Here is a 115,343-nt window from a genome sequence, read left to right as displayed (position 1 = left end):
TATGAATCCATCGCTGTTTCACAAATTGGACAGCGCTTCATTTGCATTAATGTTTCTGTTTCAACGTCTTCAACATCAGCTGCAACCGCTTCATCACCCGACACTAAGTTCATAGTGGTAGTACAGCGCTCTTTAGGTGGCAAGTTATAACCAGTACATCCTAAGAATACGCCCGTAGAAGCAGTACGAATACCCATTTTTCTGCCACACGTTGGACAGTCAATGTCGGTTTCTACCATTTGATTAAGACGCATACCGCCTTCATCGGGTTCACCTTTGGCAATATTCAATTGCGTTGAAAAATCAGCGTAAAACTTATCGAGAACTTGCGTCCAAACACGCTCACCTTCGGCGATATCATCTAAACGGCCTTCCATTTTAGCGGTAAAATCGAAGTTCATTAAATCGGTAAAGTTTTCAACAAGGCGATCGGTGACAATCTCCCCCATTTTTTCAGCGAAAAAGCGACGATTTTCTACTCGTACATAACCACGGTCTTGTATCGTTGATATAATAGAGGCATACGTAGATGGACGACCAATCCCACGTTTCTCGAGCTCTTTAACTAAGCTTGCTTCACTAAAACGAGCCGGTGGCTTAGTAAAGTGCTGCTTAGGATCAAGCTCAACTAACGTGAGCACCTCGCCTTGCTTAACAGCAGGCAGCGATTGATCTTCTTCATTCTTTTTACGTACTGCCGGTTGCACTTTAGTCCAACCATCAAAACGTAAAACACGTCCTTTTGCTTTCAATGTAAAATCGTTGGCAGCGACCGTTAAGGTGGTTAAATAGTACTCAGCTGGCACCATTTGACAGGCCACAAACTGACGCCAAATAAGCTCATAAAGCTTTTTCGCATCGGCATCCACACCTTCAACATGCCCAGAAAGCACTGATACGCTAGAAGGACGAATCGCTTCGTGCGCCTCTTGTGCATTACCTTTAGAGCTATAGTTAATCGGATCAGCAGGTAAATACTTGGCACCAAACTCATTGGTTACGTATTCGCGACACATTTCAACCGCATCTTTCGATAAATTAGTTGAATCGGTACGCATATAAGTAATATAACCCCCCTCGTATAAACGCTGGGCAAGCATCATGGTCTTTTTAACGCCATAACCTAATCGGGTACTTGCTGCTTGTTGCATTGTTGAAGTAATAAATGGCGCACTTGGACGGCTCTTACTTGGTTTCTCTTCAACGCTGACAACTTTATATTCGGCATTCTCAAGGCTTTTAACTGCTGCACTAGCCTGAGCTTCATTTACTGGCTTAAATGGCTTGTCTGCTTGTTTAGTGACTTCTAAACGTAGGTCAGACTCGCTATTTTTAACATCGGCATGAATATCCCAAAACTCTTCAGGAATAAATGCTTTAATTTCACGTTCGCGTTCAACTAATAAACGCACTGCAACAGATTGCACTCGACCCGCTGATAAACCACGCGCTACTTTAGCCCATAATAGGGGCGATACCATAAAGCCAACAACACGGTCTAAGAAGCGACGGGTCTGCTGTGCATAAACCATGTCGGTGTTTAACTCACCTGGGGTTTCGAATGCTTGTTGTATTGCATTTTTAGTGATTTCGTTAAAAACAACACGCTTATATTTTTCTGGCTCGCCACCAATTATTTCTTGAAGGTGCCAAGCAATAGCTTCCCCTTCTCTATCCAAATCCGTTGCGAGATAGATTTGATCAGCATTTTGGGCAAGCTTTTGTAATTCTTGAACAACCTTTTCTTTACCCGGCAATATTTCGTAATGTGGCTCCCATCCTTTTTCAGGATCGATGCCCATTCGCGCGACTAAGTTAGTATAGTCACGTTGCTGTTTATACGCTGCTTTCTCATCAGGTGGCATTTTACGCACCTCAGCAGGCGTTTTGCTTGCTGGTGCTTTGTTTTTGCCAGAACCCGAAGTAGGTAAATCTCGTACGTGTCCAATACTGGACTTAACGATAAAATCATTACCTAAGTATTTATTAATTGTTTTAGCCTTAGCAGGTGACTCTACAATTACTAGCGATTTGCCCATAGTTGCCTATTTCTAACCTAGTTTTTTAAATGTGTTTAGCCGACTCATGCGGCGCGAATATTTATAGGTATATCTACAAACACTAGTTCTTACAAGCTTTTAATACAAACTTTTCAGTATTTACTGAATAAACAAACAATTTCTGTTGTAAATTTAATCAAACCAGTGCTTTTTGAATAATTGATGTGGAATATATAGAATAGAAACAAAAATGCCAACCTTATTGGTTGGCATTTTCTATGCTTTATTAATTTTAAACCTTAGGCTCGTCTAAAATCGACATCACGGTATATTGAGTTTTCACCCCACCAGGGGTCACAAATTCGATGTATAAAAAGCCAGAATCAACATCATTTGGCTCAGCCTCTTTTGTAATATTTACTGAAACAGAGATAGGCACTTGTTGCGCAGTATTCACAACGGTGTAATCTGTTAACCCTCTTAACACACCATTATCGGCACTGACAGTAACTGTAGTACCTGCAGGCAATGGATTGTTATAAATATCACTGAAGAAAATAGTCACTGAAATCGCGCTGTAAGGTGTGGAATTGCTAATATCAATAAGGTTTATGTCACACATACCCGCCATATCGGAAGCTTCTAAGCGAATACCATCACTTAAACTACAGTCATCTAAAGCCGTTACAGCTCTAATGAAAGGTGTACTTCCAGACATCACTAACTCTGAGCGATCGCGTACATTTACTGTTTCACGCGTACATGCATTTGCAGTAAGCGCCTCGTCACTACATAACAAACCATTGTAAATGCCATCGCCGGAATCAAACTGACCATTATTTAGTGCACCAGAGCGCTCCACATACCACTCATCCTCACCGCCATTAGAATTTACTGGGTTTGCAGGTGCGGGTAGATTTCCGTCAAAAATACCATTTTCATTAAAATCTATAAATGCTTCAGGTAAATCTTGTAATGTAGAATCAAACTCGTTTTGATTAAATTCACCGTTAGCAGATACATCATTAAATGATTCTTCACCCACTGAGTATGCTAACAAGCTTACACGCCCACCTAATGGATAATCTATTGGCGCATTACTTGGCGCATCCGCAAGTGATATCGGGTTACCACTACTATCAAAATAGGTAATTAGATTGCCGTTTGCGTCTAGTTGTGACTCTCTGATACCTAATGTACAAGGTGCTGCTTGACCAAAGTAACGGTCGCACTTATCAGCAACAGTATTCTTGTATTTGATATCACTATATGGAATTGGGTTTTGGCTACGCCACTGCGCTTTACACACACCATCTATGGTGCGACAAAGTAATAAAGGTGTAAATTGTTGATCATCTATTGTGCCTACTGCACCACCTTCGCTGGCTATATAAATTGCCGTGTTATCAGGAACAAAATTATTAAAGTGATCGGCTGCAAATACAGTTAAGTCTGTTGTCACCCCGGCTTCATTTAATGACTCGGTATTAAATGTTTGCACTGCAAGCGTAAAACTGTCTTGATCTGGCACACCAGTGGTAATGGTTATGTCATTTGACACAATAGAGATCACATTATTTTGTGATGTGTCGCCAGCCTCAACTTGATGTGATGCAATAACAGATAAAACTCCTGCGGCTCTTCCTGAGCGGACATTTACAGTTACTAAACCTTCGTTATTGGTAAACTGAAATGCACTGTCTAGCAACGCGCCGCCGGGGTTTTGCGAAAGAGCAAAATCAATCTGCTTTTGACCAACAGGGTTACCATTAATATCTAAAAGTTTAAAGGTAAGCTCTGAGTTTTCAGTGAGAGTCTGACCGCCAGCTCCTTTAATAGCTAACACTTGATTGGTCACACCCATAAACGCGATTGAACCCGTTTGAGCGGCAGCTACATTAATATTAATTGTTTTAGTGGCAACGTTGCCACCGGTAACCACGGTTGCTGTAATCGTATCTATACCATTACAACCATCCGCTTTATAAGTTGCGCTTGCCGTGCCGCCAATGCTAGTTACCACACTATCGATAGTGGCTCTAGGAGTAGATTCTTCTGCACATGCCGAGTTAAATTGTACTTCAAGTGGAGTGGTGAATAAGTTATTGCTGCTATCTACAATCTGAGCGGTAATAATAGTAGTAGAACCTGCAGACAACACATCACCAGTTGCAATACCCGCGCTTAAATTGACATTTACTTGAACAGCGTTAATTTCAAATAAAGCACTCGCAACGCCGCCCTGAGCGGTTAACTCAACTTGGCCAACACCTGAGCTGCTGCCAGGCAATAAATTCAAAATAGCAACACCAAACGCATCCGTTTTAGCCGTTAAGCTTTCAGGTAATAAAATACCTAGCGTTGTTGTCGCTTGAACAAGTACATTACTTGCTGGCGTATTACTGCCAGGTTTGGTGATTTTTGCGTATACAATAGCTTGTTGCCCGAGTAAATTACTATTTTGAGAACATTCAGATGGATCAAGCTCTATAGAATCTCTGTCTATATTTAACCAGCTATCAGGGCAGTTTTGTAAAATTTTAATGTCAATATTTGCGGTTGAGTCATTCGATTGAGGCTCATCACCTGCCGTGTAAAAGCCAAGTTTACTTGTGACATCTTCGTAACTTGCAACAATGGTTCCTGCTCCTTCAACACTACCCGCGCTAAGCTCGATAGTTGCAACACCGCTGGAATTTGTTAAAGCGCTACCTGTAGCCGGTATAAAAGAACCCAGTGTTGTGGTAAAGCTTACCTCTTGACGCACAACAGGTTGACCATCACTTCCGGTTACCGTTGCAACCACCTCTAGCGGGTTATCAGCAGTAACAATTCTATCTTCAAAATCAAGTTCAACTTGAATTGCTTGTTCGACAACGTCTCCACCGGTGCCTCCAGTATCACCGCCAACGGTTCCACTTTCTTTTTCCAGTGAGCCACCACCGCCACAGGCTATGAGTAATGTGCTGAGCCATATAATGCTGAGCAAACGAGTTAAAGGCATAGGTTTCTCCGTTGCGCTATTACTAAGTTAAACTTATTTACTTAATGTTAACCTATAACTTAGTCTAAAATCTCAGTTTTTTACTCCTTTTTTTGATAAAAATTTTTAAAAAGTTGACGTTTTTTCTGTAAAAAAAATTACATGCTGTTAGTCTATGCCAAATTTATAAAAAATAGATTGGAAATATGTCTAAAATCCGTTCAATGAGTTTAACTACTCGCATCATGATTGGTATGGTGCTTGGTGTTGCAGTAGGCTTTATATTTCAGGCTATATTAGCTGGTGAAGACGATTACCTAATTCCTCTTGGGTTATTCTCTTTGCCAATTAAAGCCTTTTTTGTTGATGGCCTTTTCCATGTAGGTGGGCAAATATTTATAGCCAGTTTGAAAATGCTGGTTGTGCCTTTAGTATTTGTATCGCTGGTATGTGGTACCTGCAGTTTAAGCGATCCGAAGAAACTAGGCCGTTTAGGCGGTAAATCAATTGGTTTATACTTAGTTACAACGGCAATAGCGATTACAGTCGCGATTACCTTAGCGTTACTATTTAACCCAGGTGAAGGCATTGGGTTACCCTCTCAAGCAAGTTATGATGCCAAAGAAGCGCCTACTTTAGCTCGCGTAATTATTGATATGTTCCCTACCAACCCTTTTGAAGCAATGGCAAAGGGCAACATGTTACAAGTAATTGTGTTTGCTCTATTATTCGGTATTGCAATGGCACTTAGCGGAAAAGCAGGTAAACGTGTCGCTACTGTATTTGAAGACTTAAACACCGTTATCTTAAAACTGGTTACTTTGCTAATGAACATTGCCCCTTACGGCGTATTTTTCTTAATGGCTAAATTGTTCACTACCATTGAACTAAACTTAATTGTGAGTTTAGCTAAGTACTTTGGCGTGGTTGTATTAGCCTTATTACTACACGCATTTGTAAACTACACCCTACTGCTAAAAATACTCACGGGTCTAAACCCGCTCACTTTCTTGGCTAAAATGAAGCACACTTGTTTATTTGCTTTTAGTACCTCAAGTTCAAGCGCGACTATGCCTATTACACTTGAAACGGCAACTAAAAAGCTTGGCGCTAATAATTCGGTCGCTTCGTTTACTATTCCGCTTGGTGCAACCATTAACATGGATGGCACCGCAATTATGCAAGGTGTGGCTACGGTATTTATCGCTCAGGTATTTAGTGTTGACTTAACTATTTCTGATTACTTAATGGTGATACTAACTGCAACGCTTGCCTCTGTTGGTACGGCGGGTGTACCTGGTGTTGGTTTAATTATGCTAGCCATGGTACTTAACCAAGTTGGCTTACCTGTTGAGGGCATCGCCATTATTATTGGTGTAGACAGATTGCTTGATATGACCCGTACAGCAGTAAACGTAACGGGTGACTGTATGGTTACGTGTGTCGTCGCTAAAAGCGAAGGTGAACTAGATGAAAGTATCTTTAACGACCCAAATGCAGCAAAAGATTTAGAGGACTACCACAAATCTATTGATTAGTATTTCTGACAATAGTCATAAAAAAAGCCTTGCTACTTCGTTAAGTAACAAGGCTTTTTTGTTGGGTTTAAGTGATTAAATTATTAAGGGTTTAACGCCTTAAACTTTGACATTAAACTTACACCCGCTTTATTCACACCATGGATCAAACCCATTGCCAGCTTGTCACTTAATCCTTTTTTAATCTTGTATTGCACTTTATAAATTTGATATTGCTGTTGTTGCTCTAACAACGCATCATCGCTGGTTTTAATAGTATCGACTAACCCTTTTTCAATTGCTTGGGTTGCAAACCAATGTTCACCCGTTGCCACTAAATCCATATTTAAACTTGGGCGCTGAGTGCTCACAAAAGTTTTAAACAATACATGAGTTTGCTCTATCTCTTCGCGGAACTTTTCACGAGCTTTATCGGTATTTTCACCAAATAAAGTTAACGTGCGTTTAAATTCACCCGCCGTAATTTGCTCAAACTCGACATCATTTTTCTTTAAAATTTTATTAAAATTTGGAATTTGTGCAATAACACCAATAGAGCCAACAATTGCAAACGGTGCTGCAATAATATGATCAGCCACACAAGCCATCATGTAACCACCACTGGCGGCGACTTTATCTATTGATACAGTCAACTCAATACCGGCTGACTTTAAACGTTGTAATTGTGATGCGGCTAAACCATAGCCATGTACCACACCACCACCACTTTCAAGGCGAACTAACACTTTATCTTTTTTTGCATCCGCTATCGAAATTATCGCGGTCACTTCTTCGCGCAAGCTTTCTACTTCATGTGCGTCCATACTGCCATTAAAGTCAATAACATAGAGTCGTGATTTAGGCGCTTCTTTGTCCGCTTTTTTTTGCTCTGCTTTTTGTTGTTTTTGATAGGCTTTTAACTCTTTTTTACCTAGCGTATTATTTAAAAAGCTTTCTTTTATATTGGTCAGCTGCTCTGATAGGTCATCAATTTCAATCTCACCTTTTTTCGCTTTTGGCTTAACAGCCGAGCTTACAATTAAGGTTAAAATCACAGCAATAGCAATAACAAAGGTAATGGTTTTTGCAAAAAATAAGCCGTACTCGTATAAAAATTCCAACTGTGTTCTCCGTTTATAAATTTCAGCCAATTTAGCATGCTTTAAAATAAAAAAAAGCCACTATACAGTGGCTTTTTAGACTTAATTGAGTGGTTGATTATTAATTAGTCACAATATCAGTATCTGATACAGATAATAAACGTCCACGCGATGCTAGATAAGTTGCAATTTGCAATTGCATTTCTGCATTAGCTGCTGCGCTGCCCGCTGCTGTAGACGACTGTCTTTCATCTTGCGCCGGTGTCAATACCGAGCCATGATGACCTGTGTTAAATTTAACTAAATAGCTAGCGCCCATCTCTGTTGGTGCTTGAGTTGTACTCACTGTTTCTAACCCCATAAAGTTAGCTAGAGGCAGTGTACCTGCAATTGGATTGTTAGCAGTCATCGGCGGAATAACTTGGTCTGGCTTGTTACTATCAGTGCCATCACCAACAACAACATTCATATACACAGGTGTTTCTAGTGCTTTAACCGTTGCTGCGTAGTTAGTCGGATCGCCGCTATCTAATGCAGTTTGTGCTGCAAATACAAACTGCGTCATCACACCCTTGATGTTAGCCAGTTTATCAGCTTCTCCCGCCATAGTTAGCGATGCTGCAAATTCATTAAAGCCACAGCTTAAGAAGTCCTGCATGTCTGGTAACAAGGCACCACAGTTTGATAACGCACCAGCATTTAAGAATGCATTAAACTCGTCAGCTTCAGCAGTTCCAGCTTGAGAAAGTACAGAGCCTTGAATAAATGGACCAAACGCGGCTGACTCTAATAAGAAGCTAGCAATACCGCCACCGCCACTTGCCAATGCAACAGCATTAACTTTAAAGAATGGGTCTACTTGATCAGCCAATGGGCTATTCGCTTGTGCAATAAATGCAGGCGCTACAATTGAGCCCAGTGAATGGCCAATATAAGATACATCTCTAGAATTGAGTGAACTATCACCACTGAAGTTTAAGCCTAAACGTAAACCAAGTAAGTCGGCACTTGACTGGCGTAAGCTGTCTCTGGCGACCAATAACGAGCTTAGGTTCATGTAACTAAGTACAGAGCCTGATGTTGCGTTAAAGTCATCTGTGCCATCAACATCAACATCTATTCCACGCTCGCCATGACGAGGATGGTCAATTGCAACCGTTGCAAAGCCTTGAAGTGAAAGCTGTGCTGTTAGTGTCAACATGCTTTCTTTTTGTGTGGTAATACCGTGTTGCATAATAACTACTGGCCAGCCATTTTCTGGCATAGCAGCAAAAGGCTCTAAACCTAAGCCTGCACGGTATGCATTCACAACCGGTAAAATAGGCTTAGTAATTTGTACTGGCACAGTCGCCATACTTTGCATTTTAGGAATAACATTATACTTGGTTAAATGACGCGTGCTATCTAAACCTAAATCACGAAGCTGTCCATCACTTAACGCTGCACATGTTGCATCGTTAACGCTAATAGGATCAGTTGGGAACGCTTCACCCGCTTGCGCTTTATAACCCATGATAGCCACTGCGTTATCACACATACCTTGCCAGTAAGTATCATTTAAATCACTGATTTCTTTACCCTTCGGCGTACCTAAATACATAGGTAACTGAATACTGCCCTTTTGGTACTGTGCTACTTGGAATACGTCAGGCACCGTTACACCTTGTATTGCAAACGCTTGTTGTACATTAGCCATAGGCTGTGTTGGAATTTGCAACGCAGGCGTTGGAATTGTTGGCTCTGTTAAGCTTGCTGCTAAAATCTTTTTGATTGTGCCAAGCACAGGACCTGCTGATTGCATTGTCATGGCAGCTGAGTAAATAATATCGTCTTTGGTGATATTTCCTGAGCTTACCACTACGTTTTCGTAGCTGTTAACAGCCCCTTGCAGCGCAAGTTGTGATGGCGTTACTAACGGCGCTTCTTGTTTAACAGTCGCATATGTTGATGATGGCTCAATTGAACGACCTTCTGAATCTTTAAGCCCCGTCGTTAATACGTTAATGTATGAGCTACCGGCCTTAAATGGCTTAAGTGGAATAATAGCAACCGCGTCTCCAGAGCCTTGTGTAACAAAGTCGACACCAAAGGTTAATTCGCCCACTAATTTACATGCAGCACCGGCTGGTGCTTGTGAGCATTCGGCATCTGTTAGGCTTGCACCCATGATCACTTCAAAAATACGTACTGAGCCTGGTGAAGCTGCAGACGTTTCATCTAGACTAATGCCCGGTGGAAACGTTAAATCTATTTTAAAAGGAACTTGCGTAGACCAGCCATCAAGTGCCCCTAGTGCAAGTTGCGGATCTGCATACGCAGCGCGAGGGATAGAAACATTTTCGTCATTTAGCTCACCAGGAATGTTTAATGTGCCATCGCGCGTACCGCTCATCAATAAATCATTAGGAACCGAAATTACACCATTTGCAGGGTCAAATTTTACCGTAGCTTTTGGAATAACTGTAACTGAATCGTTTTTAACATCTTCTAACGTTTCTCCGCCGCCACAGCCTGCTAATGCAGCTGCAACTGAGAGCGAGAGTAGCATTTTTTTCATAGTGTTCTCCGCACAAATCTTATTTTTATAGTGTGTTTATAGTCAGTGTAATTAAGTTAAAATAATGTAGCTAGTATATTAATGAGACATTAGACCAGTTAAACTTAACGTAAACTTTCTAGTTTCGCCACCTAAATTTGTAATAAATTCGATTACTTGTCGATTTGCTATGTTAAAATCAAAAAAAATTTAAACATTGGTACTTTTATGCATACCTATCAAGCAACTGAAAACGCACTTAAAGACAAAGTAATTTTGATAACAGGCGCAGGTGATGGTATCGGCCGTATTGCAGCAATTACTTATGCTAAACATGGTGCAACCGTTATTTTATTAGGAAAAACAACTAATAAACTAGAATGTGTGTATGACGAAATCGTCAATGCAGGCTACCCACAGCCAGCGATTGTGCCTATGGACTTAAAAGGTGCAACTAAACAGAACTATCGTGATTTAGCCGCAACAATCGAAAGTCAATTTGGCCGCCTTGATGGACTATTAAATAACGCTGGTATTTTAGGTACTTTAGGGCCGTTGGAGCACTTTTGTTCATCAACATTCGAAAATGTAATGAAAGTAAACGTAACAGCACAAGCGATGATCACCAAAGCGTTGTTCCCTGTAATGCGTAAGTCAAAAAGTGCTTCAGTGGTATTTACCTCATCGGGTGTAGGTCGTAAAGGAAGAGAATTTTGGGGACCTTACGCTATTTCTAAGTTTGCGGTAGAGGGTATGATGCAAACATGGGCGTGTGAAGTTGAAAAAACGCCAATCCGTGTTAACTGCATCAATCCAGGCGCAACACGTACATCAATGCGTGCAAGTGCATTCCCAGGTGAAGATCGTGATTTACTAGCAACACCTGAAGATTTAATGCCAACTTACCTGTATTTAATGAGTGATGACTCAAAAGATATCAATGGCCAATCGTTAGACGCACAAGCTAAAAAGTAATATTTAGTTTTAAACGTAAAAAAGCCGCTATAAAAAGCGGCTTTGTTGTTTTATGCTTTAATTACTTACGTTTAGTCGGTTTTACACGTTGATTGTGCTTTTTAACCGCCTTGCGAATTTGGTTTATTTTAGCGCGCTTGTCTTTACGCTTTTCAGGAATAACCGACAGCTTAGTTTGTGTTTCTTTGCCAAGCTTTACTGTTTTACGTAAATAGTTAACCGTATCTAAATCATACTCAATCCAGCCACCTTGCGGTACACGCTTATCAAGCTCTAATTTACCGTAACGAATACGAATAAGACGTGATACTTCCACATCTTGTGATTGCCATAAACGACGCACTTCACGGTTACGACCTTCATTAAGCGTTACATTATACCAACGATTAATACCTTCACCGCCCATAGGCTTGATACCAGTGAACTTTGCGGGGCCATCTTCAAGTTCTACGCCACGCAGTAAGTTTTTCATTGTTTCGTCAGTGACTTCACCAAATACACGTGCTGAATATTCGCGTTCAACTTCATAGCTTGGGTGCATTAAGCGGTTTGCCAATTCACCGTCATTGGTAAACAGCATTAGGCCTGAGGTATTCACGTCTAATCGGCCTACTGCTATCCAGCGATCGCCATCAATACGAGGTAAGCGGTCAAAAACGGTTCTACGGCCTTCAGGGTCTTTACGCGTACTTAACTCACCCTCTGGTTTGTTATACATAATTACACGACAAATTCTGTCTGCTTTTTCTTCTATTTTAACGGTATGGCCGTCAACACGAATTAAATCGGTTTCTTCAACCCTGTCGCCTAACTTAGCTACTTTACCATTTACACTCACACGATTTGCATCAATGTATTTTTCCATTTCACGGCGTGAGCCTACACCTGCACGGGCTAGGACTTTTTGTAACTTTTCACCTTGTATACTCATTCGGATGGTTCTCTCACAGAAGGATCACTTAATAACTGGGTAATTTTACTTTGCTGTTGCTCTGGCAATGCGGGTAAATCATGAAGTCCCGTTATCGAAAAATAATCTAAAAATTGTTTAGTCGTTGCATAAAGTGCCGGTTTACCGGGTACTTCTTTATGCCCAACTACTTTAATCCACTCTCTTTCAAGCAGAGTTTTAATAATATTTGAGCCAGTTGCTACACCCCGCACTTGCTCAATTTCACCACGGGTAATGGGTTGCTTGTATGCAATTAACGACAGGGTTTCGAGTAAAGCTCTAGAGTATTTAGGGGCACGTTCTTGCCATAAATTACTCAACCATGGGCTTAAACTACTGCACGCTTGAAAACGATAGCCACTGCCTACCTCAACTAAACGTATTCCACGCGTCTGATAGTGAACTTGAATGGCCTCTACAGCATCATTAATGCGCGCCATAGAAATTGCTAAGTCGTTTAAAACCGTGTCCTTAAGATGACGTTTTGATACGGGCTTGCCTGCCACAAAAATCGCCGCTTCAATGATTTCAATTAATTGTTCATCACTAATTCGCCGACCAACCATAATCACTCTAAAGTTAATAAAAACACACAGCCATCTATTATGACAGAACAACGGCAAACTAGGAAAACATATTAATAAAATAACATTTTATAGGTATAAAAAAGCCAGTGAAAAACACTGGCTTGGTATCAAGTGTATTTAATAATGTAATTTAGCTATTTTTAAATTGCTCAAGTGCATCGTCCTCTGCAACAGAATCACCATGTTTTTGGATATAGCTATTAAACTCTTTTTTACTTACTCGTTTATCTTTATTGCTGTCCATGTAACCAAAATGATTTGAAATATCATCATCGTCAGCTTCAGAAACTGAAATAAAGCCGTTGCTATCATTATCTAAGCTTTTAAAGTCATTTTCTATTTTATCAAACTTCGCAATATCAGCCTTAAATGCAGACTCACTCACTTCACTATCTGTAGCAACTTTCCCAGCATTTAGCTGCATATAAGCATCATATTCATTACGGCTTATTTGATTATCCATATTTGTATCTATATTTGAAAAGTGCTGCCAAATACTATCATCGTCGGCTTCTGTTTTAGAAATAAAGCCATCGCTGTCGTTATCTAAGCTTGCAAAATCACTGTCGATTTTTTCTAAACCTTGATTTGAAGAACAAGCGGCTAAACTCAATGCGGCTAAAACAGTAGAAGCTATCGTTAATTTTTTCATCAGACGTATCCTTGTATTAATAAATTTCAAATCTAGTAATACAAATACGATGCCAAAAAAATAAACCATTAAAATCAAACAATTAACCAAGAGCAACTTCTATTACGATATTTAATAATGCAATTTTTGCAAGCTACTCTGGTAATTTTTGCAAAAAAAAAAGCTCGGTAAGAACCGAGCTATTTATATCTAATACGGTAATTTAGATTGCAGCGTTTTGGTAACGCTTAACAAAATCAGTAACGCTTTGGCCATTACACTTTAATGAATTTAAGTTACCAATTTGCTTACGTACTGGTTGTAGGCCTTGCTTTAATGCAGTCATACATAACTGTGTTTCTTGGTGTGAATCTTTTGCAAATACTTCTACTTTAGACACAACTGATTGCGTTGCTGCTTCTTTTTTTGCAATGTCACGGATGTCTTGACCGTTACATAGGATACTTTTTGAATAACGCGATAAATATACACCGTGCTTTGCTGCCATTTTACGAGCAGCCGAAAACCCCTCATTGGCGCTTACAACACATAAATTAGACTCTAATTTGTTGTCTTGGCTGTAATACGTATTGCTTTGCGCAGTAGCAGTTACAGAAACAAAAAGAGAGGCGGCTAAAAGTAATTGAGTTTTCATCAGGTGGTCCTATTTGAACGAGTTAAACAAACGATTTTTGCGCATTATATAGACAACTTTTAACATATCAATTGAATATTTTATTTATTTTATTATTTAATATTGCATTTACAATGTTTAAACATTAAGCAAAAATTGATCAACATTTGTGCAGCTATTTTCTCGTTTCAATCATGTTATGTCGCTCCAAATACTGATACAATTTGGCTAACAATGAAAATAAATTTGAAGGTAAACTTTATGAAAGTGATTTCTTTTAATATCAATGGTCTGCGTGCTCGCCTACATCAGTTACAAGCTATTATTGATAAACACCAGCCAGATATTATTGGTCTTCAAGAGATAAAAGTGCACGATGAAGCATTTCCGCTAGACGATGTACAAAAAATGGGTTACCACGTTTATTTTCATGGACAAAAAGCGCATTACGGTGTGGCAATGTTATGCAAAAAAGAGCCTAAGTCGGTATTAAAAGGCTTTTCCACCGACACAGATGAGTCGCAAAAGCGAATGATCAGCGTTACCGTAGAGCAAGAAAATGGCCGTGACCTACATGTCATGAATGGCTACTTCCCGCAAGGCGATAATATCAACCACGAAACTAAATTCCCTTATAAACGTCAATTTTATCAAGACTTAATGACTCACCTAAATAGTCATTACACGCCTGATCAAGATGTAATTGTAATGGGCGATATTAATATCTCTCCAACCGATTTAGATATTGGTATTGGTGAGGTAAACGCAAAACGCTGGTTAAAAACCGGAAAATGTTCATTTCAACCCGTTGAGCGTGAATGGCTAGCAACGTTATTAAACTGGGGCTTTAAAGACACCTTTAGGGAGCAAAACCCAGAAACTAACGATCAATACTCATGGTTTGACTACCGCTCTAAGGGTTTTGTTGATAATCGTGGACTAAGGATTGATGTGGTTCTGGCAACGCATGACTTAGCAGCTCGCTGTATCGACACCGGTATAGATTACGAATTACGTGCTATCGACAAGCCTTCAGATCATGCCCCTATTTGGTCTGAGTTTAATTAACGATTATGCTAAGCGTGCAATTACAGGCATTACTGTGGATTGGTGTTATTGTTATTGGCTTTTTAAGTGTTAATAAATCAACATACGCCAATTTATTTAATACGCCAGCAAGGCAAACCGGTGTGTTTGCCTGCGCGCTGGTGCTCGCTTTACTATGGCGTATAAAAGCCGGTATTTTACCTGGTCTTGATCTTCATATACTGGGCATTACTGCTGTTACGCTGATTTTAGGCTGGCGTCTGGCTATTTTAAGTTGTGTATTAGCAACAGCCCTGCTAACTGCTTTTGGACAAATAGCATTCGAGCTGATTGCGGTAAAATTACTAATAAGTGCGTTTATTCCAGTATTATTAAGCTACTTTGTATTTATGCTTTGTTACCACTACTTAGCGCGGCACTTTTTTATCTATATATTTGTTTGTAGCTTTTTAACGGCTGGTGTCGTTGCTTGCGTTAACATTATACTCGGGGGTGTTTTTTATTACGCAATTGGCGAATATAATTGGCATCAGCTAACAGAAAACTACATTTATCTCAGTCCTATTTTAGCGTTTCCTGAAGCAATGCTAAACGGTATGGCAATAACTGTTATGATCACCTATCGCCCGCACTGGGTAAAAACTTTTTTTGATAAGGACTATTTAGGCTCATGAGTCTTCATTACCATTGCCCTATTTGCAAACTTCCATTGGCACTTAATGAAAAAACATTACACTGTGATAATAACCACAGCTTTGATTTTGCCAAAGAAGGCTATGTAAACTTACTCCCCGTGCAAAATAAAAACTCTAAACAGCCCGGTGACTCTTTAGAAATGGTACAAGCAAGGCGTTCTTTTTTAGAGCAAGGCCATTATGCATTTTTACAGACGGCCTTAGCTAATTTAGTCAAACCGCTCAATGCAAATATAGTAATTGATTTAGGGTGTGGCGAGGGGTTTTACACCCATGCTATAGCAAATAACACGCAAGCTACTGTGTATGGTGTTGATATATCTAAGTCGGCGGTAAAATACGCAGCAAAACGATACAAACAATGTCAATTTAGCGTGGCATCAATAAGCCACGCGCCCTTTAATGATCACCTTGCTGATGTGTTAATTAGCGTGTTTGCCCCTTTGTTTGACGATGAACTTTCTCGCCTTGTTAAAGAGGATGGCTGTTTAGTGGTGGCAAGCCCTGGGCCTATGCACCTCAAAGAGTTGAAAAAATATATCTATAATACGGTAAATGAACATACTGAAGTTGCTACGCCGACAGGCTTTAAACAATCATCGCAACAGCTCATTACAGAGCAAGTGTCACTCACATTTAGCGACGTAAGAAATTTAATAATGATGACACCCTTTGCATGGAAGTTCAGACCCGAGCATTGGCAGGCACTTGAACAAAAACAGCATCATAAGGTTACCTTGTCATTTTATATTAGCCAGTTTGTTAAAACTGCTCTTTAGTAAAGGTTTTATCCATTTTATCAAACATGTCTTTTAACAATTCAGCAAGCTCCAAATAGCGGGGCTTGTTTTTCCCCATTTGTGCGTCGTAACCGTTGGCGATCATTTTTGCAAACAACTCGTTGTACCATTGCAGCATAGCGGGTTCTAATTCTGTTTGCGCACGTTTACCTAGCCATAAAAGCCCTTGTAACGGCAAGGAGATAAAAAATAGACTACTGGCAATAGCTTGAGGTAAAAAATCAGGGCCTAAATAATTAAGCTGAAAAAACAAAGTTAGCATGGCTAAAATAGGCATTACCGTAATCGCAAGCTCGGTTGCTCTGATCACTTTAAACTCGGCAAATAATGGCGCGACCTCTTTACGCATAGGCCATGTTTTAGCATAAGCGCGCCCTAATTGAACTTGTGATATCACACTTTTTTGCATTATAAATCCTCACAATCACGGCATTTAACACTTGTAAAAGCATCTTGCTTATAAAAGTGTAACACAACTCTCACTTTATCGGTAAAAATGCTTAATTTCATTAGTAAAACTCACAAAAAGCATAAATTATTAAAAGAATTCCACAAAGCCCTTTTAATAAAGTCAACTACACTTTAGTCTACACCCATTTAAGCCTACAATACTTATATATCAACCAAGTGTACTGATTAATATTTAAATGGAAAATGAATCTATGCCAACTCTGCCAAAAAAACCAAACCATGTTTTGGTACTTAATTGTGGAAGCTCAAGTTTAAAGTTTGCAATTATTGATGCAAACACAGGAAAAGACATTATTTCAGGTTTAGCTGAGCGCCTAGGTGCAGATGCTCCCTCAATAAAATATAAATTTAAGGGAGAAAAGACCACCATTAAACTTGCTGCTAATCAGGCACACGCGCATGCCATTGATACGCTGGTTGATTTAATAAAAGATCACAATCTTGATGAGCAACTAGTTGCTGTTGGTCATCGTGTTGTGCATGGTGGTGAGCATTTTACCCAATCAGTATTAATTGACGAACGCGTTATTGCAGGTATCACGCAAGCAGCTACGCTAGCACCTTTGCATGGCCACGCTAACTTACTGGGTATTTCATCAGCGCAAGCATCATTTAAAAACTTACCGCAAGTAGCCGTGTTCGATACGGCATTTCATCAAACGATGAATGAAGTCGCTTATCTTTATGCCCTTCCTTATCAGCTTTATAAAGACTTTGGTGTTAGGCGCTATGGTTTTCATGGCACCAGCCATTTTTATGTGGCAGGGCAAACTGCGAAGTTATTAGCGCTTCCTATTGAAAACAGTAACTTTATTAGCGCCCACTTAGGAAACGGCTGTTCAGTGTGTGCGATTAAAAATGGCAAAAGTGTTGATACCAGTATGGGGTTAACCCCGCTTGAAGGGCTTGTTATGGGTACGCGCTGTGGCGACATTGATCCGGGCCTATTTAACTTTTTAACCACGCAACTCGATTACACTGCTCAGCAAATTGATGACTTACTCAATCAAAAAAGTGGTTTATTAGGCATAAGCGAGTTGTCTAACGATTGTCGCACCATAGAAGAAGCCGCTATTGCAGGCAACCAGCAAGCTATGCTGGCTCTTAATATGTTTTGTTACCGCCTCGCAAAACAAATAGCCGCTTACATGGTCCCGCTGCAACAGCTAGACGCAGTTATTTTTACCGGCGGTATTGGCGAAAATTCCGATATTATCCGTGATAAAGTACTTAAACAATTGGCCTTTTTAGGTATTAATTTAGACCCACAAGCAAACCTTGATGCACGTTTTGGCCAAGCTGGGTTAATTAGTACAGCTGATTCACGTAGCAAAGCGGTTGTTATGCCCACTAACGAAGAATGGGTGATCGCACTTGATGCCGCAAACATCACCAAGGAGTTATAATATGGCTCGTCGTATTATGTTGATCCCCGTTTCTACTGGGGTTGGTTTAACCTCAGTATCGGTGGGTTTGGTAAGGGCGCTGGAACAAAAAACTGTTAAAGTTAATTTTTTTAAACCTATAGCCCAACCACGCGCGGGTGAAACAGGCCCAGAAAAGTCAACACAAATTGTTACCCAAGGCTCGCCTATTGATCCACCCACGTCATTTGCGCTGGATTACGCCGAGCAAATGATTGGCGATGGCAAAGGCGATGACCTGCTAGAAGAAATTGTAGAGCGTTTTCAAAGTAAAATTAACGATGATGAAGTGGCTATTATTGAAGGCATGGTGCCTACTCGTCGCCAACCGTATGCGGGCAGAGTAAATCGCGAAATCGCACAAACTTTAGGGGCTGATATCGTTTTTGTACTTACCCCTGGCAATTACAACATTACTCAAATTGAAGACCGACTTGAAATAGCCGCTGGCAACTATGGTGGCATTGACCACCCTCGCGTGCTTGGCTGTATTTTTAATAAAGTAAACGCCCCCCTTGATGAGGAAGGTCGTGCTCGCGCCGATTTAGTCGATACCTATAAGCCAGAAGCGCTTGATAACGAATTAAACCGCTTAGCTTCTTTACCTATTTTTAGAAAAAACCCGTTTATGTTACTCGGCGCTATTCCGTGGGATTTTGAACTGGTTGCCCCACGTGTTAAAGATTTAAGTGCCTATTTAAAAGCCACTATTATCAACGAAGGCGATATGGTACACCGCCGACTCAGACGAATTACATTTTGTGCCCGCACAGTATCCAATATTTTAAACTATTTTACGCCAGGTGCGTTATTGGTTACCCCTGGCGATCGCTCAGATATACTCGTTGCTGCTTGCTTATCGGCCATGAATGGCACAAAACTAGGTGCAATTTTACTTACCGGTGGTTTTGAACCTGAGCCGCGTATTATGGCGTTATGCGAACAAGCTATGCAAACTGGTCTGCCAATTTTGGCAACCGAAGGCGATACCTGGCGCACCTCTTTATTGCTGCATAACTTTAACCTAGAAGTGCCTAGCGACGATGAACAACGCATAGAAAAAGTAAAAGATCATAACGCTGCACATATCGACTCTGATTGGTTAGACACATTAGCAAAAAGTGTGGGGAAAACGCGCAAGTTATCCCCCCCTGCCTTTAGGTATTTATTAACCGATAAAGCCCGTAAAGCGGATAAAACGATTGTACTGCCTGAGGGGAACGAACCTCGTACCATTAAAGCCGCTGCTATTTGTGGCCAGCGCGGCATTGCTAAAACAATTCTACTTGGCGATCGCGATGAAATATTACGCATCGCGGAGCAACAAGGGATTGAACTGAACGAGCATGTGACTGTAATAGAGCCAAGTAGTATTATTAACGACTACGTGGCACCTATGGTCGAAATTCGTAAAAACAAAGGCTTAACTGACGTTATTGCAAAGGAACAACTGCAAGATAACGTGGTACTGGGCACCATGATGCTAGAGCAAGGAAAAGTAGATGGGCTGGTTTCAGGGGCAGTCAATACCACGGCCAATACCATTCGCCCGCCTTTACAGCTGATTAAAACCGCACCGGGTTCATCATTAGTCTCGTCGGTATTTTTTATGTTATTGCCTGATCAAGTGCTTGTTTATGGTGACTGTGCTATTAATCCTGATCCTAATGCTGAACAACTAGCCGATATTGCAATTCAATCTGCCGATTCTGCTGCCGCATTTGGCATAGAACCTCGTGTAGCAATGATAAGTTACAGCACGGGTAATTCGGGCAGTGGCGCTGATGTAGAAAAAGTCCGCGAAGCAACAAAAATTGCCCAACAAAAGCGCCCAGATCTCATTATCGATGGGCCATTGCAATACGATGCGGCCATTATGGAAAGTGTAGCTATTAAAAAAGCGCCAGATAGCCCGGTTGCCGGTAAAGCAACCGTGTTTATTTTCCCTGATTTAAATACGGGTAATACCACCTACAAAGCAGTGCAACGAAGTGCCGATTTGATCAGTATTGGTCCTATGTTACAAGGGATGCGCAAACCTGTTAACGACTTAAGCCGTGGCGCATTAGTTGACGATATTGTGTATACCATTGCTTTAACAGCCATTCAGGCGGCGCAAGTAGAAGCGCTTAATTAAGGCCTGTAATTAACTTGCCCTTTTTATAGTCTAGCCATTTTTTATTTAATAATTAACTGGTTAGGCTATTTATACCTCACAACCCCCAAGCTTATCCACAGAAATTGTGGACAATTATTTTTTAGCTAATAAAAATATAGCACTGCCTAAACTTGAGCCTTTAATTTAGCTTCAATACTCTATACTATAAAGCTATTATTTTGCTGCTGGCGATACGTTTAATGTCAAAACAAACATTACAATTACACAGCACCGTGTTATCTATTCATAGTTTAGCCCTTGATGCTGACATACCGCCTGCGCTGTTAAAACAACCGTTATTTTTTATCTCAAAAACGCATGATGAACTGTCAGTTGTTTGCCCTGTCGACTTTATTATTGATAGCCAAGATACTGAATCTAATTGGCAAGCACTGGAAGTAATAGGCCCTTTAGGATTTTCGTTAACTGGCATTATGGCAAATCTGTCAGGCGTATTAGCCAGAGCTGGCGTGTCCATTTTTTCGATATCCACATATGATACCGACTATATTTTAGTAAAAAAACAAACGGTCACCAAAGCAATTACAGCCCTTAAAGCCGATGGCTACAACGTGGTAACTCAATAAATAATGAAATCTGAAGACGTTAGCTATTTAACTAAAAATAAAATTGGCCGAAACGCGATACAAATCACGAGCCCATTCAGTGGTAAAGTGATGCCAATGGAAGAGCATCCACAACCCTTTTTTCGTTTTGGCACACTCGGCCCAGGTATTGTTGTTAGTTTATCGAGTCATAAAGTATTAGCGCCCTTCAATGGCACCTTACTGCAGGTAAAAAGTGCCGGTTGTGAATTTATTTTAAAAGCCAATAACGGCTTAAAAGTATTAATAAACCTAGCGGTTCCCGATTCACAAACACTTACGCATACTCATATTGCTCAGCTTAACGGCAGCAAAATAACCAAAGGCCAACGCCTTGCTTATTTTGATTTACGTGAGCTCGACTCGCCTATTTTAGCCAGCCTTATAATTCTCAATGGCCATAATTTAGGCACTTTTCATTATTCTCACCCGCAAGTTAATGCCGGTGTAGATACCTTATTAACTATTATTAAAAAGAAGTAGATTTATGATCACTCTCTATGGCATTAGCAACTGCGATACAATTAAAAAAGCAAAAAAATACCTAAGCGATAACGACATCGCATTCACTTTCCATGACTACCGCAAAGACGGCGTTAATAACGACATGGTAAGCGACTTTGCAGAACATATTGATTGGGAACAATTGGTTAATAAACGTGGCACAACTTATAGAGCGCTCACTGATGAGCAAAAACAAAGCTTGACTAAACAAACCGCTATAGATTTACTCGTTGAACAACCGGCGATGATCAAACGCCCTCTTCTTATTAATAACGGGCAATATCACTTAGGCTTTAAAGCAGCACAATACGATGAGATTTTTAAATAATGACCCATCCAGTAATTACCCTAGCCCAAGCCTTAATTCAGCGAGAGTCGGTTACACCTGAAGATGCCGGGTGCCAACATATGATGAATGAACGCCTAAGCGCCATTGGCTTTGATATTGAATCGCTCTTTTTTACTGACACGCTCAATACTTGGGCACGAAAAGGCACGCAATCACCGCATTTTTGTTTTGCCGGTCATACTGATGTGGTGCCCACTGGACCTGAAAAAAACTGGCAGCACCCGCCTTTTGCAGGCCTAATTGAAGACGGCTTATTACATGGCCGTGGCGCTGCCGACATGAAAGGCTCATTAGCAGCGATGATTGTGGCAACCGAACGCTTTGTGACTAAGCATCCAGATCACAAAGGTTCCATTTCGTTTTTAATTACCTCAGATGAAGAAGGCCCGTTTATTAACGGCACCACGCGCGTGATAGATACTTTAGAGGAGCGCGGTGAAAAAATAGACATGTGCCTTGTAGGTGAACCCTCTTCTCGCGATGTACTCGGTGATGTGGTTAAAAATGGCCGCCGTGGTTCACTCACGGGGTTTTTAACTATAAAAGGCGTGCAAGGTCATGTGGCCTATCCACATTTAGCACAAAACCCAATTCATTTAGCCACGCCAGCTTTAACCGAGTTAAGCCAAACTGTGTGGGATATGGGTAATGACTTTTTTCCAGCCACCAGCTTTCAAATCTCTAATATTAATGGCGGTACGGGCGCAGGCAATGTGATCCCTGGGGAGCTAGAGGTACAATTTAATTTTAGATTTAGTACCGAAGTTACTCATCAACAACTACAACAAAAAGTAAATGCCATTTTACAAAAACACAATTTAAATTATGAACTCAATTGGATTGTGAATGGCTTGCCGTTTTTAACCGATCACGGCCCATTGGTTGATGCCACCGTAGCCGCCATTAAATCGGTAACGGGGTTAACCACTAACTTAGAAACAACAGGTGGCACCTCAGATGGTCGTTTTATCGCACAAACGGGTGCTAAAGTTATTGAATTAGGGCCACGTAATGCCACTATTCATAAAGTGGACGAGTGTGTTAGCACCGACGACCTAATCGCGCTGGCCGATATTTACGAACAAATATTAGAGCACCTGTTAACTTAATGACTGCAAATAAAGAACTCATACAATGCATCACTGGCCAAAGTGATGCACATTTAGTTGCCATACAAAATCACTCTTTGCATGCCGATATTGTAAATGACTTTATTGCACTGCAAACAGCGGCTTCATCAGCAGGCTTTGATTTATGTATTGCATCAAGTTTTCGGGATTTTAACCGTCAATCAGCTATTTGGAACGCTAAATTTTCCGCTAAGCGGCCGGTATTAAACAAAGCGCAGCAACACGTTGATATTAATTCGCTCAGTGATATTGATAAATGCATTGCCATCATGCTTTATTCTGCGCTACCGGGGGCGAGTCGCCATCATTTAGGGACTGATTTAGATATTTACGATAAAGGCGCAGTGAGTGACGATTATGTTTTGCAATTGAGCCCTAATGAATATCAGCAAGGTGGGCCTTTTGCTAAACTAAGCCAATGGCTAGAAACTCATCTAGCAGAATTTGGGTTTTATCGACCTTACCAGTATGACTTGGGCGGGGTAGCTCCTGAGCTTTGGCATATTAGCCACATAGCGCAATCAGCGCAGCTTATTCGTCACCTTACGCCAGAAGTGTTGCACGACTGCATTAAACACAGTGATTTATTAGGTAAAGACGCTATTTTAACCCACTTACCTGCATTGTATGAACGCTTTGTGATCAATGTAAGTCCACCAGCTAAGCAGTTTTAGTCTTTTTATTTAAAGTAAAAACTAATACCGCTAGTAAAATGATACTGCTGGGGAGCATAAATTGTACAGTTAATGTCTCTGATAAAAACACAGCCCCTGCAATAGCCGCCAAAACGGGTACGCATAACTGCACTATGGCTGCATGCGTGCTCTTTAATAGTGGCATAGCCACATACCAAATACTGTACCCTACTCCAGATGCGATGGCACCTGAGGCTATTGCAAGTAACGCCCCTTCGATACGTATATTTTTAAGCTGGCTCATTCCCACCACAATTAAAATAGGTAGCACTAATAAACTACGAATAAAATTAAAGGCAGTGGCTCTTAGCGGCGACACACACGCCTTGCCACGAATACTGTAAATTCCCCACGCAATGCCACTTATACTCATTAATAATGCAGCCATCAGCGGTGGTGCTGTCTGTGAGGGCAGCATTAAGTAAACAAATGCCGCAAACGCCACTATAAATGCAAGCCATTGCACAGCACTTAAACGCTCTTGTTTATATATGCCCCAGCCAATCATTGTAAATTGCACCGCCGAGAATAAAATAAGCGCCCCCATACCGGTATCAAGCTCGATATAAGCAACAGAAAAACACAGCGCATATATCAATAAGCTAGCACTGCTTCGCCAACTGCCAGTATCGTTAATAATAGGATTACTTAACTGCGCTTTTTTATTTAACTGCCTAGTATAGAGCAGCATAATAATGGTCAAACACACTGCCCCGCTCAGTAACCTAATAACGGTAAAATTCCACGCATCAATGTAGCCTTGCGCTAACGCTAACCGACATAATAACGAATTTGCAGCAAAGGCAACTAACGCGATAATAGTAAACAGTGTTGCTTTCAAATTAATTCCTAACGTATTGATAAATATGTACCGTATTTATATATCGATTAAATTAACGTCCAATGTTGTAAACGTTACCATGGTTATTTTTTAAATGATAAAGTTTTTATTAAGGGTTTTTTTTCTATGTTTATACACTACGCTTTTTTACAATCTTTCACACTTGTATTTATTGGCAGTATGTTAACCTTACAGAATAAATAAGAAGGAGTGCGCGTGCGTCACATTTTAATTTTTAGTCTTTGCTTTATTGTAAGTGGTTGCAGCACCATTGGCTTTGACGATCTCTTTAATGATTACGCCACTAATACCACCCCTATTAGACAAGCCATTACGAATAATAATATTGAGAGTGCACGCTCCTTAATAAGCAAAAACAGCAAAACACACAGTAATTATTTACTGAACCAATTAGAGCAAGGCCGTATCGCGGATTTAGCCAACAACCCCGATAACGCACAAGTTCATTTTGAAACTGTCTATCAACAAATGCAATCTAAGCGCCAAGCTGCAAAAATACAAGTAAGTGCTGGGCTTGAGCAAAGTAATGCGCTGTTAACCAACGACTCAGCTATTGGTTATACACCGCCCGCCTACGAAATGAGTATGTTGCATAGCTACAAAGCGCTCAATTATGTTTATAAACATGATATTGAAAGCGCCTTAGTTGAAATACGCCGTGCTAATAAAGTACAAGTTGATGAACTATTAAATAATCAAAGCGAATTTGATAATGCGGTTGCCCAAGCACAGCAACACTATCCAGATATGGATAACTTAATTCGCTCGGTCAAAAATGGCTTTCAAAATGCGTACACGTTTTACTTATCAGGGTTGCTATATGAAACGGCAAAGCAAGGTGATGATGCCTACATAGACTATAAAAAAGCACTCGAAATACAACCTAACAATCCGTATTTACAACACGATGTACTGCGTCTTGCTAAGCAGCAAGGTTTTGCTGATGACTATAACCAATTTAAACGCCAGTTTGGTGAAGTTAACAGCTTAGAAAAAAACCAAGGCGAAGTGGTTATATTATTCGAACAAGGCCTGATACCAAAACAACACGAATTTAAATTACGATTACCCATTTATACTTCACAAGGAGACGCCCGCTTTTATAGTCTCGCCATGCCCATTTATATAAATAATGCTTATGTAAGCACCGTTAACAACGTCAAAATTAATGACCATGTATTATCACTAAGCCCGCTAGTGCACTTAGAAGCACTGGCCGCTAAAACGTTAGAGCAGCAAGTTGCTGGGCGCGTATCGAGGCAAATATTGCGCTTAGTGGCGAAAGAAAAGCTGCGCGCTGAGCTTGCCCGCAGTGGCGGTGATGTGGGGAATATTTTAGCAAACTTATATAATCTTGCTTCTGAGCAAGCCGATACCCGCAGCTGGCTTACCTTACCCAATCAAATTAGTCTTGCCCGCAGTGCAGTGACTGCAGGCGAACATACCTTAAATTTTGGCTCACAACCGCCAATAAATTTTACCGTTAGTAAGCAAAGGTTAACGTTAATCTACCTAACCTCTGTTAATAACTATTTTAACTCCCATGTAGTGCAACTTTAGGAGCCATCATGAAATACATACTCCCCATTATTGCGTTGTTTATGCTTAGTGCATGTAGCAGCCGACCTGTAACCTCAGGCATTGGAGTTGAACAAACTACCAACGCCTACAAAGAGCAGCTCAATGTTAACAATCCACAGTTAGCAAAAAAGCTATTAATTAGTGATGTAAAAACTCGTCAAACAAATAACCTAACCGACGTGGTAGTCACCTTGGCAAGTACCTATAAAAAGTCACAATATTTACAGTATCAATTTAACTGGTTTGATAAAGATGGCTTTGTAATTAAAGGCAACCACTCGCCGTGGCAAGCCCTCACATTATTTGGCTTTGCTAAAACTCAGCTTGCAGGGCTCGCGCCTAGCCCTAATGCCGTTACTTTCTCTTTAGCTGTAAGAGAAGTGTCTACTGAAGCACAAGAATTTAAAGATTAAGGAAACCATTATGATCAATAAACAATTCAAATCACTCTCTGGCTATGCAATTTTAGGCTTAGCCGCACTCACACTAACAGGCTGTGCTAATAAAGCAGTCGTTAGTTATGGTGATGCCCAAGCCGTAGAAACCACAGATATAAACTTTGGCTCTACCGACCTACAAAAAGTAGCCTCGCAAATGACCGACTCACTTCTCAGTTCGCCAGTGGTTGGTACTATGACTGCCAATACCCGCCCTGTGGTATTTGTTGAGCGTATTAAAAACAAAACCAGTGAACACATAGACACTGAGTCAATTACCGACTCAATTTCGACTCAATTACTTCGCAGTGGAAAATTTAGATTTGTTGATATGACCCGTGTAGAAGCGGTTCGTGAACAACTTACATTTCAAAATGAAGATGCACTGATCAATCCAAGCACTGCGGTGGCCTTTGGTAAACAAATTGGTGCGCAATATATGCTGTACGGTAACCTATCGAGCATTGTTAAATCCAATGCTGACAAAGCCGATGTGTACTACAAATTTACAATGCGCTTAATGGATATGCAAAGTGGCCTTGTTGAATGGGCTGACGAAACTGAAATTCGTAAAACCCGTGAAAAATCTACCTTTGGTTGGTAACTAACAGGAGCGAACCATGAAAACGCTTAGCTTATTTTTATGCACTTTATTAATATTTAGTGCCCCCACTTTTGCCAAGTATGAACGCAATAAAGCCGTTCCTGTGCAGCAAGTACTATTTGGTAAAGTGAAGTCGGTGCGCAACATTACAGAGCAACAATTGGTTCACGATAAAAGTAACGGTTGGAAAACCTTTGGCGGTGCCTTACTAGGCGGTGTTATTGGTAACCAGTTTGGCGGCGGCAGTGGTCGCACGGTTGCAACTATTTTAGGATCAGTGATTGGTGGTAATGTTGCGCATAATCAGCAACAGACACAACGCTATGAAAACCTCCAATTAGTTGAACTGCTAATACAAGTAGAAAGTGGTGAACAATTTATGGTGGTACAAGATAGCGACCCCGCTATGCGTTTTCACCAAGGTGATAATGTACGCCTTATTTATTTAACTAATAACACAGTGCGCGTAGATAGCGCTTATTAGAGTCTATTTATGTTTCGAGCTTAATTATTAAAGTTCCAACAAAAAACCTAACTTAGGTCACTAAGTTAGGTTTTTTTAAATGTATTCACTTTTATTTATTAAGCGGGTTCTTTTGCCCAAAGCTGCTCGTTTTCATGCATTTCATATAAACCATGTGCACGGTTAATCAGTAAATTTGCAAAATCAGCTTGGGTTTTATCTCGCGCACCCGCGGTAATAATTTGATCGGCCTTTAACTGCCACTGCAGTGAAAAATAACGCATAGCATCGCGTGCATCTTTTGCTGCAGATGCTTCAGCGTGATCGGTTGGTAAACGACCGGTGATCACCCAGTAGCTTTTACCGTTTTGCGCTTTAAATTTCCATAGCGCGCATAAAGGCGCTAAAAAACGGCTTTCTTTTTCAAGCAATGTTTTGGGCATAATGCCTTTTTCAGCTAAATGTTTTTGCGCATTTTGAAAACATTCGCGCTGCCATTGAATTTCTTGTTGCTGAAGTTCAGCTTGCTGCTCTGGTGTTAATGGTTTTTGTTCTTGTTGCTGCATTTTAATAACCTTTTTACTTCTTTGTTTACACTTTAAGGGCATAACAAATAAGGCGCAAGCATAAATAGCGTGCTTAACACCTTATTCGCAGCTGTTTGCTGGGTTTTTAAGCAAACCGATTATTTTATGTTGTGATCAAACGACCCCACATCACCGGGGAACACCACTGGCGATTCAACACCCTGTTTATTCACGCTAGCAACGCCAAAATAGTAGTTATCAATAACCACATTTTTAAGTGTAAACTCGCTAACATTATCAACCCATTGGCTGTATTGCCATTGTGGCTCACTCGTATAGCGCCAGTAAATTTTGTAACCGGCAATATTTTTATCTTCCGATGGTTGCCAAGAAAGTGTGGTACTGGCGCGTACGGCACCACTAATTTTCACTTCTTTCGGTGGCGCTGGTGCCCATGCCATTGACGCTAGGCTCACCGCATTCAATGACGTGAGTTTTGCGGCGTAATCAAAATCAACCCCATCGATGGTATCACCGTACACTATGCCATTTTCGGTGCGGAGGTCTTGATGTTGACGGTCGTAATGCTCGTTAGTTTCCATTATACGTACAGCCGCAAAGCCCGCATCATTAAATGGGCGATGATGCCCTCCTCGAGCAAATCGGTCGAGTCTGTATACCAGCATAGTGTCTAAATTTTCAATGTATTTATCGGCAATGGTGTCTATGTAACGCGCTAAATTACGACTCGCTGAGTCAACTTCGCCACCTGTAAAACGACGAGTACGCGCTTGCTCTTTGGTTTCAACCACTCGCGTCCCTTCTGAAAAAATACGTGCAGTGGTGTTATCGGTTACGCCATTAATACCAGTAATATTACCAATCATGTCGTTATTTAAAACACCATGAACCTGCCAATTATTTTTTTGCGCATAAGCGGTTAAAATTTTACCGCCAAATAAACCTTGCTCTTCACCTGAGAGCGCCGCGTAAACAACCGAGCCATTAAATGTATATTTCGATAAAACACGCGCTGCCTCAATAACACCGGCAACCCCTGAAGCGTTATCGTTTGCACCTGGCGCATCGCTGGTAAAATCCATTACATCACTAACGCGCGAGTCTATATCACCCGACATCATCACCATACGATTAGGCTCAGTACTGCCGCGCTGAATCGCAATTATGTTAACCACTTCTACAGGGTTAGGAATGCGCTTTTCTCCCGAAATGGTTTGTTTTACCTCTATTATTTCTAAGCAGCCACCACATTGTGCCGAAATCGCTTCAAATTCTTTTTTAATCCAACGCCTTGCCGCGCCAATACCACGTGTATCAGACTTAGTCTCTGATAGCGTATGTCGCGTACCAAAACCCACCAGCGTTTGAATATCACTCTCAATACGCTGCGCCGAAATTTCTTGTGCAATTTTATGCAATGATGCTTGTTGTGTAGACTCGCCAGCAAAGCTTGTAAGCGTTACAGAACTTAATGATGCCAACACACCATACTTTATAAGTTGATTAACTAACTTTAAACCTAAATTAGACATAGCATTGTTATCCTCATAATGAATGCCACCAACATGACAGCAGAAACCAATAACCGCAAACCTTTTGAGATAGACACTAAAAATCACACGCTTAATTACATATTATTAACACCTTGAATTTTACTTAGAATTTAACCCTCACCAAACAAGTCCCCTGTTCAAGCACACTATTTTAATAAAAATAATCACTTATACTGTTTTGACCGTATATAGTGCTAAACATAATTAATCAGCTATCATTTTATAAAGGCTAATTTAATCAATAAGGTGCTGAAATAACATGAAGAAACACGAAGAATTACCAGAGGATCATGTTGATCCCCTGATGCAGTATTTACATCATGCTATTCGCTTTGCAATTAAAATACTGGCAGTGCTCATGGTGCTGGTTATTTTTTGGAGTATTGCTGATGTAGTGTATGTTTTATACATGCGGTTAAGTTCTCCGCCTTATTTTTTATTAAATATTGAAGACATTCTGCAAACCTTTGGTGCCTTTATGGTGGTGCTAATTGCGGTAGAAATATTTACTAATATCCGGTTATATTTGGGCTCTAGCTCGCTGCCCGTTGAACTGGTTATTGCTACCGCATTGATGGCTGTGGCGCGTAAAATTATTGTCCTCGATTTAAAATTAGTGACCTCAGAGCAAATTGTTGGCCTGGCGTTAGTTACCTTAGCACTGGGTATATCGTATTGGCTGGTAAAAAATAAAACCGGCCACACTAAGCTATAAACGGTTAACTCAACTTGAGTTAACCGACGTACACCTTATTCCCACTGCGCCTTTGTGTTTTACAATGGTATAGTGGGACATCTTTATAAATATTTAATTAAGCAGTTAATATGTATCGACTATTTGAACGGATGACTAAACCGTTCCCAGAGCGTTCTCCATCTCAGCCTCCTAAAACCCTTTTTGCATTTTGTCGTCACTACACCAAAGGCATGGAATTGTCGTTAGTGCTTATGTCGCTCAGTGCCGCATTACTCGCTATTTTAGAGGTGTCTTTATTTAGTTACATGGGGCAACTGGTTGACTGGCTCGGCGAGTACACCCCTGAAGAGCTATTTTCACAGCAACAATCCGAATTAATAAAGATGGGGTTAATGCTCCTAGTTGTGATGCCCATAGTGGTATTTTTTAGGTCGGCTATTTTACACCAAGCACTGTTGGGCAACTATCCGATGTCGATACGTTGGTTAGCGCACCGTTATCTACTGCGTCAAAGTGTTAGCTTTTATCAAAATGAATTTGCCGGAAGAATAGCTACTAAAGTGTTGCAAACCTCATTGGCAGTGCGTGAGTCAGTCACTAAGTTACTTGATGTACTTATGTACATTGCTGTTTATTTTGGCTCAATGGTGTTTTTAGTGGCCGCCTCAGACTGGCGTTTAATGTTGCCATTATTAGTGTGGTTAGCATTGTATATTTGCGTGCAAATTTACTTTGTACCCCGATTAAAAAGTATTGCCAGTTCACAAGCTGATGCACGCTCAGAAATGACCGGCCGTATCGTCGACAGCTACACAAATATTTCAACCATTAAATTGTTTTCCTATACTCAACGCGAAGAACAATACGCTAAACAAAGTATGGATGTATTTTTACAGCCTGTTTATAAACAAATGCGCTTGGTCACCAGCTTAAACGTGGTTATTCAAAGCTTAAACTATTTGTTAGTGTTTTCGGTAGCAGCAGTGTCTTTGTATTTATGGTCGTTAAGCGCCATTAGTGCAGGAGCGATTGCCGTGGCATTGAGTTTATCGTTAAGGCTCAATGGCATGGCCCAATGGATCATGTGGGAAATTAGCAGCTTGTTTGAAAACATTGGCACCGTGGCTGATGGCATGCGCACCCTTTCTAATCCTATTGCGGTTGCGGACAAACCAGAAGCCGAAACGTTAAAGGTCACCCAAGGGGCAATCGACTTTAATAATGTACATTTTAATTACGGTAAAGCCGCGAATGAAAATAACCGTGGCCCCGTAATAAACGGATTAAACTTAAACATTAAACCCGGTGAAAAAATCGGCTTAGTGGGTCGCTCTGGCGCGGGTAAATCCACCTTAGTTAACTTGTTGCTGCGCTTTTACGACACCGACAAAGGCAGCATTAGTATTGATGGCCAAAATATTACGGATGTAAGCCAAGAAAGCCTGCGCCGCTATATTGCTATGGTTACCCAAGATACATCCCTACTACATCGCTCAGTAAAAGATAACATTTTATACGGCAGACCCGATGCCACAGAAGCCGAAATGCTCGATGCGACTAAGCAAGCCAAAGCCCTTGATTTTATAACCGATTTAGAAGACAGCAAAGGCAACAAAGGCTTTGATGCGCAAGTAGGCGAACGAGGGGTCACCCTGTCAGGCGGTCAGCGCCAACGTATTGCTATTGCACGCGTACTACTTAAAAACGCACCTATCCTCATACTTGATGAAGCCACCAGCGCTTTAGACTCAGAAGTCGAAGCGGCTATTCAAGCAAGCTTAGATGATTTAATGACAGGTAAAACAGTAATCGCCATTGCCCATCGATTATCGACCATTGCACAAATGGACAGACTCATCGTGCTTGATGAAGGCGGCGTTGTAGAGCAAGGCAGTCACGATGAATTAATTGCCCAAGGCGGCATTTATGCTGCTCTTTGGGCACATCAAACCGGCGGCTTTATTGGCGTTGAGTAAACACGAGTAAGTAAGGCATTACTTTTGATGCCTTACACACTCAATTAAATTCCTGCCTTGACCTTGTTACGAATAAATATACTTCATTCGCAACAATACAATTAACCTCTAACTTCATATTGGTCGAATAGCTTAGCTTGATTATTACAAAGCGATTTTATACTATCTGTTCCCAAAATATAGATGGATTATAAGTTTAGATTTATGGAAAAATTTTTTACACTAGTTTTACTTAGCGCATCATTCAACAGTTTTGCTGATACTCCTTATATAGGTGTTGATTATATGATGAGTGATATTGAAATAAGTAATGAAAATGCGAACCCTAAAGCCGCATTATTACGTGCGGGCATAAGTAACAATAACATGGCTTTTGAAGCGCATTACCTAGCATCAAACACAAGTGATAATATTTATAATACAGAGTTAAATTTAGACAAAAGCTTAGCCCTATATTTTGTTATGCAATCTGATGTAGTCAATGGCTTTGGTCTGGACGTTTCATTGGGTTATGCAAAAAATCAAGTTGTTGTGTCTAATCCTTCCACATCAATAAATGGTGATTATAAATATGATGGTTTTTCTTGGGGAGTCGCAATGCACCAGCAAATTCCTTATTTAGAAAACACTCAAATAAGACTTGGTTATCAATCCCTTTTCAAAGGTGATGATATTGAAATAACCGGTTATACCTTAGGCTTTGTTTATCACTTTTAGTTATGTATGAAAGGAAGCAATAGAAATATGATTAATACACACAGTTTTTTTAAATTATCTGTAACCGCATTATTTATTATCAGCGTTACGGGTTGCGGTTCTGAAAGTGATACAACGGATCTTGCAAAAGCAATACAGTTAGACAAACTTCGTTCTGAAGGCACCATTATAGAATCTGTTAAGATAGTTGGAGATCAACAACGCTTAAAGCCAGGTGAGACATTACAATTAAGTGCTACGGGTATAGATAGTAATGGTGACACGCGCGACATTACTAGTGAGTTAACCTGGGAGTCTAACGATCCGACTATTGCAACTGTAAATAGCAATGGTGTTGTAAATGCGGTTTCGAGTACTACAGCAAACCAAGGGGCTGTATCTATCACAGGAACTACCATCAATGATATCTCAGGTGAAGGTGAGGTTTCAGTAAGTGATGTCGCAGTCACTGAAATTAACTTAAAAACAGCCGCTTCTAACATTGATTACATTAATACATGTATACCTGCGCAATTATCAGCCGATCTTACCTATGCTGATGGATATACATCTTTAAATACCATTAGAGGTTTAAGTTTTGCTGTTGATAACGGCAGTACTGCAACAATCAACTCTGACGGCTTATTGTTTACATCCGCTCCTGATGTTGAAGATACAACTATTACAGCTAAAATAGACAATGTTCTTGGTAAGCTGACAGTGAAAGCAGATCCTAAAAATTTAGAGTCTATCGATATTTTAGTTAATGATGAGCCAACTGAAGAGATCAATCTTAATATTGGCGATCGTATTCAAGTTAGTGCAATTGCCTCTTTGGTAGCTCAAGAAGCTAAGACTATTAATGACACTATTACTTGGTCGCAAGTAGGAACCCGTTATATTGGTATAACAGATGAAGGCGAAAACAAAGGAACGCTTGTTGCTCTCAAGTCTGGTGAAACTCAATTAATTGGCAGCTGTGGCAACAAGCAGAAAATTATTACAGTAACAGTCGATGGTTCTGATGATTTAAATGATCTTCAAATAAATGATGGCAGTTCAGTATTAACTATGACCCCTCTTGGTTCAATTAATCTCACACTGACGGCTAATGGCAGTGATGAAACTTCAAGTGTGAATGTAACTGAATTTGCTGATTGGAGCATTAATGGAAGCAGTTTGGTAACTACAAAATTAATTAGCGCAGGTACAGAGAATGCTGTTTATAGATTAACCAGTAAAACGAATAACGCTGGTAGTTTTATTGTTTCAGCGACCTACGATAATCAAGTAAGCAGCGTTCAGGTAAATATTGAATAAATAACCCTTCTATATTTGTGGATGCTATTTAAATTATTTAACTAGGGTCTGTTGGTCTTTTAAGGTTAGATTTGTAGTAATCTGTTTGGCATTTAGGCAATAACGCTGCATCAATGCCAAACAGGCGCTGCCCATCGAGCTCTTCCCTAGGGTGGATTTACTCTTTGTTGCCCACTGAATGTAGGTAAGGAGCGTTAGCAAGACGCGAAAACTTTGCTCGGACTTACTTATTCTTACATGGATGTAAGCCAGTAGAATAACGCATGAGCAGTTATCAACTGCTCACGAGGTTACAAACCTCGCGCCACGATTAAAAAGACCCTACATGCTGCTACTACCTATCAGACTAAAAGTTAGTAAAACTAATGCCCTACCCCTTGATATATATTAAAGTGTTACTTTTGTTTTTCATTAAGTAGCTCTCCATGTCTTTTTTAATTAAACATAAATACACCCTCTATGGGGTGCTCGCTATTTTACTTTGGAGCAGTTTAACTGCTTTTGTTCGTGATTTATCGGAGTTATTTAGCCCAATTGGCGGTGCTGCTTTGATTTATAGCGTCAGTGCGATTTTTTTAATGCTCGTCATGGGTGTACCAAAGCTAAACAATTATCCAAAGCGCTATTTAGTCTTTGGTGGCAGCTTATTTGTGATTTACGAAATGTGTTTGGCTTTATCGCTTGGCTTTGCAAATAGTCGCCAGCAAGCGTTGGAAATGGCGATTATTAACTACCTTTGGCCAGCGTTAACCATTTTATTTTCGATTATTGTTAACCGCACTAAAGTAAGCGTATTAGTCTACCCCAGCATACTGATTGCGTTTTTAGGCGTTGCATGGTGCATTGCAGGTAATAGTGGTTTATCTGTGGAAGTATTAACCGCTAATATTAGCGACAACCCATTGCCCTACTCTATGGCGTTTGCAGCAGCGTTTATTTGGGCTGTGTATTGCAGTGTAACGGTTAAACTTAGCGAGGGTAAAAATGCCATTAGTGTATTTTTTGCAGCCACGGCAATCTCTTTATGGATAAGTTACGGACTGAGTAATGAACCCAGCTTTGAGTTTAACGTATATTCTAGTTTTACTTTATTGCTGGCAGGGGTGGTTATTGGTGGAGGTTACGCATTGTGGAACCAAGCAATCATTGGCGGTAACCTAGTGTTGTTAGGCACCTTGTCTTACTTTACTCCTGTATTGTCTACGCTATTTGCCTCTATTTACTTATCACTATCGCTCACCAACGCATTTTGGCAAGGCGTAGTATTAGTTACATTAGGCTCATTAATGTGTTTTATTGTGACGCGAAAAACAAAGCCAGCCCAATAAAATAAGTAAGCGAAAAGCTAGAGACTGTCTGCTTTTCGCTTTAATCATTTACTTAACTAGCTAATCGCAGTCCTAACAGCACTAACATCACAATGTTTGCAATCACACCGATTAAAAAGAAGTAACTACGCGGGCTGGGGTTTTTCTCGGTGGCAATGGCGTAATACAGTGCCATATGAATTAAACGTGCAGTAACATAAATCCAAATACAGATTGCAAAAACCGAACTGTGGTAATTAATCACAAAGGCAAATAAAACCGTTCCTATAAATAACGCACTGTTTTCTAATGTGTTATGAAAGGTGCGATGCGCTCTAAATATAAAACTCTCATGAGATAGGTCTTTATCAATTTTTCCTGGTACAGCCCCAGGCTGTTTGGCTTTACTAAACGTTGCCACTGCCCACTGAACTAACATCATAATTAAATATAAATAAAATGCTATAAACGCTGAATGTGCTATATCGGTCATTGTTTAATCCTTTGTGTTGTTATTAGAGTAGTAGCTACAGCAACTATCAAGCCAAAGATAAGCCACTGATGTATATAGTAATTACTTTTTAGTAAAATAATTTTTTGTAATAGATTCATTCTTTATATAAAACTTACTCTATCACAGCATCTTGGTATTTTTTTAGAGTCTGAGCGAAACTTAAAACCAGCACTAATTACGTATTTTATAATTTTTATTTGAGTATTTATTCTAAGTATTGTTTTATAGTGTTACTGATAACGGAACGGTAAAATGAATATGATGAATAAAATAACCAAATGCTTGGTAACCTTAGCGCTAGTGAACTGTGTATCAGCGCCCGCTTTTTCAGCTCAATATGAAATCGAAAAAGGTGAAAACTTGGCTAAGTTGGCGCAATACAAAGACGTAGCCACCATTAAACGCAATTTCGCAAAACAAATAGCGCTTAATTACAGTGTATTAAACGCTGATCTTAAACAGACGCTAAGCCAATATAAACTGGTTTTGAATGCGGATCAGCTACCGTCTTTAGGTATGCACACACAACAAAATACTCGTTTAGCAAACAACGCGTTACAACAACTGAAAGGTTTACCACAAAACACCGGTAGTTTGTTACAAGTGCGTTTGGCAAGCGATAAAATGCTTAGCGCTTGGCAGCAAGGCGAACGCCCTTTATTTGCATTTGCACCCGCTGGTGACGATACGCAATGGAGCGAGATTGAAGCGTTCGATCAGTATGGTGACATTCATTATCTTAGTGTTGACCAAATGCCGACCCAACCTGTCTTTATTATCGAATTAGATCAACAAAAAGTACAAGATGCGGGTATTGCAGTAATGAGAGGAATTTTATCTGCTAACAAATTCAGTAAAAGCACGGTTAGTCCAAAAAACCAGTTAAGCAATGAACAACCCCTGCAAACCAGTGTATTGAAAAAAATACGCTTAGAAGATGACAAAGAACCTTGGATCTCAGGTGGTGCTGAAATTTATGCCATTGTAACGGGTATCGACCCCACCCGAGATGAACCAATATTAGATATCGTTGATTTACCGTATTTAGATCATGATCAAACCGATTACAGCCCTAATCAGGTGCTAATTCATTGGCAGCGTTATCGTTGGCAGGCGGTTGATTTACTCTTAATGGGACAAGATGACAACACCAACTATAAAACTCTAGCAATAAAATTATTAGAAATATCAGAGCAAGTAATGGCGAGCATTCCTGATTTACAAGCGCAAGGTTATGCCATTATTCCTAAGCTGACCAATGAACTGCTAAAAGCAATGCCGGATGAATGGTTTACTAATAATGACGATTATGTTGATGTTTTTTACACGCTGTTTGAAAACAAAGACTATCAAGAATATAAAGGAGCAAGCAGTAATGCGACCATTACGCTATCTCCTTTAGAAATTAACCCAAGACTAAACTAAGTCATCCCCATTCGCTTAATTATTATTGCGGATGGTATCACTACCCATACTTCAATAGTCACCCATTAGCGCTTTAACGTTAACGGGTGGCTTTATCTTAAAGTCATTTTTTGAAAACACGCGTTATATTTAATACCAATCTGCTTGGATATGGGATCTATTTTAACGATAAGAAAATTGCTCTATAACTAGGCAAAATTTTTGATATCTAGTTGTTCTAAATGAAAAATTTTTAACAACGTTATAGGGTGATTTAATTCGTTAAATTGTTCAAATATTTATGCAGGTTGGTATATTACCCTAACCTTGCGCCACTGATTTACGAAAGCGCATTAATGCAACAATAAAAAACACACTGCCAATAACAGTTAATGCTAAAAAGTAAGGCCAAACTACATCCCACCCTGCTCCTCGGTATAAAATTGCTTGAGCAAATTTTACAAAATGCGTTGTTGGCGCCAATAACATAATATTTTGCACTACCTCAGGCATACTTTCACGCGGCGTAACACCGCCAGAGAGCATTTGTAATGGTAATAAAATTAAGATCATCAGTAACCCGAGTTGCGGCATGGTGCGCGCCTGTGTGCCTAACAATATACCCAGCGATGTGGTCGCAAATAAATGAATAGCAACGCCAAATAAAAATAAGCCTGGCGAGCCATGAACGGGCACTTGTAACAAACCTTCGATCACAATAAATAATGAAAATGCAGTCAGTAATAAAATCACTAACCCATTGGCCCAAATTTTCGCCATCACTATTTCAAAGGGGCTTAATGGCATCACTAATAAATGCTCTAATGTGCCGTGTTCGCGTTCACGGATCACCGCGGCGCCAGTTAAAATAATCGAAATCATTGTGATCACGTTCATTAATTCCATCACGCTACCAAACCATACACTTGTCATGTTTGGATTAAACATAATGTGCGCCGATTGCTTTATTGGCAGTGAATAAACGGTTCGATAACCTTGCACAAACTCATTTACTTCGCCGTTAATAATGGTTTGAATATAGTTATCACCAATAAATGCTTGCGACATACGCGTAGCATCTATATTTACTTGAATTGTAGGTTGCTTAGCTGCAAGTACATCACGCTCAAAATAAGGCGGTATATTAAGCACAAAAGTATAACGGCCATTATCCATAGCTGAGTCAACATCGCTTAATGAAAGACTGTCTGGCGTTTTGAAGTAAGGCTCATAAAAGGCATTAATAATACGCTTAGATAATTGCGATTGGTCGTGATCAACAACTGCAATTGGTGCATTATTTAACTCTATCGACGTGGCTGAAGCCACCACATAAATCAGCCCAGTAAAAGCAAAAAAAACGAATAGCAGCAAAACCTTATCACGCCATAAACTACGCAACTCTTTAATACCTAAATTAATAATGTTTCCGCGACGTTGCATGGCTATTTGTCCTGCTTTGGAAGTAAAAATACACTGGCCAGAGTCAGCACAGGTATAAAAGCGAATAAAGGCAGTAGCTGGGCTGATAAATCAGAAAAATTAAGCGCTTTATTAAAGACCCCCCGACACGCCTCTAAAAAGTAGGTGGTCGGAAACAGTTTGCCAATAATCGCCCCAAACCCTTCTAAGGAAGAAACAGGGTCAATTAGCCCACAAAAGTTAACGGCAATCATCAAAACCACCACCGTAGTGGCTGCCAGTGCTGAAATTTGTGTTTTTGTAAAAGCCGAAATTAACAGCCCCACTCCGGTAGTCGCTGTAACGTATAATAATGCAGCCAAACTAAGCGCCCAAAAGCTGCCTTTTAGCGCCACACCAAACACAGTAATAGCAAGTGCAACTAAGCCAAAAAAGCTAATCATACTCACTAAAATGTAAGGCAGCTGTTTGCCAATAATAAATTCCAGCCGATTAACCGGTGTTACATATAAGTTTATGATTGAACCCAACTCTTTTTCGCGCACTACGCCAAGCGCCATCAATATTGCAGGAATAAATACCAATAGTAGTGGAATAACCGCCGGCACCATGGCCTCAATGCTTTTAAAATCTTGGTTATAACGATAGCGAGATTCAATATTAGCTGGCACTAAGTTTGGTACTTGTGCATAAGTGCGCAAAGATAAGTTGGTTAAATAGCTGTAATACACGCCGCTCATATAACCATTAATCGTTTCTGCCCTAAACGGCATAGAACCATCAATCCACACTACAATTTCAGGTTTACGGCCGCGTTTAAATTGCTGAGCAAAGTTAGGTGGAATTTCAACGGCCACGCTTAACTCGCCACTGCGCATTCGGTTCTCAAGTTCTTGCGGGCTTTTAATATCTGCTTTTTGAATAAAATAACGCGAACCTGCCATATTTTGAATGTAGTTGCGGCTCTCGGGTGATTGGTCTTGATCTAGTACCGCAAAGCTTAAATCTTCAACATCAAATGTAATGCCGTAACCTAAAATAAACAGCAAAATTATCGAGCCCAGTAAAGCAAACGTTAGGCGAATAGGATCGCGCCATAACTCTAGCGTTTCGCGATGCGCATAACCAAATAACCGCAACAAACTAAATGCGGGGTTAGTTTTATTCTTACGAGTAGCGGGCGCTGTAGCCAAAGCTTTGTGTTTATCCGTTATCGATGCTTGTATCGCCGAGCTTGCTCCGGCTGCATTTACTGCTTCTTCTAAATATGCAATAAAGGCAGCTTCTAGTGTGTCGGTATTACGCGCTTTGCACAGTGCAGCTGGCGTATCGCTGGCAAGTATTTTACCTGCATGCATTAACGAAATTCTATCGCAACGTGCCGCTTCATCCATAAAGTGAGTCGAAATAAAAATAGTCACGCCTTGTTCGCGCGAAAGCTCAATGAGTAACTGCCAAAAGTCATCCCTTGCAACGGGGTCTACACCCGATGTGGGCTCATCAAGTATGAGCATTTCAGGGCTATGTACTACCGCAACAGCAAGCGATAAACGCTGGCGAATACCTAGGGGCAAATCGGTAGGAAAATCGTCACTGTATTTTTTAAGGTTAAACCGAGTAATTAAATCTTTAACGCGCGGCTCTATTTTCTCTGCAGGTAAGTGAAATAAACGCGCATGCAATAACAAGTTTTGCTTCACTGTAAGCTCGTTATAAAGCGAAAACGCTTGTGACATAAAACCAACGCGCTTGCGGCTTTCTATGTTATTGGCATCGACCTTTTCACCAAACAATTTTGCTTCGCCGCTGGTTGCCGGTTGTAACCCCGTAAGCATTTTCATTGTGGTGGTTTTTCCACAGCCATTTGAGCCTAAAAAGCCAAAAATTTCACCTTGTTCAATACTCAAGCTCACCTTGTTAACGGCGGTAAAATCGCCAAATGTTTTACATAATCCATTTGCTTCTATAGCGAACTGAGTTGTGTTTAAGTCTTGTTTACGAGGTGGCACAACTAACCGCTGATGATCATGGCGCTTTTCTTCAGGAAGTAATGCTATAAAGGCTTCATCAAGCGATTCTTTATTAGTTTGCGCTTTCAGGTTTTGTGGGCTGCCCGTACCGATTACTTTTCCATCGTCCATAGCAACTAGCCAATCAAAATCATCGGCTTCTTCCATGTAGGCGGTCGCAACCAGTACGCTCATTTGTGTATTTTCAGCGCGAATACTGTTTATTAATTGCCAAAATTGACGACGCGATAGCGGATCAACTCCGGTAGTTGGCTCATCTAAAATTAATAATTGAGGGTCATGGATCAGTGCGCAGCACAAACCGAGTTTTTGTTTCATCCCACCAGAGAGCTTTTCTGCGGGGCGATCGGCAAATGCCTCTAAGCCTGTACTTTTTAAAAGGTTATTAATTCGTTGTTTTCGCTCGGCTTTATTTTGAGAAAATAGACGACCAAAAAAATCTATATTTTCAAACACAGAAAGTGTTGGATACACATTTTTGCCAAGCCCTTGAGGCATGTAAGCAATGCGTGGCGACACCGTATTACGAAAACCACTGCTGCGCATATTGCCGTTTAATACCTCAACCTCCCCCTCTTGAATCGCCCTTGCCCCAGAAATAAGTGCCAGCAAGCTTGATTTTCCTACGCCATCAGGGCCTATAAACCCGACCATTTTCCCGCCAGGTAATGAAATACTAATGTTGTCCAGCACGCGATTATTAGCATAGCGATGGCTCACCTTAGTAAGCGTAACCACACTTTCACGTGATGGCTGTTGAATGTTTTTATCGTCGTTATCCATTATTCAGGCACTCGTACCTGTAATGACGTAGGCCAATTTTTTTCAGGCGCTAACAACACATAAGCAAGCCCTGGCACCCCTATTTTTACTTGTTTGATATGGTCTTTTAATAACTGCGAGTCGAGCTTTACCTTAACTCTAAACATCAGTTTATCGCGCTCGTTTCGGGTTTCTACCGATTTAGGGGTAAATTGCGCCTGTGCAGATACAAACGTCACTTTAGCCGGCAATGTATACTCGGCAACAGCATCAATAACAATGCGCGCTTGTGAGCCTATTGTTACCTTGCCCGCTTGCGCTGTTGGTAAATATATACTCATATAAACATCGGTTAAATCCAATAACGATAAAACCTTGCCACCACCGCCAAGCACTTCGCCAGGCTCAGCTAATCGATACAATATGCGTCCATTGATTGGTGCTGTTAACGTGCTGTCGGCTATGTTGCTTTGTAATCGCTCAATACGTGCCTGCGCTGCTTCTATTTCAGCATCCGACTGCACAACTTTTACGTTTGCCGCGGTTAAAGCAGCTTGCGCAATAGCAGAGGTGGTTCGTTGTTGATCTACCACTTCTTTTGAAATATGGCCTTTTTCCAATAATTTTGCAGAGCGGCGCAATTCAGTTTGTGCAAAATTAAGCTCACTTTTATGCTGCTCTACAATCGCTAATGCGTATTTACGAGACTCATTGGCAACACGAAGCCCCGCCTGAGCTTCACGTAACTGTGCGTTTAAATCATCAGTATCAATAACCGCTAACGTTTGACCCGCTTTGACCATATCGCCTTCTTGCACCATAACGTCAACTAAGCGGCCCGGTAATTTTGTAGCAATATCGTACTCAGTCGCTTCAATTCGCCCATTTCCATAGGCAACGCTGTCAGGGAGTTGTTCAGCAAATGATGTAGGTTGCAAGGTTTGCCAAGCATACCAGCCAGCCCCGCCCACAATGACCAAAACAGCGAGTTTACTCAAAGATTTGAGCGTTGATTTAATTGTCATGTACTAAAACTCCATGTATGTAAAAGTAATGTAAGTGAGGGTAGTCAAGGTAAAAATTGTTAGGATACAGCACGCTAATTGTTATATGAAAGCAACCCTGCTTTGTAAGTACAACAAGGGTAGTTGTAATAAGCGATTTAAACGAACTTAAAAATCCACCGTCACTAATCTACCACTCTCACCGTTAATAAAGATGATGTAGATCAATATAAATTAGAGTTAATGCACTAATTATTAGTGATTTTTTAAAACAGCAGGATAAAAGAAAGGGAAAACATCAAGGCACCTACTGAGCGCCTTAATATTAATTATGTCAGCGACAGATTAGCTTACTATTTATAGTAACAAAACCCGCTACGACCTTAATGCTAAGCTAATCAATACCACGCCATGATCGGTGCTTAAATCATCACGCTCAAATTCAGGGTTAATTAAATGACGATCGTAAGTATGGTACTGGCTCACCTCAAAAAAACTGTCGTCGTAACTTGAGTCAAACTCGCAAGATAACAAAATGTAGTCAAGCACTGAGCTGCTCGCGCCAAAATAATGGGTAGGCTTTCGCTTTAAATCCACTTTATTTTCATTATTTTGATTAGCCAAATTTAATTGCGACCTTGCAAATAACTGCCATGCGTCGTTAAGGCAATATTTTGCAAGGTAAGTGTTACTGTCAAACGCAGGGGCAAAGCGCAGTGTATTTGTTAGTAAATGGCTTAAAACGCCATCGGCTAAGTCGTTGTTAAAATCGCCCATTAAAACCATTGGGTTTTGTGTAGATTCGCGGCGTGCAATGATGTCTATCATCAGCAATGTAGCCTCACTGCCGCGCTGAATAGTTGAGCCCCAACTCCCTGCTATATCGGCTTTTAAAAGCTCGATAATATTTTTTTCGGGTGTGAGGTCTTTGTTTTGCTCATCAAGCTCTATCATTGAGCGCTTAGACTTAAAATGCACCACATAACAATCCGTGTTGCCGATATGCGGTAAAGTTATTGTAGCTCTAAGCACCTTTCGGCTAAATGTAAAATCCTCAGTTAAACCAAGGGTTTTAGCAAGCTCATGGTCGTGCTCAACAGTTGCCACTTCAACAATTGGGTATTTTGCGGCTATTGCCACAACAGGGCGTTTGTAAATAAAGTCGTCGATTACCTGGGGCTCATCTACCACGGCAAAGTACGCATAACCTTGCTCTTTAACTAATTCTTTAAGCGACTCAATACTAAATACTTCTTGAAAACCAATCACATCAGGCTGATGCTCGGTTAAGTAATTTACAAGCCAACGCTGCTTTTTAGCCCACTGCTCTGCGGTGTATATGCGTTCAAATTCATAATAAGCATTAGGCGGCTCAAGGTAATTAAACAAGTTAAAAGTGGCAATTTTAAGAATCGTATCAGTAATAACCGAATCGTCTGCTTTGGTGTTTAAAGGTGTTTTAGTGTGTGATTCAAGGTTGCTGATAAGGCTGCCCTACTTAAAATATGAAAAACGATTATAGCGGGTTATGGCTATAGTAATCTAAGCGGTGAAAATTTTTCAATATCAAATTCATAGTGTTAATTTACACTAACTTATCATTTTTTAAGGCACACGGTCATTATGGATTACTCAAACTTCGGCACTAAATTTACTCAACCTAATGGTATTACTCAGTTAATGGAAGATTTAGGCGATGCTAAAAACAGTAATAATCCAAATATTGTTATGCTCGGTGGTGGTAATCCGGCCCTAGTGCCTGAGGTTAATGATATTTTTATCAATGAGTTACAAAAGCTTGTTGCTAATAATACACTTTCCAACGTATTTGGACTTTACGATGGCCCAACGGGTAATGATGCATTTCGTGCAGCTCTGGCCAAGCAACTAAAAAGTGAATACTCATGGGATTTAACCGCAAATAATATAGCGCTTGGTAATGGCAGCCAAGCCAATTTTTTTGTGTTATTTAATCTGTTAGCTGGCAGTATGCCTGATGGAAGCCATAAAAAGGTTTTATTTCCGCTGGCACCTGAATATGTAGGCTATGCAGATCAAGGCTTAACTGACGATATGTTTGTAGCAATAAAGCCCGATATCGAAATTTTAAATACTGAAAGTGGCTCAAACCAATTTAAATATATCATTAATTTTAAAGCTGTTGAGCAAGTATTAGCAAGCGACAGCAGCATTAGCGCACTGTGTGTATCGCGCCCGACTAACCCAACAGGCAATGTCATTACTGATGAAGAAGTACAGCATCTCGATTTATTGGCTAAGCAATATAATATCCCACTGATCATTGATAACGCCTACGGCGACCCATTCCCTGGGTGTATTTATACCGACGCAAACTTAACCTGGAACTCAAACATTATTTTATGCATGTCACTTTCAAAGCTTGGCCTACCGGGTTTGCGAACCGGTATTGTAGTGGCTAACAATGACATAATTAAAGCCATTGGCCGTGTGAATGGCAGTATGGTTTTATCGCCAAACAGTTTTGGCCCAAGTTTAGTAACGCGCCTTATTAATGAAGATGAACTCCTTCCGCTGTGTAAAAATTCAGTGCTGCCTTTTTATCGAGAAAAAGCACAAACAGCAATGAACTTGTTTGATGAAATATTTGCCCACCTCCCCGTTTACTTACACAAAGTAGAAGGCGCATTTTTTATGTGGCTGTGGTTTAAAGAGGCAAAAATAACCAGCGAACAACTTTACCAAAAGCTCAAAGAGCAGGATGTTTATATTATTCCCGGGCATAATTTTTTTATTGGTATTGATGATGCTTGGGCACACAAACACCAGTGTATTCGCATTAATTATGCAACCGATGCCAGCACTTTGCGAAAAGGCTTAGAGGCCATTAAAGCCGTGATGGCATGAATTGATATTTAGGGCATTCAAACCCTTTGCATGAATACAGTGCGTGCAAAGCGTTTATAGTGCCTATAGTTATTGGCATAAACCTGTGAACAATTTAAGGTTATTCAGTCATCCTCTAAGCCGTTAAATAAGCCCTAAACTGAGGTAAGCGGTTATTACTGTTATTTATTGATTGTATTAATTTTGTGCAAACGCGCCACACCCCCTTTAAATTTATATATAAGTTGGTATGCTACGCGACCTTTTTTAACATATGATTATCATCAAAAAAGGGTTTGCCAAGGGGCGGCTATCGCTGCAAGGCACTTAATATAAGTGGCAGCAATAATACAGGCATCGCGTTATAAAACGTTAGATGTAACTTTAAATAGCAATATACAAAAGTACTATTAAGGTCAATTATGCGATTAGGACCAGGACTACTCGTCACCGCTGCCTTCATTGGACCAGGGACTATTACGACTGCCAGCGTGGCAGGTGCAAACTTTGGTTTTGCACTAATATGGACATTACTGTTTTCAGTTATTGCCACCATATTATTACAATCTATGGCGGCGCGCCTTGGCGTAGCCACCGGGCAAGATTTAGCGCAAGCGCTAAGAGCTCACATTGAAACGCCCCTATTTAAATCTCTCGCTATATTTTTAGTGATCAGCGCCATTGGAGTAGGTAGTGCCGCCTACGAGGCTGGCAACCTTAGCGGTGCCAGCATGGGATTAATTGAAATATTTCCTCATGTTAATGCCCAGCTTTGGACGCCACTCATTGCATTTTTAAGTGCGGTGTTACTTTACAGCGGTAAACACAAAGTCGTTGAAAACGCGCTTATTTTATTAGTGATTTTAATGAGCCTAGTGTTTATCTCTACGTTAGTTATGGCTGCTCCCTCGCTGAGTGATGTGTTAGCAGGCTTTATTCCTAGTATGCCAGAGGGTTCAATTACCACCGTATTGGCGTTAGTGGGCACCACCATAGTGCCGTATAACTTATTTTTACACTCAGGTGTTTTAGCTGCAAGACACGACAGCAAAAGTGATAAGCAAAAAGTTATTAAGCAAACTAATGTAGATACGGGTGTGTCTATCACCTTAGGTGGCGTGATCACGCTGGCAATTTTATCAACCGCGTCAGTGGCATTTTATGGCACAGATGCAGGGCAAATTAGCGCTGCCAACATGGCGGTACAACTTGAGCCATTACTTGGCGATGCTGCCCATTACTTTTTTGCTATTGGCTTATTTGCAGCAGGTTTAACCAGCGCAATAACAGCTCCCCTTGCCGGTGCATATGCAGTATGTGGCATGTTAGGTTGGTCAAATAAAATGGATAACACCCGCTTTAAAAGTGTCGCCATTGTTATTTTATTATTTGGTGCAGCCGTGGCGTCTCTGGGTTTAGACCCTGTTGCCGTGATAATTTTTGCCCAAGCCGCAAATGGCTTATTACTGCCTATTGTAACCACCTACCTAGTGTGGCTGGTTAACCAAAAAACAGTAATGGGCAAATACACCAACTCAATGTTGGTAAACTTACTTATTTTACCGGTGTTAGTGCTTATTTTTGGCTTAAGTGGTTACAAGCTGTTTAGTTTGATTTTTTGATATCACGACGCAATTTATACACACAAAAGCCGCTATATTAATAGCGGCTTTTTACATTGCAGACCAATACTAACTTAAAAGCCGTGATGCGCTGCCTTGTGCTTATTTTCCTTAATGAGTTTTGCAAATACATAACCCCCTACTGCACCTGCACATAATTGCGCATAAAAACCCCAACCTCTTGCACCTGCAATAATAGTAATATTCATAATTGACTCAATCGCAATTAACGCCGTTGCAAACGCCACCATACCAGCAATAACAAATAGTTGTGTGCCTTGCTTGTTCATTTTTTTAGCAATAAACCAAGTAACCAAAAACGCGATAGCAAGTGCAACAGCAATAATAGCGCCATAGGTCGGTAGCAAGCCAAGCCAATCTTCAAGGATTAAGTTAACACGGTCATTAAAGCCCACTACAACACCTACATTAACTAATTGATTGACAACGTATTGACTATGAAACAAGCTAGCAAGAGTGAATGTAAGTAACCAAGAAACTAAAAATGACGGGAGTATACGTGTTAAAAACTGCATGGTTATCTCAACTTAAAATAAAACTTTTTCCTTACACTAGCAAAGGCTTGCAGGGTAAACAATCTCTATATTGTATTACGCTACTGTCACTTTTAGCGTTTTCTTGTCACGCCAGTGCCGAGTTACCAACACAGCAATACACAGCTAGTACTTTAGCAACAGGGCTCAATTCACCGTGGAGTATGGTTAAACTCCCAAACAATACCTGGTTAATCACCGAGCGTGATGGCCATGTTGTTATCATTAAAAACAACCAACAAACCCGAGTTAAAATAAACTTCGAGGGCTTATACGTTGCAGGGCAAGGTGGTTTACTTGATGTAGTGCTTTCGCCAAATTACAGTGAATCAAAAGAAATAATATTCACTTATGCCCAAGGTGAGCTTGATGCAAACAGACTCGTTATTGCCAAAGCTAAGTTTGATGGCGAGCAGTTTTCAGTACCAAAAGTTATTTATAAAGTCGCCACCGATAAAGGCACACCGCAGCATTATTCTGGCCGCGCGCTTGTGCTGCCTGATAATACCTTATTATTTTCAAGTGGTGATGGTTTTGACTACCGCGAGCAAGCACAGGTTATTACCAGTCAACTTGGCAAAACATTACGCATAAACTTAAACGGCACAATACCAAGCGATAACCCGTTTATTAGTCACAAAAACGCTAACGCGCATGCCATTTATTCACTCGGGCACCGTAACTTGCAAGGCTTGGTTTATGATTACGATACACAGCAAATTATTAGCCACGAACATGGCCCCGCAGGCGGTGACGAGCTCAACTATTTAACAGCTGGCACCAATTACGGCTGGCCAGTAATCACCAACGGCGACGATTATTCACAAGCACGTATTTCTCCCTTTAGAGACTACCCTGGAATGGCTAAACCAGCCGTAGATTGGACGCCCTCAATTGCGCCATCAGGCATGGCGTATTATGGCGATAACCATGCAGCCTTCCCTTCACTGCAACGCCACGTGCTTATTACTACATTGGTCGATAAAAAGCTCTACAGTATTAATTTAGCGAATGGTGAATACACCCAGACTCATATTTTTCCAGAAGCCACAGGCAGGCTCAGAGATGTGTTTGTCACTGCTGAAGGTAATGTGGCGATATTAACGGATGGAAAAGAGGCAAAGCTGATGTTGTTTAAAGCAAATTAATTTACAAAGAGGATAAGAGACGCTGCGCTTTTAGAGGTAAGTAGCGGCTTGAATTAAGCCGCTTTAATAGCTTTAAGAACTCTGTTGGGTGGCGCCTTTGGCTTAACCAACCTACCTTTTAACGTAGGTCGGATAAGTGGCGAAGCCACGTCATCCGACAAAAATGATAAATTAACTTGAGACAACCCGACTTATCACGCTGTGTATAATATGCAAAGAGCGGCTTAAATAAGTCGCTTTAATTACTCATAATCAGCTAACGGCTCTCTAATTGTCAGTGTATTAGTGCCAAAATCTAACACAGCTTGGTATTTTCTAAAAAATGGAGAACCTAATAATCCATGGATAATATTATCACCACCTGCTACCTGAACATGGTCAAGGTTTAGTGAAACAAACTCTGTACTTTCAAAAAATTGCTCTGCTAATTCAAATTTTAATAATTCAATCAGGCCCATTTCATGCTCTGAGGTACCCAAACCAGCAGCATTTTCTTCACTAAACACTTCTTCTATTCCAAGCTTTTTAATACATGCCCTATCTAAAACAGATGCACCCGCCGCTGTATCTAAAATTAAATTTACTTTATGTTCGTTGATCTTAGCCTGAATAATTTGATGACCTGTTTCTGTTACTTCAAATTTCAAACTTGTGGTTTTGACTAATTCCATGAATGTTCCTTATTCTATATTAGGTTGATTAATAGACACTATATTACAAACACTTATGAAAACAACCCACCTTATAAATAAGTAAACAAATGGCTTTTCACCAACGTCTATATCGTAATTATAATATGCTAAAAATAACTACCCCCAAACGCACAAAACTTATGTTGGCAAAACAACATTAATTCACAAAGAGGATAAGAGACGCTTCGCTTTTAGAGGAAAAATAACGACTTAAATTAAGCCGCTTTTATAAATTTAAGTTCTGATGTCTGAAGTCAAGATTTGACCCCTTTGGTTTTTATACTTTATTATAAATATGTTGAGAAATTGCCTTTGCACGCTCTAAAACTTTTTCCTTGTTCCAGTCCTTCCCATAAATGAAATTCGCCTCTAATGGATACCCAGCTCTACAGAGTATGGAAATCTTCTCCGCTGGCAAATTATCCTTTAATTTATGACCATTTGTACTCGCATCAGTAAGTAACAAATTGCCCACATTACCTACTATAAAAGGGTTTGAGCCAGATTTTATCATCACTTCAGGAATAATGTGTTCAATCGTTAAGTTAGTATGATTGATATCAAGCCCATTGGATTGAGTGCCTAAAAGCTTACAAAGAGAGTATTTTATGACGTTTTTAGACTTTGTTTTATTTGATAGATAGTCCAAGTCTAAGAACTTAACTTCAAATTCACCATATGATGGTAATTTTTCACTTAACTTATTTTTTAAACCCGTCAATACTCTTTGTACTGCATCATTATCCTGAGCTTCCGTCAATTTAATTGAGTGCTGAGAATACATTGTCGCAATGCTACCTGATGATCTTTGCTGTGTAACAGCATTAAACGCAAAGTGGAAATGCTCAATTTGTTTAAGTATCGATTTGAGTTGCTTGAGAGTTATCTTTTTAGAGTAGTATGCAACAAGAAGAGCCAATACAAATGACGATTGCTGTTTTACTTTAAAACTGTTGAGAGCAATCAAAGATGATTTCACTTCAAATAACTCTTTAGTCCACTCGGAACTTTCTGGGCTTAACATTCTGCCATAGCAAACTGCATACTCACCAAGGTCTTTTAACAACTCTTTAGCGTTGTTCGAGTCTATCGTTATATGTTCTTTTATTAAGGAAAATAGCTTCTTGTCAGTCGTATAAGCATGCTTTGATATCCAGAAATGTAGAAGAAAAGCGTCGATAGCACTGGAATCGGAGATATCATCAAAGCGCTTTATAAGACGGTTCCATGCTTCTTTTGGGCTATCAAGTGAATAATGCGAGTTTTTTATTGTTTTTAGAATCAGGTTTTTAACAAGATCTGAAGTCTTTAGATCACGACCACGAGCATTTAGTGTTTCAAAGATTAAATAAGCATCATCCTCGTTATCTAGTTGAATAAATACGAGTTTTAACGATAGAAATTTATCCCTTAGTTCTTTCAATTTTAATACTGGGTCTTCATGTGCGAAAATTTCCATTTGTGGATCTTCTGCTTCTGAAAAAGGTATGTATTGCTCTAATTTATCTGAAAGTAGCTCATAGGCTGCTTTTAAATTGGATTCTTCAGCACCGACTTCACAGTTAATTTTGATACTAGAATTGGTATCATAAAAAGCTTGGATATGATTTTGGAGATATGGAAATGAAGTCTCGGCATTAAGAACAAACTCATTAACATAATCGTTATTTGGTGTCTCAATAAAACGATGAATTCCTTTTGCTAAGTTTTCTTCACCAAGTCGAAGAAAGGCGTCTCTAATCACTGATAGGACAATTGTGATAGTCGTCAAGCGCTGTTGTCCATCAACGATGCCAAAATATGGTTTTCGAGTTTGGTAAACAACCATCGACCCAATAAAGTAGCTATCTGTTTTATCACCGATTATATCCAACCAAAAATTTTCAACTTCATCTTTACCCCATGAATATGGACGCTGAAACCTTGGAATTTGAAAGTAACCGGAAGAAAAGATATCTTGTACTTCTTTATCATTAGCTTCAATTTTCATTCTTAATAGTCCCTTTAAAACAACAACTTCCAAAATTTTAACACGATTTCACGATTTAGCATGCATCGAAATATATTGATCTACATAACGCCTAAATCAGGTCCGCCGTAGGCGTCAACTGGATTTACTTGTTAAGTGGATTGCACTCGAATATATCAAATTTATTGCCTTTCTTTGCAAGAACAATATATGAATTTGGACCCATAAATATTACTGGTATTTTTTTACCATTTTCTGTGAGGGCATCATTATGACATAAATGGTTACCATTCATATCCATTGCTTCTGCGGCCTGTAAAAGTTTGTCATTCTGAAACTGATTACTCCATAGACCTGGTAAAAGAAAAGCTGTGATAAGGCTGGTTATTAGCGAGCAAAACATTATAGCTAATCTTGAATCGTTCCAGAACTTGTGGTTTGAAGTAAACAAGTTAAGTAAGCAGAATAGAAATGAAATTATGAGCACTGGAATAGAAGTAAGAGCCAAGACCTTTGCAATATTAATAAATATTCCGACCGCTGTAGAATAAGGGAAAAGAGCTGGATCTACCCCAAATATTGCATTCACTTGAGCAAGAGAACTATAACTTGCCCAAAAAATTAATATTGCTGACAGCAAACCAATTATTTTTTTAGTCGAAGAGTATGATACGAAAGATTGAATTAATCTAGACTCTTCAAAAAATACAAGTATTGACCAAATCATTAAAATAATTGCTGATATCAAAAGTGGTTGTGCTAAGGCAGAAGTTTTTATAAACACTGCAAGCAACATCATTAGCATTCCTGACATTGCTAACCTTTGAGCATTCTTACTGTTCTTGTCAATGGAAGAATACTCATTAATTTTTTGACCAATGTACTGAAATAGATTTTTAAAGCTAATATTAAAAAGTTTATAAACCGCCATAACTGAGAATGCAATTATCCCAAACCAACCAAGTGCTGCCAAGGGCTCTTGTAGTGGGATTCTTAAAGAGTAATCGGGTGCGAATGCAATTGTTATAGAGATGAAGCTATATAGACAAAATAAGACTATTTCCTTTCTACTACTCAATTCGATTCTTTTTGCTTCAGTGTTTACTTCATTCATTCTTTATGAGTTACTCGATGTTGATTAGTCCACTTAACAACTTTATCTACGACATTTGTCGCTTCATAAACCGAAAAATGTCCAAATATTACAATTAATCTAATGTAACCAGCGAATAAGCACATGTAAACAATTAGTTACCTCTCACCTAAATTTACGGAATGTAGAGAAACACCAAAATGGTAGAGATCAGTAATATTAGAAAAAAGTGTTGTGCAAATAAACAATAGAGGCAGGTTTATTATTTTTACTGATAAATAGCGTAACTTAGACTTTTACTTTCGCCTTTAACCTTTTCCCATTTACCTTTTCTTTTATCAAGAAACAAAAAAAGCCGCTGTTCGTTAAAACAGCGGCTTTCTTTCTTAAAGCTTATAGCTAAAAAATGACAGCTAAAACGTTACGCTTTACCAATCACTTCAAGTCCACCCATGTATGGGCGTAATACTTCTGGTACGACTACTGAACCGTCGGCTTGTTGGTAGTTTTCTAGTATTGCTACAAGCGTACGGCCAACTGCTAAACCTGAGCCGTTTAGTGTGTGTAAAAGCTCTGGTTTTTTAGCGCCTTCACGACGAAAACGTGCTTGCATACGGCGTGCTTGGAAATCGACCATGTTTGAACATGATGAAATTTCTCGATAGGTGTCTTGCGCCGGTAACCATACTTCTAAATCGTATGTTTTTGCTGCGCCAAAGCCCATGTCGCCCATACATAAAATCACTTTACGGTACGGCAGTTCAAGCGCTTGTAAAATTTGCTCAGCATGGCCTGTTAGCTCTTCCAGTGCTTGCATTGAATCTTCTGGTTTTACAAGTTGTACTAGCTCTACTTTATCAAACTGGTGCTGGCGGATTAAACCGCGTGTATCGCGACCGTAGCTGCCTGCTTCACTTCTAAAACACGGGGTGTGCGCCGTTAAGCGAATAGGTAAATCGCTTTCTTCGTAAATTTCATCACGCGCGCTGTTTGTAAGAGGTACTTCTGCTGTAGGGATTAAGCTAAAGCCCGGTTGTTGCTCGCCATCATCGTTTACTAGGCCTAATGTGTGGAATAAATCGCCTGCAAACTTTGGTAATTGACTTGTGCCGTATAGGCTTGCGCTATTCACTAAGTACGGTACATACATTTCTGTGTAGCCGTTTTTATCTGTGTGGGTATCTAGCATGTATTGGGTAAGTGCACGGTGCATACGCGCTACTTGGCCGCGCATTACGGTAAAACGTGCGCCACTAATTTTAACGCCCATTTCAAAATCTAGGCCGTTTAGGTCTTGCCCTACATCAACGTGGTCTTTAACTTCAAAATCGTACTTTTTTGGTGTACCCCAAGTTAAAATTTCTACGTTGTCGTCTTCGTCAGCGCCTTCTGGTACCGACTCATCCGGTAAATTTGGAATTGCTAAGGCAATTTGTTTAATTGCTTCTAACACTTCGTCTTGCTCAGCTTTAGCCGCGTCTAACTCGCTGCCTAAGTTAGCAACTGCGTCTAGCAATGGTTGTGCGTCTTCGCCTTTTGCTTTTGCCTGACCAATGGCTTTAGCACTGGCGTTACGTTGACTTTGAAGTTCTTGCGTTTTTACTTGTAATGTTTTGCGTTTTTCTTCAAGTTCAGTCACTACCGCTACATCTAGCTCATAACCACGTGCGGCTAAACGTGCTGCAGTTTGTTCGACATCTTGACGTAAATATTTAGAATCTAACATGTTAGTTTTTTAACCTTTTTGCATTACTAGCTGAAGGCCCAGCCAAGCCATAAAAATACACACCATCACGTTTAAGATGATATTGAGGGCCATTTTAATAAAGTGACCTTGTTGTAATAACAACAACGAATCCATTGAGAATGTTGAAAAGGTGGTTAACGCACCTAAAAAGCCAATTCCGATGAGGGTTTTAGCAGGACTGACGGCAATAACTTGTTTATCTATTAAACCGTATAAAATGCCCATCAACAATGAACCCAGAATATTAACCGTCAACGTGCCAAAAGGGAATCCCCTACCGAGGAGTTTTAGCATGGTTTCGCTAATAAAAAACCGTAAACAGGCTCCTGACGCTCCGCCAAGGGCTATCATCATGTAAAGTTTAATCATGCTCATAACGTTTTATTGGGCTTTGTGCGTCGCGCTCTTTTAAATAATCGAGCTTTTGTTTAATTTTTTGCTCAAGTCCACGATCACTTGGCTGGTAGTATTGTTTGCCATCCATTTCTGGCGGTAGGTATTTTTCGCCAGCAGCAAATGCGCCTTCTTCGTTATGCGCGTAACGATACTCTGCGCCATAGCCTAAGTCTTTCATTAAATTGGTGGGGGCATTACGTAAATGCTCTGGTACCGGGTAGCTTGGCTCGTTTTTAGCGTCTTGTTTGGCTTGATTAAACGCCATATAAACCGCATTACTTTTAGGTGCACTAGCCAAGTACAAAGTGGCCTGTGCAATGGCGCGCTCACCTTCGCTTGGGCCAACACGCTGAAAAATATCCCATGCGTTTAAAGCCACTTCCATCGCTCGTGGATCGGCGTTGCCGATGTCTTCTGTAGCAATTGCTAATAAGCGCCTTGCAACATAAAGCGGGTCGCCGCCACCGGCTAAAATACGGCAGTACCAGTAAAGCGCACCATCTGGCGAACTACCCCGTACTGATTTATGAAACGCCGAAATTAAATCGTAAAATTCATCGCCGCCTTTATCGTATTTGGCTAAATGGGTGGGGAGTACTTGGCTAAGTACCTGTTCGTCTATGTTGTACTTGCCGTTTTGCTCAGTAGTTAAATCGACTGCTTGCTCGAGTAAATTAAGCACTTTACGAGCATCGCCACCGCTTGCTTGGCACAGCGCTTGTTTGGCGTTATCTGCAATCACGATTTGCTTTTGGCTAAGTTGTTCGTCTTGTTTGAGTGCGCGCTCTATTACTGTGTATAAATCGCTTTCTTGCAAGGATTTTAATACATACACCCTTGCGCGAGATAAAATCGCATTATTAAGCGCAAATGAGGGGTTTTCGGTGGTGGCACCAACAAATATAAAAGTGCCATCTTCAATATGCGGTAAAAACGCGTCTTGCTGAGATTTATTAAAGCGGTGTACCTCGTCAACAAACATCAAAGTGCGCTGACCACGGCTTTGTAAGTTATCGCGCGCTTGGGTTACGCTATCGCGAATATCTTTAACGCCAGCGGTTACTGCCGACATTTGAATTAGTTCAGCGTCTGCATGGTTGGCAATAATTTGTGCCAGCGTAGTTTTACCTACCCCTGGCGGGCCCCATAAAATTAAACTATGGCAGCGCCCTGCTACTATCGCTTGATGAAGAGGTTTATCAGCGCTGAGTAAATGTTGCTGCCCTATGTAATCGTTAAGCGATAAAGGGCGCATACGCGCAGCGAGTGGGCGCACATCGGGCCCAAAGTTAAATCCTAAATTACTCACCGTTACTCTGATCGTCTATTTCTACACCCGCTGGCGGGGTAAATTCAAAAGTTGTTTTATCAAGCTCAGTATTAACCTGTGCATTGCTAAATGTAAACGCAGATAGCTGGCCTGAGTTATCTTTAACTACCAGTTTTGCAAGCCCTTGCTCGTTATCAGCAAAAGTAATATCAAGCTGCTCTACTTGGCTTTCTACACCTTTATTTGGGGTAATGCTAAAGCCTAAGTCAGTAGCGATCACACTGTATTTTTCCCATTGCGCAGGGTCTTTAGAGGTGAGCAATATAAACGGCGTTGAGTCAATTAAACCGCTGGTTTTCATAATGGTTACTTGCTCAGCAAAGCTATCAAAGTAATAGGTTTTATCGCCGTTTGATACAAATAAAGTGTCGTCTGGGTTAGTTTGCTGCCAGCGGATCATTAATGGCTGTTGCAACGTAATATTGCCTTGACCTTGCATTACCAGTTGGCCTTCACCGTCGGTTACGTTTTGTTTAAATTGTGCTTTAAAACTTTTTAAGGTCGATAACTTATCTTGTAATGCTTGGCTGTCGTCAGCAAAGCTTGGCATCGCCACTAAACTGCCCAATACCAATAATAAACTACTTAATTTTTTCATTAATTTGCTCCATTAGGTACTAATACATCGCGCGCGCCGTTGTGTCCTGGTGCACTCACGATACCTGATGTTTCCATTTGTTCTACTAATCGTGCAGCACGGTTATAGCCTACACGTAATTTACGTTGCACTGATGATACCGACACTTTACCGGTTTCTATTACAAAGGCGACCGCTTCGTCGTATAACGGATCTGACTCTTCATCGCCATTTTCACTGGCTTCCCCTGGTAATAGAATATCTTCCGTGGCATCGCCATTTAAAATCTCGTCTATGTAATTTGGTTTAGCACGGGCTTTCCAATCGTTTACTACAGCATGTACTTCATGGTCGTCTACAAACGCGCCATGCACACGCTCTGGCACACTGGTACCTGGCGGTAAATAAAGCATGTCACCCATGCCTAATAAATTTTCTGCGCCTTGTTGATCCAGTATGGTGCGCGAGTCTATTTTACTTGATACCTGAAACGCCATACGTGTAGGTATATTCGCTTTAATTAAACCGGTTATTACATCAACCGACGGACGCTGCGTTGCCAAAATTAAATGAATACCCGCAGCACGCGCTTTTTGCGCTATACGGGCAATTAACTCTTCAACTTTTTTACCTACAATCATCATCATGTCGGCAAATTCGTCAATAACCACCACTATGCTAGGTAATTTATCTAGCTCATCGGGGCCATCTTTCATGCCGTCGGTGTCTTTAAATAATGGATCCATAATTGGGTAGCCCGCTTCTTTGGCTTCCATTACTTTTTGGTTGTAACCTTTTAAGTTACGTACACCTAAAGCCGACATCAGCTTATAACGGCGTTCCATTTCACCTACACACCAGCGCAGTGCGTTAGCGGCTTCTTTCATGTCAGTTACAACTTCACACAATAAATGCGGAATGCCTTCGTAAACTGAAAGCTCAAGCATTTTCGGGTCAATCATGATCATACGTACATCTTCAGGGCCCGATTTATACAGTAAGCTTAATATCATTACATTAACGCCCACTGACTTACCTGAACCGGTTGTACCAGCTACCAGTAAGTGTGGCATTTTACCTAGGTCGGCACACACAGGTTGCCCTGCAATATCTTTACCTAGCACCATGGTTAATGGCGAGGGATTTTGCTCAAACTTAGGCGCGTTTATGACTTCTGATAAACGTACAATTTCACGGTATTTATTAGGCAACTCAATACCGATATAGGTTTTACCAGGAATAACTTCAACCACGCGCACACTAATTGCCGAAAGTGAACGCGCTAAATCTTTTGACAGCCCTGTAATTTTAGACACCTTAATACCCGGTGCTAAATCAAGCTCAAAACGAGTAACAACAGGCCCTGGATATACTCCAACTACGGTTGCTTGTACGTTAAAATCGAGTAATTTTGTTTCTACAAGGCGCGATACACTATCAAGCTCTTCTTGCGAAATTGGGTTTTTAGCTTTGTCGGGTCTGTCGAGTAAATCCAGTGACGGCAATGGCCCCGGAGGTGGCTCTTGCTCTAATAATTGTTCAAACTTCTCTTTTGCAGTTGGCGGCGGTTGAAACCCTGATTTTGGCTTGTTAATTGGCCTTGCTGGTGAAACCACGGTTGTTGCTGGTTTTTCAGATTCAACCACAGGGCTTTGATCCAGCGCATTAAGTGCTGCCTCGGTGTCCATCGGTTCATCGTCTATGGCGCTGAAACTAATTTCTTGATCGAGTATTTGGTCAAGCTCGTCAAACGGCATAAATTCGTCGTCTTGAGGGGCATTAACCTTAGTTGCTGGTTTATCAATTGCTTTTGGTTTGTCTGCTACTTTATTAGCAAGCTCAGGTTCTTGTTGGCGTGTATCGTCTTCAAAATAAGCATCAGGTTGCTCGTCTTGTACTTTACCTGCAATGCGTTCACGTTGGATCCAGCCCCGGGCATAGGTCACCAAAAAGCGGTATAACCTAACAATTAAATCACCTAAGTAATCAACAAATTGTACCCACGACACACCTGTTAATAGGGTTAACCCTGCAAAAAAGAAACACAGTAGTAAAATAGAGGTACCGGTAAAATTAAACGCTGGCATCATGGCGGATGCAATCACATCACCCACTACCCCACCGGATGAAAAATTATAAATATCATCAAAATTAATACTGCTAATAGCGGTGGCTGAGGTAATAAACAGCGCAAAACCAATAATGCGTAATCCAAGTGTGGTGTAATCGAGTTGTAAAATACGGTGTGGCTGCTTAAACACCAAGTAACCTAGCAGCTGAATAGCCGCTGGCACAAAATAGGCAAGCCAGCCAAAGGTAAGTAATAGTATGTCGGCCACCCACGCGCCCGCTGTACCCGTAATATTTTGTACGTTGGTAAATTCACCCGTTTGCGACCAAGCAGGATCGGCAGGATGAAAACTAATTAAAGCACATAAAATAAATACCGCTGCAAAGGTGCTGACGATGAGCCCCGTTTCTAATAGTCTTTGTACACCGTTTAGGCGCATAATTACCTATCCCTCATTATTATTTTTTACACTCACTTGGCAATAGAATACCTTAGCAGGAAATGTATTTTGATGCACTTTATCTTAACCATGATGGCCTGATTATGAACAAGTTTTTATTATTTAGTCGTACACTTATTAAAAAAGCAAAGTTGGCTGCAACAATAAAAGTATATTAAAGGCTGTTACTCTATCATTAAGCAACAAAAGGACGGATAACCACGCCCTCTTCACCTTTTACTTCTTCCATGACTACATAGGTGCGGCTTTCACTCACATTAGGCAGCTTTAATAATATATCACCGAGCACGCCTCGGTATTCTGACATATCGTTAACCCGGGTTTTTAATAAAAAGTCGAAATTACCCGAAACCAAATGACATTCTATAATTTCTTCGTGCTTTCTAACAGCGGCACTGAACTCTTCAAATACGTCGGGCGATGTTTTGGTAATGGTTACTTCCACATACACAGAAAGCCCTTGGCCAAGCTTGGCAGGATCAACCACGGCTTTGTAGCCTAAAATATATCCTTCGCGCTCTAGCTTTTTCACTCGCTCTAGACAGGGCGTGGCGCTTAGGCCAACTCGTCGGGCCAGTTCAACATTTGACAGGCGGCCATCGAGTTGTAATTCGACTAAAATCTTGCGATCAATACGGTCTAATAAGTTATGCATAGCTTTTTAGTTTTTTATTCTAATAAAATCGATTTAACAGATACTAACACTACAAAGACCTTAAAAAAAGGTGAGACACACTACCCTAGCATGAATATAATAGTGAAAAATTTTTATCCCGTTCTAACAAGGCAAAATTATGATTATTGGTGTACCTAAAGAAATTAAAAACCATGAGTACCGTGTAGGTATGGTTCCTGCGAGTGTTCGCGAACTTGTAAATCACGGTCACCAAGTGATTGTTGAAACTAACGCTGGTATGGGCATTGGTTTTACAGATGATGATTATGTTCAAGCAGGTGCTGAAATTTTAGAAACAGCTGCTGACGTTTTTGCAAAAGCAGAAATGATCATCAAGGTAAAAGAGCCACAAGCTGTTGAACGTGCAATGTTACGTGAAGACCAAATTCTTTTCACTTACCTTCACCTTGCACCGGATCTTCCACAAACTGAAGACCTTGTTAAAAGTAAAGCAATCTGTATTGCTTATGAAACAGTGACTGACGCACGCGGCGGTTTACCACTATTGGCACCAATGAGTGAAGTAGCGGGTCGTATGTCTATTCAAGCAGGTGCACAAGCGCTAGAAAAAGCAAACCACGGTCGTGGTATGTTACTAGGTGGTGTACCAGGTGTTGAGCCAGCTAAAGTTGTTGTTATTGGTGGCGGCATGGTTGGTCGTAGCGCTGCACAAATGGCGGTTGGCTTAGGTGCTGAGGTTGTTGTACTTGACCGTAACATCGACGTACTACGTGCACTAGACGCACAGTTTGGTAACAAAGTTAAAGCTATTTACTCAACAGCTGACGCGCTTGAAAAGCACGTACTAGAAGCTGACCTAGTAATTGGTGGCGTGCTTATCCCAGGTGCTGCTGCACCTAAACTAGTGACTGCTGAACACATTAAAGCAATGAAGCCAGGTGCTGCTATTGTTGATGTTGCGATTGACCAAGGTGGTTGTATTGCAACCTCTAAAGCAACTACGCACGCTGATCCTACTTTCATCGTTGATGAAGTTGTTCACTACTGTGTTGCTAACATGCCTGGTGCTGTTCCACGTACATCTACGTTTGCACTTAATAATGCAACATTACCGTTCATCATTAACCTTGCAAACAAAGGTTACAAAAAAGCACTACTAGATGACGCTCACTTCTTAAAAGGCTTAAACGTAATTAAAGGCCAAGTAACATACAAAGAAGTAGCTGAAGCGTTCAACATGGAATATGTTGACCCACGTACTGCAGTAGAAAACGCGTAACAATAATAGTTACCGCTTATACCTAAGTCATTATTTAGGTATAAGCATTAAAAAAGCAGCTAATTAGCTGCTTTTTTTGTATCTAAATTTTAGGGTCTGTGGTCAACAGACCCTCGTATTATATAAATCGTTTAATAATAAAATCGACTTTTACGCGCTTAGCTTGACCAAGCAGTTTTTTCACCGGCTGCGGGTAATCGTCCATGGTTTCTAAATCATCAGGGCCGGTTAAACGACGACAATGCTTTAAAATTTCTTGGCGTTCATTATCGATGTCGCGCATTATCGTTTGTTCAGGATCTTCTATTAGAATGCCATTTTCGATATCGAGCCCCCACGCACGCGGATTTAAGTTATGCCCACTGAGTAAATGTACTTTGCGGTCGCAGCAAATCCCTTTTAGATGGAACGAGTTACTCTCGTGTTTCCAAAGGTATACGTTTAGGTTGCCATTATCTATGTGGCGTTTTTGCGATTTTACAAACTTGTGCAAAATAGTTTCGTATAAATAAGGCAGTGCACCAATTTTACTAAATGGCTCGCTAGGTGGCAGGTAAAAATCGTTTGCGGTTTTATCGCCCACCACAATAGTCACCTGCTTACCTTGCTTTAATAAGCGACGTAAAGAGCGCATTAAAGGCGCTGGAAAATTAAAATACGGCGTGTATAACACCAACTCTTGCTCGGTGGTATCAAATAACGCTTTAATTAAGCGATTGAGCTCGTTATTACGACGGCCTAACCCTAAAAATAAACGAATACCCATTGCATGGGTATTAAACTCTTGCGCATTTTTATAGCTTGCCGATTTAAGCTCACGCATAAGTTGCTTTTGTTCAAGCTTAAAGTCAGCCATACGTTTAAGCGGTCGTTGATCAATTCTTGGTACCGCTTCAGAGCTTAATAAAGTTGATTCGATAAAATCGACTACTGAGTCACATAATTCGCTTTGCGATACTAAAAAGTAGCGATCGAGCCGGTATCGGTCGCTATATTGCAAATACACATTATTTAAACTGGCACCGCTGTAGAGCAGTGTGTCGTCAATAACAAAGCCTTTTAAATGCAACACCCCAAACAGTTCTTTTGCCTTTACGGGGACACCATACACTTGAACGTTTGAATTAAATTTTTCTAAATCGTCGCAATATAAGCTTGCATTGCCCTCTGACTTTTCAGCTCCAATTAAACCGCGTTGCGCACGATGAAAATCCACCAATACTTTTATCTCAAGCGCAGGATTAGCTAACGAAGCACTGTGCAGTGCAGCTAATATTTCACGACCCGCTTCATCATCTTGTAAGTAAAGTGTGGTGATATAAATTCGTTTTTTTGCGTTGGCAATTAAATCTAACAATTGCGTACGGTATTCTTGCGCATTGGTTAAGACGTTAACGTCTTTTGAAGTCAACCCAAATGCGGGTTTCTCTTGCCAAAATAACATAGTTGCCTATTCACTTAGGTCACATAATTAAGCAGTGACAAATCAAAATTAGTTAAAAGATAACAAAAAAAATCAGGCTGGTCATGAATTAACGTCGTTTTATTGGCTAACAGTCTATTTATTAGTCGAGCACTGCTTGTAAGTCATTTGCTAGTACACATTAATGAACAGCTTCGGAATTTGCGAAAAAAAATAATCTCATCTTTTATTTACTTCCTGCTTGTTTTTCTTAGAATCGGGCGCATTAAAACCGTATTAAACGTTTAGGAAAAGATCATGACTGAAGCAAAACATTGTAAGTTACTTATTTTAGGTTCGGGCCCTGCAGGCTATACAGCTGCAGTTTACGCTGCACGTGCTAATTTAAACCCTGTTTTAATTACAGGTATTCAACAAGGTGGCCAGCTAACAACCACCACTGAAGTTGAAAACTGGCCTGGCGATGCACACGGTTTAACTGGTCCTGCATTAATGGATCGTATGAAAGAGCATGCAGAACGCTTTGAAACTGAAATTGTGTTCGACCACATCAATAAAGTTGACGTATCTAAGCGCCCTTTCACACTAACCGGTGACCAAGGTACTTACACCTGTGATGCTTTAATCATTGCAACAGGTGCCTCTGCTAAATATTTAGGCTTAGAGTCTGAGACTAATTTCCAAGGTCGTGGCGTTTCAGCTTGTGCAACCTGTGACGGCTTTTTCTATAAAGGTCAAAAAGTAGCGGTTGTTGGTGGTGGTAATACAGCGGTTGAAGAAGCGTTATACCTGTCTAACATTGCTGATGAAGTTCATGTTATTCACCGTCGTGATAGTTTCCGTAGTGAAAAAATTCTTGCTGACCGACTTGCTGAAAAAGCTGCGAACGGTAATGTTGTCATGCACTACAACCGTACACTCGATGAAGTGCTTGGTGACCAAATGGGTGTTACCGGCGTTCGCATTAAAGATGTAGCATCAGATGCTACTGAAGAACTTGATTTAGCGGGTGTGTTTATTGCCATTGGCCATAAGCCAAACACCGATATGTTTGAAGGTCAGCTAGAAATGAAAGACGGCTACTTAGTAGTTGAGTCTGGTCTTAACGGTAATGCAACACAAACTAGTGTGCCAGGCGTATTTGCTGCCGGTGATGTGTCTGATCATATCTACCGTCAAGCAATCACTTCTGCGGGTACTGGCTGTATGGCTGCACTTGATGCAGAACGCTTTTTAGATAACCTATAAGTTTTCATAACATATAGTAAGGGCTGAATTTTCAGCCCTTTTTTTGTGGCCAAAAATTATAAAGGCTCATCCAACACCGAAAAGTACTCATTGCAGCCGTATAAACATTCACAAAATTTATACTGAAAATCAATCGTATTTATACAATTAATGGCTTAGGTACGATAGGATCTAAGGGTGAGCAACGAATACCGTCAAATTATATAAGTAAAACTAGCTATAATTATCGTCAGGAATAAAAGCTTTATTCATTTAGGCATTACTAGAGACTGTAAAATCAGTTAAAATGCTTAACTTCATATCAAGTAAATTACCGAGAGTTTTCTATGAGTTTGTATACAAAATATATGGAAGAAATCCAAACCCGTAAAACGGAGCTTGGATTAAGCCCACAACCAATCGATAGCGCTGAACTAGTATCAGAAATAATTAATCAAATTAAAGATACTAATAACGAGCACCGTAAAGATTCACTGCATTTCTTTATTTATAATACTTTACCTGGAACAACTAGTGCTGCGGGCGTTAAAGCACAGTTTCTAAAAGAAATCATTTTAGGTGAAGAGCACGTTGCAGAGATCACTCCAGAATTTGCATTTGAACTGCTTTCACACATGAAAGGCGGCCCGTCAATTGAAATGCTAATTGATTTAGCATTTGGTGATGACGCAGCAATCGCAGCACAAGCGGCTGAAGTACTTAAAACTCAGGTGTTCTTATACGATGCTGATATGGAGCGTATTAAAGCGGCCTACGAAGCAGGCAATGCAATTGCTAAAGAATTACTAGAGAGTTTCTCAAAAGCTGAATTCTTTACAAAACTACCTGACATCGAAGAAAAAATCGAAGTAGTAACTTACATTGCTGGTGAAGGCGACATCTCAACTGATTTACTGTCTCCAGGTAACCAAGCACACTCACGTGCTGACCGTGAATTACACGGTAAGTGTATGATCACTGAAGAAGCACAACAAGAAATCGTTGAACTTCAAAAGAAACACCCTAATGCTAAAGTAATGCTTATTGCTGAAAAAGGCACAATGGGCGTTGGTTCATCTCGTATGTCTGGTGTAAATAACGTTGCACTTTGGGCAGGTAAACAAGCAAGTCCATACGTTCCTTTCATCAACATTGCACCTGTTGTTGCAGGTACTAATGGTATCGCACCAATCTTCTTAACGACGGTTGATGTAACCGGCGGTATTGGTCTTGATCTTAAAAACTGGGTTAAGAAAGTAGATGCAGACGGCAATACTGTAACTGATGAAAATGGCGATGCAGTGCTTGAAGAAGCTTATTCAGTTGCCACAGGTACTGTATTAACAATCAATACAAAAGAGAAAAAGCTTTATAACGGTGATAAAGAACTGGTTGATGTATCATCAGCGTTCACACCGCAAAAAGTTGAATTCATGAAAGCTGGTGGTTCATACGCTGTAGTATTTGGTAAGAAACTACAAACGTTTGCTGCTGAAACGCTCGGCATTGAAACTCCTCTTGTGTATGCACCTTCAAAAGAAATTTCACATGAAGGCCAAGGCTTAACAGCGGTTGAAAAAATCTTTAACCGTAATGCGGTAGGTGTTCTATCTGATACACCACTTCATGCAGGCTCAAACGTTCGCGTTAAAGTGAACATCGTTGGTTCGCAAGATACAACCGGTCCAATGACAGCACAAGAATTAGAAGCGATGGCGGCTTCAACGATTTCACCACTTGTTGATGGTGCTTGTCAGTCTGGTTGTCACACTGCATCAGTATGGGATAGCAAAGCACAAGCTAACATTCCTAAACTAATGGCGTTTATGAATAAGTTTGGTTTGATCACTGCACGTGACCCGAAAGGCGTTTACCATGCAATGACTGACGTTATTCACAAAGTATTGAACGACATTACAATTGATGATCGCGCTATCATCATCGGTGGTGACTCGCATACTCGTATGTCTAAAGGCGTTGCCTTTGGTGCCGATTCAGGTACTGTTGCTGTTGCACTTGCAACCGGTGAATCAGCGATGCCGATTCCTGATTCAGTTAAAGTGACGTTTAAAGGCAAAATGGCTAAGCACATGGATTTCCGCGACGTTGTACATGCAACGCAAGCGCAAATGCTTAAGCAATTTGGTGGCGAAAACGTATTCCAAGGTCGTATCATTGAAGTGCATATTGGTACCCTAATGGCTGACCAAGCGTTTACTTTCACTGACTGGACTGCAGAAATGAAAGCGAAAGCGTCAATCTGTATTTCAAATGATGAAACGCTAATTAAGTCAATTGAACTTGCTAAATCACGTATCCAAATCATGATCAACAAAGGTATGGATAACGAAGCGCAAACGCTACAAGGTCTAATCGACTTAGCTGACAAACGTATTGCAGGTATTCAATCTGGTGAAGAGCCAGCACTTTCTCCAGACGACAACGCTAAATACCACGCAGAAGTTGTGGTTGATTTGGACCAAATCGTTGAGCCAATGATTGCCGATCCAGACGTGAACAACGATGATGTTTCTAAGCGTTATACTCACGATGTGATCCGCCCTGTTTCTTTTTACAACGACAAACCTGTTGATTTAGGTTTCGTTGGTTCATGTATGGTTCACAAAGGCGATATGAAAATTATTGCTCACATGCTGCGTAACCTAGAAAAGAAAAACGGTTCTATCTCATTCAAAGCACCATTAGTTGTTGCGCCACCAACATACAACATTGTTGATGAGCTTAAAGCGGAAGGCGACTGGGATATTCTTGCTAAATACGCTGGTTTTGAATTTGACGATGAAAAACCAAAAACAGCGGCACGTACTAAGTATGAAAATATCCTATACCTAGAACGCCCTGGTTGTAACTTATGTATGGGTAACCAAGAAAAAGCAGAACCTGGTGACACTGTTATCGCAACATCAACTCGTCTGTTCCAAGGCCGTGTAGTAGCCGATACATCTGAGAAAAAAGGTGAGTCACTACTAGGTTCTACGCCGGTTGTAGTACTTTCTACTGTACTTGGTCGTTTCCCGACTATCGAAGAGTATAAGTCTGCGGTTGAAGGTATTGACCTTACCTCGTTTACACCTGTTGAAGAAGCAATGACAACTAAGTTTAACGCTGGACAAGCAGTACCTGTAAAAGTGGTTAGCTAATTCGATTAGTTTACCATTTAATTAAGCGCGTTTTTTAACGCGCTTTTTTTATGTCTAAAATTTACCTAACAGGAATGTAAGCCCAGCTCAACCCTATGGACAACAAAATAATTTGTGGTTTGTGATTTTAAAGCAACAGGTTACACTTTACCTTGACCATGCAGTTATTCAATCGGTGTTATGACTAAACAACTCTATCAACTCGCTCAAAGCCACTTTGCTTTTCCTGATCCCAACCATGCATTAGATGATCCCGATGGTTTACTTGCCATTGGTGGATGCTTATCGGTAGCGCGATTAAAAAATGCCTACAGCCAAGGTATTTTTCCGTGGTTTAGTGAGCACGAGCCAATTATGTGGTGGTCGCCTAGTGAGCGCGGTATTGTTGAGCTCAATGACTTTCATGTTAGTAAAAGCCTACGAAAACATTTAAAAAAGCATCCGGTCACCGTAACCATAAACCATGCCTTTGAAGAAGTGATAGAAGCATGTCGCGATCAACGTATTGATACCGATGGCACCTGGATCACCCCACAAATGCAACAGGCGTACATTAATGCCCATCACCATGGCCTTGCTCATAGTTTAGAGGTTTGGCGCGAGGGAGAGCTTGCAGGTGGCTTATATGGGATTATGCAAACCGGTGTTTTTTGTGGTGAATCAATGTTTCATCATCAAACAAATTGCTCCAAACTGGCTATGTGGGCGCTAGTTAATTGGCTTAAACGCCATAATGCTCATTTTATTGATTGCCAATTAGAAAATCCTTATTTAATGTCGTTAGGTGCCAGCGTTATTCCACGTGAAGAATTTTTAACTAAACTTAATAAAGCACAATGTTACACCCCACCTGACAGCATGTGGCAACCACAGGAGCTATTAGCGATTTATGAATGAACAACTTCCCGCTCGTATTGGCCTAAGCCAACCATTTGAATGCAGTTATTTGCCTAACCGCCAAGAGCAACTGTTGGTCATACTCGATCCAAGTTGTTACAGCAGCAATAAGTTTGAGTCATTATTAGGATTGGGCTTTCGTCGCAGTGGTAACCAAATTTACCGTCCGCACTGCCCTATTTGCAGCGCGTGTAGTTCTGTGCGCGTTTTAGCTGATGAGTTTATGCCGACAAAATCGCAAAAACGTAAACTTAACAAAGCAAAAAACCGCTTTGAGGTAAAATATTCTCAAGTTGAACGCGAACAATACTATCCACTTTACAGTAAATACATTAGCTTGCGTCACCAAGACGGTTCTATGTATCCACCTGATAAATTACAATTTCAAAGCTTTTTGTTTTGTAGTTGGTTAACCATTACTTTTATAGAGCTTTGGGATCAAGATAACTTAGTGGCTGTTGCTGTAACTGATTGTATGGACAACGCTATTTCGGCAATTTATACATTTTTTGACCCTGACTATGAGCACTTTAGTTTAGGCACTGTAATGATATTACAGCAACTCAAATTTGCTAAACTACAACAAAAACAATTTGTTTATTTAGGCTACCAAATAGATGAATGCGACAAAATGAACTATAAAACGCAGTTTTTACCTGCTCAAAAACAGTGCAATGACCAGTGGCTGGCTATTTAATTTACAAAAATAGCCCCTGCGCCTTTACTTATTGGCGTATTTTGGGCAAAATCTGCAGCGTTTAACTATTAAAGAGGTGTTACGCTAAACATGGCGAAAGAAGACGTAATCGAAATGCAAGGGACAGTCCTTGATACTTTACCAAATACAATGTTCCGAGTTGAGCTAGAAAATGGTCACGTAGTTGTGGCTCATATTTCAGGTAAAATGCGCAAAAACTATATCCGTATTTTAACCGGCGATAAAGTAACGGTAGAAATGACTCCTTACGATTTATCGAAAGGTCGTATCGTATTCCGTGCTCGCTAAGTAAGTGCGTAAACGAGATTTAGTTTTTGGCTAGTGAAAACTAGCTTTAAGCGTTTATTAAATGTAATTAATGGTAGTAGCCAGTAATTACATTTAATAAACAAAAAACCCAGCCTTTGCTGGGTTTTTTGTTGTCTATTTCTTTGGCAAATAAAAAAGCCTGCGCAAAGCAGGCTTTTGTATAACGACCATTAGGCTGGGGTTAAATCACTTTCGTAATCAAAACGCAGCTTTTTATCTTTAACCGATACTTTTACTGTACCGCCAGAGATTAGCTCGCCAAACAGTATTTCGTTTGCTAATTGCTTTTTAAGGTCTTCCTGAATAACACGTGCCATAGGGCGTGCGCCCATTGCTTTGTCATAGCCTTTGTCAGCCAACCATTCACGTGCTTTAGACGTCAGCTCAAGATTAACTGATTTCTTGTCTAGTTGCGCTTGAAGCTCCACAACAAACTTATCAACCACTTGTAAAATAACTTCTTTATTAAGGTGATTAAACCAAATAATGTTATCTAAGCGGTTTCTAAATTCTGGTGAAAATACTTTATTAATTTCACCCATTGCATCGTGCGTATGGTCTTGCTCACTAAAGCCAATCGACTTACGTGTGGTTTCTTGAACGCCGGCATTAGTGGTCATCACCACCACGACGTTTCTAAAGTCGGCTTTACGGCCATTATTATCAGTTAGCGTACCGTGATCCATAACTTGCAATAAAATGTTGTAGATATCTGGATGGGCTTTTTCAATCTCATCCAAAAGTACAACAGCGTGTGGATTTTTAATGACCGCTTCTGTTAGTAAGCCGCCTTGTTCAAAACCAACATAACCCGGAGGCGCACCAATTAAACGGCTCACCGCATGGCGCTCAACATATTCAGACATATCAAAACGAATAAACTCAACGCCCATACATTTAGCTAATTGCTTGGTAACCTCAGTTTTACCTACCCCCGTTGGGCCTGCAAATAAGAATGAGCCTACGGGTTTGTTCTCATTCGCTAAACCTGAACGCGACAAACGAATGGCAGAAGTTAATGCATCAATAGACTGATCTTGCCCAAACACTAACATTTTTAAGTTACGGTCTAAGTTTTTCAGCGTTTCTTTATCAGACGATGATACATTTTGTGGCGGGATACGCGCCATTTTTGACACAATCAGCTCGATATCAGAAACACCAATCGTTTTTTTACGTTTAGAGGTAGGTAACAAGCGTTGGCTTGCACCCGCTTCATCAATAACATCAATCGCTTTATCAGGCAGATGACGTTCGTTAATGTACTTAGCGCTAAGCTCGGCTGCCGCCTTCAACGCTTTTTGCGTGTAACGAATACCATGGTGTGCTTCATAACGCTCTTTTAAGCCGTTAAGAATTTTAGTGGTGTCTTCCACACTGGGCTCAAGCACATCAATTTTTTGAAAGCGACGTACCAAGGCACGGTCTTTCTCAAAAATGTTTTTGTACTCACCATAGGTGGTAGAACCCATACAACGCAATTGACCACTAGAAAGTAGCGGTTTAATTAAGTTTGAGGCATCCATTACCCCACCCGATGCAGCACCTGCACCGATAATGGTATGAATTTCATCTATAAATAAAATAGAGCCTGGTTTAGCTTGCAGCTCTTTTAATAAGCTTTTAAAGCGCTTCTCAAAATCGCCTCGGTATTTAGTACCTGCAAGCAAAGCGCCCATATCTAATGAGTAAACAACCGCATCAGCAATAACTTCAGGCACTTGCTCGTTAACAATTCGATACGCTAAACCCTCAGCAATAGCTGTTTTACCAACGCCGGCTTCACCAACCAGTAATGGGTTGTTCTTTTTACGACGACACAACACCTGTACAGTGCGTTCTACTTCGCTGTCGCGACCAACAAGCGGGTCAATGTTGCCCTCTTTGGCTTGTATGTTGAGATTAGTGGTGAAGCTGTCGAGCTTACTCGCTTCTTCACTGGCAACTTCTTGCACTTCTTCATGTATATCGTCAGTGTCATCGCCTAATTCGTCGTCACCTTTGGCAATCCCATGAGAAATAAAATTAACAATATCAAGGCGAGAAATATCATTCTTTTTAAGTAAATAAACTGCTTGGCTTTCTTGCTCAGAAAAAATAGCCACCAGCACATTTACACCAGTCACTTCATTTTTTCCCGAAGATTGCACATGAAATACTGCGCGCTGTAATACACGCTGAAAACCAAGCGTTGGTTGAGTTTCGCGTTCTTCTTCTAAATCAGGAATAACCGGTGTGGTTTCATCAATAAATTCAAGTAACTCTGTTTTTAATCCAGAAATGTCAACACCACACGCATTAAGCGCTTCTCCAGCTGATGGATTATCGAGTAGAGCTAATAAAAGATGCTCTACGGTCATAAACTCATGACGACGTGTACGCGCTTCACGAAACGCGGTGTTCAAAGTTAGTTCTAAGTCTTTATTTAGCATTGGCAACCCCTTACAGAGATAATAATTTTATACCGCACTTCAAAGATGAAAGTTCACCTTTGTGGTATTTATTCCTGCTCACAACTACATAGCAGTGGATGCTCGTTATCCCTTGAGTAGCGGTTAACTTGCTCAGCCTTGGTATGTGCTACATCTGCGCTGTAAACACCACAAATGCCCTTACCTTGCTGATGTATTTGCAGCATCACATCAGTTGCTCTATCGCTATCCATATTAAAAAACGTCATCAAGATCTCAATTACAAAATCCATCGGCGTGTAATCATCGTTGTTTAACACAACTTTATATTTTCGCGGTGGCTGCAACTTTTGCTTTTCACTATCGCGAACGGTGTCGATAACACCAGAATCTTTCATACCACTCATAATTAAATATAGTCTTGTCTTTGTAACTCAAGCAAACTTGAATAAAAAAATAAATAAAATGTTAAAAAATAACCCAAAACACTTGACTGGTTGCTTAAATAAACTACAGTCAAATGGTGATTGATTAAACCTTAGTCAGTCTAGCAAACAATACAGTTTAGGATAACTAAATTAGTCAACTTATAGAAGGATGTAGAAGTATGGCTTGTGGTAAAGTCAAATGGTTCAACAACGCCAAAGGTTTTGGTTTCATCGTAGAAGACGGTTGCGAGAACGACATTTTTGCTCATTACTCCACTATTGTAATGGACGGATACAAGACGCTTAAAGCTGGTCAAGATGTTACCTTCGAATTACAACAAGGCCCTAAAGGTCTACACGCTACTAATATAGCCCCTAACGGCGATATTTTAGAGTGATTGTAAATATGAGACTAAAGCGAGAGACCTATTTAGATCCTCGCTTAATTCCCTAAAACCCCTAACCACTTCCATATTAATTGCTTCATTGTTCGTTAATTCAACCCCACTCCTTGATTTTATTTTATCTACCCCAATAATTTCACTATTAGATGTTTAACTGCTGGCGTTTGGCGCGTAATCCTAGCCCTTTTTAGCCAAGCTTGTTACACTCTTTATCCTGTAAAACGTAATTACTTTAGCCTAATGGCTAGTTTAGATTTACATAAATTTTAGTTATAAAAGACACTAGTCCGTCAGGTGTGATTATTCTTACCTTGTTTAGGTTATACGAGTACCAACACCTAACAGACTACTCATTGCATACATTAATACTTTATTTATAAGGTATTAGGCGATGATTTCTTTGCATTGTTGAATTTGGCCAATGCGGCCTACTATCTAGGAATGATGATGACATCAAAAATTATCTATACAAAAACGGACGAAGCTCCGGCATTAGCAACGTATTCGTTGTTACCAATTATCCAAGCGTACACAAATGCGGCAGGTGTTGAAGTTGAAACACGCGACATCTCACTCGCTGGTCGTGTTATTGCGAGCTTCCCGGATTACCTAACAGAAGAACAACGCATTGGTGATGCACTTGCAGAACTTGGCGAAATGGCGAAAACACCAGAAGCTAATATCATTAAATTACCGAACATCAGTGCCTCAGTTCCACAACTTCGCGCTGTAATTAAAGAGCTTCAAGAAAAAGGTTATGCACTTCCAGAATACCCTGTAGAACCTAAAAACGATGAAGAAAAAGCGATTCAAGCCGCCTATGACAAAATTAAAGGCAGTGCAGTAAACCCTGTACTTCGTGAAGGTAACTCTGACCGTCGCGCACCAAGTTCAGTAAAAGAATATGCACGTAATAACCCACATTCTATGGGTGCATGGAGCAAAGATTCACAGTCTTATGTTGCAAGCATGGAAGAAGGTGACTTCTTTGGTTCAGAGCAGTCACTAACTGTTGATGAAGCAACGGATGTTCGTATTGAACACGTAGCGGCTAATGGCGATATCACTGTACTTAAGCAAAGCACACCGCTACTTGCTGGTGAAGTTATTGATGCATCACGTATTAGTGCTGCAAAATTACAAGCATTCCTTGAAGCTGAAATTAATGCAGCTAAAGAAAAAGGCGTGTTATTTTCGCTTCATATGAAAGCGACCATGATGAAAGTATCTGATCCGATCATCTTTGGTCACGCTGTAAAAGTATTTTACAAAGACGTTTTTGCAAAACACGGTGCACTTTTTGAAGAGCTAGGTGTTGATGTAAATAACGGTTTAGGCGATGTGTACTCTAAAATTCAAACTTTAGATGACGCTAAGCGCGAAGAAATTGAAGCTGACATTCAAGCTGTTTACGCTGACCGCCCTGCTATCGCAATGGTTGATTCTCATCGCGGTATTACAAACTTACACGTACCAAGTGATGTGATCATCGATGCCTCTATGCCTGCTGCAATTCGTTCAAGCGGTCAAATGTGGAATAAAGACGATAAATTACAAGACACAAGCTTTGTAATTCCAGATCGTTGTTACTCTGGCGTTTACCAAGCAACGATTGATTTTTGTAAAGAGCACGGTGCATTTGATCCTACGACTATGGGTAGCGTACCAAACGTTGGCCTTATGGCTCAAAAAGCAGAAGAGTACGGCTCACACGATAAAACATTTGAAGCAAAAGCTGACGGTACTATCCGTGTTGTAGACACAAACGGTAATACATTACTTGAGCACAGTGTTGAGAAAGGCGATATCTGGCGCATGTGTCAGGTTAAAGATGCACCTATTCAAGATTGGGTTAAACTTGCAGTAAACCGCGCTCGCGCAACAGGTAATCCGGCTATTTTCTGGTTAGATGCAGAACGTGCACACGATGCTGAGCTAATCAAAAAAGTAAATAAATACCTGCCAGATCACGACACTGCTGGCCTAGATATTCAAATTTTATCGCCAATGGATGCAACCTTGTTCTCACTAGCACGCATCAAAGAAGGTAAAGACACAATTTCTGTAACAGGTAACGTGTTACGTGATTACTTAACAGATTTATTCCCAATTTTAGAATTGGGTACCAGTGCTAAAATGCTTTCAATTGTGCCACTAATGAATGGCGGTGGTTTATTTGAAACTGGTGCGGGTGGCTCTGCACCTAAGCACGTTCAACAATTCGAAAAAGAAAACCACTTACGTTGGGATTCTTTAGGTGAATTCTTAGCACTTGCTGCGTCACTTGAGCACCTAAGCACAACAACAGGTAACAAAAAAGCACAAGTACTTGCAGATACACTTGATAAAGCTACCGGCACATTCTTAGCTGAAAACAAGTCGCCTTCACGTAAAGTAAAAGAGATTGATAACCGTGGTTCTCATTTCTTCTTATCTTTATTCTGGGCACAAGAACTTGCTAAGCAAAATGATGACAGCGAGCTTAAAGCGCAGTTTACGCAAATTGCTAGCGACCTTGAAACTAACAAAGAGCAAATTGTTAGCGAGCTAAACGATGCACAGGGTCCAGCAATGGACATTGGCGGATACTTCCAGCCAAATGACGATGCAGCTTTTAAAGCAATGCGCCCAAGCACAACATTTAACGAGATTTTATCTAAACTGGTATAAATCCATTAAATGAATGAAAAGGCGCTCCAAAGAGCGCCTTTTTTTGTGCCTAATAGCTATTCGCTTATTTAAGTGGTTTACTTTGCGGATTAGTATAAGTAAAAGGCATTCATAAAAAAGGCCGCTAATGCGGCCTTTATATTCAACTAAACAAGTTTATTTAGTGTATGCACGTGGCATGTTTGATTCTGTTGTATAGCGCTCACGCAGTTTATCTTGGCGAGATTCAGTACTTACCTCAACCCCATTAATAAACATTTTATTTACGTGGCTGCTCAGCTCAAACGGGTCATTACTCCACATTACAACATCAGCGGCTTTACCCACTTCTAAGCTACCAGCATTAATACCAAATACATCAGCCACATTTGAAGTCATCGCTTTTAATGCGCCTTGCTGGCTCATACCGTAAGACACTGCATTACCGGCATCATAGCGGAGCTGGTAAACATTATGACTGGCATCGCCACCCACAGTTAAAAGTACTTTAACACCTGCTTTTTCTAGTATGCCGGCATTATTTAGGCTTGCATGTAATGAATCAAAACTGCCTGGTAAGTTATCCATTGCACTGATGATCACAGGAATACCCGCTTTTGCGATACGATCTTTAACTACAACGGCATCTTGCGCACCATTAAGAACAATATTTACCCCAAACTGCTGTTTCACTTTTATAAGTTCAACAATATCCGATGCACGCGACACACTAATTAGTAATGGCATATCGCCTTTTAGTACTTTAGCCATTATTTTATCTTCAGCACTTGGCTTAGCATCGTCTTTTTTAGCTTCTTTGCTTGCTTTAGTTTGGTGATCATCTAACTTATTGATCAGTGTTTGCAACGTAAATGCACGAGAGCCTTTGCTACGCTCACCCAAATGAACCACTAATGCCGCTTGCTTTTTGTTTACGCTTTCAAAGCTACCACTTAAATCCACCACACTGGCAAGGCCCGCAAAAATACTGTCACCACCGTATGGAGTGATTAAGTCACGAGTAACACCGCCTTTACGTGCATAAGGGATTAGGCTTGAACGAGGGTTAAATGCCAAGCTTGCATCAAAATCAATACCTGCTTTTTCTTCTCCCGCATCGCGAGAGCCTGCAACCGCACCTACTTCAACTAAACCAAGTTGATTTACAGTGGCAATAAAACCAGGGGTCACGATTTGACCTTTGGCATCAATAATTTTATCTGCTTTAACATCGCTAGGATTGATTGCAGTAATTTTGCCATCATTCATTACGATGCTGGCAGACTCTAATACGCCTTGATCTGATGATGTATGTAAAGTTGCATTAATAATAGCAAGAGATTGAGCGCTCACCGCACCCGATGCTAGTAACCCTGCAGCAACCAGAGAAAGCGAAAACGAACGTGATAATTTTTTCATTCTGGGTGCTCCTTATTGTTGACCTAACATAAAATCACTTTGTGCTTGGAATGCGCTATCGTTTCTATCGTAAACTTTTGCGCCATCAACAAACACTTGCTCTGCTTTTGCGTAAACGCTAAATGGGCTTTGATTCCAAATAACCACATCAGCTTGTTTACCTGCTTCAAGTGAGCCTGTTTTATCTTCAATGCCGAGTGATTTAGCGGCATTAGCCGTGATCCACTTAATTGCATGCTGCTCAGAAATATCAAAACCATTTTGGTTTGCACTGTACATTACTTTTGCGGCTTCTTGATTTAAGCGCTGAATCGTCGTGTCTGAGTCTGAATGCACAACGGCACATGAGTTTTTAACTGCATCAACAATCGCTACGTTCTCTTGTACCATATCGTAGGCTTCCATTTTAAAGCCCCACCAGTCTGGCCAAAGTGCTGCACACGAGCCATTTTCAGCCAGTAAATCTGCGATTTTATAAGCTTCAATACCGTGATGGAATGTACCCGCATGGTAATTAAACTCTTTAGAAAGGTCGATCATCATCGCCATTTCTTCAGCTTTATAACAGTGATTGTGAATACGAACCTCACCCTCTAAAACACCGCGAAGGGTATCGTATTTAATATCGCGGTGTGGAGCTTCTGGGTTTTTACCCGCAGCGTAATCAGCATCGTATTTATCCCAAGCACGCTTGTACTCTTGCGCACCAATCCAAGCTGTGCGATAGCCTGCCATATTACCCATACGTGTCATCGGTAATTCACCTTTACGGCCATAAACGCGTTTAGGGTTTTCACCACACGCCATTTTTAAACCGTATGGTGCATCAGGAAACTTCATCCCTTGCATGGTGTGAGCCGGTACATTTTTAAGGGTAACGCCACGTCCACCAAATAAATTAGCTGAACCTGGTAAAATTTGTAAAGAGGTAATACCGCCTTCACGTGCGCGATTAAAGCCTGGATCTTGTGGCCAAATTGAATGCTCAACCCATACTTCTGCTGTATTTGGGCTAGTCATTTCGTTGCCATCTTGGTGAGACTCAACCGACGGATTTGGATAAGCACCTAAATGAGAGTGAACATCAATAATACCTGGTGTTACCCATTTGCCTTGCGCATCGATAGTGGTGTCTGCGTTAGCGGTTAAATCTTTACCAACTTGCTGTACTTTACCATCAACAAGTAATACATCGGCTTCATCTAAACGCTCACCCGTGCCTGTTAATACAGTGGCATTGGTAATTAATGTGCTTGATGTAGCAACGGGTTGATAAGTACTTGGGTATGGGTTTTTATTAATGGTTACTTTTGCATCTTGCGGGCCGCTTTCTTGGCAACCAACAAGAGCCGCTGCTAAACCAACAGCTAACAATGAGGGAGCAAATTTTTGCATGTTTTTAGGTTCTCCTGTTTTTTTACTACTTTAGCGAAAGCAAACGCATAAAGCTAAAAAAACAGGTGAAAAGGCGGTTATTTAAGGTGAGTTTCTGTAATTATTTTTTTATATAATTGTTATAAAGCTTATCCAGTGCCCCTTCAGTGGTGAGCGATGGATCTTTACTAATAAAGTGTTTAACCGTTCGGGTTACAAAATCCGAATTTTGCTTATGTAATTTTGAAAAATCTTTAATTAATGTATTACCATCTTTTGCGGCGGTGACTTTATCATGACGATGCCTGTATTGGCTCAATGCCTTATTAAAATCGCCTTGATAATCCTCGACTAAAATTTTATAAAAATCACTTTTTTGTACTTTTAATACAGTAATGCAATAGTTAAGCGCTTCTTTAAAGTCGGTAAATACGGTGCCTTCTACATCAAACTCTTTGGTTTTTTCGCGCACCGTAACGCGCGCTTCTTCAGTGGCATAACTAAACCCTGTAAAGGCGAGTCGCTCAGCCGCTTCTTTACCGAGTTTCATGCCCGCTTGAATGCTGTGCGCAAATTCATCGCTCATGTCGCCAAGCTCGCTTTCTTCCCACATGTTGTACACACGTAAGGGCTTGGCGTATTTATTTGATAGTTTCTTTTTAAGCTTACTAAAACGCTCATCAATGGTCATTAAGCGTTCATTATGAAGTAATGCATGGCATTCATAACAAGCCGCAATAGCAACAAAATCTGCTTCTTCGCCTAAATCAATAATACTTTGTAACATGTGCAATGGTGGGCAATGATCGCGCTCTGTTGCCTCACACCCGCAATAAAAACATTGGTTAAAATGCTGTTGCTCACACGCATAAGCTTGCTGGTAGTAACTGGCTAACGTTTTATTCACAATTGCGCTCCAAAAATATAAAATGCCACAAATTTAGGGCGCGATAATAACAGTCTGAAAAAATATTTCAGTATGAAAACGCTAAAGTGTGTCAAAAATAAATTATTTAACCTGAACTTTGGTTAAGAGATTTACTAATATATTGAATTATATTAATAATTTAGTTCGTTTTCTCCAGCTAGAAATTTACAGTGAAAACAAGGCGAATTTTCGCGTCAATAGCGGGCCTATTGCAAGTAAATTCAACGCAGTTAGCGCTGAAAATAGCTGCTTGAGATAGATTTATTATCCATAGTTCAGGTTACTTATGAACAACTTTTCATACACCTACAAAATTGCATAATTTATATACACATCTTCTTACAGCTTGTCCCATTCAGTTAACAACATTCTGGCTACATTAAACAATACTTAAGTTGCACATAAACAAAGAGGAAAATACTATGATTTCTTTCAAAGCAACTCTATATTCAACTGTATTATTGGGCGCAGCAACATTAACAGCGCCTGTAATGGCAACCACTTTTGTTGCCGCTGATTCATCACCCGGTACACAAGTTTGCATGGCCGTTGCATCTAACAAACAACTGACACTGCACAAAACAATTAAAGAGCTCCATACCAACAAGCATGTAATTGGCAAAAAATTACGCTGCAATGATTTATCAATGAATGATTTTGTAGCGCTTTATGATTTAAACAAATCTGCACGCTTTTTCAATATTGAGGCTACCACCAGCACATCAATAAGGGATTTGGCAAAGGTAAATAAACCGATGGTGGTTATTATGGCGGGGATCTAAATAACCTAAATTATGACTAGGAAATCGGTTTTTAATACGTTCAATTTATGCGAATCAAACACGTTAAGCAGGGCTTAGTACCTGCTTAACGTGTATTTATTATTAAATAAGCGCTGCCAACAAACCAAACAAGCCACCAAATACCCCACCCCATACAACGAGCCAACCTAAGTGTTCGCGGATCATAGTTTGAATTATTTCTTTTACCATTTTAGGGGTGAGTTCATCTAAGCGTTCATCCACTAATTTGAGTACTGTATTATGTAAATTTTCCGCGTTGTTGCCTTGAGTAAGCATATCGCTTAGTAGCATTTTAAAATCGTCGGTGCCGCTTATTTGCACCAGTGATAATTGCATTTTTTCGATAAATTTTTCTCGCATTGGCTCAACGGCTTCAGTGCCGCCAAACATTGCCAGCATGCTGCCAAATTGTGATTGCTCTATCACCACTAACAAATTATCGAAAGCGGGATTTAAATCTACCTTTTCAATTACCGATTCAAAGTCTATCGTTGGCTGCGCCTTGCTTAGAAGCTTGTCTATTTTATGCTCAGAAAAGAACTCCGTAAGTATTAAATTTCTTATAGCTACTTTAAAGCTTTCAAACTTGAGCGCAATCACCCCCGATCCATATAAAAACGGGACTTTTTCAAATAGCATATGAATAGCGAGTAAGTTTGTAACCGCACCAGAGAGTGCAAATAAGCCCACCGAAAGTACAATGGCTTGATCAAATACAAAACCAATAACAACACAACACGCTGCCAATAAGTTAGTGATAAAACTTTTATTCATTTTTATTCCATTTCAGTGATTTCTATCAGAAATTGATAGTCTTAATTTTACACCGATTAATTTGTTTATTTAATCCCTTTTTGCCATAGTTTATTTATAGGTTTAAAAGGTGAGCAATTGTTATGTGGAAAACAATCAATCAACAGATCAGCCAAGCTATCCATTACGATTTTAAACACACCCATAAACGTCAGTTGCAAAACACATCAACCGATAAGCTTTTCCATATAAGTGATGGCAAGCACAATTATTTAGTTAAAATTGCGCAAAAGAATGAGCTCGATCGCTTTGAAGCACAAGCACAGGGCTTAAAACAACTCACTCAAAACAGTATATTTATGGTGCCCGACTGTATTACAACTGGCGCCAATATAGAATATGCGTTTATTGTATTAGAGTGGCTTACACTTGATGACCTTCCCCACACGCATTGGTCAACGATGGGTGAACACCTTGCCATGTTACATCAAAAACACGAGCAAGCGATGTTTGGTTTTGATACAGACAATTATTTAAGCTCTACGCCTCAACCAAATCAATGGCATAAAAAATGGGATGTATTTTTTGCAGAAGAACGTATTGGTTGGCAATTACAGCTATTAGCTGAAAAAGACATTGTGCTGGCAGACCCCGAACAACTGATAAATTTAGTAAAAGAGCAACTGCATAATCATCATGTTTTGCCCTCATTATTACATGGCGACTTTTGGCGCGGAAACATGGGATTTGTAAATAATATTCCGACCCTATTTGACCCTGCCTGCTATTACGGTGATCGAGAGGTCGATATTGCTATGAGTGAATTTTTTGCTCCATTACCCGATGAATTTTATAGCGCCTATGATCATCATTATCCACTCTCTCAGAACTACCAACATCGTAAGCTTATTTATCAGCTTTACCCTATTTTGAACCATGCCAATATTTATGCAGGCCATTACCTAAATCAGGCAAAAGAACACGTTGAAAAACTACTAAACTTAAATAAATGAGTAAACAAAATATAAGCACTATACTTATACTTGAACTCTACAAAATAAATCTATTCAAGCGTTATTTTTAGGGCTAATTGCATTGAATTTATTTGTAATAAATCACTGTTGATAGCTCAATATGAGTAAATCATTTAGTCAGAGTTCAAGCTACTTAGTATTAAGCCGTTATGTGCTATCTAGGTAAAATAACTTAATTTTTAAGGGGGTGTTATGAAAGACTTTTTATCACAACGTATCGCCTGCCCACATTGTGGACACCATATTCATTTAGACCTTGATGCCAGTATGGGCGACCAAGACTACTATGAAGAATGCAGTGCTTGCTGTAATCTAATTCACTTAAATATGCATATAGACTATGCACGTAATAAGTTAGAGTTACACGTGGACAGCGATGACGAACAAATATTTTAGCTATGTTGGCGCATGTAGTTTTCGACGGTGTTTATAATAGTGTATGTTTGCTGATCAGCTTCTATATTAAATTCATCACCTACAACAGCTGCACCTAAATTAGTAATATCGAGTGTTTCTGGTATTAAGTGTAACCAAAAGCCATGCTCATCAATATTGCCAACCGTTAAACTGGCGCCATTAATAGATACAAACCCTTTGTATAACACATATCTTTGCCATTTTTTTGGAAGGCTAAGCTGTATTTTGTAGTTATTTTCTAGTTTAACTATTTGCACTATTTTGGCAGTACAATGAATATGACCAGAGACTATGTGCCCACCCAGCTCAGTACCAAACGACACCGAACGCTCGTAATTGACTAAACTACCCAATTCCAGTTGTCCAAGGTTAGTAAGCTGCAAAGTTTCGTCAATAACATCAAAATGCACTTGAGCCACCACATCTTGATTACTAAGCTCTACTTTAACTACCGTTAAGCAGCAACCATTTATAGCGATGCTAGCACCTAAGTCTAAATGCTTTACGTATTGCTCATTAACAGAAACGACTAAACGTAATACACCCTGCGTATGGGTTCTAGAGACTACTGTTGCTTGAGTTTGAATAATACCGGTAAACATAAAAATCGCTTCTCTTTCTAACAAAGTGCTAGTTTAACGTATCAATCGCTAAAATAATTCACTTAATAGCACTTTTATTCGCAACAAAAGTAAGCTTATGCAGCAATTTAATAGATTCGCTGATTGTCTACATAGATAGAGCAATCACAATAGATTACAATGCGCCCATGTTTTTCTGAATAGCTGTTTTTTATGACTTTTTGTAGTTGGGAAGCTAAACGTTTACTTTCCCTCGCCTTTCCCGTTTTTTTAGCACAAGTGACCTTAGTATTAATGTCAGTGGTTGATACCATTATGGCCGGACAAGTGAGTCCAACCGATCTCGCTGCCCTCTCAATTGCTACAGGAATATGGAACCCAATTTTATTAGCAATACAAGGTATTCTATTAGCCCTAACGGGAGTCATTGCTCAATTTGCGGGTGCTAAAGATCGCAACGGCATTAGCCATTATTTTCAGCAAGCGCTTTATTTAACGCTCCTTTTGAGTTTTGCAGGTTTTTGTGCTGCCCAGCTTGCCAATACCGTTATTTTACAGCTTGATACTAGCCCGGCGATTGCGGGACTTGCTTTTGATTACATTCATTTTGTTAAATGGGGTGTATTTGGTTTTTTAATTTTTACCGTGTATAGAAATATGACCGAAGGTATGGGGATGACCAAGCCTGCGTTTTATATCAGCCTACTCGGACTTGCGGTAAATATCCCACTCAATTATATTTTTATTAAGGGCTTATTTGGTCTACCCGCATTTGGGGGCGCTGGCTGTGGTATTGCCACCGCACTGGTATTTACTGTAATGGCTATTGCGCAAGTTACTTATTGCCAGCTGAGTAAAAAAATAGATGCCAAAGGCTTATTAACTGGCTTTGAAAAACCCAATTTTAAAACCATTGGTATTATTACCAAACTCGGTATTCCTATTTCACTCGCTACTTTTTTTGAAGTGACCTTGTTTGCCTGTATTCCCCTGTTTATTGCGCATTTGGGTGCGGTGGCTGTGTCTGGCCATCAAATTGCAGCCAGTGTGACTGCACTATTATTTATGATGCCTCTGAGCCTCTCAATTGCCATTAGCATACGAATTGGTAATTTATTTGGGCAAAATCATTTAGATCAATTAAAAGTAGCAGTATCAACAAGTTATATTATGGCGGCTATGGTTGCGTTGTTTATCGCTTTTATTACATTTATAGGGCGTGATGTGATCAGCCAATTATATAGCGATAGCCCTGCGGTACTTGCGCTTGCTTCATCAATTATGATTTTAGCCTGTATTTACCAACTTCCTGATGCATTACAAGTAGCTGCAAACGGTATTTTACGTGGTTTAAAACACACAGCGCCGATTTCGTATATCACTTTTATTTCTTATTGGTTAATCGGCTTTAGTTTAGGCTACGTATTAGCAAGAACAGACATAATAGTGCCAGCAATGGGCCCTCATGGTTTTTGGATAGGTATTATCGTTGGCTTATCAGTTGCAGCTATACTACTGATGCTGACCGTTCATAGGCGATTTAAACGTGAACCATTTATTCTCTCTTAAACAATCAATCTATACCAAACTGCCGCTTAATTGGTTATTGGCGGCATGTTGTATGGTGCTTTTGGGCTGCTCAGAGCAGCCCAGTGAGGCAAATAAAACCTATTTGTCTCGCTTGAGTAATACCTTACAAACGCCTGAGCCACACACAAAGCCACTGCAACAATTAGCCTTAGTAAAGCCAGTTGAAGCGTTGCAACCTGCGATTAAAATTGGCATAACTGAACTAGCTGGTATTAGCCAATGTAAACTTAACGTTCTGATAAGCGAGCATAATAATCAATTAGGCAAAACAGCCACCGCTGCTAGTAAATTGAAGTACCAAATAGATTTTATTCAAAGCGCGCAAAACTGTTTAAACACCTTAGATAAACAAAGCAACGTTCACAGTAAAATTACAGCGGCAAAAAACCAAAAACAAACTCAACTCACTCATTATTTTAATAATGTTTTATATAGTGAACCTGAACTGAGCAGCACTTGGCAGCTAACTGGCCAAGAACTCAGCACCCAACCGGCTGGGTTTAGTGACACGGTTGAGGCGCTTAAAAAGCTAACGACCATTAAACACCAAATAGAAACTAAAGGGAGTATGGCAATAAACAGCGATGATATTTTGTCAGCGCTTGAACCGCTCAACAGATACAAATTTGACCAACAGCTTATTCAAGCTGCGCGAGAACAAATTAGCTTAAATCATACAGCAACCCAGTTTGTAAATTCATTAGTAGTAGAAGATATCTGCCCTAAAGGGAAAAACAAGCAGCAGGCTAAAATTGTCAGTAATATATTTAATAAATATTATTTAAAACAAATACAGCCTTATCAAGCACAGCTGAGCGGGTATTTAGAAACATTGCAGCCGCTTTATATGCAGCTATGGTTTAATCAAGCAGTGAGTAGTGAAGCGGTAAATGCCCTACTTGACCCAAATTCTAACAACTTACTCTCTCAGCTAAAAGCGTCAGCAAAAGAGCATGTTATCTGGTGGCAAAAATTTTATAAAACGTGCGAAATCAGTCCAATATGAATAAAAAAACGGCAAATAAACTTAAAAACCATAAACATGCTTGATTCACCACTCATCACGCTATATATTAGCGACCGTTGTTAAGCAATTAACAATTTTTAAATACAGAAGTACGACTGTAGCTCAGTTGGGCGAGATTGGACCGAAGCGAAGCTTCGCAGCCGAACGAGGTGGAGGCAGGATGCCGACAGGATGAAGCTTCATGGGTGAATTAAATAGTACGTAAACTCATAGTACGACTGTAGCTCAGTTGGTTAGAGCACTACCTTGACATGGTAGGGGTCGGTGGTTCGAATCCACTCAGTCGTACCAAATTTTTAAAGATTTAATTAAAGTACGTTGAAAGAAAAAGCACTACCTACTCTTGTTCACCCGGTCCAGAAGTCGGTGGTTCGAATCCACTCAGTCGTACCAAAATGAGTAAATGCTGTATTTAAAGTACGATAAAGGAAAAAGCACTACCTACTCTTGATCACCCGATCCAGAGGTCTGTGGTTCGAATCCACTCAGTCGTACCAAAATGAGTAAATGCTGTATTTAAAGTTTAAGAATTTCATATTGTACGACTGTAGCTCAGTTGGTTAGAGCACTACCTTGACATGGTAGGGGTCGGTGGTTCGAATCCACTCAGTCGTACCAATTCAAAAAACACCTCAAGAAAAAGCACTACCTACTCTTAATCACCCGCTCCAAAGGTCGGTGGTTCGAATCCACTCAGTCGTACCAATTCAAAAAAACACCCCAAGAAAAAGCACTACCTACTCTTAATCACCCGCTCCAAGGGTCGGTGGTTCGAATCCACTCAGTCGTACCAATTCAAAAAAACACCTCAAGAAAAAGCACTACCTACTCTTAATCACCCGATCCAAGGGTCGGTGGTTCGAATCCACTCAGTCGCACCAATAAAAAAAGAACGTAGGTCGGTTAAGTGGCGAAGCCGCGCCACCCGACATTGGTGAAACACCCGACATTAGGTTGCATTCCAACACTAAACACCATCCAACATAAAGCAAAGCATGCACAGATAATGACCAATACCAACATCATCGGATGACGCCTCTGAATTATCCAACATCGTCGGATGACGCCTCCGAATTATCCAACATCGTCGGATGACGCCTCTGAATTACCCAACATCGTCGGATGACGCCTCTGAATTATCCAACAGCGTCGGATGACGCTTCCGGCTTATCCGACCTACGTTCATTATTGTTAACGTATGTGAAACACCCGACATAAAATATATTATATTATTCCCCACACCAATTACGGCTGTACATTCCTGATGCGACCGCTTTATGAAAGCTTGAATAAGGCCAATCAACCACCCGTTCAACCAAACCATGTTTAAGCGGATTAAAATGAACATAATTTACATGGTGCCAATAATCACGTTCATCAACAATGGTATACTCCCAAAAACGGCGTTGCCAAATCCCTCGTTCATTTTTATTAATGCGTGCGAGTGATACATGTTCGTTTTTAGGCAAGCCTTTAGAAAAACGTTTTTTAATTTCGCGCCAACGACCAGAATAATCGCTATCACCTTCGGGTAAAGTTAACACTGCATGCATATGATCAGGCAACACCACCCACGCATCAATATAAAATGGTTTATGCATTTTTACCCAGCGCACAGCCCCACGCAATAAATCAATATGCTCAACCAATAATGACTCTTTACGATCCTGCAAATTAACCGTAAAAAAAATACGTTCCTCCCGGTTGATAATTTCTACGATATCTCACAAAAAATCTCCTTATAATAAACGGCTAAACATCGTCGGATGACGCCTTCGAATTATCCAACCTACGTTAATTATTAAGAACGTAGGTCGGTTAAGTGGCGAAGCCGGCCACCCGACATTGAGGGAAACACCCGACATTGGGGAAACACCCGCCATCAAGCAACGCCAACATCAAAAAGCTCCAAAAAAGCGCACACGCTCTAAACTTCCTTAATAAATATTTGGTAACATCCATTTAATCACGTTGCAAAGTCAGAATTTATTGCTTGAAAATTAATACTATGTTAACAAGTAGGCTATCTTATAAGATGAAATATCAGAAAGTATTCTAGGAAAGGATTTACCTGTGAAGTCTGCCGCACTCATTACATTACTATTGCTATTTATTTTTGCTGGGCAAGTTCAAGCTAAAACCCTAGTCAAAGTGGGTGGCTATGAATTTCCTCCCTACATAGAGATTATTGACAGCCGTGCTTCAGGCCTTACCGTAGAGCTAATTAGCGAACTTAATAAAATACAATCTGACTATCATTTTGAGCTTGTGCTCACCACACCTATTCGGCGCTTTAAAGATTATCAGCAAGGTTTGTTCGATGCGGTATTTTTTGAAGATCCAAACTGGGGGTGGCTGCAAGGCAACCATATAATCAGTAACTCCCCTGTGATAGCAACAGACAGCGAAGTATTTATTGCTTTAAAGCAATTTGCAAAGTCACAAGCTTGGTTTGATAACTTAGACGATAAAACCCTCATTGGGATTTTAGGCTATCATTATCAGTTAGCAAACTTTGAAAACAATCCATCAATACTTGAAAACGAATATAAAATGACGTTACTGAGCAGTCATAAAAAAAGTATTGAATTAGTATTAAAAAAACGCAGCGATATGGCGATTGTTACCCGTTCTTACTTAAATCAATACCTCAATAAATACCCAGAAAGTAAAAAAAAGCTGCTTATCTCTGAACGCGTCGCGCAAACCTATAAACACCAATTATTAATTCGCCCTACACACCAACTTAATGTAAACACACTTTATAAAATAGTAAAAAAAACACTTGCACAAAATACCCTAGCAACCAAATTAAAGATACTTGGCCTACAACAACATGATATTTAGTGATGCTGCTTTAATACTAATAACATTACTAATAACTTAATGGCAATAACTAGAAAATTTGCTATTTTCATCGTGTGTCGCAAACTCAACTAAAGTCATCAATAAATCACTGTGTTTATGGGTAAAGCCAGTACTAGAAAGGCGTTTTTCTAAATAGGACGTAAAGTTTTTTCGTTGCAGGTGTTGGCTATGTAATTTTATTAACAGCTCTGACTGCTTTTGGTTAATTAACCGCGTCTCGTAAATCGGGTCTTCATCTGGCCAATTTTCTACAGGCGAGCCCTTTTGCTTAAACACAAAATCACTAAGTGAACGCTCGATTTGATTATAATCGTGCTCCCCTAGCAGTTTTTCTATTTCCTTTAATAAGCTTGAGTACAAAACACGCGGGAAAAGCTTGTAAAAATCATGATTTTTAAAGGGCCCTCCTTGTGGAGTTTGCTGCCAATTTTCAAAACTTGCTCGCAAAGCCTGAACTAATATACGTCCTACATAATGGCTTTTTTGGAATGAGACACCTTGCGATTCTAGCCTTGAAAGTACGTGATTTAAACGTTGCTTTAAGCTACGTACTTCTAGCTGCAATTCGCTTTTTTCTGTCTCTAATAATTGTATTTCTTGAGCACTGGTTGTTATTTTTTGCTCTAGTTTATTTATTTTAACTTGCGCGCCATAAAACAAATCACGGGTATCATTAAGCTCAGCCATAACACTGGCATTTTTTAATTTAATACTCGAATTACCCTCAATAGCATAAGTAGTAAGCTGTTTGCTCTGAGAGAGCGCTTTATTTAAAGTACTTTCTAACTTACTCTCAATAACTTGCCCAGACTTACTGCCTTTAAGTAAAGAATGTAAGGTTGAAGAAATATGCTTTTGGTACCAATTTTGGATCTGCTCACACTGCACATCAGATAAATTAGCAAATGGATTGTCTTCACTTATTGGCTTGTTAGCCATAAAAATTCCCTCTAGTAAAAAGACTTTTTGTTGTTATGTCGTATTAAAGTGAAATTACCTACCTTTGCATGTTAATAGCTATCGCTTTTTAAGGCTATATTTAATTGTTTGTATACTAGAAGAACCTCACTATTTAAGTTGTTTATTCCAAATAACGCACTAAACTTAAAATTAAAGATAAAAATGCATTATCCTTATGAGAATATTTTTAATCGCTGCCTTAGTACTATCATTTTTCACTTACGCACAACCTGCGCCAGTAACCTATACAGTCGACAATAAAAATATCACACTTCCCGGAGAGAAATACAAAAGCGGCTATGGCTATAATTTAAAAGCCGATACAGTTCTTCGCTTAGTTACACTTAATTGGCCCCCTTATATAGACGATCACTTATGCAATAAGGGCTGGCTATATCAACTCACAGTAAGCATGTTAGTAAAACGCGGCTATGGTGTACATATAGAGTTTTACCCTTGGGCGCGTGCCGTTCGTGAAGCTGAATTAGGTAAAGCTGATATTTTATTCCCTGAGTATTTTATTAGTGACGATGTAATGTCAGAAAACATTTTAACCAAAACACGTAATCAGTTATTGGCGTTATCTGAGCCCATTCCTGGTGGCGACTTATCATTTGTAGCACTTAGAGATCACAGCATAAATTACGATGGCAGTATTGAGTCTGTAAAAAACAGGGTTATGGGGGTGGTACGTTCATATAAAAATAGTAAAGAATTAGATCAACTTATTGAACAAGGTGGAATAAAAACCATTGTTGCTAACACTGAGTATCAGCTTATTCATTTGCTTTTAAATGGTCGGGTTGAGCTTATTGTTGCCGACTTAGAAGTGCTAAGAGCCAGTATTTATAAATCACTATTATCAGCTAGAGAAAAAAAGAGGATGCTTAGTGCGCTAGTTGCATTAACGCCAAGCATAGAATACAAAGCCCTGTATTATGAAATCAGTAAAAGTACGCCTAATTGGCAATTTATCTTAGATGATATCAACGCAGAAATAGCGATTATGCGTGCAAATAATGAATTTGAGCGCTTTATAAAAACTAAAAAACAGCAGTGTTATAACCTCGATTAAGCCATAGACAGCTAAATTTGAGCGTGCCTGTTTTCAGTTATATCTACTCATAGTCTAAGGCTTTGGTTAAACACCACCGTTTGGTTCCGTCCGGTTGTTTTTGCATTATAAAGTGCTGTATCGGCATTTCTTAATAATCCTTGCAGCGAACACGACTCAGAAGTCAAACTTGATACACCACTGCTTATTGTATAACTCACCTGCCCGCCACTTGATAACTGCACTGGGTTATCTTTTAAATGATCTTGCAACTTTGCTAAGGTTTTAACAACGGTACTGACACATTTGGTAGGAGAAACAATGCAAAACTCTTCTCCTCCTAAACGCGCTATAATATCATCACTGTCACAAAATGATTTAAACGTAGCAGCTATGCTTTGCAACACACTATCTCCGCCTTCGTGGCCAAATTGATCGTTAATGCGCTTAAAGTGGTCTATATCTATCATCGTAAGGGTTAAGTGCTGGCTGTCTTTAATACACTCATCAAGTGCAAGTTTAGCTGTTTCCATAAACCCTCTTCGGTTGAGCAAATTAGTAAGCGGATCTTTAATGGTTAAATCTTTTAGTTGTGCTTGATACTGCTTCATTTTTGTAATATCGCGCTCAATCGCTGCATAGTAAGCCACCTCACCTAACGCATTTTTTAATGGAAAAATATTCATATCAATCCAATAAGGCTCACCTGATTTTTTATAATTTAGAATTTGCTCAGATACTTGCTGTTTATTTTCTAGCGCATGCCTAATTTTATCGCGTGTGGCTTGTTGAGTTTTAGCGCCTTGTAAAATGCGCGGCGTTTTACCTCTAACTTCATCTAAATGATAACCCGTTACTTTAGTAAACGATTGGTTTGCATAAACAATTTTAGGGCCATCATTAGTAATAGGGCTTGCCTCGGTAACTAAAATAACGTCGCTGGCTAATTCAACAATTTCTTTAAATGGAATAGCTTGTTTTTGATGAGTAATATCTATAAAAGTGACGACTATTTCAGCAATGTTATTCTGCTCGTCAAACTCTGGATAAGCGTTACATAGCACCCATGTAATTTCGTCGCTTGAGCTGTCACATATACCTATTTCAAGATTCATCAATGGTTTTTGGGTTTTAATAACAACACTAACAGGATACTGAGAATTCTGCAGTGGTTGACGAAATTCATCCAGTAATTTCCATTTACTATCAAACGAGTCGCGCCCTAACGCTTGCTCTTTTGTTAAACGTAAAATATTTAAAGCCGCAGGATTTGCATACAAAATTCCTGTGTCTGGTGAATGCACCACCACACCGGTTTGTAAGTTTTGTATTAACCTTTCTGCATTTAGCCTTGATAAATCCATTAATGTACTCCGTACAAACTGTATTGAAAAAATACACGGGCTAGTGTTCATTTCAATATAAGTGAATATTTGCCGACATAACAGAAAAAATGTTGCTGTTTATTGAGCACCCCTCAACAAAGTACATTTTACAACCTACTGAATTGCTAAATAAAAAAGCCGCAAACTAAGTTAAGTTCGCGGCTTATTATTTTACTATAGTACGTATTTTGGGTGCTAGTTAGTCATAATCAAATGGCGCTCTTACCCAGCCTTCCATTAATACACGTGCGCTGCGGCTCATACTCGCTTTAGTCACTTGCCATTGGCCATTTGTAACAACCGCCTCGGCACCTACTTTAAGTGTGCCCGATGGGTGACCAAAGTTAACCTCGTTAATAGCACCGCCACCAGCGGCCAAATTAACTAATGTTCCGTCAATTGCGGCTGCTGTGCCAATAGCAACGGCGGCTGTGCCCATCATCGCATGGTGTAACTTACCCATTGACATTGCACGTACTAACAAATCTATATCGCTTGCATTAACCTGCTTACCACTTGATGATTTGTAATTAAGCGGTGCAGCCACAAACGCCACTTTAGGTGTGTGTTGGCGTGCTTGCGCTTCATTAATAGTACTAATTAGTCCCATTTTTACCGCGCCATAGGCACGAATGGTTTCAAGCTTAGTGAGTGCGGCTTCATCAGCGTTTATATCATCTTGTAGCTCAGTACCGGAATAACCAATATCGCTGGCATTTACAAAAATAGTCGGGATACCTGCGTTGATCATAGTTGCTTTTAATGTCCCCACACCTGGTACTTCTAAATCATCAACCACATTACCTGTTGGAAATAGCGCACCATCACCATCAGCAGGGTCAATAAATTCAAGCTTTACTTCAGCGGCAGGAAACGTCACACCATCTAACTCAAAGTCACCGGTTTCTTGAACTTGAGCGTTGGTCATGGGTACATGCACTAAAATACTTTTTTTAATGTTCGCCTGCCATACGCGCACAATAGCAATGCCATTATCCGGTACGCGAGATTTATCAACTAAACCATTGCTGATGGCAAACGCGCCCACGGCAGAGGTTAAGTTTCCGCAGTTACCACTCCAATCAACAAACGCTTTATCAATGGCGACTTGACCAAATAAATAATCAACATCGTGATCGGGCTGTTCACTCTTACTCAAAATAACCGTTTTACTGGTACTTGAGGTTGCTCCGCCCATGCCGTCGGTTTGTTTACCGTATGCATCTGGGCTACCAATAACGCGCAATAATAAGCTATCGCGCGCCGCACCTGCCACTTGGGCAGGTGCGGGTAAATCGGTTAAATTAAAAAAAACCCCTTTACTCGTGCCACCACGCATATAGGTCGCAGGCACTTTAATTTGTGGTTTAAACATAAACGTGTGTCCTTATGATACTTGCGTGGCTTCTAAAAAGTCTTGCGCAAAGCGTTGTAACACACCGCCTGCCGCATAAATAGAGAGCTCTTCTTGCGTATCTAGTCGACATTTCATGGGTACGTTTAATACCTCGCCATTTTTACGCGTAATAACAAGCTCTAGGGTTGCACCTGGTGTTGGTTCGCCCTTCACGTCGTAGCTTTCGCTACCATCTAGATTAAGTGTTTTACGCGTTGTGCCTGGTTTAAATTCAAGCGGCAATACGCCCATACCAATTAAGTTAGTACGGTGAATACGTTCAAACCCTTCGGCTGCAATAACCTGAACACCAGCAAGCCTAACGCCTTTTGCTGCCCAATCGCGCGAAGAGCCTTGGCCATAATCAGCACCTGCCACAATAATGAGTGGCTGTTTACGCTGCATGTAGGTTTCGATTGCTTCCCACATGCGTGTGTTTTCACCTTCTGGCTCTATACGTGCGAACGAGCCTTGCTTCACTTCTCCGTTTTCATCTAATACCATTTCGTTCAATAGTTTAGGGTTTGCAAATGTAGCTCGTTGAGCGGTTAAGTGATCGCCTCGGTGAGTGGCGTATGAGTTAAAGTCTTCTTCTGGTACGTTCATTTTAGTTAAGTATTCACCTGCTGCGCTGCTTGCCATAATCGCATTAGAGGGTGATAAATGATCGGTTGTAATGTTATCGCCAAGTACTGCTAACGCGCGCATACCTGTCATACTGCGCTCACCTGCCAAAGCCCCTTCCCAATAAGGTGGGCGGCGAATATACGTACTTTCTGGGCGCCAATCGTAAAGTGGGTCGTTATCTTCGCCGTAATCAACAGTTAAGTTAAACATTGGCTCGTATACTTTTCTAAACTGCTCTGGTTTTACGCTTTGTTTGATAACCGCATCTATCTCTTCATCAGATGGCCATAAATCTTTTAAGGTTACATCGTTACCTTGTTGATCTTTACCGAGTATATCTTTTTCTATATCAAAACGAATGGTGCCCGCAATTGCATAAGCAACTACTAAAGGTGGTGACGCTAAAAACGCTTGCTTAGCATACGGATGAATTCGGCCATCAAAGTTACGGTTGCCCGAAAGCACAGCCGTTGCGTATAAATCGCGGTCAATCACTTCTTGTTGAATTTTAGGGTCCAACGCACCACTCATGCCATTACAGGTAGTACAGGCAAAACCAACAATACCAAAACCGAGTTGCTCTAGTTCAGTGAGTAAGTTTGCATCTTCAAGGTACGACTGCACTGCTTTAGAACCCGGCGCCAGGGATGTTTTAACCCACGGTTTACGCATTAAGCCTTTAGCGTTTGCATTTCGCGCTAATAAACCTGCAGCAATTACATTGCGCGGGTTACTGGTATTAGTACAGCTGGTAATAGCGGCGATAATACAGGCGCCATCTGGCATTAAGCCTTCTTCATTTTCAACAACACCCGAAATACCTTGCGCTGCTAAATCGCTGGTAGATACACGACGATGCGGATTTGAAGGCCCTGCAATGTTGCGCCCTACGCTTGATAAATCAAACTTGAGTACGCGATCGTATTGAGCGGTTTTTAAGCTATCACTCCATAAACCCGCTGTTTTAGCGTAGTTTTCTACCAGGGCAATTTGCTCTTCATCACGGCCTGTTAAGCGCAAGTAATCAATAGTTTTATCGTCAATGTAGAACATAGCAGCGGTTGCGCCAAATTCTGGGGTCATGTTCGAAATGGTCGCTCTATCACCCAGGGTTAGTGCATCAGCCCCTTCACCGTAAAACTCAAGGTAAGTCGATACCACACGTTGCTCACGTAAAAATTCGGTAATCGCCAGTACAATATCGGTTGCAGTTATGCCAGGCTGGCGTTTACCGGTAAGCTCTACGCCCACTATATCTGGTAAACGAATATATGATGCGCGCCCAAGCATTACGCTTTCGGCTTCAAGGCCACCTACGCCAACAGCAATAACACCTAAAGCATCAACATGTGGGGTATGGCTGTCGGTACCTACTAAGGTATCTGGGAACGCAATGCCATCGCGGTTTTGAATCACCGGCGACATTTTTTCAAGGTTAATTTGATGCATGATGCCATTACCCGGTGGGATCACATCAATATTTTTAAACGCGGTTTTGGTCCAATTTATAAAATGAAAACGGTCATCGTTGCGTCTATCTTCAATGGCGCGGTTTTTTTCAAATGCATCGGGATCAAAACCTGCGTGCTCAACAGCTAATGAATGATCCACAATCAGTTGAGTAGGTACAACCGGATTTACTTTTGCAGGATCGCCGCCTTTTGCAGCAATAGCATCACGCAGGCCCGCTAAATCAACCAGTGCGGTTTGGCCTAAAATGTCATGACATACAACGCGTGCCGGATACCACGGAAAATCTAAGTCTTGTTTACGCTCAATTATTTGGTTAAGCGCATCGGTTAGCATTTCGGGCTCACAGCGACGCACTAAGTTTTCGGCAAATACACGCGAACTGTAAGGTAGTGTAGCGTATGCGCCTGGCTTAATGGCATCGACGGCGGCTTGGGTATCGTAGTAATCAACATTTGAGCCTGGTAAAGGCTTACGGTATTGGGTGTTATTAATAATGGTCATAATAAATTCGCTAATTTGGTGACGGAGGAGAGTACGCTAAAGCGCTATAATGAGTAATCATCAGCGCTATAAACAATAAAAGGTGAGCTAGGCTCACCTTAAACGCTAACTAATTAGCCTCTTGATTCAATTGGCGTGTAGCTACGCGCATCTGGCCCGGTGTAATCAGCACTTGGGCGAATAATACGGTTATTTGCACGTTGCTCTTTTACATGCGCTGTCCAACCAGTTACACGGCTCATTACGAAGATAGGCGTAAATAACTTAGTAGGAATACCCATAAAGTGGTACGCCGATGCATGGAAAAAGTCAGCATTACAGAATAACTTCTTCTCACGCCACATAACTTCTTCACAGCGAACTGATACTGGGTAAAGCACATCATCACCCACTTCTGCGGCTAATTTTTCAGACCATTTTTTAATAATTACATTACGCGGATCCGACTCACGGTAAATAGCGTGGCCAAAGCCCATAATTTTATCTTTACGCTCAAGCATCCCCATTAGCGCATCTTCTGCTTGATCGGCACTGCTAAAGCCTTCAATCATATCCATGGCGGCTTCGTTGGCACCACCATGAAGTGGACCACGTAAGGTACCAATTGCGCCAGTTACACATGAGTGAATATCAGAAAGCGTTGATGCACACACGCGACCGGTAAAGGTAGAGGCATTAAATTCATGCTCTGCGTACAAAATTAGTGATACATTCATTACTTGTGCAAATAATTCACTTGGCGCTTTATCGTGTAATAGCGTTAAAAAGTGAGCGCCTACTGAGTCGTCATCAGTTTGTGTTTCAATACGAACACCGTCATGAGTAAAGCGGTACCAATAACAAATAATACTTGGGAAAATTGCCACCATGCGGTCAATCGCATCGTTTGCTTCGCTAAAGTCATTTTCCATTTCAAGATTACCTAGCATAGAACAACCTGTGCGCATTACATCCATTGGATGTGCGTCTTTAGGAATGTTCTCAAGCACTGTTTTTAGTGCCTCTGGTAAACCGCGCAAGCTTTTAAGTTTAGCTTTGTACTCTGCCAGTTCGCTTGATGTTGGTAGCTCGCCGCGAGAAAGTAAAAACGACACTTCCTCAAACTGTGCTTTTTCAGCCAGTTCACTAATATCGTAACCACAGTAAGTTAAACCTGAGCCTGTTTGCCCTACTGTACATAATGCTGTTTGTCCTGCTACTTGGCCACGTAAGCCTGCGCCACCTAATGCTTTATCTACCATGATGTGTCTCCTGTTGAAATTTTTATTATTTGTCAGATTTTGCTGAAAAAAGGTTATCTAGCGTGTTTTCGTACGAGTGATAATCTAAAAAGTCGTAAAGCTCTGCACGCGTTTGCATGTTTTCAATTTGGCTTTGTTGCGACCCTTCATTCAAAATAGCCGAATACACATTGAGTGCGGCTTTGTTCATTGCTCTAAATGCACTTAATGGGTAAAGCACCATTTCTACGCCCACATCGCTTAGTTGCTCTTTGGTGTAAATTGGGGTTTGGCCAAACTCAGTAATATTGGCCAAAATAGGCACATTAATCGCCTTAGTAAATGCTTGATAATCAGCAAGATCATGAACCGCTTCTGCAAAAATCGCATCGGCACCGGCTTCAACACAAGCTGCTGCACGGTCTATCGCCGCATTTAAGCCTTCTTTTTGAAACGCATCGGTACGCGCCATAATGTAAAAATCGCTATCGGTTTTTGCATCTACTGCCGCTTTAATACGGTCAACCATTTCAGCTTGGGTAACTATTTCTTTATTAGGGCGATGGCCACAACGCTTTTGCGCCACTTGGTCTTCAATATGAAAGCCTGCTGCCCCCGCTTTAGTCATTTCTTTAACGGTACGGGCAATATTAAACGCCCCACCCCAACCTGTGTCGGCATCCACTAACAAAGGTAAATCGCTAGCACCGGTAATACGGCGAATATCTTCAAGCACGTTATCAAGGCTGGTCATACCTAGATCTGGCATACCAAATGAGGCATTAGCCACACCCGCACCCGATAAATAAATAGCCTGATGGCCCATTTTTTCAGCCATCATTGCTGTATACGCGTTAATAGTACCCACAACTTGTAACGGGTGGTTATTTGCAATTGCCTGTTTAAATTTTAATCCTGCTGACATTACCTTCTCCTAACTTTGAACAGGGCTGCTCTTTGGCAACTTAGTATTTTTTAATATTGTGACATATGTATTAGGGTCTATTGACCTTTCAAAATTTAATTTGCAGCAGCCTGTTTGGTATTTAGGCAAGGCAGAGCCTATGTAGTGTGGTTATTCCACATAAATAGGCGATAACGCAGCATCAATACTAAACAGGCGCTGCCCTTCGGGTTCTGCCTAGGAGCGATTTACTCTTTGTTGCTCGGTTTTTACTTAGCCCACTAGGTTACAAACCTCGCGCCGTGATTAAACCGCTCCTAGTTTGAACAAATTATAATCCGCAAAGATCAACAGACCCTAGTTAACCATTTCATTTTGAGTGGCTTGTACTGATTGTTGATATCCATCAAATTTTGTTTGGATATTTGCTTGTGATGCACTGATATGGCGCTTCATTAGCATTTCGGCCAGCTCACCATCATGGTTTTCTATGGCGTTAATAATGGCTAAATGCTCATCAAACGCTTTCGATACCCGCGGCCCTACCATACCCATTTGTACACGGTACATTCTTATTAATTGGTACAGGTCGTGGCATAGCAAATGTATTAAGTGTGCGTTTTTACTGCCTTTGATTATTCTATAATGAAAGTCTAAGTCGCCTGCTTCTTGATAGTACGACTCACCTTCTTTAACACGCTGAGTTTGCAAATGCTGATTAAGTAATTGTTTCAAGCCTTGCACTTCATCTGGTTCCATATTGTCGGCAGCTAACCTACATGCAAGTCCCTCAAGAGCACTGCGCACTTGATACACCTCAATTAAACGCTCTGCGGTTAATGCCACAACACGGCAACCTATATTGGCTTTACGCTCAACTAAATAACAACTTTCTAAACGGTTTAATGCCTCTCTAAGCGTTGCACGACTCACACCATAACGCTTTGCTAGTTCCGGCTCTGATATTTTACTGCCTTGTGCAATGCTGCCCTCTACAATTTCGCGGCGCATATCTACAAACACTTTATCGGAAGCGGTTGTGATAGATGTTTCATTTAACAAGTGCTGTGTCATAGAGTATTTTTATATTGTCGACAATTTATGGTCTAACTATGTGCTTATTATTTATACCTGTCAACCCTAGAACCACTTAAATCGAGTGAAAAACCACCGTATTGTCGACATTATTAGCCGAAAGTATAATAAAAAATGTATTTAAGCTGTTTTACCCAACAAGATGTCGACACCTTTTAAGGGTTACTATTTCGTTTTTAACACTGAAAAAAATCGTTAAAAATGCTATTATCCTGCTTTATTTTGACTGTATGAGCCAAAACGTGGACGCAAACACTTATATCCCTGAGCCATTTATTAATGACGTAAAAACCTATCTACCCGAACACCTAAACTTAGATGACTTTTTAAGTGCATGTCGTCGTCCACTGCGTAAATCTGTTCGTGTTAATACATTAAAAATGAGTGTTGAAGAGTTTAAGCAACAAGCGGCTAAAAAAAACTGGCAACTTACCGCTATTCCTTGGTGTGATGAAGGTTTTTGGTTAGAGCGCCCAAACGATGAAGAGCAAAACCTAGCGCTTGGCAATACCGATTTACACTTAAGCGGGGCTATGTACGTGCAAGAGGCAAGCTCAATGTTACCGCCAATGGCACTAAAGCAAAGCTTACAAACCAGCCAAACGGTTCTTGATATGGCCTCGGCACCAGGTTCAAAAACCTCACAACTTGCCGCGTTAATGAATAATCAAGGTGTGCTAGTGGCCAATGAGCTGTCGTCGTCACGTTTAAAAGTACTCAGTGCCACGCTAAAGCGTGTGGGTGTAGGTAACTGTGCGCTATCGCATTTTGATGGTGTGGTATTTGGCAATTACATGTTTGAGTGCTTCGACAGCATTTTACTTGATGCGCCCTGCTCTGGCGAAGGCACAGTACGTAAAGATAGCGACGCGCTAAAAAATTGGTCTATCGAGTCAAATATTACCATTGCCCAAGTACAAAAAGATCTGATTAAAAGTGCATTTTACGCACTTAAACCTGGCGGCACATTGGTGTATTCAACCTGTACGTTAACCCCACTCGAAAACCAACAAGTGTGTGATGCATTGCTAGAAGAATTTGGCGAATACATTACGCCAGAGCCTTTAAATGACCTTTTCCCTGGCGCTGAAAAAGCCACTACAGACGAGGGTTACTTACATGTTTGGCCGCAAACCTTCGACAGCGAAGGCTTTTTTATTGCCAAATTTAAAAAGCACAGCAGCTGCGAAAACCAAACATTAAAAGTTAAAAAAGGCGCGTTCCCCTTTAGTGACTTTGATAGTAAACAAAGTGCTGCGTTTATGAGTTTCCTTAAAAAGCAATTTGGTTTAACGAGTCTGCCAGGTACGTTAAAACAACGCGACAAAGAGCTTTGGCTGTTTCCTGATGAATTTGAAGCGATACAAAACAAAATTAAATATGCGCGATTAGGTATTCAGGTAGGCGTTATTCATAAAAATGGCGTACGCCTAACGCACGAATTTGCCACCGTATTTGGTAAGCAGTGTAAAAGTAATGTACTGGCATTAACCAATGAACAGGCTAACGATTACTTTAATGGTAAAGATATACGCCTAGAAGAGGTAACCAAATCCAGCGGCGAGGTAATCCTAACTTTATGTGGTTGCCCTATTGGCTTAGGGAAATGGCAAAAAAATAAAGTTAAAAACTCACTACCACGAGATTTAGTACAAAATACGCAGTTAATAAACTGGGCGTAAATTCTAATAAAGGTGTGTATAACAAATGTAACTCACTGTAATTACTGCAGTATAAAAAATGAACAAAAATGTGTATTTTTAGCACTTTTGACTATACTTAAATAACTTTCTTCTTCTCCCTAAGAATCTGAAAGTGTCTTTAGTTAGCGCAGGGCTCAAATACGAGCCCCTCTATAACCCAGAGTTCTTATAGCTCTGGGTCTTTTTTTGTCTAGGCGAAAGTTAACGGGCTGCGAGAGTCAGGTTACGAGCTTAATCACTCACCCGGCCCTATTATTACAATAAGAACTTAGTGATTTATTTACCACAGAGGGCACAGAGCACACAGAGAAAGTGATTAAAGACAAAGGTTAAAGAACTGTTGTTAGTTATTAGATTTCCAAAATTGAAGCTTTTTCTCAGTGCAGCGCGAAGCGCCTCGGTGTTCTCTGTGGTTCAAAAATAAAGGTTTTAGGAGAAAGTTAACTGGTTGCAGGGATCGGACAACCGGACCTGGGCATTACAATAAGCTCTTAAAAATTTATTTACCACAGAGGATAGGAGAACACAGAGAAAGTAATTAAAGACAAAGATTAAAGAACTGTTCTTAGTTATTAGATTTCCAAAATTGAAGCTTTTTCTCTGTGCAGCACGAAGCGCCTCGGTGCTCTCTGTGGTTCAAAAAAGGTTAAAGTTCAGAGTAGACGAGCTGCGAGGTTCAAGGCCCGTTACTCGAAGCTCGTGGCTCGTGTTTTAACCACAGTATTTATTAAACATCCAACTACCTCTGATAGCCTCATAATGAGAACCAAATTGCAGCGATAAACACACTATTGGCAAACGATTCATTTGCTCAGCCATACTAAACACATCATAAAATTTATAACCATATTTAGAAGCTAATTTAAGTTCATTCACATAAAGGGCTTTGTAGGTAGGTGGTAGTTCACTCCAGTGCATTAACGCAATTTGAATAATGCCTAAATGAATATCTAACTTATATGGGCCAACTTTTTTGGCTTGCTGAATATAATTGTATACCCGCTCTGTTGGTCCCTCTTGATAACTTACAACTTGCGCTAAGCTCATCCAAGTTTGTGCCCAAGTTTGTCTAAGCTCAACCGACTTTAATAAAGCCTGCTCAGCTTGTTGATATGTTTGCTTTACTTTATCTGATTGCTCACTTGATGTGGTATCTATACCACTGAGGCTTAGTAATTTTATATGGGCTAAAAAATGCCAATAATGAGGATGCTCGGGATCCATATTCGTAGCTAACGTAATCGCATTTTCTGCAGCTTGAAGCGATGAACCAGATAAAGCACCATCCGACTCTTGCACAATATTAAGCGCATGAAAGTACCATGCATTAGCGCGCATACTTTGCATGCTGCTATATGCAATTACAAGCACTATTAGAGCTAAAATAACAGCAGGCACTACCTTGACCATGTTTAATTTAGTCATTAAATAAGCTCTCGGTTAGTTGCAGCGGGTTAGTTACAAAAAGCGCTGTAGCCTGCTCTTCACCTATTAATTGCGCTACTGTTTTTCTAGCTTGGCTTAAAATAGGCGGTCGGCGCTTTACTGAATGAGCATCAGAAGCAACATAGTTCACTAAACCATCTTTTAGCATTTGCAAAGATATCGCTTGAGCGCTTTCGCCCCACTCACCTTCAATGCTCGATGCTGTTAATTGAAAGTCGCAGCCTAACTGCTTTAGGTGTTGAATATAATAAAGGTTAGACTGAATATCGCGATTGCGCTCTGGGTGTGGAATAATAACGCGTATGTTTTGTTTGGCGAGCCACTGAATAAACTTATCGTAACCTTGTGGCATGTGAGAGTGCGGTAACTCTAATAACAACACATTTTTGTCTGCTATTTTACCAATAAAAGGCAGCTTATTAGCCATCACCATTGCCATAAGTTCTATGTCTAAACGCACCTCAGCAGCGGCCGCTAATTTAACATTAATACCCTCTTTATGCGCCTCTAGCTTTAAACTCTCTAAATCGTTTTGGATTTGAGCAGTCGCATTGTTAAAACGACCCATATGTATATGTGGCGTTGCCACAATATGAGTAATGCCGTCGTTTTCAGCCAATTTTAAAAGCGCTAAAGATTCTGTTAAATCTTTAGCGCCATCATCAATACCCGGCAAAATATGCGTATGAATATCAATCATAAATTACTTAATTACACTTGTGGCTTTTCAGGTTGCTGTGAGTAATCGTAATAATCATAGTAGCCATGACTATGCTCATCTTTAGATTTACTCATATCTACCTGGTTAAGTACCACACCAGCAACATGGGCTTTTACCTCAAATAAACGCTCAAGACCGGCTGTAATTGGTTTAATACGAGTTATGTCTGACTTAACAACATACACAACCGAGTCAACACTTTGTGCGATTACCAATGCATCGCTCACTGCTTGTGTAGGCGGTGTATCAACAATAATGTGATCGTACTGCGCTTTTAACTCGCCAAGTAACTCAGCAAAACGTGGGATTGATAAAAGCTCAAGTGGATTCGACGGTATTTGCCCGCTTGGCATAATAGTGACACCCGATTGCGTGTCAACATGTACACACTCAGCTAGTTGCTCAGTACCTATCATTAAATTACTTAAACCTGGGTGAAATACCGGTATATCAAAACGTTTAGCTAACGTTGGTTTACGTAAATCGGCATCAATCAGTAATACCTTGCCCATTTGTGCCAACGACATCGCTAAATTAGCAGAGGTGGTGGTTTTACCTTCCCCTGGAGAGGTAGAGGTAACCGCTATAACCTGATGCGCTCTGTCAAGATGAGTAAGCAATAAACTAGTACGGAAGGTACGCACCGACTCAGCAAAACGGCGATAGGTATCCTCCAAATAAGCATGAATCGGAAAATAGCTCTTTTTAGGAACTGCAACATGCGGCAATAATCCTAACATGCGCTGTGCGAGTTTATTTTCGACATCATTTTTATTTTTAACTGTGTCGTTTAAGGCATCAAAAACAAAGGTCATTACCACTGCAAACCCAAAACTAGCTACAAAAGCTAAAATAACAATTAACTTTTTATTGGGCTTGCTGGGATCTTTTGGTGCATAAGCACGATCGGTAAAGCGTGCAGCTGCAGAGCTAAAGTCACTGGTTACTTCGGTTTCTTTAGAGCGAGATAAAAAAGTATTAAAAATATTACGATTTGTTTCTACTTCACGCTTTAACTGATTATATTGGGTTTCTTTACGGGTAATGTCTTGATATTCAGCACGAATTTTAGCTAAGTCGCGTTCAAGCGCATTTACAGTTCGGGTTGTTCTGTTAAGCTCTTTTTCTATACCGGTAATTAACCCTTTAATCTGCTTATTAAGGTTAGTTTTAACGGTGGCAAGTTCAGCTTTAGCTGAAATCATTTTAGGATGTTTAGGGCCGTAAACCTCGCTAAGTTCACTCACCTTACGCTCAACCAATACAACTTCGCGTTTAACATCTTGTACTACACGGTGTGAAGTAATCTCAGGCATACTGCCAAGTAACTCTATGTTATCGTTACCATATTCATTAATAACACGGTTTATGCTTTCAAGGTTATTTTTAGTCGCACGCGCATCAACTAACTGCTTTGAAGTTTGCTCAAGCTCTTGGGTAACAAGCCCTGCTATACCTTCTATATCAACCAGTTTTTGTTCTTCTCGGTAAGCTTGCAAACGCACTTCAGAACTATCTAGTTGTATACGCAGCTCTGATAAACGGGTATTTAACCAGCTCGATGCCTGTTGAGTAATACCCATTTTAGCGCGCATTTGGCTTTCTATGTAAACTTCGCCTACCGTATTAGCCACTAAAGCAGCTAACTTAGGGTCGCTCGACTCAAAACTTACACGCACTAATTGCGTTTTCATTATAGGAGAGACACTCAAACGCGATTTGAATGCAGCAAGCAAACCTAACATTTCTCGCTCTGCTTGTTCTTCTTCGCTAAGGGCTGAGCTTTCTTTTTTATTTAAAAAAGGTAACAGCTGCTTAACCATGCCTTTTAACTCACCTGTAAGTGAAGGTTTAGCAATAAAGTCGGTATGCTCTTTTAAGTTGAGTTTAGTAATTACCTCACGAGCAATACTGTTTGACTTAATCACTTCAAACTGAGTTAAGTAATATTCTTTTTTAGTAGAATCTAAGCCATATATTTCGTCAAAACTCACCGCCTTGGTTTGCTCAGACTCAATCAATAAGGTGGCTGTGGCTACATACTTAGGCACTAACGTCAACGCAACCATTATAGTTAATAAGGTAACTACAATAGCAAAACCTAAAATTTTCCATTTGCTTTGCTTAATAACATTAAGATAAGCACCTAAATCAATAACTTCCTCGTTGTTGTTAGGCTTTTCAGAGTGTGTATTCATTTTTTAATTACTGCCTTAAACTGCTTAAAACAAGCGCTGCTCTATTTTTATAGTGTCACCCGCTGCAATTTGGCTATTTAAACTACCTTTTTGTTGCTGCTGTTTGGTTTGCTCTTTAAAAATAAATATTTTATCAACTGAGGCGCGCTCGGTTAACCCGCCGGCTAATGCTATTGCTTGGTTTACCGTCATAGCAGGTTGGTAAGGGTAAGCGCCTGGTTCTTTAACTTCACCATGTATATAAAAAGGTCGATACTCTACTACCTGCGCATACACATTAGGGTTAACTAAATAGTCCGGCTGCAGACCTTCGCTTATTGTTTGCTCAACTTGCGAAACACTTAAACCCACAAGTTTAACCTTACCTAAAAATGGGTAGTTAATCTCACCGCTATTACCAAGCAGTGAGGTTACATCTAAATCAGGCTGGCCAAATACTTTAATTTCTATTTTGTCACCCGCACCTAAAATGTAGTTTTGCGAATCGTTCGCAAAACTACAAAAGCTCAGTAATAATATTAAGCCCGTTAAAATTTTAACCTTCATTCATTTCCCTTTAATGCAAATGTAAAGTTAAGGCCAACAATTACGCGGTCAAATTCAATATTAGTCTGGGTTGAATTACGGTCTATAAAATCAATATAGCCGGTTACCATACCAAAGTTGCTGGCTAAATAATTTAAGCCTAGGCGGGCATTTTTAACTTTATCTTTACGGTTAAAATTACCAGAGTACTGTTGATCAACGTAATTAGCACTGACTACAGAGCTTAAGTAGTCGCTCCAATCGTGTTGCCACGTTGCACCGTAAACACTCTCGCGAATGTAATCGCCTTCTAATAACGGATCTTTAGCGGCACGACTGGTAACTAGTTGTAAAGTTGAATAGGTCAACGGCTTCCAAACAGCAGCAGCTTCCCAACTTAAACCACTAAAGTTATCGCGAAGGTTTGACTCAAAATCTTTATTTTGGTAACCCACTTTAAACGAGCCAGTAGTAACGGCTGTGGCTTCCCACTCCATACCTAATAATACTTTTACGTCGTCTGAATCGCGGGTAATACCGTTTGAATCAATTACATCGTATTGGTAGTTTTCTTGCTTTATTTCTAAAAAGGCACGCGTACCTGCTTGGGTGTTATAATAACCTGTAATACCCAACATCGGTTTATCATAATCACGGTACTGCGATATGGCCGTAAAATTTTGGTAATTTTTGTTATAATAACCTGCCGTTAAAGCAACCTGAGCTTTAGAACTTTCTGCGCCATATTCATAACGGGCAGTTAGGTTTTGTTGCTGATAACTTACAAGCTCTTCTAGTGCGCTGCCCTGACCTTCAGTTAATCCGCCACCACGTTGCTCGTACAACCAGTCGGCATCGCCAGTAACATCTAATCGGTGTTGGCTAGTAAACTCTTTATGTACGCCGGCACCCACATTAACTTGGGTAAAGTTATCGGTAGTGTCTTTATTATGAAACGACGTGCTTGATGCAATATCAAATTTATAACTGTCTGGGCCGTCTTCAATCAATGCATTTAAACTCGGCGCTATATTCCATATTAAACGTGACTGAGCGGCAGACGGCGTCATAAAAAAGTTGTCGTTGCTGCTCACACCTAGTTGTAGCGTAGGTGTAATCTCAGCGCCGTCTTTAGTCATTACACTGCCTGGTTGTAATTCTACTGCTAATGCAGGTGCTGATAAGCCTAACGCAACGAGTAAAGTGGTAATTGTATTAGTACGCATTTTCACTTTTAAATCCCTTAAAAATTGTCATAAAAATTATTTTTACATCAAACCATAAAGACCAATGTTTAATGTAATGTAAGTCGTATTCAACTCGCTTGGCCATTTTATCAAGTGTATCGGTTTCGCCGCGCCAGCCGTTTATTTGTGCCCAACCGGTAATACCCGGTTTGGTTTTATGCCTAAACATGTAAAATTCTACTTTTTTTCGGTATTCTTCGTTGTGGGCAACCGCATGGGGCCTTGGACCAACAATCGACATATCACCTTTTAAAACATTTATAAACTGCGGCAGTTCGTCAAGGCTAGTGCGGCGCAAAAAGCCACCTAACGGAGTTATTCGGGCATCGTTTTTGGTTGCCTGAGTCACTACATCACTATTCTCGGTCACGGTCATCGAGCGAAACTTCCACACTTTTATTTTGCGGCCATCTAAGCCATAGCGATCTTGCTTAAATATAATAGGCCCTTTAGATGTCAGCTTTATGGCGGCAGCAATAGTCAATAATAGTGGGGTGATTAAAGTAACAATAATAGCTGAAACTACGATATCTTCTGTGCGCTTTATAAATTCATGAGCACCAATACACGGTGCTTCAAACACGCTTAATGTATCAACATCACCCACGTGCTCAATGCGAGCATGTATTAAGTTTGAGAGTAAAAAGTCAGGCACTATGTGCACATCGACGGTGGTATCACCTAGCTGTAATAAAATATCAGCTATGCGTTTTTGTGCTTTCATGGGGAGGGCTATATAAAGTATGTCTATTTCGCCATTGCGTGCTGCGTCTACCGCACTTTGTATACGCCCCTCAACACCTTGCTGTTCGAGTTGTTCAAATAAACGTTCAGGGCTTCTGTCATCGTAAAAACCTTTAAAGTTAAACCCTAACTCATCGTGTTTTATAATTTCAGCATGTAAATAAGCAGCAGACTCAGTGGCGCCAATAATGGCCACATTGCGTTGCGATAGTCCTAACTTACGGCGGCTACGTTTATACCAATAAACCCCTAAGCGCCAAATATATAAATACGCCACACTTAACGTAAACCAAATAACCACACCAACACGTGAAAGAGACTCGGTAAACTTAAATACAAAAGACACGACTAATAAAAACGCAAAAGCAATGAGCACACTACCCCACGCACACATTACCATTGTTCTAAATTTGCCAGCTCGCCAAGAGCGATAAGTAGAAAACAGCTCAGCGCTGTATAAAAAGCTAAGTGCAACGGTTAGTGCAGAAGCAGCATAAATAGGAGTGAGTTTAAAATTATAAATTAGGGCTGCGCACTGAAAAGCTAAAAACAACGCAAATATATCAAATAATCGGTAAAAATTGGCATCAGAGGAACCTGAAGGTTTAAAAGTCCTTGGAGATGTCATTTTGCTTAATTCCTTATAGCTAATTCAGTGTGAGTAGCACCTCACAAAATCCACGGGGATAATATAGTATTAGCCAATTTTGTTCAATTACTGATTCCGACAAAAGTACTAAAATTCATGTTTAAATCTTTTAGTAAACTCTTGCTTGTTATTAAGTATCAAAAAGAATACTCACATTTTATTTAAGTTTAATTAAATAACCCCTTAAACCAACTCCAAACCCCAAACGAATATCCATCAAAAATATCAATTCCCAATGCCGACTTAATCAAATATAAAACCAGCAAGGTAAATAAAATAGTAAAGGTGACTACCAGACTTAAAATTATTGCTTGAGTAAACCTTGCTATTTTTTGCTCTTTTATGCTTAATTCGCGCCTGTTTCGCCCCGCTAAAAAAACATAGTAATAACGGTATTTAAAAAACTTAACTACGCCTCTGCAATCAACAGCATGATTACCCCACTGCCTAGCACCTATGGCTATTTTTAAATGCGCTAATTGTTCATCAGTAAACGTAGATTGAATGTTTTTAGGCATTCGTTCTAATAAACTTCTAATAGCTGGATCTTGCTGTAAGTTCGACAAAAAAACCTCAAATGCAACATGATTATTAATTGCCAATTATTTTAAACAACTATTTAATAATAAAAAGCCAATTAAAACTTAATTGGCTTTTTATTTGCTAAAAGTACTTTTTATTTAAGCGTACTAGAGCGATAAGTATTGTTATTTAACCAACTTGGTAGTTCATATGTTGGTACCTTACCATCTTGGCTAATGTTAGTTTGGTGGTACGAGTGCTGGTTCCAAATGCGAGTTGCATTTTTCCAAGGTTTGCTGTTATCAGCAGCACCATACACAGTGACACCATTGTTAATGCTATATCTAGAATCAGTATTATTTGATACAACAACAAGCTCTGCATTATCGTCGCCCTCTAGGTCAACCACAATTGGGTATTCCCAAAGCGTTCCTGATGAGTTAGCAACTGTCGATAATACTTCACCATTAACACCATTTAACACTCTTACTTTGTAGTGATCTTGTACAATTACTTCATCAATACCATCACCATTAAAGTCATAAGCACTCACGCCAATTTTACCACTCCATTCATCATCATTGGCAACAGTCCATACTAAATCACCGTTTGCGTTATACATATCAACTGCTGTGTAACCTGCGTAAACAATACCTAAATCTTTTGTTCCTAAGAATGTAGATACCGCTTGTACACCACCGCCTAAGTTATCAGGATTAGTTACTTGCCACTTAACATTTCCATTATGCTCAAGTACAGCAAATACACTATCTTCAAGCTTGTTACTTGGATTACTAATTACAATTTCAGGTGAAAAATCGTTATCTAAATTAACTATTGAGCTAAACCACATAGCTCCTGGTTCACCATATTGCCATAATTGTGCACCATAAGAATCATACAAGCCACCACCCGCGAGTACTTCTTGAGTGCCGTTGTTATCAGCATCAAAAGTTGTTGAAGCAGCAGACCAATTAGTAGTGTAGAGCAAGCCAGTTTCGTAACTGAATACATTATTGCCTGTTACAATTTCTACTATTCCATCGTTATTAATATCGCTTAATGTAACAGCGCCTAAAGGTTTGCCCGATTTTGTAAGCTCTTTTTTCACTTGCCCTAAGTTGTTAACAACTTGAACCACTGGTGATGTATAGTCGTTTAAAACAATTTCAACAACACCGTCACCATCTAAATCTGCAGCAGCAATTGAATTACGTGAATCGCTAAAAACAGCACCATTCTCGTAAGTCCAAATCTCTGAGCCATCGATACCGCTTAGTGCACGCACTACCCCAGGTGCATTTGTACTTTTGTCATATGCAACAACGACTACATCTGCCACATCGTTGTTATCAATAATGCCATCGCCGTTATCATCGTTAAGTTGAGCAACAATCGGGGTAGTAATTACTTGAACATGCTCAGGCATAAACTCACTTGAGTTCCACTGCCATTTTTGCTGCATTGCAAATGGAGCGATAGGCTCAGCAACTGATGGTAAATCACCATTGAATTCACCACCTAGCAATGCCATAGAGCCTTTAAAACTTTGGCCAATAATTGGCATTTTAGCCGTACCGTAAGCGCCTTTAATATCAGCGTAAGGGGCAAGAATTACACCCTCCCAACGGTTACCTTTAATATTAAGGTTTTGCGTATCAGGGAAGTTAAATACGGTTTTACTTGCGTGGCGGCGTAAATGCCAAAAACCTTTTCCGCGCACATGTAAATCAGCACCACCTGTGATATTAAAAATTACAGTTGCATCGCTTGGTATACCCCATACTTTAAAGGTATGAGCACGGGCAAAATCACGGCCATCAATATTAAACACTTGTCTATCAGACCTTCCGTCACCTTGTAGGTATAAACCACCCCATTTGCGGTAAACTGTACCTGTTTGGTTTAACTGATTTAACTCGGCGCTTAAACTTTTGTAATACTCTTCTTGTTCATCAAAGTTAAAAGGCATGGCCGATTCATCTTGGTTAGAAAGGATTTTAGAACCCCACTCCATACCCCAGCGTACACCCCAATGAATGTCAGTACCGCCACCAGCAATCATACTACCTACATATTGGCGACCGTATTTAAATTTTATGCTTGATTCACTAATTAAATAGTATTCATCGCGATTGTAAGGGCGAGTATAACCTACGCTATAACCTTGAAGATCAATTTCACCGGCGGCAATTGCACCATCAGCGCGGCCAAAGTGCGATTTAAAATCGTCAAAAACAAATGCTGAAAAATTATTGGCTACGCCTAAGTCTGCAGCCAGTGTTGTAGAACTGGCTAAAGAAAGTGCGATCACTGCACTTAGCTTTTTAAATTTAAGTAATGAGTTAGTCATTTTATCCCTCGAAAATGAAAAGTGCATTATAGGCACCAAGTTTGAGTCATTTGTTTAATGAAAGTTAATTCATCAATCGCTTGGTGAACATTATATACACAAATAAAATCAAAAGGAATAAAAAACACTACGAAAGTACCAACTTCTGAACCTAAATACGGGACTGGAAATTAAAATCAATGACTTACAAAGAAAAAAATTACATAAACAAACAAGGATTAAGATTTAATAACCAGTAAATGTAAAGTAAATGTTAACGACACGGGCGTGAGTGAGGAGAATCAACTAGAAAAATGATTTTACTATTTTATAAGTGAAGATATGGGAATAAAACAACTGTTGTCAAAATTCCCGATTGACTAAAGTTTATAAACCAATAAGTCTCGGTGTCTTAGATTTTAAGAACCTAAAAACAAAAACCAAGCAACAAATAGCTATACAAGTATTTAGATATGGAAGCAAATCAAACAAATACCAAATATTAGGAATAATCTTAACTTCGATTTTATGTAAAAACCTAAAAACAATTAAATGAAGCGGAAATATCACTATTGAAGAAATTGCCAGCCATTGGAAGATTGGCCTAGGTTTGAGTTTTTTACTAATCAAAAATAATATAAATATTCCTAAACAAGCAATTAGGGGGAACAAAAGAGGGAAAGCACCAAACTTTAACTCTCTTATATCTACACGGCCATTTAATAGCGCTAAATAATAAAAAATTGGAATGGTAAATAACAAAATCAAATAAGTTTTAAACTCATTGTTAAATACTGCATAACTTAAAAGGTTAACTCTTTTAACTAGAACACCTAGTTGATAAAAAAACATACCAATAACAGCAGAATCTATAGACCAAAACCACCTTTCCGAAATTAGCTCGTTGCTTAATAGCATTAATAAAAGCATTCCTGAAATGATCACGAAACTATATATTGGCTTCAATGCAGAAAAAAATATAACCTGAGCTAATGAAATAATGATTAAACAAGGGAAAAACCAAAGAACCCCATTAATGTGAAAACTATCAGCCTTGGATGTAACTAAACGACTAAGAGGATCAAACCACTGCATTTTACTGGCTTGGCCATCACCAAGAATGTTCAGTGGTAGCCAAAATAGATAGGAAATAAGAAAAAAGAAAGTAAATGGTAATATTAAACGCTGGAATAGTTTAATCAATGACTGTTTTACTTCTCGCTTGGATGATGCTAAAAAACCAGATAAAAAGAAAAAAAGCGGCATATGAAATGAATATATTAAAGTATATACATCTTCATTCAACCAAGCTGCATGACCAAGTACAACTAGTGTAATTCCTATTGCCTTCATGTTATCAATATAATTTATACGCGTCATAATTAAAAAAACTTATCTTTTATCAAAAGATACGCAAACTTTGAATTTGTAACTAAGTAGCGCTTCCACATTCTGCCTGGCTCTTGAATTACCCTATATAGCCACTCTAAACCGGCCTTTTGCATCCACTGTGGTGCTCGCTTTACTTTACCTGCTACAACATCGAACGTACCACCAACCCCCATTACAAAGTCAACACCAAGCTTGTCTTGCCATTTATTAATAAAGTTTTCTTTTTTTGGGGAGGTAATCGCAACAAATAATAACTTAGCGCCCGATTCGCGTATTTTAGTGACAACAGCCTCTTCATCATCCCAAAAGTAGCCATCGTTATAACCTGCTATGTTTAAATTTGGGTTTTGTGCTTTAACGACTTCGGCTGTTTTGCTCACTACTTCTTCGGTGGCACCCAATAAAAACACAGGAAAGTCTCGCTTGGCACTCATAGCTAATAATTCATGAAATAAGTCAACTCCCGCTACACGCTCTGGCACATCGTGGCCTAAAAAACGCGCACCGAACACTACACCCATACCATCAATATTAATTACCTCACACGCTTTAACCGACTCAGCTAAAACAGGGTCTTTTTGCATATTTACTATTTTGGCTACATTAACCACAACATGCTGTAAAAACTGCTTTTGCTCAATTCTACTTTCAATAAAAGACACCGTCTCTTGCATAGTGGCAATATCCATGGGTGCTTTTAAAAATTCAATACGTTTCATTGTTGAGTCCGTTTTTTAAAGTTGTTCAATAACTGCATTTTTAGCGCTGTTCAATTTTTGTCTATTAAAATAAGCAAACGAATAATATACCCATGCTTGTGTCCAACGGACATAGTCTACCTTATTGGTAAAATACTTATTTTTTTGATAAATAAAACGCTGCTTTTTAGGCATATATAAGGTTTGAATAGCACGGTTAATTACTTTTTCAGCCAGTATAAAGTCATCCGGCGTTTTACCTACTTTTAATAACGTAAAAACAGCTTGCGAAACACTGTGCATATCGAGTGGGTAGCGATTATTATTGTAATATTTTGCAGTGCCATCTTGCTCAAACAAATGTGTTTTATAATAAGTAAGACCTTTTGCAATTGCCGATTCAAACTCATCAGTTTGTAATTCATCACTCAGTAAGCGAAGTGCCTCTAGATTATAACCGGTATGAAAGCCATCAATAAACTGATGATGATGGCGAGCACCATATACCCATGAGCCATCAAGTCCCTGTTCGCTTACCGACTGCCTTGCTGCATTTAAAGCAAGCTGTTTGTAATGTTGGTTTTTAGTCAGCACGGCAACTTTTGCAACCCATGCAGCGCCCCAAAGGCTAGCATTATGTACAAATGCAGTTTCACCCGGTATGTAACCAAAAAACTGCCTACCATCACATTCTTTATATAATGTTTTTACAATAAAATGTGCACTATCAATTGCAGGATCTGAGTATTTTTTGTCTTTGGTGATTTCACTTAATGCATATAAAGCCTGAGCAACATAAATAGTAGTAATTACATTTGGCTTACCTTTAGGTACAAAAAAAGCACGAGCATTCCAGTCAAAGTGGTAACCCCAACAGCTATGCTGCCAAATAGATTTATCACTTTGCTGGGTCAATAACCAATCAGCTAGATTTATCGCTTCATCTAAATAAGTTTGCTCATTAGTTGCTTTATAGTCTTCCAATAAACCTAAAATAAATAAACCAATACCCTTTGGGTTACGCTTTTTGGGCACAGCACATAATGGTCGCAAGTTAATAGCTAAACGTTTATGCAGCTGAATCCAAGCAAGCCCTACAATGCCTTGTTTAAATCGAGGAGTTAATTCAAATAGTTTACTATTGAGCCCATCAAATGGGTCTTGCCCAGCATAATTCCCTTTTTTTGCCTTATTAAGTAATAGTTTTTTGCAATAGTTGCTATCTAACATTACTAAATTGCTCCCAGCTCTTTATAAATACATTTAAGCTTTGGAATGATTACTCTAGGACTAAAGTTATTTAAAAACTTTTCTTTTGCAACATCTCTCATTTTTTCTGTTTCTACAGGAAACTCAATTAACCTATTCATTGCCATTTTTAGAGATCCAACATCACCAGGTTTAATCAGTAAGCCATCAATATTATTTGTAATGGCATCTGGAATTCCACCTGCAGTAGAAGCAATAACAGGTATGTTACATGACATTGCTTCTAACACTCCCATTGGGAAGCCTTCGTTATAGCTTGGTAACACGTATGCATCAGCTTGCTTTAAAATATTAATTTTTTTATCGCCAGCAACCCAACCAAGTAACTCAACGCATTCATCTAGACCTAGCTCATTAACCATTTTCTGATATTTTTTAATCTCGCCGTCACCACCAAGCAATAATCTAGCGTTTGGATGCTCTTTAACAACACAATTAAAAGCACGTATTAAATCAGATACTCCTTTACGTTCACCTAACCGGCCTAAAAATACAAAATTAAAGTTATTAGTTTTTTCTTTTTCTTTTTCTATTTCTAACTTAGGGACAGCGTTATAAACTACAACTCCTTTTTTACGATCGTCTAATATAGTATCAAGCCAATCCAGCCACTGAGTAGATAAGACAATAACCTTATCTACAGAGTTAAAGGTTGTTCTTATTTGTGCTTTTTTAGATTCACAGCATTCATTATTATAAAACTCTCTAAATTCAGCTCCATGTAAATGCAAAATAATTTTTGTATTAAAATATTTAATCAGCTTTATTAGCAATGACTTTCTTGCATAACTCCCTCTAGAAGCCATATGAATATGCACTACGCCAACGTCATATATTATTAATTTAGAAACTAACTTGATAATACAAAGTAAATAATTGAATAGTTGGCCTGCCATGCCAAACCTAGTATTGGTTGAATGGCTTACTAAAAGCTCTGAATTTGTGTCATTAAAAAACCCTTCGCTTTCGTACACATTTAAAACTGTTGCAATACCACCTTGTCCGTCTTTATCTGTGGCTATTGTTAGATTTATTGATTTTTTCACGTTAAAACTCTCTTATAGCCTGCTTTACTTTGCCGTTTTTAGTCCTTGGAATCGCATCAACTGTTTTTACACTAACTTTAATAGACGCACCCAATCTTTCTTTTGTGTTTAATATTAATTTATCTTCTTGAGTCTTATTAAATAACGCCCCATCAACTACAACCAAAACATCAATGCTCAGATCTTTTTTCTGAACAAACTGTGAACCCAATAACCCTTCAACACCTTTTGGTATATGATTTAATATATACACTTTTTGCCGATCCTCACCTAAGAGATAATCTCCAATTCTCCCCTCTATAGAATCAACAATTGGAAACACACGACCACATGGGCAGTTTGGCTCATCAGACATTACAACATGATCACCTGTTTTATAACGTATTAATGGGTAAAGTGAAT

General features: G+C 40.1%; 97 protein-coding genes and 2 tRNA genes (2 of these 99 only partly in view). 43 read left to right on the top strand and 56 right to left on the bottom strand.

The window, feature by feature from the left end:
* Both topA and AAGD16_RS06885 read right to left on the bottom strand, forming a co-directional pair.
* Positions 1–2,039 carry the 5' portion of a type I DNA topoisomerase gene (topA, locus tag AAGD16_RS06890; protein WP_377114525.1) on the bottom strand. The gene continues 670 nt to the left of window position 1, outside the view, so the window shows 2,039 of its 2,709 coding nt (coding positions 1–2,039); the start codon lies at positions 2,037–2,039; its stop codon lies beyond the left edge, outside the window.
* A 253-nt stretch (positions 2,040–2,292) separates the two neighbouring features.
* Positions 2,293–5,004, bottom strand: a complete 2,712-nt coding sequence (locus tag AAGD16_RS06885) for an Ig-like domain-containing protein (RefSeq protein ID WP_377114522.1) — start codon at positions 5,002–5,004, stop codon at positions 2,293–2,295.
* A 185-nt stretch (positions 5,005–5,189) separates the two neighbouring features.
* On the opposite strand from AAGD16_RS06885, the gene AAGD16_RS06880 reads away from it, so the two are divergent.
* Positions 5,190–6,521, top strand: a complete 1,332-nt coding sequence (locus tag AAGD16_RS06880; RefSeq protein ID WP_013464802.1) for a dicarboxylate/amino acid:cation symporter — start codon at positions 5,190–5,192, stop codon at positions 6,519–6,521.
* Between the two features lie 83 nt (positions 6,522–6,604).
* Here the strand turns inward: AAGD16_RS06880 and sohB are convergent, their stop codons facing one another.
* Positions 6,605–7,621, bottom strand: coding sequence for a protease SohB (sohB, locus tag AAGD16_RS06875; RefSeq protein ID WP_377114520.1), 1,017 nt, complete (start codon positions 7,619–7,621; stop codon positions 6,605–6,607).
* Between the two features lie 100 nt (positions 7,622–7,721).
* The gene (locus AAGD16_RS06870) at positions 7,722–10,157 is read right to left on the bottom strand and encodes a VolA/Pla-1 family phospholipase (RefSeq protein WP_096038406.1); all 2,436 of its coding nucleotides are present in this window, start codon (positions 10,155–10,157) and stop codon (positions 7,722–7,724) included.
* 207 nt (positions 10,158–10,364) lie between these two features.
* Here AAGD16_RS06870 and AAGD16_RS06865 point away from each other — a divergent pair, with 207 nt between their 5' ends.
* The gene (locus tag AAGD16_RS06865; RefSeq protein ID WP_016899536.1) at positions 10,365–11,111 is read left to right on the top strand and encodes a YciK family oxidoreductase; all 747 of its coding nucleotides are present in this window, start codon (positions 10,365–10,367) and stop codon (positions 11,109–11,111) included.
* 61 nt (positions 11,112–11,172) lie between these two features.
* On the opposite strand, the gene rluB is transcribed toward AAGD16_RS06865, so the two are convergent.
* The 4 genes from rluB to AAGD16_RS06845 all read right to left on the bottom strand — a co-directional run bounded on the left by rluB (position 11,173) and on the right by AAGD16_RS06845 (position 13,936).
* Positions 11,173–12,042, bottom strand: coding sequence for a 23S rRNA pseudouridine(2605) synthase RluB (gene rluB / locus AAGD16_RS06860; protein WP_008110001.1), 870 nt, complete (start codon positions 12,040–12,042; stop codon positions 11,173–11,175).
* A complete protein-coding gene (gene scpB, locus AAGD16_RS06855) occupies positions 12,039–12,629 on the bottom strand; it encodes an SMC-Scp complex subunit ScpB (RefSeq protein ID WP_013464798.1) in 591 nt (196 codons plus the stop codon). The genes rluB and scpB overlap by 4 nt, the downstream gene beginning before the upstream one ends.
* A 151-nt stretch (positions 12,630–12,780) precedes the next feature.
* Positions 12,781–13,302 (bottom strand): EF-hand domain-containing protein, encoded by a 522-nt coding sequence (locus AAGD16_RS06850; protein WP_013464797.1) that lies wholly within the window; start codon positions 13,300–13,302, stop codon positions 12,781–12,783.
* Between the two features lie 202 nt (positions 13,303–13,504).
* Positions 13,505–13,936 carry a hypothetical protein gene (locus tag AAGD16_RS06845; RefSeq protein ID WP_013464796.1) on the bottom strand — a complete coding sequence of 144 codons (432 nt, stop codon included), beginning with the start codon at positions 13,934–13,936 and terminating at the stop codon, positions 13,505–13,507.
* Positions 13,937–14,176: 240 nt separating this feature from the next.
* On the opposite strand from AAGD16_RS06845, the gene xthA reads away from it, so the two are divergent.
* The 3 genes from xthA to rlmA are packed head-to-tail and all read left to right on the top strand — an operon-like array spanning position 14,177 to position 16,436.
* On the top strand, positions 14,177–14,983 hold the full coding sequence (xthA, locus tag AAGD16_RS06840) for an exodeoxyribonuclease III (RefSeq protein WP_013464795.1): 807 nt from the start codon (positions 14,177–14,179) through the stop codon (positions 14,981–14,983).
* Positions 14,984–14,988: 5 nt separating this feature from the next.
* Positions 14,989–15,636, top strand: coding sequence for an energy-coupling factor ABC transporter permease (locus AAGD16_RS06835; protein ID WP_013464794.1), 648 nt, complete (start codon positions 14,989–14,991; stop codon positions 15,634–15,636).
* Positions 15,633–16,436, top strand: coding sequence for a 23S rRNA (guanine(745)-N(1))-methyltransferase (gene rlmA, locus AAGD16_RS06830; protein ID WP_064664156.1), 804 nt, complete (start codon positions 15,633–15,635; stop codon positions 16,434–16,436). Before AAGD16_RS06835 ends, rlmA begins: the two co-directional genes overlap by 4 nt.
* Here the strand turns inward: rlmA and yfbV are convergent.
* On the bottom strand, positions 16,420–16,866 hold the full coding sequence (gene yfbV, locus AAGD16_RS06825; RefSeq protein ID WP_016899917.1) for a terminus macrodomain insulation protein YfbV: 447 nt from the start codon (positions 16,864–16,866) through the stop codon (positions 16,420–16,422). The genes rlmA and yfbV overlap by 17 nt on opposite strands.
* A 253-nt stretch (positions 16,867–17,119) precedes the next feature.
* Between yfbV and AAGD16_RS06820 the strand changes: the two genes are divergently transcribed.
* From AAGD16_RS06820 to AAGD16_RS06790, 7 genes are all read left to right on the top strand, one after another.
* Positions 17,120–18,334 (top strand): acetate kinase, encoded by a 1,215-nt coding sequence (locus AAGD16_RS06820; RefSeq protein WP_064664155.1) that lies wholly within the window; start codon positions 17,120–17,122, stop codon positions 18,332–18,334.
* A gap of 1 nt (position 18,335) precedes the next feature.
* Positions 18,336–20,489, top strand: a complete 2,154-nt coding sequence (gene pta, locus AAGD16_RS06815; protein ID WP_090492778.1) for a phosphate acetyltransferase — start codon at positions 18,336–18,338, stop codon at positions 20,487–20,489.
* Between the two features lie 221 nt (positions 20,490–20,710).
* Positions 20,711–21,097: an ACT domain-containing protein gene (locus AAGD16_RS06810; protein ID WP_029609972.1), complete on the top strand. Its 387-nt coding sequence runs from the start codon at positions 20,711–20,713 to the stop codon at positions 21,095–21,097.
* Positions 21,098–21,100: 3 nt separating this feature from the next.
* On the top strand, positions 21,101–21,598 hold the full coding sequence (locus AAGD16_RS06805) for a PTS glucose transporter subunit IIA (protein WP_013464788.1): 498 nt from the start codon (positions 21,101–21,103) through the stop codon (positions 21,596–21,598).
* A gap of 4 nt (positions 21,599–21,602) precedes the next feature.
* Complete coding sequence (locus AAGD16_RS06800) at positions 21,603–21,947, top strand: ArsC family reductase (protein WP_036956391.1); 345 nt, start codon at positions 21,603–21,605, stop codon at positions 21,945–21,947.
* Complete coding sequence (gene dapE / locus AAGD16_RS06795) at positions 21,947–23,077, top strand: succinyl-diaminopimelate desuccinylase (RefSeq protein WP_013464786.1); 1,131 nt, start codon at positions 21,947–21,949, stop codon at positions 23,075–23,077. Before AAGD16_RS06800 ends, dapE begins: the two co-directional genes overlap by 1 nt.
* The gene (locus tag AAGD16_RS06790; protein WP_377114508.1) at positions 23,077–23,772 is read left to right on the top strand and encodes a M15 family metallopeptidase; all 696 of its coding nucleotides are present in this window, start codon (positions 23,077–23,079) and stop codon (positions 23,770–23,772) included. The genes dapE and AAGD16_RS06790 overlap by 1 nt, the downstream gene beginning before the upstream one ends.
* Here AAGD16_RS06790 and AAGD16_RS06785 read toward each other — a convergent pair.
* Positions 23,759–24,634, bottom strand: a complete 876-nt coding sequence (locus tag AAGD16_RS06785; RefSeq protein WP_028835848.1) for a DMT family transporter — start codon at positions 24,632–24,634, stop codon at positions 23,759–23,761. The genes AAGD16_RS06790 and AAGD16_RS06785 overlap by 14 nt on opposite strands.
* A 216-nt stretch (positions 24,635–24,850) precedes the next feature.
* Here AAGD16_RS06785 and AAGD16_RS06780 point away from each other — a divergent pair, with 216 nt between their 5' ends.
* Genes AAGD16_RS06780 through AAGD16_RS06765 form a run of 4 tightly spaced genes read left to right on the top strand, consistent with a single transcriptional unit; the run spans position 24,851 to position 27,761 of the window.
* On the top strand, positions 24,851–26,215 hold the full coding sequence (locus AAGD16_RS06780) for a COG3014 family protein (RefSeq protein ID WP_377114505.1): 1,365 nt from the start codon (positions 24,851–24,853) through the stop codon (positions 26,213–26,215).
* Between the two features lie 8 nt (positions 26,216–26,223).
* Positions 26,224–26,649, top strand: a complete 426-nt coding sequence (locus AAGD16_RS06775; RefSeq protein WP_016899910.1) for a YcfL family protein — start codon at positions 26,224–26,226, stop codon at positions 26,647–26,649.
* 10 nt (positions 26,650–26,659) lie between these two features.
* The gene (lpoB, locus tag AAGD16_RS06770; RefSeq protein ID WP_051894383.1) at positions 26,660–27,277 is read left to right on the top strand and encodes a penicillin-binding protein activator LpoB; all 618 of its coding nucleotides are present in this window, start codon (positions 26,660–26,662) and stop codon (positions 27,275–27,277) included.
* A gap of 16 nt (positions 27,278–27,293) precedes the next feature.
* Positions 27,294–27,761, top strand: a complete 468-nt coding sequence (locus tag AAGD16_RS06765) for a glycine zipper 2TM domain-containing protein (RefSeq protein WP_096038404.1) — start codon at positions 27,294–27,296, stop codon at positions 27,759–27,761.
* A 98-nt stretch (positions 27,762–27,859) separates the two neighbouring features.
* Here AAGD16_RS06765 and AAGD16_RS06760 read toward each other — a convergent pair whose 3' ends face one another.
* Positions 27,860–28,306 carry a DUF4826 family protein gene (locus AAGD16_RS06760; RefSeq protein ID WP_008110031.1) on the bottom strand — a complete coding sequence of 149 codons (447 nt, stop codon included), beginning with the start codon at positions 28,304–28,306 and terminating at the stop codon, positions 27,860–27,862.
* 119 nt (positions 28,307–28,425) lie between these two features.
* Positions 28,426–29,820: a M28 family peptidase gene (locus tag AAGD16_RS06755; RefSeq protein WP_377114500.1), complete on the bottom strand. Its 1,395-nt coding sequence runs from the start codon at positions 29,818–29,820 to the stop codon at positions 28,426–28,428.
* 280 nt (positions 29,821–30,100) lie between these two features.
* On the opposite strand from AAGD16_RS06755, the gene AAGD16_RS06750 reads away from it, so the two are divergent.
* The 5 genes from AAGD16_RS06750 (at position 30,101) to yddG (ending at position 35,858) form a co-directional block, all read left to right on the top strand.
* A complete protein-coding gene (locus tag AAGD16_RS06750) occupies positions 30,101–30,556 on the top strand; it encodes a phosphate-starvation-inducible PsiE family protein (RefSeq protein ID WP_013464778.1) in 456 nt (151 codons plus the stop codon).
* A gap of 110 nt (positions 30,557–30,666) precedes the next feature.
* A complete protein-coding gene (locus AAGD16_RS06745; protein WP_377114497.1) occupies positions 30,667–32,514 on the top strand; it encodes an ABC transporter ATP-binding protein in 1,848 nt (615 codons plus the stop codon).
* Between the two features lie 204 nt (positions 32,515–32,718).
* On the top strand, positions 32,719–33,231 hold the full coding sequence (locus AAGD16_RS06740; protein ID WP_377114494.1) for an outer membrane beta-barrel protein: 513 nt from the start codon (positions 32,719–32,721) through the stop codon (positions 33,229–33,231).
* A 27-nt stretch (positions 33,232–33,258) separates the two neighbouring features.
* The gene (locus AAGD16_RS06735) at positions 33,259–34,530 is read left to right on the top strand and encodes an Ig-like domain-containing protein (RefSeq protein WP_377114491.1); all 1,272 of its coding nucleotides are present in this window, start codon (positions 33,259–33,261) and stop codon (positions 34,528–34,530) included.
* 425 nt (positions 34,531–34,955) lie between these two features.
* Positions 34,956–35,858 (top strand): aromatic amino acid DMT transporter YddG, encoded by a 903-nt coding sequence (gene yddG, locus AAGD16_RS06730; RefSeq protein ID WP_377114488.1) that lies wholly within the window; start codon positions 34,956–34,958, stop codon positions 35,856–35,858.
* Between the two features lie 52 nt (positions 35,859–35,910).
* On the opposite strand, the gene AAGD16_RS06725 is transcribed toward yddG, so the two are convergent.
* Positions 35,911–36,330 carry an MAPEG family protein gene (locus AAGD16_RS06725; protein WP_016899903.1) on the bottom strand — a complete coding sequence of 140 codons (420 nt, stop codon included), beginning with the start codon at positions 36,328–36,330 and terminating at the stop codon, positions 35,911–35,913.
* A gap of 279 nt (positions 36,331–36,609) precedes the next feature.
* On the opposite strand from AAGD16_RS06725, the gene AAGD16_RS06720 reads away from it, so the two are divergent.
* On the top strand, positions 36,610–37,776 hold the full coding sequence (locus AAGD16_RS06720; protein WP_377114793.1) for a DUF3103 family protein: 1,167 nt from the start codon (positions 36,610–36,612) through the stop codon (positions 37,774–37,776).
* A 300-nt stretch (positions 37,777–38,076) separates the two neighbouring features.
* Here the strand turns inward: AAGD16_RS06720 and AAGD16_RS06715 are convergent, their stop codons facing one another.
* From AAGD16_RS06715 to AAGD16_RS06700, 4 genes are all read right to left on the bottom strand, one after another.
* Positions 38,077–39,198, bottom strand: coding sequence for an ABC transporter permease (locus AAGD16_RS06715; protein WP_377114485.1), 1,122 nt, complete (start codon positions 39,196–39,198; stop codon positions 38,077–38,079).
* A 2-nt stretch (positions 39,199–39,200) separates the two neighbouring features.
* Positions 39,201–41,990 carry a ribosome-associated ATPase/putative transporter RbbA gene (gene rbbA / locus AAGD16_RS06710; protein WP_377114482.1) on the bottom strand — a complete coding sequence of 930 codons (2,790 nt, stop codon included), beginning with the start codon at positions 41,988–41,990 and terminating at the stop codon, positions 39,201–39,203.
* Complete coding sequence (locus AAGD16_RS06705; protein WP_377114479.1) at positions 41,990–42,994, bottom strand: HlyD family secretion protein; 1,005 nt, start codon at positions 42,992–42,994, stop codon at positions 41,990–41,992. The genes rbbA and AAGD16_RS06705 overlap by 1 nt, the downstream gene beginning before the upstream one ends.
* 354 nt (positions 42,995–43,348) lie before the next feature.
* On the bottom strand, positions 43,349–44,362 hold the full coding sequence (locus AAGD16_RS06700; RefSeq protein WP_377114476.1) for an endonuclease/exonuclease/phosphatase family protein: 1,014 nt from the start codon (positions 44,360–44,362) through the stop codon (positions 43,349–43,351).
* Positions 44,363–44,596: 234 nt separating this feature from the next.
* On the opposite strand from AAGD16_RS06700, the gene AAGD16_RS06695 reads away from it, so the two are divergent.
* The gene (locus tag AAGD16_RS06695; RefSeq protein WP_182785154.1) at positions 44,597–45,859 is read left to right on the top strand and encodes a valine--pyruvate transaminase; all 1,263 of its coding nucleotides are present in this window, start codon (positions 44,597–44,599) and stop codon (positions 45,857–45,859) included.
* Positions 45,860–46,260: 401 nt separating this feature from the next.
* Entirely contained in the window at positions 46,261–47,460 is a 1,200-nt protein-coding gene (locus AAGD16_RS06690) for an Nramp family divalent metal transporter (RefSeq protein WP_058154509.1), read from the top strand.
* Positions 47,461–47,534: 74 nt separating this feature from the next.
* Here AAGD16_RS06690 and AAGD16_RS06685 read toward each other — a convergent pair whose 3' ends face one another.
* Positions 47,535–47,996, bottom strand: a complete 462-nt coding sequence (locus tag AAGD16_RS06685; RefSeq protein ID WP_058154508.1) for a hypothetical protein — start codon at positions 47,994–47,996, stop codon at positions 47,535–47,537.
* Between AAGD16_RS06685 and AAGD16_RS06680 the strand changes: the two genes are divergently transcribed.
* Entirely contained in the window at positions 47,981–49,162 is a 1,182-nt protein-coding gene (locus tag AAGD16_RS06680) for a PQQ-dependent sugar dehydrogenase (protein ID WP_377114471.1), read from the top strand. The two genes, AAGD16_RS06685 and AAGD16_RS06680, sit on opposite strands and share 16 nt — an antisense overlap.
* A 242-nt stretch (positions 49,163–49,404) precedes the next feature.
* Here AAGD16_RS06680 and AAGD16_RS06675 read toward each other — a convergent pair whose 3' ends face one another.
* From AAGD16_RS06675 to lrp, 9 genes are all read right to left on the bottom strand, one after another.
* Positions 49,405–49,833 (bottom strand): aspartyl protease family protein, encoded by a 429-nt coding sequence (locus AAGD16_RS06675; RefSeq protein ID WP_273002096.1) that lies wholly within the window; start codon positions 49,831–49,833, stop codon positions 49,405–49,407.
* A gap of 298 nt (positions 49,834–50,131) precedes the next feature.
* Positions 50,132–51,844 carry a DUF262 domain-containing protein gene (locus tag AAGD16_RS06670; protein WP_377114467.1) on the bottom strand — a complete coding sequence of 571 codons (1,713 nt, stop codon included), beginning with the start codon at positions 51,842–51,844 and terminating at the stop codon, positions 50,132–50,134.
* Positions 51,845–51,968: 124 nt separating this feature from the next.
* Complete coding sequence (locus AAGD16_RS06665) at positions 51,969–52,937, bottom strand: hypothetical protein (RefSeq protein ID WP_377114464.1); 969 nt, start codon at positions 52,935–52,937, stop codon at positions 51,969–51,971.
* 400 nt (positions 52,938–53,337) lie between these two features.
* Positions 53,338–54,642 (bottom strand): serine--tRNA ligase, encoded by a 1,305-nt coding sequence (serS, locus tag AAGD16_RS06660; protein WP_016899885.1) that lies wholly within the window; start codon positions 54,640–54,642, stop codon positions 53,338–53,340.
* 9 nt (positions 54,643–54,651) lie between these two features.
* Positions 54,652–55,032 carry a fluoride efflux transporter CrcB gene (gene crcB, locus AAGD16_RS06655; RefSeq protein ID WP_010389726.1) on the bottom strand — a complete coding sequence of 127 codons (381 nt, stop codon included), beginning with the start codon at positions 55,030–55,032 and terminating at the stop codon, positions 54,652–54,654.
* Positions 55,025–56,368, bottom strand: a complete 1,344-nt coding sequence (locus AAGD16_RS06650; RefSeq protein ID WP_377114460.1) for a replication-associated recombination protein A — start codon at positions 56,366–56,368, stop codon at positions 55,025–55,027. The genes crcB and AAGD16_RS06650 overlap by 8 nt, the downstream gene beginning before the upstream one ends.
* Entirely contained in the window at positions 56,361–56,987 is a 627-nt protein-coding gene (gene lolA / locus AAGD16_RS06645; protein ID WP_377114457.1) for an outer membrane lipoprotein chaperone LolA, read from the bottom strand. Before lolA ends, AAGD16_RS06650 begins: the two co-directional genes overlap by 8 nt.
* Positions 56,987–59,476 carry a DNA translocase FtsK 4TM domain-containing protein gene (locus tag AAGD16_RS06640; RefSeq protein WP_377114454.1) on the bottom strand — a complete coding sequence of 830 codons (2,490 nt, stop codon included), beginning with the start codon at positions 59,474–59,476 and terminating at the stop codon, positions 56,987–56,989. Before AAGD16_RS06640 ends, lolA begins: the two co-directional genes overlap by 1 nt.
* Positions 59,477–59,672: 196 nt before the next feature.
* Positions 59,673–60,152, bottom strand: coding sequence for a leucine-responsive transcriptional regulator Lrp (gene lrp, locus AAGD16_RS06635; protein WP_008110073.1), 480 nt, complete (start codon positions 60,150–60,152; stop codon positions 59,673–59,675).
* Between the two features lie 139 nt (positions 60,153–60,291).
* Here lrp and ald point away from each other — a divergent pair, with 139 nt between their 5' ends.
* On the top strand, positions 60,292–61,413 hold the full coding sequence (ald, locus tag AAGD16_RS06630) for an alanine dehydrogenase (protein ID WP_013464758.1): 1,122 nt from the start codon (positions 60,292–60,294) through the stop codon (positions 61,411–61,413).
* Positions 61,414–61,531: 118 nt separating this feature from the next.
* On the opposite strand, the gene pssA is transcribed toward ald, so the two are convergent.
* A complete protein-coding gene (gene pssA, locus AAGD16_RS06625; RefSeq protein WP_013464757.1) occupies positions 61,532–62,857 on the bottom strand; it encodes a CDP-diacylglycerol--serine O-phosphatidyltransferase in 1,326 nt (441 codons plus the stop codon).
* Between the two features lie 276 nt (positions 62,858–63,133).
* Between pssA and trxB the strand changes: the two genes are divergently transcribed.
* From trxB to infA, 5 genes are all read left to right on the top strand, one after another.
* Positions 63,134–64,084: a thioredoxin-disulfide reductase gene (gene trxB, locus AAGD16_RS06620; RefSeq protein ID WP_008110078.1), complete on the top strand. Its 951-nt coding sequence runs from the start codon at positions 63,134–63,136 to the stop codon at positions 64,082–64,084.
* Between the two features lie 326 nt (positions 64,085–64,410).
* On the top strand, positions 64,411–67,224 hold the full coding sequence (locus AAGD16_RS06615) for a bifunctional aconitate hydratase 2/2-methylisocitrate dehydratase (protein WP_377114449.1): 2,814 nt from the start codon (positions 64,411–64,413) through the stop codon (positions 67,222–67,224).
* A 180-nt stretch (positions 67,225–67,404) separates the two neighbouring features.
* Positions 67,405–68,121: a leucyl/phenylalanyl-tRNA--protein transferase gene (aat, locus tag AAGD16_RS06610; RefSeq protein WP_377114446.1), complete on the top strand. Its 717-nt coding sequence runs from the start codon at positions 67,405–67,407 to the stop codon at positions 68,119–68,121.
* On the top strand, positions 68,114–68,818 hold the full coding sequence (locus AAGD16_RS06605; protein WP_377114443.1) for an arginyltransferase: 705 nt from the start codon (positions 68,114–68,116) through the stop codon (positions 68,816–68,818). The genes aat and AAGD16_RS06605 overlap by 8 nt, the downstream gene beginning before the upstream one ends.
* 90 nt (positions 68,819–68,908) lie before the next feature.
* Positions 68,909–69,127, top strand: coding sequence for a translation initiation factor IF-1 (infA, locus tag AAGD16_RS06600; RefSeq protein WP_002962494.1), 219 nt, complete (start codon positions 68,909–68,911; stop codon positions 69,125–69,127).
* A gap of 191 nt (positions 69,128–69,318) precedes the next feature.
* On the opposite strand, the gene clpA is transcribed toward infA, so the two are convergent.
* Together clpA and clpS are read right to left on the bottom strand one after the other, a co-directional pair.
* Positions 69,319–71,580 carry an ATP-dependent Clp protease ATP-binding subunit ClpA gene (gene clpA / locus AAGD16_RS06595; RefSeq protein ID WP_377114440.1) on the bottom strand — a complete coding sequence of 754 codons (2,262 nt, stop codon included), beginning with the start codon at positions 71,578–71,580 and terminating at the stop codon, positions 69,319–69,321.
* 68 nt (positions 71,581–71,648) lie between these two features.
* Positions 71,649–71,957: an ATP-dependent Clp protease adapter ClpS gene (clpS, locus tag AAGD16_RS06590; protein ID WP_008110102.1), complete on the bottom strand. Its 309-nt coding sequence runs from the start codon at positions 71,955–71,957 to the stop codon at positions 71,649–71,651.
* 209 nt (positions 71,958–72,166) lie between these two features.
* Between clpS and cspD the strand changes: the two genes are divergently transcribed.
* Positions 72,167–72,385 (top strand): cold shock domain-containing protein CspD, encoded by a 219-nt coding sequence (cspD, locus tag AAGD16_RS06585; protein ID WP_013464751.1) that lies wholly within the window; start codon positions 72,167–72,169, stop codon positions 72,383–72,385.
* A gap of 453 nt (positions 72,386–72,838) precedes the next feature.
* On the top strand, positions 72,839–75,061 hold the full coding sequence (locus tag AAGD16_RS06580) for an NADP-dependent isocitrate dehydrogenase (RefSeq protein WP_013464750.1): 2,223 nt from the start codon (positions 72,839–72,841) through the stop codon (positions 75,059–75,061).
* Between the two features lie 156 nt (positions 75,062–75,217).
* Here the strand turns inward: AAGD16_RS06580 and AAGD16_RS06575 are convergent, their stop codons facing one another.
* From AAGD16_RS06575 to AAGD16_RS06565, 3 genes are all read right to left on the bottom strand, one after another.
* Positions 75,218–76,459, bottom strand: coding sequence for an amidohydrolase family protein (locus tag AAGD16_RS06575; protein WP_128583636.1), 1,242 nt, complete (start codon positions 76,457–76,459; stop codon positions 75,218–75,220).
* A 12-nt stretch (positions 76,460–76,471) separates the two neighbouring features.
* Complete coding sequence (locus AAGD16_RS06570) at positions 76,472–77,854, bottom strand: amidohydrolase (RefSeq protein ID WP_016899875.1); 1,383 nt, start codon at positions 77,852–77,854, stop codon at positions 76,472–76,474.
* A gap of 100 nt (positions 77,855–77,954) precedes the next feature.
* A complete protein-coding gene (locus AAGD16_RS06565; RefSeq protein WP_013464747.1) occupies positions 77,955–78,740 on the bottom strand; it encodes a hypothetical protein in 786 nt (261 codons plus the stop codon).
* Positions 78,741–79,183: 443 nt separating this feature from the next.
* On the opposite strand from AAGD16_RS06565, the gene AAGD16_RS06560 reads away from it, so the two are divergent.
* The gene (locus AAGD16_RS06560) at positions 79,184–79,543 is read left to right on the top strand and encodes a DUF3718 domain-containing protein (protein WP_377114433.1); all 360 of its coding nucleotides are present in this window, start codon (positions 79,184–79,186) and stop codon (positions 79,541–79,543) included.
* 102 nt (positions 79,544–79,645) lie between these two features.
* Here AAGD16_RS06560 and AAGD16_RS06555 read toward each other — a convergent pair whose 3' ends face one another.
* Positions 79,646–80,338: a hypothetical protein gene (locus tag AAGD16_RS06555; RefSeq protein WP_064663098.1), complete on the bottom strand. Its 693-nt coding sequence runs from the start codon at positions 80,336–80,338 to the stop codon at positions 79,646–79,648.
* Positions 80,339–80,460: 122 nt separating this feature from the next.
* Here AAGD16_RS06555 and AAGD16_RS06550 point away from each other — a divergent pair, with 122 nt between their 5' ends.
* Together AAGD16_RS06550 and AAGD16_RS06545 are read left to right on the top strand one after the other, a co-directional pair.
* The gene (locus AAGD16_RS06550) at positions 80,461–81,330 is read left to right on the top strand and encodes a fructosamine kinase family protein (RefSeq protein ID WP_013464743.1); all 870 of its coding nucleotides are present in this window, start codon (positions 80,461–80,463) and stop codon (positions 81,328–81,330) included.
* Between the two features lie 213 nt (positions 81,331–81,543).
* A complete protein-coding gene (locus AAGD16_RS06545; protein WP_008464077.1) occupies positions 81,544–81,747 on the top strand; it encodes a CPXCG motif-containing cysteine-rich protein in 204 nt (67 codons plus the stop codon).
* Here AAGD16_RS06545 and AAGD16_RS06540 read toward each other — a convergent pair.
* Positions 81,744–82,370 carry a riboflavin synthase subunit alpha gene (locus tag AAGD16_RS06540; RefSeq protein WP_377114428.1) on the bottom strand — a complete coding sequence of 209 codons (627 nt, stop codon included), beginning with the start codon at positions 82,368–82,370 and terminating at the stop codon, positions 81,744–81,746. The genes AAGD16_RS06545 and AAGD16_RS06540 overlap by 4 nt on opposite strands.
* A 192-nt stretch (positions 82,371–82,562) precedes the next feature.
* Between AAGD16_RS06540 and AAGD16_RS06535 the strand changes: the two genes are divergently transcribed.
* From AAGD16_RS06535 to AAGD16_RS06520, 4 genes are all read left to right on the top strand, one after another.
* A complete protein-coding gene (locus AAGD16_RS06535) occupies positions 82,563–83,918 on the top strand; it encodes an MATE family efflux transporter (protein ID WP_377114425.1) in 1,356 nt (451 codons plus the stop codon).
* Positions 83,896–84,945 (top strand): DUF3080 family protein, encoded by a 1,050-nt coding sequence (locus AAGD16_RS06530; RefSeq protein WP_033102522.1) that lies wholly within the window; start codon positions 83,896–83,898, stop codon positions 84,943–84,945. Before AAGD16_RS06535 ends, AAGD16_RS06530 begins: the two co-directional genes overlap by 23 nt.
* Before the next feature lie 235 nt (positions 84,946–85,180).
* A tRNA-Val gene (locus AAGD16_RS06525) sits at positions 85,181–85,257 on the top strand.
* Between the two features lie 250 nt (positions 85,258–85,507).
* Positions 85,508–85,584: transfer RNA gene (locus tag AAGD16_RS06520), tRNA-Val, on the top strand.
* Between the two features lie 611 nt (positions 85,585–86,195).
* On the opposite strand, the gene AAGD16_RS06515 is transcribed toward AAGD16_RS06520, so the two are convergent.
* Positions 86,196–86,639: a transposase gene (locus AAGD16_RS06515; RefSeq protein WP_058154493.1), complete on the bottom strand. Its 444-nt coding sequence runs from the start codon at positions 86,637–86,639 to the stop codon at positions 86,196–86,198.
* 400 nt (positions 86,640–87,039) lie between these two features.
* Here AAGD16_RS06515 and AAGD16_RS06510 point away from each other — a divergent pair, with 400 nt between their 5' ends.
* On the top strand, positions 87,040–87,813 hold the full coding sequence (locus tag AAGD16_RS06510) for a transporter substrate-binding domain-containing protein (protein ID WP_016899869.1): 774 nt from the start codon (positions 87,040–87,042) through the stop codon (positions 87,811–87,813).
* A 36-nt stretch (positions 87,814–87,849) separates the two neighbouring features.
* On the opposite strand, the gene AAGD16_RS06505 is transcribed toward AAGD16_RS06510, so the two are convergent.
* A complete protein-coding gene (locus AAGD16_RS06505; RefSeq protein ID WP_377114420.1) occupies positions 87,850–88,773 on the bottom strand; it encodes a hypothetical protein in 924 nt (307 codons plus the stop codon).
* A gap of 196 nt (positions 88,774–88,969) precedes the next feature.
* Between AAGD16_RS06505 and AAGD16_RS06500 the strand changes: the two genes are divergently transcribed.
* On the top strand, positions 88,970–89,869 hold the full coding sequence (locus AAGD16_RS06500) for a substrate-binding periplasmic protein (RefSeq protein ID WP_377114417.1): 900 nt from the start codon (positions 88,970–88,972) through the stop codon (positions 89,867–89,869).
* 47 nt (positions 89,870–89,916) lie between these two features.
* On the opposite strand, the gene AAGD16_RS06495 is transcribed toward AAGD16_RS06500, so the two are convergent.
* From AAGD16_RS06495 to AAGD16_RS06470, 6 genes are all read right to left on the bottom strand, one after another.
* Positions 89,917–91,212, bottom strand: coding sequence for a diguanylate cyclase (locus AAGD16_RS06495; protein ID WP_377114414.1), 1,296 nt, complete (start codon positions 91,210–91,212; stop codon positions 89,917–89,919).
* Between the two features lie 220 nt (positions 91,213–91,432).
* Complete coding sequence (gene prpF, locus AAGD16_RS06490; RefSeq protein WP_016899865.1) at positions 91,433–92,608, bottom strand: 2-methylaconitate cis-trans isomerase PrpF; 1,176 nt, start codon at positions 92,606–92,608, stop codon at positions 91,433–91,435.
* A 12-nt stretch (positions 92,609–92,620) separates the two neighbouring features.
* Positions 92,621–95,230: a Fe/S-dependent 2-methylisocitrate dehydratase AcnD gene (gene acnD / locus AAGD16_RS06485; RefSeq protein ID WP_377114410.1), complete on the bottom strand. Its 2,610-nt coding sequence runs from the start codon at positions 95,228–95,230 to the stop codon at positions 92,621–92,623.
* 113 nt (positions 95,231–95,343) lie between these two features.
* Positions 95,344–96,471 carry a 2-methylcitrate synthase gene (gene prpC, locus AAGD16_RS06480; RefSeq protein ID WP_262977256.1) on the bottom strand — a complete coding sequence of 376 codons (1,128 nt, stop codon included), beginning with the start codon at positions 96,469–96,471 and terminating at the stop codon, positions 95,344–95,346.
* A 25-nt stretch (positions 96,472–96,496) separates the two neighbouring features.
* A complete protein-coding gene (gene prpB, locus AAGD16_RS06475) occupies positions 96,497–97,375 on the bottom strand; it encodes a methylisocitrate lyase (RefSeq protein WP_013464731.1) in 879 nt (292 codons plus the stop codon).
* 336 nt (positions 97,376–97,711) lie between these two features.
* Positions 97,712–98,428: a GntR family transcriptional regulator gene (locus AAGD16_RS06470; protein ID WP_215522079.1), complete on the bottom strand. Its 717-nt coding sequence runs from the start codon at positions 98,426–98,428 to the stop codon at positions 97,712–97,714.
* Between the two features lie 263 nt (positions 98,429–98,691).
* Between AAGD16_RS06470 and rsmF the strand changes: the two genes are divergently transcribed.
* Positions 98,692–100,131: a 16S rRNA (cytosine(1407)-C(5))-methyltransferase RsmF gene (gene rsmF, locus AAGD16_RS06465; protein ID WP_377114405.1), complete on the top strand. Its 1,440-nt coding sequence runs from the start codon at positions 98,692–98,694 to the stop codon at positions 100,129–100,131.
* A gap of 732 nt (positions 100,132–100,863) precedes the next feature.
* Here rsmF and AAGD16_RS06460 read toward each other — a convergent pair.
* The 13 genes from AAGD16_RS06460 to AAGD16_RS06400 all read right to left on the bottom strand — a co-directional run.
* Positions 100,864–101,577, bottom strand: coding sequence for a VpsP family polysaccharide biosynthesis protein (locus AAGD16_RS06460; protein ID WP_090492866.1), 714 nt, complete (start codon positions 101,575–101,577; stop codon positions 100,864–100,866).
* Positions 101,570–102,298 carry a tyrosine-protein phosphatase gene (locus AAGD16_RS06455; RefSeq protein ID WP_377114401.1) on the bottom strand — a complete coding sequence of 243 codons (729 nt, stop codon included), beginning with the start codon at positions 102,296–102,298 and terminating at the stop codon, positions 101,570–101,572. Before AAGD16_RS06455 ends, AAGD16_RS06460 begins: the two co-directional genes overlap by 8 nt.
* A gap of 11 nt (positions 102,299–102,309) precedes the next feature.
* Positions 102,310–104,517, bottom strand: a complete 2,208-nt coding sequence (locus AAGD16_RS06450) for a GumC family protein (RefSeq protein WP_377114398.1) — start codon at positions 104,515–104,517, stop codon at positions 102,310–102,312.
* Between the two features lie 24 nt (positions 104,518–104,541).
* Complete coding sequence (locus AAGD16_RS06445) at positions 104,542–105,063, bottom strand: polysaccharide biosynthesis/export family protein (RefSeq protein WP_109874797.1); 522 nt, start codon at positions 105,061–105,063, stop codon at positions 104,542–104,544.
* Entirely contained in the window at positions 105,060–106,274 is a 1,215-nt protein-coding gene (locus AAGD16_RS06440) for an outer membrane beta-barrel protein (protein ID WP_377114395.1), read from the bottom strand. The genes AAGD16_RS06445 and AAGD16_RS06440 overlap by 4 nt, the downstream gene beginning before the upstream one ends.
* Complete coding sequence (locus AAGD16_RS06435) at positions 106,258–107,661, bottom strand: undecaprenyl-phosphate glucose phosphotransferase (RefSeq protein ID WP_377114392.1); 1,404 nt, start codon at positions 107,659–107,661, stop codon at positions 106,258–106,260. The genes AAGD16_RS06440 and AAGD16_RS06435 overlap by 17 nt, the downstream gene beginning before the upstream one ends.
* Before the next feature lie 188 nt (positions 107,662–107,849).
* Positions 107,850–108,248 (bottom strand): 3-phosphoshikimate 1-carboxyvinyltransferase, encoded by a 399-nt coding sequence (locus AAGD16_RS06430; protein WP_377114389.1) that lies wholly within the window; start codon positions 108,246–108,248, stop codon positions 107,850–107,852.
* A 110-nt stretch (positions 108,249–108,358) separates the two neighbouring features.
* Positions 108,359–110,557 carry a choice-of-anchor A family protein gene (locus AAGD16_RS06425; protein WP_377114386.1) on the bottom strand — a complete coding sequence of 733 codons (2,199 nt, stop codon included), beginning with the start codon at positions 110,555–110,557 and terminating at the stop codon, positions 108,359–108,361.
* Between the two features lie 366 nt (positions 110,558–110,923).
* Positions 110,924–111,889 (bottom strand): acyltransferase family protein, encoded by a 966-nt coding sequence (locus AAGD16_RS06420; protein ID WP_377114383.1) that lies wholly within the window; start codon positions 111,887–111,889, stop codon positions 110,924–110,926.
* A 29-nt stretch (positions 111,890–111,918) separates the two neighbouring features.
* Positions 111,919–112,647, bottom strand: a complete 729-nt coding sequence (locus AAGD16_RS06415; RefSeq protein WP_054200728.1) for a WecB/TagA/CpsF family glycosyltransferase — start codon at positions 112,645–112,647, stop codon at positions 111,919–111,921.
* Between the two features lie 15 nt (positions 112,648–112,662).
* Positions 112,663–113,856, bottom strand: coding sequence for an aspartate-semialdehyde dehydrogenase (locus AAGD16_RS06410; RefSeq protein WP_377114380.1), 1,194 nt, complete (start codon positions 113,854–113,856; stop codon positions 112,663–112,665).
* A gap of 2 nt (positions 113,857–113,858) precedes the next feature.
* Entirely contained in the window at positions 113,859–114,941 is a 1,083-nt protein-coding gene (locus tag AAGD16_RS06405) for a glycosyltransferase family 4 protein (RefSeq protein WP_377114377.1), read from the bottom strand.
* 1 nt (position 114,942) lies between these two features.
* A protein-coding gene (locus AAGD16_RS06400; RefSeq protein ID WP_377114374.1) for a phenylacetate--CoA ligase family protein crosses the window boundary here: on the bottom strand, positions 114,943–115,343 show its end. 934 nt of this gene lie beyond the right edge of the window; the window shows 401 of its 1,335 coding nt (coding positions 935–1,335); its start codon lies beyond the right edge, outside the window; the stop codon is at positions 114,943–114,945.

It is taken from the genome of Pseudoalteromonas sp. M58, from assembly GCF_042604605.1.
GTDB lineage: Bacteria > Pseudomonadota > Gammaproteobacteria > Enterobacterales > Alteromonadaceae > Pseudoalteromonas > Pseudoalteromonas tetraodonis.
This window is presented reverse-complemented; position numbering and strand designations above follow the sequence as displayed.

Bases quoted from the DNA above. Each gene is read 5' to 3' on its own strand.
- yfbV (WP_016899917.1), bottom strand. From the start codon at position 16,866: ATGCAAAAAAGTGTGATATCACAAGTTCAATTAGGGCGCGCTTATGCT.
- prpB (WP_013464731.1), bottom strand. From the start codon at position 97,375: ATGTCAGCAGGATTAAAATTTAAACAGGCAATTGCAAATAACCACCCG.
- AAGD16_RS06690 (WP_058154509.1), top strand. From the start codon at position 46,261: ATGCGATTAGGACCAGGACTACTCGTCACCGCTGCCTTCATTGGACCA.
- pssA (WP_013464757.1), bottom strand. From the start codon at position 62,857: ATGTTATTTTGGCAAGAGAAACCCGCATTTGGGTTGACTTCAAAAGAC.
- AAGD16_RS06450 (WP_377114398.1), bottom strand. From the start codon at position 104,517: ATGAATACACACTCTGAAAAGCCTAACAACAACGAGGAAGTTATTGAT.
- AAGD16_RS06695 (WP_182785154.1), top strand. From the start codon at position 44,597: ATGGATTACTCAAACTTCGGCACTAAATTTACTCAACCTAATGGTATT.
- AAGD16_RS06715 (WP_377114485.1), bottom strand. From the start codon at position 39,198: ATGCAACGTCGCGGAAACATTATTAATTTAGGTATTAAAGAGTTGCGT.
- AAGD16_RS06670 (WP_377114467.1), bottom strand. From the start codon at position 51,844: ATGAAAATTGAAGCTAATGATAAAGAAGTACAAGATATCTTTTCTTCC.
- AAGD16_RS06580 (WP_013464750.1), top strand. From the start codon at position 72,839: ATGACATCAAAAATTATCTATACAAAAACGGACGAAGCTCCGGCATTA.
- AAGD16_RS06735 (WP_377114491.1), top strand. From the start codon at position 33,259: ATGATTAATACACACAGTTTTTTTAAATTATCTGTAACCGCATTATTT.
- AAGD16_RS06575 (WP_128583636.1), bottom strand. From the start codon at position 76,459: ATGAAAAAATTATCACGTTCGTTTTCGCTTTCTCTGGTTGCTGCAGGG.
- AAGD16_RS06800 (WP_036956391.1), top strand. From the start codon at position 21,603: ATGATCACTCTCTATGGCATTAGCAACTGCGATACAATTAAAAAAGCA.
- AAGD16_RS06760 (WP_008110031.1), bottom strand. From the start codon at position 28,306: ATGCAGCAACAAGAACAAAAACCATTAACACCAGAGCAGCAAGCTGAA.
- AAGD16_RS06885 (WP_377114522.1), bottom strand. From the start codon at position 5,004: ATGCCTTTAACTCGTTTGCTCAGCATTATATGGCTCAGCACATTACTC.
- acnD (WP_377114410.1), bottom strand. From the start codon at position 95,230: ATGACCATTATTAATAACACCCAATACCGTAAGCCTTTACCAGGCTCA.
- lrp (WP_008110073.1), bottom strand. From the start codon at position 60,152: ATGCATAACTTATTAGACCGTATTGATCGCAAGATTTTAGTCGAATTA.
- AAGD16_RS06605 (WP_377114443.1), top strand. From the start codon at position 68,114: ATGAATGAACAACTTCCCGCTCGTATTGGCCTAAGCCAACCATTTGAA.
- lolA (WP_377114457.1), bottom strand. From the start codon at position 56,987: ATGAAAAAATTAAGTAGTTTATTATTGGTATTGGGCAGTTTAGTGGCG.
- scpB (WP_013464798.1), bottom strand. From the start codon at position 12,629: ATGGTTGGTCGGCGAATTAGTGATGAACAATTAATTGAAATCATTGAA.
- AAGD16_RS06675 (WP_273002096.1), bottom strand. From the start codon at position 49,833: ATGGAATTAGTCAAAACCACAAGTTTGAAATTTGAAGTAACAGAAACA.
- AAGD16_RS06880 (WP_013464802.1), top strand. From the start codon at position 5,190: ATGTCTAAAATCCGTTCAATGAGTTTAACTACTCGCATCATGATTGGT.
- rlmA (WP_064664156.1), top strand. From the start codon at position 15,633: ATGAGTCTTCATTACCATTGCCCTATTTGCAAACTTCCATTGGCACTT.
- AAGD16_RS06850 (WP_013464797.1), bottom strand. From the start codon at position 13,302: ATGAAAAAATTAACGATAGCTTCTACTGTTTTAGCCGCATTGAGTTTA.
- AAGD16_RS06410 (WP_377114380.1), bottom strand. From the start codon at position 113,856: ATGTTAGATAGCAACTATTGCAAAAAACTATTACTTAATAAGGCAAAA.
- AAGD16_RS06640 (WP_377114454.1), bottom strand. From the start codon at position 59,476: ATGCGCCTAAACGGTGTACAAAGACTATTAGAAACGGGGCTCATCGTC.
- yddG (WP_377114488.1), top strand. From the start codon at position 34,956: ATGTCTTTTTTAATTAAACATAAATACACCCTCTATGGGGTGCTCGCT.
- prpF (WP_016899865.1), bottom strand. From the start codon at position 92,608: ATGTTTAAACCACAAATTAAAGTGCCTGCGACCTATATGCGTGGTGGC.
- AAGD16_RS06810 (WP_029609972.1), top strand. From the start codon at position 20,711: ATGTCAAAACAAACATTACAATTACACAGCACCGTGTTATCTATTCAT.
- infA (WP_002962494.1), top strand. From the start codon at position 68,909: ATGGCGAAAGAAGACGTAATCGAAATGCAAGGGACAGTCCTTGATACT.
- ald (WP_013464758.1), top strand. From the start codon at position 60,292: ATGATTATTGGTGTACCTAAAGAAATTAAAAACCATGAGTACCGTGTA.
- AAGD16_RS06435 (WP_377114392.1), bottom strand. From the start codon at position 107,661: ATGACATCTCCAAGGACTTTTAAACCTTCAGGTTCCTCTGATGCCAAT.
- AAGD16_RS06545 (WP_008464077.1), top strand. From the start codon at position 81,544: ATGAAAGACTTTTTATCACAACGTATCGCCTGCCCACATTGTGGACAC.
- dapE (WP_013464786.1), top strand. From the start codon at position 21,947: ATGACCCATCCAGTAATTACCCTAGCCCAAGCCTTAATTCAGCGAGAG.
- AAGD16_RS06725 (WP_016899903.1), bottom strand. From the start codon at position 36,330: ATGACCGATATAGCACATTCAGCGTTTATAGCATTTTATTTATATTTA.
- AAGD16_RS06540 (WP_377114428.1), bottom strand. From the start codon at position 82,370: ATGTTTACCGGTATTATTCAAACTCAAGCAACAGTAGTCTCTAGAACC.
- AAGD16_RS06665 (WP_377114464.1), bottom strand. From the start codon at position 52,937: ATGAATGAAGTAAACACTGAAGCAAAAAGAATCGAATTGAGTAGTAGA.
- rluB (WP_008110001.1), bottom strand. From the start codon at position 12,042: ATGAGTATACAAGGTGAAAAGTTACAAAAAGTCCTAGCCCGTGCAGGT.
- AAGD16_RS06835 (WP_013464794.1), top strand. From the start codon at position 14,989: ATGCTAAGCGTGCAATTACAGGCATTACTGTGGATTGGTGTTATTGTT.
- serS (WP_016899885.1), bottom strand. From the start codon at position 54,642: ATGTTAGATTCTAAATATTTACGTCAAGATGTCGAACAAACTGCAGCA.
- AAGD16_RS06820 (WP_064664155.1), top strand. From the start codon at position 17,120: ATGCCAACTCTGCCAAAAAAACCAAACCATGTTTTGGTACTTAATTGT.
- AAGD16_RS06755 (WP_377114500.1), bottom strand. From the start codon at position 29,820: ATGTCTAATTTAGGTTTAAAGTTAGTTAATCAACTTATAAAGTATGGT.
- cspD (WP_013464751.1), top strand. From the start codon at position 72,167: ATGGCTTGTGGTAAAGTCAAATGGTTCAACAACGCCAAAGGTTTTGGT.
- prpC (WP_262977256.1), bottom strand. From the start codon at position 96,471: ATGGTAGATAAAGCATTAGGTGGCGCAGGCTTACGTGGCCAAGTAGCA.
- AAGD16_RS06805 (WP_013464788.1), top strand. From the start codon at position 21,101: ATGAAATCTGAAGACGTTAGCTATTTAACTAAAAATAAAATTGGCCGA.
- clpS (WP_008110102.1), bottom strand. From the start codon at position 71,957: ATGAAAGATTCTGGTGTTATCGACACCGTTCGCGATAGTGAAAAGCAA.
- AAGD16_RS06765 (WP_096038404.1), top strand. From the start codon at position 27,294: ATGAAAACGCTTAGCTTATTTTTATGCACTTTATTAATATTTAGTGCC.
- trxB (WP_008110078.1), top strand. From the start codon at position 63,134: ATGACTGAAGCAAAACATTGTAAGTTACTTATTTTAGGTTCGGGCCCT.
- aat (WP_377114446.1), top strand. From the start codon at position 67,405: ATGACTAAACAACTCTATCAACTCGCTCAAAGCCACTTTGCTTTTCCT.
- AAGD16_RS06865 (WP_016899536.1), top strand. From the start codon at position 10,365: ATGCATACCTATCAAGCAACTGAAAACGCACTTAAAGACAAAGTAATT.
- AAGD16_RS06470 (WP_215522079.1), bottom strand. From the start codon at position 98,428: ATGACACAGCACTTGTTAAATGAAACATCTATCACAACCGCTTCCGAT.
- AAGD16_RS06685 (WP_058154508.1), bottom strand. From the start codon at position 47,996: ATGCAGTTTTTAACACGTATACTCCCGTCATTTTTAGTTTCTTGGTTA.
- AAGD16_RS06615 (WP_377114449.1), top strand. From the start codon at position 64,411: ATGAGTTTGTATACAAAATATATGGAAGAAATCCAAACCCGTAAAACG.
- AAGD16_RS06455 (WP_377114401.1), bottom strand. From the start codon at position 102,298: ATGATTGATATTCATACGCATATTTTGCCGGGTATTGATGATGGCGCT.
- pta (WP_090492778.1), top strand. From the start codon at position 18,336: ATGGCTCGTCGTATTATGTTGATCCCCGTTTCTACTGGGGTTGGTTTA.
- AAGD16_RS06535 (WP_377114425.1), top strand. From the start codon at position 82,563: ATGACTTTTTGTAGTTGGGAAGCTAAACGTTTACTTTCCCTCGCCTTT.
- AAGD16_RS06500 (WP_377114417.1), top strand. From the start codon at position 88,970: ATGAGAATATTTTTAATCGCTGCCTTAGTACTATCATTTTTCACTTAC.
- AAGD16_RS06705 (WP_377114479.1), bottom strand. From the start codon at position 42,994: ATGACAATTAAATCAACGCTCAAATCTTTGAGTAAACTCGCTGTTTTG.
- AAGD16_RS06745 (WP_377114497.1), top strand. From the start codon at position 30,667: ATGTATCGACTATTTGAACGGATGACTAAACCGTTCCCAGAGCGTTCT.
- AAGD16_RS06445 (WP_109874797.1), bottom strand. From the start codon at position 105,063: ATGAAGGTTAAAATTTTAACGGGCTTAATATTATTACTGAGCTTTTGT.
- AAGD16_RS06740 (WP_377114494.1), top strand. From the start codon at position 32,719: ATGGAAAAATTTTTTACACTAGTTTTACTTAGCGCATCATTCAACAGT.
- clpA (WP_377114440.1), bottom strand. From the start codon at position 71,580: ATGCTAAATAAAGACTTAGAACTAACTTTGAACACCGCGTTTCGTGAA.
- AAGD16_RS06550 (WP_013464743.1), top strand. From the start codon at position 80,461: ATGTGGAAAACAATCAATCAACAGATCAGCCAAGCTATCCATTACGAT.
- AAGD16_RS06750 (WP_013464778.1), top strand. From the start codon at position 30,101: ATGAAGAAACACGAAGAATTACCAGAGGATCATGTTGATCCCCTGATG.
- AAGD16_RS06560 (WP_377114433.1), top strand. From the start codon at position 79,184: ATGATTTCTTTCAAAGCAACTCTATATTCAACTGTATTATTGGGCGCA.
- AAGD16_RS06420 (WP_377114383.1), bottom strand. From the start codon at position 111,889: ATGAAGGCAATAGGAATTACACTAGTTGTACTTGGTCATGCAGCTTGG.
- AAGD16_RS06415 (WP_054200728.1), bottom strand. From the start codon at position 112,647: ATGAAACGTATTGAATTTTTAAAAGCACCCATGGATATTGCCACTATG.
- AAGD16_RS06870 (WP_096038406.1), bottom strand. From the start codon at position 10,157: ATGAAAAAAATGCTACTCTCGCTCTCAGTTGCAGCTGCATTAGCAGGC.
- AAGD16_RS06790 (WP_377114508.1), top strand. From the start codon at position 23,077: ATGACTGCAAATAAAGAACTCATACAATGCATCACTGGCCAAAGTGAT.
- AAGD16_RS06505 (WP_377114420.1), bottom strand. From the start codon at position 88,773: ATGGCTAACAAGCCAATAAGTGAAGACAATCCATTTGCTAATTTATCT.
- AAGD16_RS06555 (WP_064663098.1), bottom strand. From the start codon at position 80,338: ATGAATAAAAGTTTTATCACTAACTTATTGGCAGCGTGTTGTGTTGTT.
- AAGD16_RS06845 (WP_013464796.1), bottom strand. From the start codon at position 13,936: ATGAAAACTCAATTACTTTTAGCCGCCTCTCTTTTTGTTTCTGTAACT.
- AAGD16_RS06460 (WP_090492866.1), bottom strand. From the start codon at position 101,577: ATGACTAAATTAAACATGGTCAAGGTAGTGCCTGCTGTTATTTTAGCT.
- AAGD16_RS06720 (WP_377114793.1), top strand. From the start codon at position 36,610: ATGATGAATAAAATAACCAAATGCTTGGTAACCTTAGCGCTAGTGAAC.
- AAGD16_RS06570 (WP_016899875.1), bottom strand. From the start codon at position 77,854: ATGCAAAAATTTGCTCCCTCATTGTTAGCTGTTGGTTTAGCAGCGGCT.
- AAGD16_RS06495 (WP_377114414.1), bottom strand. From the start codon at position 91,212: ATGGATTTATCAAGGCTAAATGCAGAAAGGTTAATACAAAACTTACAA.
- AAGD16_RS06775 (WP_016899910.1), top strand. From the start codon at position 26,224: ATGAAATACATACTCCCCATTATTGCGTTGTTTATGCTTAGTGCATGT.
- lpoB (WP_051894383.1), top strand. From the start codon at position 26,660: ATGATCAATAAACAATTCAAATCACTCTCTGGCTATGCAATTTTAGGC.
- crcB (WP_010389726.1), bottom strand. From the start codon at position 55,032: ATGATTAAACTTTACATGATGATAGCCCTTGGCGGAGCGTCAGGAGCC.
- xthA (WP_013464795.1), top strand. From the start codon at position 14,177: ATGAAAGTGATTTCTTTTAATATCAATGGTCTGCGTGCTCGCCTACAT.
- AAGD16_RS06425 (WP_377114386.1), bottom strand. From the start codon at position 110,557: ATGACTAACTCATTACTTAAATTTAAAAAGCTAAGTGCAGTGATCGCA.
- rbbA (WP_377114482.1), bottom strand. From the start codon at position 41,990: ATGGATAACGACGATAAAAACATTCAACAGCCATCACGTGAAAGTGTG.